The sequence below is a fragment of the Bradyrhizobium sp. 613_E4_N2_2 genome, assembly GCF_052075995.1.
In the GTDB taxonomy this organism is placed as follows: Bacteria; Pseudomonadota; Alphaproteobacteria; order Rhizobiales; family Xanthobacteraceae; genus Bradyrhizobium; species Bradyrhizobium barranii.
Genome location: NZ_CP197234.1, coordinates 7,874,205 through 7,984,768, shown reverse-complemented (window position 1 = coordinate 7,984,768; position 110,564 = coordinate 7,874,205). Strand labels below are relative to the sequence as shown.

Below are 110,564 nucleotides of genomic sequence, written 5' to 3'. Positions count from 1 at the left end.
GGAGTGGTAGTAGGTGCCTTCGCCGAGATTCTGGAACACGTGCTTGTGGCCGGTGAAGCGAGACGACGCCGCCCAGTTGACGCCTTCGCCGCCCATCTGGATCAGCGAGGAGGTCTCGCGGTCCATCCAGCTCGCCATGAAATGGCAGCCGATGCCGGCCAGTGCCTTTGAGCCTTCCGGCACCTTCGTCGACGTGTTGTGCGGACATCCGGAGCAGAAATACGGCGTGCGCGTCGCACCGCTGACGTTGATCGCGCGCGCGGCCTCGGGCATCAAGCCGGCCGCGCGTGCGGCGAGATTGAGGCCTGGGAACATCGGATCGAGCCGGCGTGCGAGCACGCCAGCAAGCGCACGCGGCGACAATTCGCCGATCCAGGAGATCAGCCGCGCCCCTCGCTCGTCGTGCTTGCCGACCATGCGCTCGGGCTTTGAGCCTGGATAGTCGTAAAAATATTCCTTGAACTGGCTCTCGATGATGCCGCGCTTTTCCTCGACCACGAGGATCTCGCGCTTGCCCTTCACGAAGTCCATCGCGTCATGCAGCGCCAGCGGCCAGACCATGCCGACCTTGTAGACGTCGATCCCGATGTTGCGGCAGGCCGCTTCATCGAGGCCCATCAGCCGCAGGGCCTCCATCAGGTCGAGATGCGCCTTGCCCGTCGTGACGATGCCGTATGTGGCGTTGGGAATATCGTAGATGTGGCGATCGATCGGATTGGCTTTTGCAAAGGCGTAAACCGCGTGCTTCTTCGCCTCCAGCCGCTCCTCGATCTGGGGGCCCGGCAGGTCGGGCCAGCGATAGTGCAGGCCACCCGGCGGCGGAGTGAAATCGGGCGTGTTGAAGACGCGTGGCGGGCGCAGCGCGACGGATGCGCCTGACTCCACGATTTCCGAAATCGCCTTGAAGCCGACCCACATGCCGGAGAAGCGGCTCAGCGCGTAACCATATTCGCCGAATTCGAGATATTCGCTGACGCTTGCGGGGTGCAGCGTCGGCATGAACCAGCTCATGAAGGCGACATCGGACTGGTGCGGCATCGAGGAGGAGACGCAGCCATGGTCGTCGCCGGCGACGACCAGCACGCCGCCACGCGGCGAGGAGCCATAGGCGTTGCCGTGCTTGAGGGCGTCGCCGGAGCGATCGACGCCGGGGCCCTTGCCGTACCAGAGCCCGAACACGCCATCGACTTCGCGATCTGCCTGCGTCTCGACCTGCTGCGAGCCGAGCACTGCCGTTGCCGCGAGGTCCTCGTTCACCGCAGGGAGAAATTCGATGCGATCCCGCTTGAGCCGCTCCTGGATGCGCCAGAGCTCGAGATCGACGCCGCCGAGCGGCGAGCCGCGATAGCCGGAGATGAAGCCGGCGGTGTTCAGCCCGGCGGCGCGGTCGCGCCGCGCCTGGTCGAGCGTGATGCGGACGATGGCCTGCGTGCCCGTGAGGAAGACGCGGCCCTCCTCGCGGTCGTAGCGGTCTGAGAGCTCGTAGCTGTCGAGTGATGGAACGGCGTCCATGGCGGACCTCGTGCGGCATCCTGCCTGATGACGGTAGGGTATGCCGGGGAGGCTGGTAGGTCTTGCCTATTCACCCTGTCTTGATCGATAATTCGGTAAAATTTTGCGGAAAATGGCATGATTCGGTAGAAGTTACCGAATCGGGGGCTTCCATGATTGAAGAGCAGGACGCGCGGATTCTCGCCCATCTCCAGACGGACGGCCGCGCCACTAACCAGCAGCTCGCCGACGAGGTCGGCATGTCCACCTCGGCGTGCTGGCGCCGGGTGCGTGCGCTGGAGGAGGCCGGCGTCATCCAGGGCTATGCCGCGCTGATCGCGCGCGAGCAGGCGGGCTTTGCGATGTCAGCCATCCTGCATGTCTCGCTGGAGCGGCACGATGCCAAATTCGTCGACGAGTTCGTCGCGCGGGTGACCACGCGGCGCGAAGTGCTGGAGTGTTTCGCGACCACGGGCGACGCCGACTATCATTTGCGCGTCGTCGTGCAGGACATGGCGGCCTACAACAGGTTCCTCGACGAGTTCATGTTCCGCATTCCCGGCATCCGCTACGTGCGCAGCAACGTGGTGCTGAAGGAGATCAAGACGAGTGTGGCGCTGCCGTTTTGATTGCGCGGGAAGTGCCGTAGGGTAGGCAAAGGCGCATAGCGCCGTGCCCACCATCTCGCCTCGATTTGCGAAGGTGGTGGGCACGCTTCGCTTTGCCCACCCTACGGCACCGTTGATCTCGCGGCGTATACAACTCTATCTCCTCACCCTGAGGAGGCCGCGCAGCGGCCGTCTCGAAGGGCGAGGCCGAGAGCCGGGCCTTCATCCTTCGAGACGCTTGCTTCGCAAGCTCCTCAGGATGAGGACTACCGTTGCTCCCGCACAAACCTGTTCCGCAACGTCCCCACGCCCGTGATGTCGATCTCCACCACGTCGCCGTGCCCGATGTCAGGCGAGGCGCCGTCCGTGCCCATCCAGATCACGTCGCCGGGCCACAGCGTGAAGTACTTGGTCAGCTCGACCAGGAACGGCACGACGCCGAAGATCATGTCGTTGGTGTAGAAGCGGTTGGTCTCCTTGCCGTTGACCCGGACGACGGTTTCCATTTTCGCCAGATTGGCCTCGGTTTCGATCCACGGGCCCATCGGCTTGAACGTGTCGGCATTCTTCGAGCGCCACAGGCTGCGGTCGGCCTTCTGCCAGCTGCGTTCGCTGACGTCGTTGCCGATGGTGTAGCCGAACACGCAATCCATCGCATTCTGCTTGGTGAGATGCTTCACCTTCTTGCCGATCACGACGACGAGCTCGCCTTCATAGTGGATCTTGTCCGTCGCAAAGGACGGGATCACGACGTCCTCGTCATGCGCGATCAGCGCGTTCTGGGCGCGGTAGCCGATCTCGGGTCTATCAGGGACGGCCGGCACCTCGCCGCGCTTGTCGGCGGCTTCCTTCAGGTGCTTCAGATAGTTCAAGCCCACGCAATAGAAGGTGCGCGGGATCAGCGGCAGCTCGATCCGAACCTGCGCCAGCGGATGCGTGCGCGAGGTGCGCTGCCATTCGCCAAAGGGATCGCCGTCGACCGCGATCACCTGGTCGCCCTCGGCAATTCCCCAGGAGGTCTTGTCCGAGGCAGTGAATTTCAGCCAGCGCATGTCGGATCCTCCAGTTATTCCGCGGCATCGCGCGGCTGTACCTTCCAGGCGCCGGCCACGGGCCGCTTCAGCCCGAGATTTTCCCGCAGCGTTTTGCCGCGATAGTCCTTCTGGAACAGGCCGCGGCGCTGCAATTCCGGTACGATATGTTGCACGAAATCGGCGTAGGAACCGGGCACATAGGTCGCGGCGATGACGAACCCATCACAGCCACGCTCGACGAACATCTCTTCCAGCCTGTCTGCGATCTCCTTGGGACCGCCGACCATGGCGTCGTGGACCTGGCCGCGGCCGGAGAAGGTGACGAAGTCGCGCGCGCTCGGATTGCTCTTGCCGGAATTCTTCAGCACACCGTCGCGGAGGCCCAGAATGCCCTGCATGCTCTTCAGATCGTCCGTCGTCAAAGGCTCGTCGAGGTCCTTGGAGGCGAAATCGTAGTTGAGCGCTTCGGCCAGCAGCGACAGCGCGTCGATCTCGAGCGGCAGTTTGTTGATCAGCGCCATCTTGTCCTCAGCCTCGGCCCTGGTCGCGGCGCAGACCGGCGTCGTCAAATTGCAAAGGCGCATCTGATCGGGATCGCGGCCAGCCTTGGCTGCCTCGTTTCGAACGGCGGCATAACCTTCCTTGGCACCAGCGAGATTGCGCGCAGCCGTGAAGATCACCTCACCCCAATGGCCGGCAAAGCGTTGGCCGCGGCCGGATGCGCCGGCCTGGATGATGACGGGATGGCCCTGGTCCGAGCGCGGCACGGTGAAGGGTCCGCGGGACTTGAAGGCCGCCCCCTTGTGATCGAGCCGCTTCACCTTGGCCGGATCGGCAAAACGGCCGCTCTTTTTGTCCATGATGAGCGCGCCGTCTTCCCAAGTGTCCCAATGCCCGAGCACGACTTCCATGAATTCGTCGGCGCGGTCGTAGCGCGAATCATGTTCGGGATGGGAATCGCGACCCATGTTGAGGGCCTCGCCGTCATTGAGCGAGGTGACGACGTTCCAGCCCGCGCGCCCGCCGGACATCAAATCGAGGGTCGCGAAGCGGCGGGCGACGTCGAAGGGCTCGTAATAGGTGGTCGAGCAAGTGGCGCCGAGGCCGAGCTTGTCGGTGACCATGCCCATCGTGGTCAGCACGATCAGCGGATCCATCTTCACGCAGCGGATGCCGTATTCGACGGTGTGGGCATGATCGTTGCCGTAGCGGTCCGGCATCGCCAGCCGATCGTCGAAGAACGCCATGTGGAACTTGCCGGCTTCGAGGATTTTCGCGATCTCTTGATAATAGTCCGCCGACATCGAATCGTCGCGCGAGTCCGGATGCCGCCACGAGCTCGGCAAATTCGTGCAGTTCTGCGCCTGGAGGAAGCCGACCAGTACCATCTGCCGCGTCATGCTGTTCTCCCAAATTCCGTCAGGCCAGATCAAGGACGGTGTCGAGCCGGTACTCGCCCGCCAGCGCGCGCAGCTTTTCCCAGGTCGCATCCTCGATCTCGATGCCGTCGCGCAGGCGTTGCTGCTCGCGCAACCCCTCGATCTCGCCGGGATAGTACACGCCCTTGCTCCCTTCGGAGGGTGGCGTCGATTTCAGATAGCGCGCGAATTCGGCGACCTCGCGCTTGAAATCCTTCAGCGGACGGAACGCGGCGACGTTGAACACGGCCATGAAGCAGCCGTCATTGTGACGTCCGGTCGGTTCGACGCCGAAGCCGAGGCCGGTGAGCAGGCCGCACAGCACCTCGACCATCGCGGCGAGACCGCTGCCCTTGTAGCCCTCGGTGCCGCCGAGCGGCAGCAGCGCGCCGCCCTTGCGATATTGCGTGGGGTCGGTGGTGTGCCGTCCCTCGGCATCGATGATCCAGCCCGTCGGAATCTCCTCGCCGCGGGCGACCGCGAGCTGGATCTTGCCGGCCGCAACCGCCGAGGTTGCCATGTCGAGATAGAACGGCGCGTCGAGATCGGACGGCACCGCGATCGAGATCGGGTTGGTGCCGAGCCGCGCCTCCTTGCCGCCGAACGGCGCCACGTGCTTCGGCGAGCGGCCGGAATCCGCCGTCGCAATCCCGATCATGCCTTCGCGCATCGCCATCAACGGATAGGCGGCGAGGCGGCCGACATGGCTTTGCCGGAACACGGTGCAGGCGGCGACGTTCGCCGTCTTCGCCTTCTCGATCGTCAGCGCCATCGCCTTGGCGTTGACGTGGAAGCCGAACCCCCACTGGCCGTCGATCACGGTCGTGGTCGGCGATTCCTGGACGATGGTCCATTTGGCGCCGGGCACGATGTGGCCGGCCTTGATGCGATCGATGTAGGTCGGAACCGCGATCACGCCGTGAGAGTCGTGACCGGCGAGGTTGGCGTTGACGCAGCCTGTGGCCACCGCATCGGCCTCTTCGTCGGAAGCTCCGGCGGCGCGGAGCAGCGCGGCGCTGATGAGCGTGAGGCGGTCGGTCTTGACGACGGGCATGGCGTTCCCTCGGCATTGTGCCCTTAACGGGCTGCTTGTTGGGAGCCATCGTCTCAAAGCGTGGGAGCGATATCAATCTCCCGTAAACCAATACAGGGCTGCAAAATCGTAAAGAGAGCGCGCCTTTCGTCGAAGAATCCTCCCGTGCGGCGGCATTCCCGACAGTTTGGCGCCGGCCGTTCGCAGCTCGTTCACTTTGATCGAGGGTTTGCAGCGCGCAATAACGACCACTTAGGCCGTCGCCGTTCATAAAGCACCCGGGAGAATTAGGCAGAAATGCCCGGGAGCTGAGACCGTGCAGACGACCCTCGCGCGCACCTTTGCAGCGTTGAGCGCCATCAACGAAGCGATCCTTTACGCGAAATCGCCGGACGAGCTGTACCAGAAGGTCTGCGACGCCGGGTTTTCGAGCGGAAACTTTTTGGCCGTTGCGGTTTTCCTGGTGGGGCCGGATGGCCGGCGGCTGTGCTTTGCGGCCGGTTGCGGCGATGACGTTGCGCGGCTGCGTTCGCTCGAGATCACGACCGACTCCGTCACGCCCGAGGGAGCGGGTGTCGGCGGCGAAGCCTTTCGCAATCAGAAGCTGAGCATCAGCAACGATTACCTGAATGATCCTCGCTCGCTGGCGTGGCGCGAGGGCGCAGCCAAGGCCCACATCGGCGCGGCGGCTGCGCTGCCGCTGCTCTGCAGCGGTAAGAGCGTCGGCGTGCTGTATGTGACCCGCAGGGAAGCCGGCTCGCTGAACGAGCAGATGGTGTCGCTGTTCGAGCGGATGTCGGCCAACATCTCCTATGCGCTCGACAATTTCGCGCGCGAGACCGCGCGGCAGACCAGCGAGCTCGCGACGCGGCGGCTCAACCGCATGTTTGGCGCGCTCAGCGCTACCAACGAAGCCATCCTGCGTGCGAAGACCGAGCGGGAATTGTATCAGCTCGTGTGCGACGCCTCGGTGCACGGCGGCAAGTCGCTGGCGACCTTCGTTCTGCTGAAGGAGCAGGACTCGCATTGGCTGAAGCCTGTCGCCGGCACCGGCGAGAATCTGGAGATCGTGGCCCGGACCCACTACTCCGTCGACCCCGAGAATCCCTATGGTCGCGGCATTTCCGGCGAGGTGTTTCGAACCCAGAAGCCCCATGTCGAACGCGATCTCGCGCGTCGCACCAGGGGAACGCCGTGGGAGCAGGCCAATCTCAACACGGGTGTTGCCGCCTGCATCGCGGCCCCCCTGATCCGGAACGGCGAGAGCATCGGCGTCATCCTGTCCTTCCTCAGCAAGTCCTGGGCGAAGGACGAGGGGGTCGTCGCACTCATGCTGCGCATCGCCGAGAACGTCTGCTTCGCGATCGACAATTTCGACCGTGAGGCCGAGAAGGCGCGGATCGCCGAGGAGGAAGACCGCCTGGCGCGCATGTACGCGGCGCTGAGCGCGACCAATGAGGCGATCCTGCGCGCACGCTCGCGGGCCGAGCTGTTCGACCTCGTTTGCGAAGCGACGGCGAAAGGCGCCAAGTTCACCTCGGCCAACATCGCGCTCGTCGATCACGATGCCGAGCTGCTTCGCGTCGTTGCTTGCTACGGGCCGAACGCGGATATGGTCCGAAATTTCAAATTCTCCACGTCCGACCAGGTGCCTGAAGGCCGAGGGCTGACGGGAACCGCTTTCCGCACGCGCCAGCCTTGCATCAGCAATGATGTGCAGTCCGACGACCGGATCGCGCCCTGGGCGGCCAACGCTCGTCGGAACGGCATCGGCTCCTCCGCGGCGCTGCCGCTGTTCAATGGCGACAGCGTCGAAGGCGTCTTCCTCTTCAACTCGCCGGAACGCGGCACGTTCACGCCCGAATTCGTCGAGCTGCTGCAACGGCTCCAGGCCAATGTCGCCTTCGCGCTCGAGAACTTCGATCGCGCCGACGAGAAGGCGAAGGCCGAAATGCAGCGCAACCGTCTTCGGGGCATGTTGGAGGCGCTGAGCGCGACCAACGAAGCGATCATGCGCGTGAAGTCCCGCGCCGAGTTGTTCGAAGCCGTGTGCGAGGCCGCCGTGCTCGGCGGCACGTTCACGTCTGCCACCATCGCCATGGTCGATCCGACGGGGCGCTATCTCGACATCGTCGTCACCAAGGGCGAGTGTCGCAGTCACGTCGAGAACTGGCGTTTCGGAACGTCTGCCGACGAGCCCGAAGGACGCGGGCTCGCCGGCACCGCATTTCGCACCAAGGCCCCTTGCGTCGCGAACGAGCTCCTCACGGACGTTCGTGCGACGCACTGGCGTCGCATCGCGCGGGATCAAGGGACGAAATCCGGCGGCTGCTTCCCGCTGCTGAAGAACGGCACCGATGCCGTCGGCGTCCTTCTGTTCCTTTCGCCGGACGAAGGCACATTCACGCCCGACCTCATCCAGTTGCTGGGGCGCCTCGCGGAGAACGTCTCTTTTGCGCTCGACAATTTCGCCCGGGCCGAGGAGCGGTCACGGGCCGAGGCGCAGAAGGAGCGCCTGACGCGCATGTTCGCCGCGCTGAGCGCCACCAATGAGGCGATCGTGCGGGCCAAGTCGCGCACCGAGCTGTTCGAGCTGGTGTGTCAGGCCGCGTCCACCGGCGGCAAGTTCACCTCGACGACCATTGCGCTCGCCAAGGCCGACAGCGACCAGCTCGCGATCGTCGCGGCCGCAGGGCCGTCCGCCGAGACCACGAGGAACGTTCGTCTCTCCATCGACGCCGACCGGCCCGAGGGGCGCGGCATGAGCGGCACCGCGTTCCGCACCCGGCAGCCCTGTGTCAGCAACGACTATGTCAACGACAGCCGTGTGAGCGCCTTCCACGCCGTCCTGCAAGGCGACGGCGCGCGCTCCGGCGCGGCGTTCCCGTTGATCACGCACGATCAGCCCGTCGGCGTCATGATCTACATGTCGACCGAGCAGGAGACTTTCACGGCCGAGTTCGTCGAGCTGTTGCAGCGCCTCGCCGACAACGTCTCCTTCGCGATGGAGAATTTCGATCGCGCCGACGAGAAGAACGAGGCCGACGAGCGGATCGAATACCTCGCCTCGCATGACAGCCTGACCGACCTGCCGAACCGCGAGACCTTCAACGGGCTGTTGCGGGAGGCGATCGACGAAGCTCAGCGCCACGATCACCGCTTCGCGGTGTTGTTCATCGATCTCGACCGCTTCAAGGTCATCAACGATTCGCTCGGCCATGAGGCCGGCGATCTGCTCCTGCTCGAAGTGGGGAGCCGGCTGCGCGGCGCGCTGCGGGAAACCGACGTTGTCGCACGCCTCGGCGGCGACGAGTTCGTGGTGATCCTCGACCAGTGCGGTGAGATCGACGACGTCCAGCGCATCGCGACCGGACTGCTCGTGGCGCTCGCCGAGCCCATGGAGCTGGCCGGCCACGAGTGCCACACCACGGCCTCGATCGGCATCGCGATGTATCCGGCCAACGGCTCCGACGTTCAGACGCTGACCAAGAACGCCGACATGGCGATGTATCTCGCCAAGGAAGACGGCAAGAACGGCTATCGCTTCTTCTCCAAGGAGGTGAAGACGCAGTCGATCGAGCGGCTGTCGCTCGAGAGCGCGTTGCGCCGGGCGCTGGAGCGCGAGCAGTTCTCGCTGAACTACCAGCCCAAGGTGGACATGGAGACCGGCCAGATCACCGGCGTGGAAGCGCTGCTGCGCTGGACGCACCCGGATCTCGGCAGCATCTCGCCGGCGCAATTCATTCCGCTTGCGGAAGAGACCGGGTTGATCGTTCCGATCGGCCGCTGGGTCGTGAAAGAGGCTTGCGCGCAGGCCATGGCCTGGCAGCGCCGCGGTCTGTTGCCGGTGTCGATGGCGGTCAACCTGTCGCCGCGACAGTTTGTCGACGAACATCTGTTGCAGGACGTCGACGAGGCGCTGGCGGCCTCCGGCATGTCGCCGGTGCTGCTCCAGCTCGAGGTCACCGAGAGCATGATGATGCGCAATGTCGGTCGCGCGCTGAAGGTGCTCGACGCCATCCAGAGCCGCGGCATCCGCCTCGCCATCGACGATTTCGGCACCGGCTATTCGTCGATGTCGCTGATGAAGCATTTTCCGATCGACACCATCAAGATCGACCGCTCCTTCGTGCGCGACCTGCCGCAGGATTCGGAGGACCAGGCGATCGCGCAGGCGATCATCAGCATGGGCAAGGCGCTCGGCATGACCGTGGTCGCCGAAGGTGTCGAGAACGCCGAGCAGGAGGCGTTCCTGCGCGCCCATGGCTGCGACGAGATGCAGGGCTTCCTCATCTCCAAACCGGTGCCGGCGCGGCAGATGGCCGAGCTGCTGCGGCCGATGGAGCTGCCTGTCGCGCCGCCGCTCCAGCCGGAGCCTGACCTCGCTGCGACCGAAGCCGCGGCGTTACGGCTGAAACGCGCTGTCATCTGACGGCTGCGGGTGCAGCTCGCGGACGTTGTCTTGCTTGATGTCCGCTTTGCGCGGAAAATCATCCGGCCAGGGCTGCGAGGTTTGCTCGGCGAACAGCTCGAGGAGGGCATGCGCACCTTCGGCAAAGCTCGAGCCGTCGCCGAGGCCCAGCTCACAACACCACACCTGTCGCATCGGCTCGTGCGCGTCGACCACCGCCATCGCCGGTCCCCACCACCAGGCCGGTGCGGGCGAGCGTTCGTCCTCCGGCACGGCGTGCCATAGGACGAGCTCGTCCATCACGCGCTCGAATTGCAGGCTTGCGGCCTGATGCATTCGCTCCGTGCTCCCTGGGCCGCGCCTGAAAGCAGGCCGATGCCCGGACTCGATCGTGGCCTTCGCTGTGAAGAACAGGCTCGCGCTATTGGCGGAGCCTCACATGCCGCTTCCATTGGCGGCCATAAGAGCAACATGCGGCGGTCGGGACATGCGCCGCCGCCGGCTGTGATCATCTCTTTAGCCGCTCGGGGGCCCGACCGGCAAGCCGTAATACGGGTGTCTAGCGCGTCCTGAGCGGATGCGCTGTCTGGTGCCAGGCCCAGGCAGTCCGGATCACCGTCTTTAGATCGGAATGGCGCGGCACGAAGTTCAGCACTTTTCGCGCGGCGGAGGCATCGGCGACCAGATAAGTGGGATCGCCGGCGCGACGCGGCTTCATGGTGTGCGGCACCTCGCGGCCGGTCTCCTGCCTGATGGCGTTCAGGATCTCGCGGACCGAAAAGCCGGAACCGGTGCCGAGATTGAAGCTGCCGCCGGCATGTCCCGTTTCCAGGAGCTTCAGTGCTGCGACATGCGCCGCAGCGAGGTCGGTGACGTGGATGTAGTCGCGGATCGCGGTGCCGTCGGGCGTGTCGTAATCGTCGCCGAACACGGCGAAGTCGACATGGCCCTGGAGCGCCATCATGGCGCGCGGAATGAGATGCGTTTCGTTGTCACGCAACTCGCCGATGCCGCCGGCCTGGTCGGCGCCGCTGGCGTTGAAATAGCGCAGGCAGAACGCGCCGAAGCCATAGGCTGCGCGATAATCGGCGAGCATGCGCTCGATCATCCATTTCGACGCGCCGTAGGGATTGATCGGTGCGCAGGGGAAGTCCTCCGGCAGCTCCTTGGAATCGGCGTTGCCGTAGACGGCGCCGGTCGAGGAGAACACGATGCGCTGGCAGCCTGCGTTGCGCATCGCCTGCAGCAGCGACAGCGTGCCCTGGACGTTGTTGATGTAGTATTTCTGCGGGTCGGTCATGGACTCGCCGACGAGGCTTGCCGCCGCGAAATGCATCACCGCCGTGACCTTGTGGTCGGCGAAGGCGCGCGCCAGCGCGGCGCCGTCGAGCAGGTCGCCCGTCACCAGCGGACCCGCGACGAAGCTGCGATGACCTGTCGAGAGATTGTCATAAACGACGGGCTGATAGCCGGCGGCAGACAGTGCGCGGCAGGCATGCGAGCCAATATAGCCCGCGCCCCCGGTGACGAGGACGGTCGGTCGGTCGGTCATGTCGTCTTCTACTCTTCTCTCAGCGATTGGAAGGCCGTTTGCGGCTGAAGAGAAGATAGAGCGCGCGAGGGTTGGTGGTCAAATAGCGCCAGAGCAGGCGGCGTGGCTCGAGCATTGTGCGCCAGGCCCATTCGAGCCCGATCTTCTGCATCCATTGCGGCGCGCGGGACCGGCTGCCCGATAAAAAGTTGAACAAGCCGCCGGATGTCTTGATAACGCCAACATTGGTCAGCAGCGGCGTGTATTGCTCGACGAATGCCTGCTCGTTGGGCACGCCGAGCGCGACCCAGAGGTAATCCGGCGCGAGCGCGTTGATCTCCTCGACTTTCGCGCGCAGGGCGTCGCCGCGCAGATAGCCGTGGCTGTACCCGACGATCTTGAGGTTTGGATACAGCTGCTGGACATTCGCGACCGCCGCGGCGTTCTCTTCCTCGCTGGCACCGAACATGTAGAAAGTGCGGCCGACGGCTTCGGCCTTGCGCGCGACCACGTGGAACAAATCGGTGGTGGCGACGCGCTCCGGCAGCGGAAACCAGGATTGCAGCTTTGACGCCGCGACCAGGGGCTGGCCATCGGCGTTGATGAGGTCGGCGCCGCGGAACAGGCGTTCGGTCTCCGGTTCGGTCGAGCAGCGCGCCAACACCTCGCCATTGGCCGAGGTCAGGTGCAGCGGACGGCCGATGCGATTGTCAGGATCGGTCGCCTCGATCATGAAATCGGCAGTTGCTTCCAGGTCGAGCGCGGCCATGCGAAGGCCGCCGATAGTGATCCGCGGCACGTCGGCGGTTGCGGCCCGGCCGTCCAGATTGACGCGGCGCTCAAGCATATTGTCTGCCTCGCTGGCGCGCTTGAGTTGCGGGGGTGAGCTCGTCGAGCACGACGCCGACGAGCTTGCGCTCGGCGCGGCCGAGCGTGTTCAGGATTTCTTCCAGGCCGTCGTTGATGTCGAGGCTGGTCGGCAGCACCGCCACCAGCGCGTCGGCGTCGTCGAGCAGCTTGCGGCTGGCCGCACCAAGCGGCGTCACGGGGCCGTCGAGGATCACGAGATCGTAGCCGCCGGCGGCGCGCGCCTGCTCGATGGCCTTGCGCATGGCTTCAGTCGCCTTGCCGGCATCGCCGTCGGCGGCCGGCAGCACCGAGATGCCGTTGACCGTCTTGATCTCGCGCGAGGCCTTGCTGCCGATCGAGAGCCAGCCGAGTCGGCTCGGCTCGCTCTTGCCGGGGCGGCTCACCTTGTTGGAGAGCGAGTGTGCCTGATGGTCGGCATCGATCATCAGCACGCGGGCGCCGTCGCGCGCGGCCGCGAGTGCGAAATTCAGCGCGGTCACGCTGCGCCCGGTGGTCTCGCCCGCGCCGACGAGCGCGATGACCGGCATGGCCTTGCCGCCGGCACGCCGGGCCACAGCAGTGCGCATGTCGCGCCAGGCGTTGAGCAGCGTCGTCAGCGGAAAGCCGGGGCGCAGCGTCGGCCAGCCAAGCCGGGTCAGATCGACACCGCCGCCGGTGGCGAGGATGGCGCCGAGCGTGTGAATGACGTCGGCCTCCTGGAGGCGCGCGATCAGCGGCTTTCCGATCAGCGTATTTTCGTCCATCTCCGGCTGCAGCGATGGCGCGGCGAGCTCCGGTAGAGATTGCGCAATTTCCGGAGCTCGCGGAGCCGGCTGCGGCTGGGCTACCTCCGGTGTCCGTGAAACCTCCGGCGCGCGCGGAGGCCGCGGTGCCGGCGTGCGCTCACGACGGGCCGGTGTGGGCGCTGCCGGCGCGGTCGCACCGGCGGACAGCAGCTCGGCCGCGACGAACCAGCTTGCAGCAGCGAGCGCGCCGAAGATGAAGCCGATCATGGCGAACATGCTCATCGCCGGCGGGAACGAGCGCCGCTGCGGCACGGTGGCTTCGCCGATGACGCGGGCCGCCGAGGTGTTCAGGGTCTCCTGCTCCTCGGTCTCGCGCGAGCGCTTGAGGAAGGATTGATAGACGTCGCGGCTGGCATCGGCCTCGCGTTCGAGCTCGCGCAGGCGCACGGCGGCCTGGCTCAGCTGGACGCTCTGCCGCTTCTGCGCTTCCAGCGCCCGGTTGAGCGAGGCTTCAAAGTCGCGGGCGCGCGTCAGATCGTTCTTGGCGGACTGCGCGAAGCGATCGATCTCTTCGTTGATGGTGCGCTTGAGATCCTCGACCTGCTTCTCGGTCTGGCGCAGCGCCGGATGCCGCGGGCCTAGCTCGCCGGCCTGCTCCGCATACTTCTTGCGCGCGTCGGCATATTGCGCGCGCAGGTTCGCGATGGTCGGCGATTGCAGCGCTTCCGAATTCGCGCCGGCATCGGCAGCGGTGCGCCGGCTCGCCTCGATCTGGTCGAGCCGCGCCTGTGCGTCCATCGTCGCCGCGCGGGCCGCGGAAAGCCGCTGGTTGCTGGCGGAGAGCTGCTGGTCGCTGATCAGCGCGTCCTGGGTGCCGACGAAATTGTTCTGGGCCTTGTAGGTGGCGAGCGCGGTCTCGGCACTGCGCAGCCGCTCGCGCAACTCCTTGAGGCGGCCGGAGAGATCGTTGGTGGCGCGCCGCGCGGCCGAAGCCTGCGAGTTGCGGGATTCGGCGAGGTAGGCATTTGTCAGCGTGTTGGCGAGCATCGCCGCTTTCGCCGGATCGGTCGACCAGACCTCGATGTCGACGATGAAGCTCTTCTCGGTCTTGCGGACCGTGATGTGCCTGTTCAGCGCGTCGAGCGCCGCGAGCTGCACTTCCTTCGTCTCCGCGGCGGAGGGCGCGCGGGGCTGAAGGCCGATCAGGCCGAGCAGCGACGACAGCAGGCTCCTGGCATCACCGCCGCCGCCGAATTCGGGATCCTTGTCCAGATTGGCCTGCTGGATCACCTGGAGCAGCACGCTGTTCGAGGTAATCAGGCGCGCCTGGCTCTCCACCACCATGGCCATGCCGGAGACGTCCTGGGCACGCGGCGTGAGCTCGCGATCGACGAGCTGAAGCTCGCGCGGGTCGACATAGAGCTGGGCGGTGGCGGTGTAGCGGGGCGTCACGCTCTTGCCCGCGGTGACGGCAAGCGTCGCGCCGAGGAGCGCGGCAGCGGCAATCGCGATCTTCCGCCGCCAGAGCAGATTGACGAGCTCCAGCACGTTGAAGCCGGCTTGAGACCTCTGCTGCGGGGCCTCCGGTCCGGCCCGATCTATCGGCTGGTTGTAGTCAAGCATAGTCCCCAGCTTTCATTCCAACGACCGCGGGCTGAGGGGTTACTCTTCGCTTTACGCCACGCACCCGGGATATAGGTGCCCAATCAACGCAACAGGGAAAATTAACCATACTCATTGAGGGACTATTCACCGAAATGGCAAACAAAGCGTTTAAGCGCATGCCACTCTTCGACGCGTCGCGGTGACGCTGAGGTCCCCAAGGAATTAACGGTTCGTTACCGCGCGCAGCGAGGCCGCCAGGCTTCGCTCGTCCTGCGATGGACCGCGCGCGTGTCATGATTGTCAGCGCTTCCGTAGGATGACGTGGTAATCGCCGCGGCGAACGTCGATCCTGTCCGGCAGCACGGCGTTCATCACGGCGGCGCCGGCATCGACCAGAGCGGCGAACAGCGGCTTGCGCCGGCGCATCTCGGGATAGCGCGGACTCTCGACCTCGCGGCGGTAGATCGTCTCGAGGCCGTTGGCCGCGGCGAATGCTTCGAGCCGCGGCAGCGTCACCAGCGGATGGAAGAAGGTCGGGAACGGCGGCTCGCCGGGCAGGCCGGCATCCTTGATGCCGCGGATATTCCGGTAGAACCAGACATGAAACCAGTGCGGCGAGTATTTGGTGACGACGCCCGACAGCGAGCGCGGATTGGGTGCGCCGATCAGGATCATTCCGCCGGGCTTGAGCGCGTCGCGGAAATTCAGGAGCGCGGCATCGACATGGGGCAGATGCTCGATCACGTTGTAGCAGATCACCAGATCGAAGGTTTCGCGTCCAAAGCTGTAAGTCTGCACGTCGCCGAGGATCGCCTCGTCCGCGTAGGTGTTGTTGCGGACCTGGTCCTCGTCGATGTCGACGACGGTGACCTTGCTGCGGTTGAGCAGTTCCGGTGGCAGGACGCTGCACGAGCCGCCGCCGGCCTCGTAGGTGGCGAGCTGGCCCTGCGGCAGCTCGCGGCGTAGCACGTCGTGGACGGCGAGCAGGCTGTCGCGGGCTTCGCCGGGGACCAGATCGTGCAGCGCCTGGGTGCGTGCACCGGCCGCTGGGATTTGAATCGCCGTGGCTGTCGCGAAATCGATCGAGGCTGGCTTGTTCATTTTTTCTGACCGCGCTTGTTCGACTCAAATTTACAGGAAAAATCTCGCATGCCCGAAGAGCAAATCCGATGCCGCGCCGCTTCACCGGTCGCGGTGCTTACGGTCGGGTTAATGCGGGCAGGCGTTAACTACGGCATTGTCCATGTTGCGCTGTCGTGCGCGTGATGGACTGCGAATTGCACTATCACGTATGCGGGGACTTGCAGGAGAAACGCGCAAAAGCGGTTAAGCGTATGAAGGGCGGGAGATCCGCGGCGTTGCGCCGTCGCGAGCCTCGGGCCCGCCGTTCATTTTGGGACTGATCTGTCCCGCGGCGATGTGCCGTCGCAGGACAGCGCCGATTACTGCGTGATTGACGCAGGGCTTTTTCAATACATATCGGACATCTAGGATGCCATGACGCTGATCCCGACAGACCTTTCCGCCAGCCGGATCTCGGATGCCGTGCGCGATCCCAACCGGGAGATCGCGGCGAGCTCCCGCGTCATCGACCTGTCGGTCGGCATCGTCGTCTGCATTCCCTGCTTCCGCCGCCCGCACCATCTGCGGCTGACACTGGACTCGCTCGTGAGCCAGCGCACCCCGCGCTCCTTCGCGGTGGTCATGGTCGAGAACGACGCGGCGGGGCGCGAAAGCGCGCCGGTTGCCGCGGAGTATCTGGCCGACGGCCGGCTCCAGGGCGTTTGCCTGGTCGAGAAGCGGCAGGGCAATTGCCAGGCGATCAACGCCGCCTTCGAGACGGCGCAGGCGCTGTTTCCCGCCGCGACCCGCTTCCTGATGATCGACGACGACGAGATCGCTTCGCCCGACTGGCTCGAGCTGATGGTTCGCACCGCGGAGGCGACCGGCGCCGACGTGGTCGGCGGGCCGGTGCTGCCGGTCTTCGACGACGACAGCAAGCCCTGGCTCGCACATCATCCCGCCTTCTGCCCCGCCTATGATTACAGCGGCGCGGTGCCGCTGATCTATGGCTGTGGCAACTGCCTGATCACGCGTGCGGCGTTCGAGCGGTTCGATCGTCCCGCGTTCGACCTGCGCTTCAATTTCCTCGGCGGCGGCGATTGCGATTTCTTCGTGCGGTGCCGCGATGCCGGCATGATCTTCCACTGGACGGCTGAGGCGGTCATCACCGAGACCGTGCCGCAAAGCCGCACCAGCCTCGGCTGGATCGCCAAGCGCGGCCTGCGTATTGGCGCTATCAATTATCGCGTGCAGTACAAGGCCGCACAGGGCGCGGGCGCGCGGGCGCGAGTGTTCGCGCAGATGCTCGGACGGCTGCCGCTGTCGCTGGCGCGTTCCGCTCGTCTTCTCGCGACATCGAAGGCCGTCGTCGCCATGCATCCCGCGCTGGTCGCGCTTGGCTCCATGCTCGCAGCATTCGGCTTCGCACCGAAGCCCTACGAAGCGTCGAAAATCGTATCTTGACGCGGGTTAGATGCCCAAACGGGCGAGGGCGACCCTGACCGCGGCGCGGGGCAGCGATTTGAGCGAGCGCCGGCCGACCATCCCGAGATAAGCCAAGGCGTCGCGATATCTGCCGAAGCGGACGGCCTGCATCGCCGAATAGGTGACGAGATGGACCTCGGCGGCCTGGCGCAGCCCGGCCGCCGTACCCTCGGGCAGTCTCGCCAGGATCAGCCCATCGTCGAACACCCGCGCGATCGCAGGGAAGAAGTCCTTCGGCGTCCGCACGGCCGCATTCATGGTGTTGGCGGTGTGCAGGCGATAGTCGAGCAGAAGCTTTGGTGCGAACTCGAACTCGCCGATGGCGGCGAGGCGGCACCAGCAATGCCAGTCCTCGCAATATCTGAGGGAAGGGTCGAAGCCGCCGATGGCGCGGAAGGCCTCCGCACGTGCGAGCGCGATGCCGCCATTGACGATGAAATTGCCGGCCGCGAGCCGCGCCAGCACGTCGCCGGACGGCTTGCGGCGTCCCTTCAGCAGGCCCCGCCGGCCGATCTGCCGTCCCTCGCTGTCGATCGTGTTGTAGTCGCCGTAGACGAGAACCGCGCGCGGAGCATTGCGGGCCGCCGCCAGCAGCGCCGCGACCGCACCGGGGCGCAGGCGGTCGTCGGCATCGAGGAAGAGCAGCCATTCGCCGCTCGCATATCGTGCGCCGAGATTGCGCGCGGCGGATACGCCGGCGGATTCGTTGGTCATCAGGCGCAGCCGCGGGTCACGAATGGCGCGGACGATGGCCGTGGTGGTGTCGCTCGAGCCGTCGTCGACGACGATCACTTCGGTGATCTCGCCTTGCGCCAGCGCGCTGGTGAGGGTTTCGCCGATATAGGCCGCAACGTTCTTGGCGGGAATGACGACGGACACCGATGTGGTTGAGCCGGCCGGCAGCGGGAGACGCGGCGCCGGAACGACGCGCGAGGTAGCCGGTAAATCGAGAACATCTTCGGCGGTGATCAGAGCCACGGCTCGCCTTTAGGGGTCTGTTAACCAGGGCGCATCTGCCGACTGGCATTGCGATCAATCGCAACATTGGCCCGCCGCGAATGATACTCGCATTACGGCCAAATCGTTGTCGCGAAGGCCTGCGTGTTTCTGGTTTCGTAGATTAGCGTTAAGCCGCGGGCATTAAGCCTGTCGCAAATTTGGAAGAGTGCGACAGCCGGTCCCATGCGAGAATGCCGACCTGTTTGCCGCGGATGGATCTAGTGCCCGCAAAGACGTTCGAACACGACCCCGATGCCATCGTCCTCAACCTCTTCTACGAGGACAAGGACGATCGCTGGTTTCCCGGCGACCGGCATCTGCGGCGCATGGCGCGCCGGATGCTGCTCGGTGAGCCGCGCATGAGCGGGCAGCTTCGCGTGTTCCTCAATCTCTGCGCAGGGCTCGACCGGCTCGGTATCCGCTACCGCGTCAACGATTACGGTTACATCGCGCAGCATCCCGACGAACTCGCCTGCATCATCGGCCGCACCTTCCTGCTCGACAAGTTCGCGTGGAAGAATCCGATCCTGCTCGGCGTTGCCGCCCACAATCATCCGCTGGACGATCCTGATCTGTTCAAGCGGCTGCCGGTGAAGAAGGTCGTGGTGCCCGGCCCTTGGTACGTCGACATGTACCGGCCGTACTGGCCCGACACGGAGGCCTGGCCGATCGGCATCGACACGGATCTCTGGGCGCCATCGGCGCCGTCGCAAAAGACCGTCGACGTCCTGATCTACGACAAGGTCCATTGGGACCGCGAGCGCTACGCGCCGGAGCTGATCGAGCCCGTCCGCGCCCGCCTCCTCAAGGAGGGCCGCTCGTTCACGGAATTGCGCTACGGCAGCTACAAGGAAGAAGACTATCAGGCCGCGCTGGCGCGCTCGCGCGCGATGATCTTCCTGTGCCAGAACGAGAGCCAGGGCATCGCCTATCAGCAGGCTCTGTCCTGCGGCGTGCCGGTGTTCGCCTGGGACCCCGGCGGCCCGTGGCGCGACCCGGATTATTATCCGCACCGCGTCCAGTTCGCGCCGGTGTCGTCGGTGCCGTATTGGGATGACCGCTGCGGCGCCAAGTTCATCGACATCGCGGGGTTCGAGGCGGGCTGGGATTGTTTCTGGGCCGGGTGCACCGCTGATGCGTTCGATCCGCGCGGCTTCGTGCTCGACAATCTCACGCTGGAGCAGCGGGCGCTGCAATATTACGAGATCGCGCGCAGCATCGTGGGGCCGCAGACGGCGTCGCGGGCCTCGGGCGTGCTGGTTGACGGATGCTTAACAGGGACGGGCTAACACTTCGAGTTTCCCCGGCTTCACCATTTGCCTCGAGCCATGGATCGCAGCGTCGCTGACATGACCGACGTGGAGACCCGAACGCTGGGCCACGTCCTGCACGATGGGCTCGCGGGGCTGAATGCCGCGCAGGCGGCGCGCTGTCTCGTCGCGGTTGCGGCGCTGCTGCTGGTGCTGATCACGCTCGATCCGTTTCCTGACCTTCGCAACGAGGATGTGACCACGGTCGTCGGCGGGCGCATGGCGCTCACCTATATCTCCTGGGGTCTGCTGGCTGCGGTCGCGATGCTGTTCGTCGCCGGCACCGATGCGCCTGCGCTGAAGAGCCTGGTGACGCCACTGCATCTTTGCCTGGTCGGCTGGCTGTTGATCAACATCGTCTTCTCCGAGAGTCGCGGCGTTTCGATCCAGCGCTTCGTGCTGGCGGTCAGCGTGACGTCGCTCGCCATGCTGTTGCCATTGCTGCCGCCGACACAGCGGACTTTCAACCTGTGCCTAGGCGGCGCCGCGCTCGTGCTGCTGGTGCTGTGCTATCTCGGCGTCTTCCTCGCGCCGCAATATTCGATGCACACCGCGCTCGATCTCACCGAGCCGCAGCTTGCCGGCGACTGGCGCGGCAGCTTCGGCCACAAGAACATCGCTTCGCCGGTGATGACCATCCTGGTCTATGTCGGTATTTATCTCTGCGGCGTCGGCTCGTTCGTGATGGGGCCCGCGATCGCCGCGCTTGCCGGCATCTTCCTGATCTTCACCGGCGGCAAGACATCGACGGTGCTGTGCCTTGCGATCTACGCGCTCGCCTCGCTGGTCTATGTCACGCCAGGCCTGTGGCTGAAGCGGCTCATCTGCTTCGTGCCGCTGATCGTGATGAACCTGCTGACGGTCGGCAGCGTCTTGAGCCCGGCACTCGGGGCGCTGACGCGGCTGCTTCCGCTCGATCCCACCTTCACCGGCCGTTCCGCGATCTGGGAATTCGCGCTCGCGGCCGTCGCCGAGAAGCCGATCATCGGTCACGGCTATGCGGCGTTCTGGGACGACGTGACCGCGCGGCAGACTGCCCAGGGGTCCGAATGGGCGACGTCCGCCGCGCACAGCCACAACAGCTATCTCGACCTCGCGGTCACCATCGGCTTGCCGGGGCTGTTGCTGGTGATTCTCGTCTTCGTGCTCGCACCGCTCGGCAATTTCCAGTCGGCCCAGGCTCACAACCATAGTCGCGCGCTGGCAAAATTGTTCCTCACCGTATGGCTGTTTGGCCTGTATTACGGCGCCACCGAGACCTTCCTGCTCGAACGGCAGAATCCGATCTGGTTCATGTTCGCGCTTGCAGTGGCTGGCCTGCATTTCCTCGCCAGGTTCCAATGCGTTGAACAGACGGAACCGGAGCGCTGACAGCTTGTCGCAGCCGAAGCGATAGTGATGTTGGCTTAACGATAAGCCGTTACGTCACTTGTGGTCTGCGACAAACATAATCTATCTGGAAACATTCAGTAATCGCATGTCCCGCGGATGACGTTTCTCAGCGTCGAGCAATCAGATGGTCTTGCGTCCAGCACGTCGGGAATCGCTGTCGATTTCGTGCGTGACTGGCGGCAGGCCGCATCGCGCCTGAGCGCGGGGCAGCGCACCGCATTCCAGCACGGTTACTGGCTCGGCGCATGGTACGAGGCGTTTCACGACTTTGCACCGCTGATCGCATTGATCTCCGATGCCGCGACCGGCAAGGACATCGCGGTGGTGCCGATGATCAGCCACATCAGGCGCGGCATCCGCATCGTCGAATTCGCCGATCTCGGCGTCTCCGACAACAACGCGCCGATCCTGGCGCTCGATGCCGCGTTGGACGCTGCGGCGACGGATGCGATCGGCAAGGCGCTGATCGACGCGGTGCGCGCCTTGCCCGACCGCTTCGATCTGCTGCGGCTGAAGAAGATGCCGGCCCATGTCGGTGGCAAGCCGAACCCACTGGTGTCGCTCGGACGGATCGGATCCTGCTCGCTCAACGGCAATCTCGTGCTGACGGGCGACGACTATGAGGCCTACCGGGCCTCGATCAAGCGCATGCAGATGCCGCGCTGCTGGCGGGTCTTCAGCCGTCATGCCGGCGCGCGGCTCGAGATCGCGGCGGATGTCGCGCGTGCGCGCGAGCTGCTGGACGTGATGGATGTCCAGCAGCAGGCCCGCATGCGAAAGCTCGGCTCGCGCTTCGTCCTCAACGACGACGCTCATGCCCGATTCTATCGCGAGGTCGCCCGTCAGGGTATCGCGGAGGGCTATGCCGTCATCTCGGCGCTGGTCTGCGACGAGGCCGTCGTCGCCACCACGTTCGGCGTCAGGTCTGGTGCGAGCTATTTCCTCCTGCGCATCAGCCACGCCGGCGATTCATGGTCGAACTGCTCGCCGGGGCTGCTCGTCACCGAACGGACCATGGCGGCGCTGCATGCAGAGGGCGTGCGCCGTTTCGATCTCAGCATCGGCAACCAGGACTACAAGCGCCGCTTCGGCGCCGCGAAGGTCGCATTGACCGATGTCAGCATCGCACTGTCCTGGCGCGGCGCTCCCTATGCATGGCGCGACCATACCGCGCAGAACCTGCGTCGCTATCCCAGGCTCGCCGCCTTCGCCAGCCGGGCGATACGCAAGATGCGGTGACGGAGGCCGCCCGCACCCGCGTCATCTCGAAAGGCCGGCACTGAAGGCGTCCAGCAGCGCGCGACCCTGCGGCCAGTCGCCGAGCCCGCTCGACGCATTGATGTGGCCAAGGGCGCCCAGCACGATCAGACCGGACTTCCAGGCACGCGCCCGCTGCTGCGTCTTATCGAGCCTGCCAAAGGGATCGTCGGTGCTGGCGATGATGAGCGAGGGGAAGCGCAGCGTACGGTCCGGTACCGGCTTGAACGCAGCCGCCTCCGCGGGAAAATTGGCGCCATCGGGATCGGGCACCGCGACCAGAAAAGCACCCGCGATCGTGGATGGGAAGCGCGTGGCCCAGTGCGCCACCAGCAGGCAAGCGAGGCTGTGTGCGACCAGCACCGGCGGCTTCGCGCAGCGCCCGACCACCTGTTCCAGGGATTGCTCCCAATCGGCGAGCTCCGGCCGGTCCCAGCTCGCCGGCTGAAACCGCGTGAAACGTGTATCGTTGCGCTCCCGGAGTGTCTGCCAATGAGTCTCTGCGGAGCCGCCGAGGCCGGGCAAGGTGATGATGTCGTGCATGATCGTCCCGTGATATCTGAGATGCACGTGCAGTGTGGCCGGTCTTGGTGCTGCGTCACATGGCAAGTCATCGGCGAAGGAGATCATCTGCCGATGATCTCAAGGTGGAATGGAGAATTGTCTTGGATCGCTTCGGAAGCATTGACACCAAGGATCTGAAGATCCTGGAGGCATTGCAGGCCAATGCGCGCGTGCCGCTGTCCGAGCTCGGCCGTTCCGTCGGGCTGTCTCAGCCGGCCATCTCCGAGCGCGTGAAGCGGCTCGAGGAAGCCGGGATTATCGAAGGCTACGGCGCCCGCATCAATCCGCGCGCGCTAGGGCTCGGCCTGATGGCGCTGGTCCGCCTGCGCACCTCGCATGAGCACATCAAGACCTGCCTCAAACGGTTCAGCGAGATTCCGCACATCGTCGAAGTCCATCGCGTGACCGGCGATGATTGCTTCGTGCTCAAGGTGCTGGTTCCGGCGCCGGAAGATCTGGAGACGATCGTGGATCGTATCGCCGGCTTCGGCGCTGTGACGACCTCGCTCGTGCTGCGGAGCGAGCCGGCGCGACCGATCGGTAAAGACCTCATCAGGAAGAAGACCGAACGCGGTTGAGGCGTGGCCCGCGCGATCGACATGTCACCGGGCTGTCACAAAGCCTTCGATTGCGCCGAGCTTCGATGATCGCGCGCTTTGTGCTATCGTCGCCTCCGCTTTCCGGAGGCGACATGGAAGATCGTTCGGCAAAATATCGCGCATTCTATGCGCAGTTGATCTGCGCCGCAGCCAAGACGACGGATCCCCGTATCGAACAGGCCTTTCGCACGGTCAGGCGCGAACCCTTCGTTGGGCCCGGACCGTGGTCGATCTCCGTCGGTGGTCATCCCTATGTCGTGACGCCCGACGATGACCCCGCCTTCCTCTATCAAAACACGCTTCTGGCGCTGGATCCGGCGCGCGGCCTCAATATCGGGATGCCGGGCGCGCACGCCTATTGGCTCAGCGGCTGCGGCGTGCGGGAAGGCGAGACGGTGATCCAGATCGGTGCCGGCAGCGGCTACTACACGGCCATTCTGGCCGAGCTCACGGGACCTTCGGGCCGTGTCCATGCCTATGAGATCGACGAACGCCTGGCGGCACTCGCGCGCGAAAATCTGAAGCACATCCCGCATGTCGAGCTGGAAGATCGCTCGGGCATCGCGTCCGATTTACCGGGAGCGGATGTGATCTACGTCTGTGCGGGCGCGGCGCAGCCGGCCACGGAATGGCTCGATGCGCTGCGGCCCGGCGGCCGGCTGGTGTTTCCGTTGGCGCCGGAGGGCATGCTCGGTGGCATGTTGATGATCACGCGCCCGGACGAGGGCGCGGTCTGGCCGGCGAAATTCCTGAGTCGAGCCCAGTTCATCGGCTGCGCGGGACTGCAGGACGCAGATGCCGGCCGGCGATTGGCCGAGGCGTTCGCCAAAGGATGGGAGAGCGTGCAGTCGCTGCGCAGAGAGGGCGCTCCGGACGAGATGTGCTGGTTTGCCGGTGAGGGCTGGTGGCTTTCGACGGCTGCGGCACCCGTCCAGACGAATTCAATCAAGCCGCACGCCGACCTCACGCAGGCGTGACTGATCGCTCGCGCCTTACGATTTCGCGCACCCGGCGCAATGCAGCCGGCCGCGCGAGGCGCGGAACAGGCTGCGGCAATACCAGCGCCGCGCCAATGCTTGCGCAGGCCTGCGGATCATCTGCGCGATCAACAAGAGTTCGAAAGCCATTCGTATCGCTTTTGGTCAAATATCCCGACCACGTAGATGGGGCGGCATTCCCGAATGAGAACGCCGCCCCCGTCGCATCAGCCATGCGGTCGTTCGCCAAGCCTAACTGCGAGGCTCAGCCGTGAAGTTTCCTGGCGGTCTCCGCGATCTGGCGGCCCTGATAGCGCGCGCCGGCGAGCTCGTTGGCGCTGGGCTGGCGGCTGCCGTCGCCGCCGGTGATCGTGGTGGCGCCGTAGGGGGCGCCACCGGTGACCTCGTCGAGCTTCATCTGGCCGGCGAAGCCGTAGTTCAGACCGACCACGACCATGCCGAAATGCAGCAAATTGGTGATGATCGAGAACAGCGTCGTCTCCTGGCCGCCATGCTGGGTCGCGCTCGCGGTGAAGGCGCCGCCGACCTTGCCGTGCAGCGCGCCCTTGGCCCAGAGCCCGCCGGCCTGGTCCAAAAAGTTCGCCATCTGCGAGGCCATGCGGCCGAAGCGGGTGCCGGTGCCGACGATGATTGCGTCGTAATTGACGAGGTCCTCAATCTTGGCGACGGGTGCTGCCTGATCGACCTTGTAATAGGACGCCTTGGCGACTTCGGCCGGCACCAGCTCGGGCACGCGCTTGATGTCGACGGTGGCGCCGGCCTCGCGCGCGCCTTCGGCAACAGCGTTGGCCATCGCTTCGATGTGGCCATAGGCGGAATAATAGAGGACGAGAACTTTGGTCATGGTGGTCTCCGTTGGGATCGATGTTGACTGTTTGTGGGGGACGTCATGCCCGGGCAGAAGCGCGAAGCGCGTCTTCGCGCTAGATGTCCCGGGCATCCACGTTCTTGTGCGCCCATGGTGGGGCGTGGATGGCCGGGACAAGCCCGGCCATGACGAAGCGCGTTGTTAAGCCGCGTCGACGAGCACGAGCTCGGAGTCTTCGAGCGCCGTGATCTTCAGCTTGTCCTCGTCGCGGATCGCGGCGCCGTCGCGGGCGTTGACGCGCACGCCGTTGATTTCGACCGCGCCTGCCGCCGGCACGAGATAGAGATGCCGCGACCTCTCGGGCTCATACTCCGCGCTCTCGCCGGCCTTCAGCGTGGTGGCGAGCACCCGTGCATCGGCGCGGATCGGCAGCGCATCGGTGTCACCTTCGATCCCGCTGGCGATGGTGACGAGCTTGCCGGTGCGGTCCGCCTTCGGAAACGGCTTCGAGCCCCAGGTCGGCTGGCCGCCACGCGCGGTCGGTTCGATCCAGATCTGGAAGATCCGGGTCTTGGTCGGCTCGAGATTGTATTCGGAGTGGCGAACACCGCTGCCGGCGCTCATCACCTGCACGTCGCCCGCTTCGGTGCGGCCCTCGTTGCCGAGGCTGTCCTGATGGGTGATCGCGCCCTCGCGCACATAGGTGATGATTTCCATGTTGGCGTGAGGATGGGCGGGAAAGCCGGTGTTCGGCGCGATCTCGTCGTCGTTCCACACCCGCAAGGCGCCGTGGCCCATGTTGTTCGGATCGTAGTGGCTGGCGAAGGAGAAATGGTGCTTGGCCTTGAGCCAGCCGTGATCGGCGCCGCCGAGCTTTGCGAAAGGTCTGAGTTCGATCATCTGCGTAATTCCTTTGTGTGATCCTTTGGGTTGAACGGCTGCCGCCTTGATCAGGCGCCGAACCCGCCGTCGACGTTGAGCACCGTGCCGGTGACGAAGGAGGCTTCCGGGCTTGCGAGGAACACGACGCCGGCGGCGACTTCCTCGGGGCGGCCGAAGCGCTGCAGCGCGTGCTGCTTGCGCTGCGTCTCGGCGAACTCGCCGCCGTCCTTCGGGTTCATGTCGGTGTCGATCGAGCCGGGCTGCACCACGTTGACGGTGATGCCGCGCGGGCCGAGGTCGCGTGCCGCGCCCTTGGTGTAGCCGACGACGGCCGCCTTGGTGGCGACGTAGTCGGCAAGCCCCGGGAACGAGGCGCGGTCGGCGAGCATGGAGCCGACGGTGACGATGCGGCCGCCTTCGCCCATCAATTGCGAAGCAGCGCGGATCGCCGCGATCACGCCGTGTACGTTGATGGAATCCTGCCGTTCAAGCGCGGCCGTGTCAGCCTTCGCATCGTCGATCGCGCCGCCGGCGGCAACGCCGGCATTGTTGACGAGGATGTCGAGATGGCCGAATTCCCTGGCGACGTCATTGACGAGCTGCGTCACGTCCTTGGCCGAGGCCTGATCGGCCTTGAAAGCGCGGGCCTTGACGCCGCGGGCCTTGAGCTCGGTAACGACCGCCTCGGCCTTTTCGGGCGAGGCGACATAGCTGATGGCGACATCCGCACCTTCATCGGCGAGAGCGCGGGCCGAGGCCGCGCCGATGCCGCGCGAGCCGCCGGTGACGAGGGCAACCTTGCCTGAGAGCTTCTTGGTCATTGGATTTCTCCATTTCCTGAATGTCTGATGCCCCTTGGATAAGCCTCCGCCTGTGGTATAGAAATAGAAACTGTTGAAACGCATTGTTTCCCAGAATACCCCAATTGGACCGGCGCACATGGCAAAACTTCCCGATTTCGAGGCGCTCGCGATTTTCGCAAAAGTCGTGGAATTACGGTCGTTTGCAGGGGCCGCGAGCGAGCTCGCGATGTCCAAGGCAACGGTGTCCAAGGCGGTCACGCGACTGGAGGAACGGCTCGGTGCCCGGCTGTTCAACCGCACCTCGCGGCGGCTGGCGCTGACCGATGCCGGGCACAAGCTCGCCGAACGCGCCACGCGTCTGCTCGTCGACGGCGAGGCGGCCGAGAACGAGGCGCTGGCGCAATCGGTGGCGCCGCGCGGCCTGGTCCGGCTCGCCGTGCCCATGACGTTCGGGATCAAGGCGGTGGCGCCGCTGCTGCCGGAGTTCTTCGAAACCTATCCGGAGGTCTCGGTCGATCTGCATCTGAGCGATGCGACCATCGATCTGATCGGCGAGGGTTTTGACATGGCGGTGCGGATCGCGCGGCTGCCGGACTCCTCGCTGATCGCGCGGCGGCTTTTCACCATGCCGCGCTTCACGGTGGCCGCGCCGTCCTATCTGAAGCGCCATGGACGGCCCACGCATCCGATGCATCTCGCCGAACACAAATGCTTCAGCTACGCCTATCTCTCGACGCCCAATGTCTGGAACTACACCAATTCGGCAGGCGAGCAGGCGAGCGTCCGTCCGGGCGGACAGCTTCGCGTCAACAACGGTGAAGCCGTGATGCCGGCGCTGATCGCCGGTCTCGGCATCGCCGAGCTGCCCGAGTTCATCGTCGGCGAGGCGATTTCGTCCGGCGAGGTTGAGGTGATCCTGAAAGACTGGAAGCAGGCCGAAGGCGCCGTGCATCTGGTGACGCCACCCGGCGGCCCGCGCCCCGCACGCGTCGAGGCGCTCGGCGATTTTCTCGCGGCGAAGCTGCCAGGCACGTGCAAGCGGCGGCCGAAGAAGGGTGTCAACAAAGCGGGGTAGATCCCTTGGTGGGCACGGCGCGTTGCGCCTTTGCCCACCCTACGTGATCTCGCTAGTCTATCCTGCAAACGGCTATCGTAGGGTGGGCAAAGCGAAGCGTGCCCACGCCTTTGCCTGATGGGATCGCAGATGTCTCGATATCGGCGCACACAAGGCAGCACATTCTTCTTTACGGTCGTGCTCGCCGATCGTTCAAGCACTCTGCTCGCGGATCATGTTGATCGCCTAAGACGAATTTACCAAACCGTTCAGCAGCGCCGACCGTTCGAGACCGTCGCGATCTGTATCCTGCCCGACCATCTCCATGCCATTTGGTCGCTCCCGGAGAATGATTCCGACTTTTCGTCGCGTTGGAATTTGATCAAGGGCGGTTTCTCGCGAGGATTGGAAGCGCAGGAGCGCTCGGCAAGCAAGTCACTCAAGCGCGAGAAGGGAATTTGGCAGCGCCGCTACTGGGAGCACGCGATTCGAGACGACGCGGACTTGGAGCGCCACGTCGATTACATCCACTTCAATCCAGTGAAGCATGGCCTCGTCACGCGTGTGCGCGATTGGTCGCTCAGCAGCTTCCATCGCTACGTCGACCAAGGCACTCTCCCCGTGGATTGGGGAGGGGATATGCGGGATATCGCGGGGCAGTTCGGAGAATGATGGTGGGCACGGCGCGCGAAGAGCGCGCCTTTGCCCACCCTACGAGATCTCGCTCGTCGATCCTCCGCACAACTATCGTAGGGTGGGCAAAGCGAAGCGTGCCCACCATTTCAGATTACGACTTCCGATCACGACACCTTCACGCCGTCGATTGCGACAATGCGCAAGGCTGGCTTCAGCGTCCCTTCCAGCTGCGTCTTCAATTCGTGCACACGTGGGTCGTTCGAGCGTGCCGCGCAGGCGGCGTATTGATGGACCGATTGCGCCAGCGCGCGCCGCGCTTCCGGCGTTCGCGTCAATTCGGGCTTTGAAAGCCGCAAGACGATCGCTGCGAGATTCACCAGCATCTCGTCCAGGGCGACGTCGATGGTCGCAAGATTCCGCATCACCCACTCCCTCAAGAGGGCAACAGCGGGTTCAGGGAAGCGTTCCGGGCCGGGCCGAACATGGTCAATACTTCGTAAACGCCTTGTTCTTGCCGCTCGGCCGGTTAGGCTGCCAGCGAAACAAAGAAAATCGGGGGCGAGGGGACTATGATGGATCGACGCGATCTCTTGCGCGCGGCTGCGGCATTGCCGTTGTTGCGGGCTGCTTTACCTGACAAGGCCTTCGCGCAAGCCTATCCGGTGCGCAACATCACCATGATCGTGCCGTTTCCGGCGGGCGGTCAGGCCGATCTTGCCGCGCGTCCGGTCGCGATGGCGCTGGAGCGGGTCCTCGGCAAGCCCGTCATTGTCGACAACCGCGCCGGTGGCGGCGGCGGATCGGTCGGCAATGCTGCGGCGGCGCGCGCGGAGCCCGACGGCTACACGCTGCTGATGACGCTGTCCTCGCTCGCGGTGCTCCCCGAGGCCGATCGCCTGTTCGACCGACCCGTTGCGTACGAAGTCTCGCAGTTCATGCCGATCGCGCGCGTCCTCGCCGATCCCACGCTGCTCGCGGTGCCGGCCTCGGCGCCGTGGAAGACGGCGCAGGATTTTGTCGAGGATGCGAAGAAGCGGCCGGGCCAAATCACTTACGGCTCGTCCGGTCCTTACGGGACGCTGCATGTCGCGATGGAGATGTTCGCGAGCAGCGCCGAGATCAAGTTGCTGCATGTTCCGTTCCGCGGCGCGGGCCCGGCGCTGACCGCGCTGCTCAGCGGCACCGTGCAGGCGATAGCAGCCGCGCCCGGCACCCTGAAGCCGCAGGTCGACGACGGCAAGCTGCGCGTGCTCGGCAATTGCGGCGCACAGCGCATCGCGAGCTTCCCCGACGTTCCGACCTTTCAGGAGCTCGGCTACAAGGACGTCGAGATGTACATCTGGGCCGGGCTCTTTGCACAGAGCGCTCTTCCTGCGCCGGTCGCGAGCCGCCTGCGCGAAGCGATGGCGAAGGTGATGACGAGTCCGGATGTGCTCAGGAGCTTCGAGGCCTCGGGCAGTCTGGCCGCCTATCAGGACGCGCCGGCATTCTCGCAATTCGTGGCGACGGACAGCGCGCGGCTGATCGCGGCGGTGAAGAAGATCGGCAAGGTGGAATAGGTTCCCGCCGCATTTTCACATTTTTTTGTTGGTTCAGAACCTGACCGCGTCTCATTGATTGAAGACAAATCAAGGAAAGCGAGAAGGATCGGGACATGCGAACAGAGCGAATTGCGATGGGTCTGGCGCTTGCAGTCAGCGGCATCGTCGCGCAGGGCGCGGCATCAGCCCAGGACTATCGCGGCACAATGGAACAGCAGATGGCGTGCACGCCGGATGTCTGGCGCCTGTGCAGCGACCAGATTCCGGACACGAACCGCATTGTGACCTGCCTGCAGCAGAACACGCCGCAGCTTTCGAGCGCATGCCGGGCGGTGTTCCAGTCGAACAACCAGGCCCAGCCGCAGCAGCCGGTCCCGCGCGGCCGGGCTGTGCCGCCGCCGCGCTACAACAATGCGCCGCCGCCTGTCGCCGCGCCACCACGTCCCTATGATGATGACAACGACTAGAGCATGATCCGGAAAAGTGTGATGCGATTTTCCGAAAAGGTCATGCTCAAGTCATGACCTGAAGCGACCGCCTCACTCCCGACTCGTTTAGCGATCCCGCTTGCTGTTCGGCTCGGGTCGCTGCCGGAGTGCTGTCCGCAAGAGGGCACCGAAGAGCAATGCTGCGACCGGCCAATGGAACCAGATCTTGTGCATGCCGGTGAAAACGTTGATCAGAATCAGAAAGCCCGAAACCGTGAGGGCCACTGCAACCGGGCGGGGCAGCTTCGCCAGCCAATCCGAGACGAAGCCCATCCAGGTGGATGGCTCGTGCCTGCTGTCAATCCATCGCGCGCCAGTTTCCGAATCTGCAACAGCCCGCCCCTGGGGAGGGAGGCTTTCGTCAACCGGGAAGCTCCGTCGCCCAGCGCTTTGGCCGCTCATGGCCACGCGATAGCTGGTCATGGGAGCAACGTTCTTCATTGGTCGCTGGCCGAGACAGTCGAAGCCAACGGACAATTTGTTGTGCACCTGATCGTAGACGGAGCTTGAGATCACAACGCCGCCGGGTTCGGCGAGCTCTTGCAGCCGCGACGCGATATTGACTCCGTCGCCATAGATGTCGGACCCGTCCACCATCACATCGCCGAGGTTAATGCCGATGCGAAACCGCATCGGGTTCGCGTGAGGTGGGTCCGAATCCTGGTTGGAAATTTCCTGCTGAATTTCGACCGCACATTGCACGGCCTCGACGACGCTGGCGAACTCGGCGATCACAGCATCGCCCCAGGTATTCACGATCCGGCCGTCATGACGCTCCACCAGTCCCGCAAAGGCAGTGCGGTAGCGGCGCAGCGTCTCCAACGTTCCGGTCTCGTCTGCCTCCATGAGGCGAGAATAGCCCTGCACGTCAGCGCACAGGACGGTGGTCAATCGTCGTTTCACCTTGTCGTCGGTCATGGTCCATATGGTAGCCTCCCTGACCGGCAATTGCATCAGGCATCGCATCTGGCCCCATCGCGGCTCAACGACCGGTCGTCCAGTCCCGAAACCGTCATACTCGTGCAACGAATGCAGCCAGCCAGGTGCCAAAACCGACCTGGCGTGAGGTCGCCCTCCGCGCCGTGGTTCACGAGGACAGGCCGGAGCCGCCTTAAGGCCTGTGCTCGCAGACGTCGACCCATTCGGCCGCGGTGAGCTCCGCCATCCGCTCGGGCGTGATGCGCACGGCGCTGTGGGTCGAGCCTGCGGCCGGCACCACCACGTCGAACGCCTTCAGCGACACATCGCAATAAATCGGCAGCGGTGACTTCAGTCCGAACGGGCAGACGCCGCCGACCTCGTGGCCGGTGATCTCGGCAACCTCCTCCAGCCCCAGCATCTTCGGCTTGCCGCCGAACGCAGCCTTGACCTTCTTGTTGTCCATGCGCGAGGTGCCGGCGGCAACGATCAGGATCACACGCTCGCCGATGCGCAACGACAGGGTCTTGGCGATCCGGCCGGGCTCGACGCCATAGGCTTCGGCGGCCAGCGGCACCGTGGCCGAGCTGATCGGGGATTCGATGACGGAGATGTCGGGGGCTTTCTCGGCGAAGAAGGCGCGAACGGATTGAAGGCTCATTCCAAACAGCTCATTCCAGACTCATGGGCGGGCGGCGATGCTTAGGCGACCGTTGGCAGTTCCGAGAGCGCGCGGACACGATGATCCGGCGCGAACCCTAGCTCGTCCATCTGGGTCCGGATCGCCTTATACATCGTCAGCGGTGCCACGAGTTCGTTCTCGACGCAAGCCAGCGCCATCGCCTCGGGCGTCACACGTTCGATCCAGGCGACGTTCAGTCCGAACGACTTCGCGCCCGCGACATCCCAGGGATTGGACGAGACGAACAGAACCTCATCCGGCCTGGTGCCGAACACCTCGCCGATCAGCGTGTAGGCCTCTGGAGACGGCTTGAAGACCTTCTTCGCATCCACGCTGATGGTGGCATCGAGCAGACGGTCGAGCCCGGAATTGCGCACGAGCGCATTCAGCATGTCCGGACTGCCATTCGAGAGGATGGCGAGTTTTCGCGGCTTCAGCGCCGCAAGCGCGGCGGCTGCATCCGGATAGAGATCGAGATCCAGATATTTCTCGATCACCCGCTCGAACGCTTCGCCTTCATAGGCGAGGCCGAGCAGGCGCAGCGTATAGGCGAGCGAGTCGCGCGTGACGGCGGCAAAATCCTGGTAGCGCCGCATCAGCGAGCGCAACCAGGTGTATTCGAGCTGCTTGATCCGCCAGACCTGCGTGATGATCTCGCCATAGCCCGGAAAAGCATCCTCGGTGATCTCTGCGACGGACTGGATGTCGTAGAGCGTTCCGTAAGCGTCGAAGACGACGGCCTTGATGCTCATGGCTCGCTCCTTTGGGACTTTGCGGTGGCGCACGGACAATACCGAAACGGCCCGGTACTCGACAAGGTCGGAACCTTCTTCAAACAATCGTCACCCCGTCGACCTCGCGCAGCAGATTGACACTGCCGCCGGCAGGCGTTTAATTCAGGGTACGGGGATTTGCGATCTCCCCGCGAGGCGACATGCCCAAGTATCGCGTCCTGGTCACCAAGGACGCCGCATGTCTTCTTTCATCTCGATCTCATCAGAGAAATTGTCCCGTCAATTGGTGCCGCCAGCGCGCCGACCCTCGTCGATGTCCGTATCGACAAGGACCGCGCGGTCTATTTGCGCACTCGACAAGACGGCGAGCACCAAGAGCTAGCGAGCACACGGGGCAAGTCGGGGACGACGATGACGTGGAGGGCTCCATGACGACGAATACCGACCGCCGAGACTTCATCAGGTGCGTGGGGGCCGCCGCGGCATCGACCGCAATACTCGCGGGGACGCAAGCCCTTGCGCAAGCCAATCAGCCAACAGGAGCCAGGCCAATGACATACCAGCCCAAGCCGATGCCGTTCGATCCGAAATCCATTGCCGGCATCTCGGAGAAGGTGCTCGTCAGCCACTACGAGAACAACTATGTCGGTGCCGTAAAGCGACTCAACGCGATCGGAACGCAACTCGCCGAGCTCGACTTCGCGAAAGCTCCGAACTTCGTCATCAACGGCCTGAAGCGCGAGGAACTCGTCGCGTCAAACTCGATGATCCTCCACGAAATCTATTTCGACGGGCTCGGCGGTGCCGGCAAGCCGAGCACACCACTTGCCGACGCGATCGCGCGCGATTTCGGCAGCATGGAGCGGTGGCGCGCGGAGTTCTCCGCCATGGGCAAGGCCGAAGGCGGCGGCTCCGGCTGGGTGATTCTTTCTTACTCGCCGCGCGACAAGCGGCTGGTCAATCAGTGGGCCGCCGACCACACGACGACGCTGGCCGGCGGACGCCCAGTACTGGTGCTCGACATGTATGAGCACGCTTATCACATGGATTATGGCGCGGCGGCCGCGAAGTATGTCGACATCTACATGGAAGCGATCAAATGGGACAACGCTGCAACACTGTACGATCAATACAGGCGGGAAGCTTAGACGTCGTGCAAAAAACGAGCGTAGCGCTCTTAGGGGCGGCGTTGTTCCTATTGTTGGTTGAAGGAAACGCGATGGCAGAAACTGTAAATTTTGACAACGCAGCAACCGGCGCAGCGCCCGAAGGCTGGACGCTGACGATGACGGGTCGTGGCCAGCCCAAATGGACGGTCGAGGTGGAGTCGACGGCGCCAAGCAAGCCGAACGTCCTGAAACAATCCGGTCAGGCGACGTTTCCAGTGGCGCTCAGGAGCGGCACCAGCATCCTGGACGGGTTCGTCGAGGTCAAGTTCAAGGCGATCGCAGGCTCCGAGGATCGTGCGGCCGGTATTGTCTGGCGCGCAAAGGATGCCGACAATTACTATGTCGTGCGGGCCAACGCGCTTGAAGACAATGTTGTGCTCTACAAGACGATCAAGGGTGTTCGCAGCGCGCTCGATATTGTCGGCCGGAAAGGCGGCTATGGCGTCAAGGTATCGGTGCCGTCAGGTCAATGGCATTCCCTACGTTGCGAATTCGCGGGAAAGCTATTCAAGGTGACGTATGACGGCAAGCCGATGTTCGAGGTCGAGGACGAATCGATCAGGGACGCCGGCATGATCGGCTTGTGGACCAAGGCCGACAGTGTCACCGTATTCGACGACCTGACATACGGTGCGCTGAACTAGGTTAACATCGGCGTCGACCCTCTCACGTCGGAGAAACCATGCTCGCTCGAACCCTGCTTGCGGCCACCGTCCTGTTGATGCTCGCGCACCCGGCAATGGCGCAGGAGCCGCTCGCGACCTACAAATCCCTGAGTCCCGAGCTGGCGCTTGATCTGGCCCGGGCATCGCTTGGTGATTGCCGATCACGCGGGTACCAGGTCGCCGTCGCGGTCGTCGATCGCTTCGGGGGGACACAGGTGATCCTTCGTGACAGGTTCGCAGGTGCTCACACCGTTTCAACGGCCTCGGGCAAGGCGTGGACCGCAGCAACATTCCGTACCAGCACCACCGAACTGAATGCCGTCAGCCAACCTGGCATGCTGCAGGCCGGTATCCGCAATCTCCCCGGCACGGTCATTATAGGTGGCGGATTGATTGTCGAAGCGGGCGGTTCACTGGTCGGAGCCGTCGGTGTGTCTGGGGCGCCCGGCGGTGATGCTGACGAAGCCTGCGCCAGGGCCGGAATCGACGCTATACGCGACAAGCTGGAGTTTTAGGGCCGCCTTGCCCGCCTCAGCGAGGCCTTGAGCGCCTGAGCGTGAGGGCTTCGGCAACCGGTCGAAGCCCTCAATGCGCCGTGGCGATGAGTACGCGGCTAGATCCCCAGCAGCCTGCGCGCGTTGGCCTTCAGTACCTTCGGCCGGATCTCGTCGCGGATCTCGATCTTGGCGAAGTCCGACAGCCAGCGGTCCGGCGTGATCACCGGCCAGTCCGAGCCGAACAGCATCTTGTCCTGAAGGATCGAGTTGATGTAGCGCACCAGGATCGGCGGGAAATACTTTGGCGACCAGCCCGAGAGGTCGATGTAGACGTTCGGCTTGTGGGTCGCGACCGACAGCGCTTCCTCCTGCCAGGGGAAGGAGGGATGGGCGAGGATGATCTTGAGGTCGGGGAAATCTGCCGCGACGTCGTCCATGTACATCGGGTTCGAATATTTCAGCCGCATGCCCATCCCGCCGGGCATGCCCGAGCCGACGCCGGTCTGGCCGGTGTGGAATAGCGCGATCGCGCCGCCATTGTTGATCTCTTCGTAGAGCGGATAGGCCATGCGGTCGTTGGCGTAGAAGCCCTGCATGGTCGGATGGAATTTGAAGCCGCGCACGCCGTATTCCTCGATCAGCTTGCGCGCCTCGCGCACACCGAGCTTGCCCTTGTGCGGGTCGATCGAGACGAAGGGAATGAGGACGTCGAGATGGTCGGAGGCGATCTCCAGCATCTCCTCATTTTTGTAGCGGCGGAAGCCGGTCTCGCGCTCGGCATCGACCGGAAAGATCACCGCGGCGATGTTCTTGGAGCGGTAGTAGGCCGCGGTCTCCGGCACGGTCGGCGGATGCTTGTGCGGCGACTTGAAGTAGTCCGCCATCTGCGCCTGGAAATCGTCATAGCCGTCGTCGGGATGGGTGCCGCAGGGCTCCTCGGCGTGGGTGTGGATGTCGATGGCGACGACATCGTCGATGTTGGGCAGCTTCAGCTTCGGCATTGGTTTCCTCCCGACGGGTTGACGAATTGATTATATGATATAACGAATTTGGCAAGGCACGTCGTCGAAGCGAAGCCCCAAGTCGACAAATGCGTAGATCGGGCCGATCCGGCCGTTTCTACTTTGCTTTCTACTTTGCATGGGGTTGTTTTCCAGAATTTGCTGGCCCGGAACCGGGCAGTTAACATTGACATCCGGTCCTCCCATGCCTTAAGAACCGCCCCGTCCCGGGCGGTCGGTCCGCCAGCGGGAAAGATCTCATTTTGCCACATTCGCGCGTGCCGAAACGGTAGTGCCGAACACGGCCTTTCGAACGTTCAGGATTCTGCCATGAAGGTCCGTAACTCGCTGAAATCGCTGCGCGGTCGCCATCGCGCCAACCGCCTGGTCCGCCGCAAGGGCCGAGTCTATGTGATCAACAAGGTGCAGCGCCGCTTCAAGGCTCGCCAGGGCTGATATTGCCCTCGCGGTCGCCTCCGCGCGCCCCGCAAGACCACGGCTCACACGAGTTTGACGCCGCCTTTGCTTTGCAAGGGCGGCTTTGCGCGTTTAGACTTTGCGCATGGCAGTGAGATTCCTGGCAGTGAGCTTCCCTTTCGCACGCACCCTGTGTCTGGCCCTTGTGCTGGGCGCCACTGGCCTTACGCCAGCCCTGGCGCAGAAAGAGCTGCCTGCCCCTCCCGGCAAGGAACAGAAGAAGCTGCCGGAGGCGCCGGCCAAGCTGCCCAAGGTCGACCGCAGCAAGAATCTCGATTTCCTGTTCGGCGCGCTCAAGGCCGCGCCCGACGAGGCCAGCGCCAAGCATGTCGAGGCGCGGATCTGGGCGATCTGGATCCAGACCCCGAGCGACACCGCATCGCTGTTGATGGCGCGGGCCAAGACCGCGGTCGACGCGCAGAAGATCGACATCGCGATCAAGCTGCTGGATTCGGTCATCAAGCTCAGGCCCGACTACATCGAGGCCTGGAACCGGCGCGCCACGCTCTACTACATGCAGAATGACTACGGCCGCTCGCTTGCCGACATCCGCGAGGTGTTGATCCGGGAGCCTCGCCATTTCGGCGCACTCGCAGGCCTCGGCATGATCATGCAGGAGGTCGGTGACGAGAAACGTGCGCTCGAGGCCTACCGCAAGGCGCTGGCCGTCAATCCGCACCTCGAGAAGATCCCCGAGCAGGTCAAGGCGCTGACCGAGAAGGTCGAAGGCCGCGACATCTAGCGGACAAGTTGATCATTTCCCGAGTGATTGCAGCGTGCGCGGATTAACCACGATCACACGTGCGGCGTTCTCAGGGGTATTGTTGAAGCGCGCGCAGGCCTACCTGCATGGCAGGAGCACGGCCATGAAGCGTTTGATCTTTGCAGGTGTATTGCTGCTCGCGTCGGGCTCGGTGAGCCTCGCCGACGGCTTGTTCTGGGTGGTCGGCAATCGCGCCACCGGCAAATGCAACATCGTAACCAGCAATCCCGTGATCATCGGCGACATCTGGTTCGGCGACGGTCCCTACAAATCCAGGGCCGATGCCAAGCTTGCCCGTTCGACGATCCGCGCCTGCCCTGCGGTCACACCCGACGAGGAAAAGGACGAGGACGGAACGAACTAGCCTGCACTTAGTGCAGGACGCTACCGGCGCGCTCGACAAGGCCGTGATCGGCGGCCGCGGCGTAAGCCTTTGCAAGCTCCGTCTCGAGATGCTCGTTGATCAGAAGCAGTGCCCGCACTGCACCGCGCAGGTCACCGTTGCAGCTCGCCACGATCTCGTCGATCGCAGTGTCTTTGGATCTGAAGCTCATCGACATTCTCCGGTTCAAATCAGGACAAATCCTGCCGGCCTTTCCCGCATCCCCTTGGAGTTTGCGAGGAGGATCGGCGCCCACCCGCGCCTAGATGGCGGAACCGACCGTGGCGATTATATGGAAGCCGCGATGACGACTGCATGAAGCTGGCCCGAGGCTTGCGCGCTGCGAGGAATTCCATTGATTTTATTGCGTTTTTTCCTGCTGGAATTATGCACATATCCACAGCCCCGGCATTTCAAGTGGAGCGCGGGATCTCACGGCGCGAAACTGCCGCCCGCTAGTCTCGTAACTGCCAGGTGCCCTGGATCGCCCGGATTCTCCCCATGATTGTGATGTCAGTCGTGACCGCGCTGGTTCTGCTGGCGCTGGCCACGCAGGCCGGCGTCCTCGCCGTGCAACGCGCCTTTCCGCCCCAGGGCCGGATGGTCGAGGTCGACGGCGCTGTGCTTCACGTCGTCGATATCGGTCCGCGCGGTTCAGGCATGCCGATCGTGATGCTGCACGGCGCGAGCTCCAATCTCGAAGCGATGCGGCGTCCGCTCGGCGACCTCCTTGCCAAAGACCATCGCGTCATCCTGATCGACCGTCCCGGTCACGGCTGGAGCACGCGGATGCGGCGGCAGGATTCGACGCCAGAGATCCAGGCCCGGATGATTGACGAGGCGCTTCGTAAGCTCGGGATCGATCGCGCGGTCTTCGTCGTGCATTCCTGGAGCGGTGCGCTCGGCGCGCGGATCGCGCTCGATCATCCCGGCCGCGTCGCCGGTCTCGTCATGCTGGCGCCGGTGACCCATCCCTGGCGCGGCGGCGTCGGCCGCTACAACGAGATCATCGCAACGCCGGTGATCGGCCGGCTGCTCGCCTATACCATCACGCTGCCGATGGGGTATTTCGTTGCCGAGGCCGGCGCGCGCAGCGTCTTCCTGCCGCAGACCATGCCGGATGGTTTCGTGCAGGACTCCGCGACGCCGCTGCTGCTGCGCCCGCGCGAGTTCATCGCCAATGCCTATGATTTGGTGACGCTGAAGGAAGCGGTGACGGCGCAGGCTGCGCGTTATGGCGAGATCAAGGCGCCGGTCACGATCATCGCCGGCGAGCCCGACAAGACGGTGAAGACCGCCATCCACGCGCGTCCCTTCGCCGCGATGGTGCCGGGTGCAAAGCTGATCGTGCTGCCCGATCTCGGCCACATGGTGCAGAACGCTGTGCCGGATCTGGTGAAGACGGAAATCGAGACGATGATCGGGAAAATCGTCCCTGCGCAGGCGGCCGCCGATTAAGGCGTTTTCGAGCGAAGTGGATACCGGTTCGCGTGAAGAAAACGCGTCGAAACAAGAAGCCCGAGCTTCGGTTCTGACTCAATCAGAACCGAAGCTCGGGCGGCCGCCGTTCACGCGCTTACTGCTTGATTTTCCCGTCCTTGTCGAACTGCGCGACGAAGGCCCAGAGATTGTTGATCTCGTTCTCGTTCTTGATGCCCGCGAACGCCATCTTGGTGCCGGGGATCTTGGCCTTGGGGTCCTTGATGTATTCCTTGAACGTGGCTTCATCCCAGGTGATGCCGGAATTCTTGTTCGCATCCGAATAATTGTAGTCCGGTGCGGTGCCTGACTTGCGGCCGTTGAGGCCGTTGAGCTCGGGGCCGACCTTGTTCTTGGCGCCTTCGCCGATGGCGTGGCAGGCCAGGCATTTGTTGAACGACGATTTGCCGGCCGCAACATCCTGCGCCATCGCGGCGGGTGCGGTGGCAGTCACGGTGAGGATCATCAGTGCGCCAAAAGTCAGTTTTGTCATCGGGTGCTCTTCGTCTCTTCCCTGGTGGGTCTAGGCTGGTCGGTCTTGCCTGGTCGGCAAACGACGGACCCGCCGGTTTTGGCAGGCCCGCCCGGCTTGGACAAGCCGCGAAACCATGACAGGTTTCATGCTGCCCTACTTGTCCCAGAGCGAACTCGCCGAAGATGGCCGCTCCGACTTTCGGATGGCCTACCCAAACAGGCGCGGACGTGGTTGATTTGCCGCGATAATTTGATCGTGGGCTACGAGTCGGAAGGATATGTTATGGCCATCATGATGCCCGCGAGCGACCAGGCCGTGCTGGCGCGCCGCGCTGAGATCGTGGCTGCATTGCGCGCAATCGTGCCCGGCGAGGGCGTGATCGACAGCGCCTCCGAGATGCGGGCCTACGAATCCGACGGGCTGACGGCCTATCGGCAGCCGCCGATGGTCGTGGTGCTGCCCGACACCACCGAGCAGGTCTCGCTCGTCCTGAAATATTGTGCCGGGCAGGGGATCAAGGTGGTTCCGCGCGGCTCCGGCACTTCGCTGTCCGGGGGCGCGCTGCCGCTGGAAGATGGCGTGCTGCTCGGGCTCGGCAAGTTCAAGCGGATCCGCGAGATCGATTTCGACAACCGCGTCGTCGTCACCGAGCCCGGCGTCACCAATCTCGCCATCAGCCAGGCGGTCGCGCATGCCGGCTTCTACTACGCCCCCGATCCGTCCTCGCAGATCGCCTGCTCGATCGGCGGCAATGTCGCGGAGAATTCCGGCGGCGTGCACTGCCTGAAATACGGCATGACCACCAACAACGTGCTCGGTTGCGAGATTGTCCTGATGAGCGGCGAGATCCTGCGCATCGGCGGCAAGTCGGCGGAGAACACCGGCTACGACCTGATGGGCGTCATCACCGGCTCGGAAGGTCTGCTCGGGGTCATCACCGAGATCACGGTGCGCATCCTGCAAAAGCCGGAGACGGCGCGGGCGCTGATGGTCGGCTTCGCGCAGGTTGAGGCGGCCGGCGAATGCGTGGCGCGCATCATCGGCGCCGGCATCATTCCCGGCGGCATGGAGATGATGGACAAGCCGGCGATCCACGCCGCCGAGGCCTTCGTTCATGCCGGCTATCCGCTCGACGTCGAAGCGCTGCTCATCATCGAGCTCGACGGTCCCAAGATCGAGGTCGACGAGCTGATCACGCGCGTCGAGACCATTGCGAATGCTTGCGGCTCGACCACCTGCCAGATCTCGACCTCCGAGGCCGAGCGCAATTTGTTCTGGGCCGGCCGCAAAGCGGCGTTTCCGGCCGTTGGCCGCATCTCGCCCGATTATCTCTGCATGGACGGCACGATCCCGCGCGGCGCGCTGCCGAAGGCGCTCGCCCGCATCCGCGAACTGTCGGAAAAGTACCAGCTCGGCTGCGCCAATGTGTTCCACGCCGGCGACGGCAATCTGCATCCGCTGATCCTCTACGATGCCAACAAGCCCGGCGAGATCGAGCGCGCCGAGGCCTTCGGCGCCGACATCCTGCGCGCCTGCGTCGAGTTCGGCGGCGTGCTCACCGGCGAGCACGGCGTCGGCATCGAGAAGCGCGACCTGATGCCGGAGATGTTCACCGAGATCGACCTCAACCAGCAGCAGCGCCTGAAATGCGCTTTTGACGCGCAGGGCCTGCTCAATCCCGGAAAGGTGTTTCCGACCCTGCATCGCTGCGCCGAGCTCGGCCGCATGCATGTGCACGCCGGGAAGGTGGCGTTTCCGGACATTCCGCGGTTCTGACGGTCGATACCCGGCATGGCGGCGACATGGCGGACGTTCGGATCAGTGTGACGAAAGAAGCGCCGGGCAGGCCGCTGGCGAAGTCGCGCCTGCTGTTCATCGACAACATCCGCTGGTCGATGATCATTCTCGTGCTGAGCATGCACGCAGCCGACACCTACAGTCCGTTCGGCAATTGGTACTATGTCGACCGGCGGGAGACCGGCTTCGGCACGGCCCTCTTCTTCGGCATCTATCAGAGCTTCCTCCAGGCCTTCTTCATGGCCGCGCTGTTCTTCATCGCCGGCTATTTCGCCGTCGGCGCCTTCGATCGGAAAGGACTTTCGAAATTTGCGCGTGATCGGCTGATCAGGCTCGGCTTGCCGACTTTGCTCTACATGTTGGTGATCGGCCCGCTGACGCAGTATTTTCTGTCATGGACTTGGGGCAAGGGCGGTTTCGGCCATCAATGGCTGACCCATCTGATGGACGGCGAATGGCTTTCCGAGACGGGACCGATGTGGTTTTGCGCGGTGCTGCTGCTGGTCTCGCTCCTCTATGGCCTGATCCGCCAGACCGGATGGCGGGAGCCCGAGGTTGCGCTGTGCGGCACGGGGATTGTTCTGTTCGTTGCGGCCATGGCGGCGTTCACCTTCGCCGTTCGCATCGCCATCCACGCCGATACCTCCGTGCTCAACGTTCACCCCGGCGATCTCCCGCAATACGCTCTCATGTTCGCAGCCGGCGCCGTCGGCTATCGCAGCAATTGGATGGTTGGGCTTGCCGAGCGCTCCTGTATCCGCTGGGGACTGCTCGCGCTGTCGCTCTCTGTGCCGCTGTTTGCAGCGCTCGTGCTGTTCGGGGGAGGCCTGCAGGGGGACACCGCGCTCTATGCAGGCGGCTTCAACGTCGTCAGTGCCGGGAAGTGCCTGTGGGAGGCGCTGGTCTGCGTCGGCATGGGTCTCTTGATGCTGGCCGTCTACCGCCGCTATTTCGACGCGCAAGGGCCGGTCGCCAAATGGCTCTCGGACAACGCCTTCGGCGTCTACCTGATCCATCCGCCGATCCTGGTCGGCTTTGCCCTGCTTCTGCACGCACTGCCGCTCTTCGCACTCACGAAGGCGCTCCTGCTGACCATGTTGGCCGCGATCGGCAGCTTGGCCGTCTCGGCACTGATCCTGCGCAGATCGCCGCTGCGCGCGATCATATAGTCGTATGCCGCGGTCCAGATCGAACCGCGGCATACGAGCTGGTGTTTACATGAGTGCGTATTGAGCCCGTTCGCGCTTCGCCAGCAGCGGCAGGGCTTCGCCGGCGATGCAGGTCTTGAAATGCGCGCTCTCCTGGTGCGCTTTGAACGCGGCCTCGTCGCGGAACAGCTCGTAGAACAGGAACTGGGCCGGATTGTCCCTGGCGCGCGAGATCAGGAACAGCTTGACGCCCTCCTCGCGCTGCGCCTCCGGCAGGAAGCGGTCGAGGATCGCGGCGACCTTGTCGGCCTCGCCGGGCTTGGCCTCCCATTGCGCGACGACGAGCAGGCCGCCGCCGTCGACGGCGTCGCTGAGGGATTTCTGCGTGGCATAGTGGTTCATGGTCCTTGCTCCTTGCTGCTGGGCTTGAGATGACGCCGCCGCCCATGGCGAGAGATAGATCGCCAGGACGGCTCCGAAGGCCCGGATCACCGACCTGCGGCTGAACGCTTCGTGGACGCGCGGCACCAGCCGCTGATGTGTCGATCGCATGCTTGTCTCCATCGGTTGGCCTCGATCGCGATCGGCGCAAGCTTGTAGCGAGGGCCTGCCGGCTTTGGTTCGCCGCTGGTCGAAGTGTCGATGTCGTGAACGCTTCGATCATGATCGAAGCGTCGTGGTCGCCCGTGCCGGATCCCCGACTGCACCGGCGCTGATCGCCGGCGTCACGCCGCATTTGATTTTGGCGGCGAATTTCGCTACCGCCTTTTCCCGTGGATACGCTCAGGGTCAGAGACGCCAAAGACGTCGAAGAGGTGGTGCGCGCGGCGATTGCCAACGAGCAGCCGCTCGAGATCATCGGTCATGGCAGCAAGCGCAGCATTGGCCACACAATGGCGACCAACGCCGTGCTCGACCTCTCCGCGCTGAATGCCGTCACCTCCTACGAACCCAACGAGCTGATCGTCACGCTCCAGGCCGGCGCCCCGCTGGCCGACGTGCTGTCGCTGATCGACGCCAAGAACCAGCAATTCGCCTTCGAGCCGATGAACACCGCGCCGCTGCTCGGCACGCCCGCGTTGGGTACCATCGGCGGCATGATCGCGGCCGGTCTCGCCGGTCCGCGGCGGATCAAGGCGGGCGGGGCGCGCGATCACCTGCTCGGGGCGCACGCCGTCTCCGGTTTCGGCGACAGCTTCAAGACCGGCGGCAAGGTGGTGAAGAACGTCACCGGCTACGACCTCTGCAAGCTGCTGGCGGGGTCCTGGGGCACGCTGTCGGTAATGACCGAGGTGACGCTCAAGGTGATGCCGAAGCCCGAAGCGGAGCGGACGCTGCTGCTGCGCGGGCTCGACGATGCCGTCGCCAACAAGGCGATGACCGCGGCGCTCGGCTCGCCCTTCGACGTCTCCGCCGCCGCGCATCTGCCGAAATCGGCCTTCCGGGCGAAGACCGACGGGCTGGGCGACATCGCCAGCCAGGGCGAAGCGCTAACCGTGCTGCGGCTCGAGGGCATCACGGCGTCCGCCGCGCACCGCGCCGGCTCGCTGCGCGAATTGCTGGCGCCGTTCGGAACCGCGACGCTGGTCGAGGATGTGGCCTCCGCCGCATTGTGGGCCACGATCCGCGACGTCCTGCCGTTCGCGGCCGGCGGTGCAGTTGGGGCCTGGCCGGTGTGGCGGATCGTTTGTCCGCCGGCTTCCGGCGCGGTGCTCGGGACCCAGCTGGCGCGCGAGACCGGCGGCGACATCATCTACGATTGGGGCGGCGGCCTGATCTGGGCCGCGCTGCCGCCGAAGGCTGACGCGCATGCCCCGGCCGTGCGCCAGCGTGCGGATGCTGTGGGCGGGCACGCCACGCTGATCCGGGCGGCCGAGGACGTCAGGCGCGGTGTCGACGTATTCCATCCGCAGGCGCCCGGCATTGCCGCGCTGAGCGATCGGGTCCGCGCCAGTTTCGATCCGAAAACCATTCTCAACCGGGGGCGGCTGACGCGGGGCGCTGCGGCATGAAGACCGAATTCTCACTGGCGCAGCTCGCCGACCCCGACATCGCGGAAGCCGACAAGATCCTGCGCGCCTGCGTCCATTGCGGCTTCTGCACTGCAACCTGTCCGACCTATGTGCTGCTCGGCGACGAGCTCGATAGCCCGCGCGGCCGCATCTACCTGATCAAGGAGATGCTGGAGAAGGACCAGACCCCGACGGCCGAGGTGGTCAAGCATGTCGACCGCTGCCTGTCGTGTCTGTCCTGCATGACGACCTGCCCCTCGGGGGTGAACTACATGCACCTCGTCGACCAGGCCCGGGTCAGGATCGAGCAGCGCTATCAGCGGCCGCTGACCGAGCGGCTGTTGCGCCAGGTGCTGGCCTTTGTCCTGCCGAATCCGCAGCTCTTCCGCACCAGCATGTGGCTGGCGCGCCTCGCCCGTCCGCTTGCCGTATTCCTGCCGACGCCGCGGCCGTCGGCGACGCCCGGCCTGATCCAGCGCCTCAAGGCGATGCTGGCGCTGGCGCCGAACCGTCTGCCGTCGCCCGGCCCGCTCCCCGGCAGCGTATTCGCGGCACTCGGCAAGAAGCGCGGCCGGGTCGCGCTGCTGCAAGGCTGTGCCCAGCAGGTGCTGGCGCCGCGCATCAACCAGGCCGCCATCAGCCTCCTCACCCGCCACGGCATCGAGGTTGTCCTGGTCCGGGACGAGCAGTGCTGCGGCGCGCTGACCCACCATCTGGGCAACGACCAGGATGCGTTGGCGCGGGCCCGCGCCAACGTCGCGGCGTGGCGAAAGGAAGCGGCCGGCGAGGGGCTCGACGCCATCCTGGTGACGGCCTCCGGCTGCGGCACGGTGATCAAGGACTACGGCTATCTCCTGCGCGAGGACACGGCGTTTGCCGCCGATGCAGCGCAGGTGTCCACGCTCGCCAAGGACATCACCGAATTCGTTGCCGGCCTCGAGCTCGCGACCACTACGCGACAGGACAATATCGTCGTCGCCTATCACTCCGCGTGTTCGTTGCAGCACGGGCAGAAAATCACGGGCCTTCCGAAAGAATTGCTTTCCAAGAATGGATTCGTGGTGAAAGATGTGCCGGAGAGCCATTTGTGTTGCGGCTCGGCGGGGACCTACAACATTCTCCAGCCCGAGCTTGCGGGCCGGTTGCGCGACCGCAAGGTCGCCAACATCGCAAGCGTCAAGCCGGACATGATTGCCGCGGGCAATATCGGCTGCATGGTGCAGATTGCCAGTGGCACGTCAGTTCCGGTCGTACACACGATTGAGCTTCTCGATTGGGCTACGGGCGGGTCGCGGCCGGCATTGAATGCCTCGAGCTAGCCTTCGTCCGGAGGTGACGGCTGAAGACGCCCGATCGACCATTGTTCGGCGGCAACAGGAGGACCACGATGGCGAAAGCGAAGAAGAAAAAAAGCAAGAAGGCCAAAAAGGCCAAGAAGGCTGTAGCGGCGAAGAAGACCGCGAAGAGGGCAGCCAAGAAGTCCGCGAAAAAGTCTGCCAAGAAGTCTGCGAAGAAATCTGCCAGGAAGGCCGCCCCGAAGAAGGCCGCCAAGAAGGCTGCGAAGAAGTCGGCCAAGAAGGCTGCCAAGCCGGCTGCACCGAAGAAGGCCGCAAAGAAAGCGGCGCCGAAGAAGGCGAAGGCAGCTCCTGCGCCGAAGCCCTCAGCGCCGGTGGCGGCTCCGGCTCCGGAGCCCGCCGCCGAGACAAGCTGGGCGATGCCTTCGTCTTCTGCGGAGCCGACGCCGGCCGAAGGGCAGGGTTAGGCCCCGAGGGGCTCCCACGGTTAGGGTCCAAGTCAGGTCCAAGGTGAGGGCCAAGGCTGGGTCCATCCCGACGACAACGACCGACAACAGGAAGGCCGCGGCGGTGATGCTGCGGCCTTTTTGCATCGGCACAATGGTCGCCGCCCGGTTGTCGTTTCTCGCGTCAGTCCGATTCGTGGCACAGGCACCACTGCACCGGCGGCTCCCGTATTAATCCGGGCGGCTCTGTGCACTTTGGAATGAAAATAATGTGATCGAGAAGCAACACAGGCGGACAACCTTCTGTAGAATCGTCAGAACGCCTAAAAAGTCGGCAGATGCTCGTGATTTTTGCTTCACGGTTCGCATCCTCCCATCCAGATTGTCGCGGTAACGAAATTTTGCAGACACGTCGTACGCCCGGGGGGCTTCCGGGAAACCGACTGGGTAGAACTGGTGATGGGGATCGAAATGAAAAAAGTGGCTTTGTTGGCAACGGCGCTGGCAATGGTGACGGGTTCGGCTTTCGCGGCAGACATGCCGGTCAAGGCTCTGAAGGCCCCGCCGCCGCCCGCCTTTGACCCCTGGGATGTCGCCTTCGGCGCCGGCATCATGAGCGATTACATCTTCCGCGGCGTTACTCAGTCGAACCACAACCCGTCGGTCGCCGCCTATTTCGAGCCGCGCTACAACGTCAACAAGGACCTCCAGCTCTACGTCGGTGCGTCCGCGGAGAGCATCTCGTTCCCGAACCGCGCCGCGGCTGAAGTCGACATCTACGGCGGTATCCGCCCGACCTTCGGCATGTTCGCCTTCGACTTCGGTATCTGGGGCTACCTCTATCCGGGCGGAAGCTGCTTCGGTTCGCAGGGCACCCTCGCCCAGGGCAATTGCGGCACCGGCCTCGACAATTCGCAGGGCGCGATCGGCCTTCCGATCAACGGCAACTTCGCCAAGAAGGACGCAAGCTTCTACGAAGTCTATGCCAAGCTGAATCTCAACATCAACGACCAGTGGGTCGTTGGCTTCAACGAGTACTATTCGCCGAACTTCCTGAACCTCGGCGCCTGGGGTAACTACGCCTCGATCACCGCCAAGTGGACCGCGCCGAGCACCACGTTCGGTGCCAGCGGCGTCGGCATGTATGTGTCGGGTGAATTCGGCCGTCAGTGGCTCGGCACCTCCGACATCTTCTACGGCATTGCCGGCGACCCGCTGTACTCCAACGGCATCAAGGAGCCGAGCTACAACACCTGGAACGTCGGCGTCGGCTTCACCTACAAGGTGTTCACGCTCGATCTGCGCTACTACGACACCGACCTCTCGAAGGGTAACTGCAACGCCTTCACCAGCGACTTCTCGGCCACCAACTCCAGCCCCGGTTTCGTGACGCCGATCAATGGCGGCGCGAACGCGGCCACGGCGTTCGGCTCCAACTGGTGCAGCGCGGCCGGCGTCGCCAAGCTCTCGGTCGACCTGACGGCGATGACCAACCTGAAGTAAGTTTCTTCCCGAGACGACCTAACGAGGGCGGCAGAGCAATCTGCCGCCCTTTTGCTTTGGGCTTGGGCTCGTCTGTGAGAGCGCTCGGCCTGCATGGTTCGACACGCGCCGCCAGGCGGCGCTCCTCGCCATGAGGGTCGAGGATCTTGCCGCGATTACAGACCTCATCCTGAAGAGCCCGCCGGAGGCGGCGTCTCGAAGGGTGGCTGCAACGAAGGTCCTACCGAGGCTAGCCTCAGGCTTGGTTGTGTCACCTCAGCTCGCCGCGGTCGGCTCCGCCTGGGCCGGCTCGCCGTCCTTGCCGAGAACGTGGATCTCGCCGTCCTTCACCAACGCCACCTTGCGGGTGTGGAAGGCGTCGAGCGTCGAGCGGTGGCCGATCGAGACGATGGTGGCCTGCGGCAGCTTCTCCGCCAGCAGCCGGTACAGCCGGGCTTCCGATGGTTCGTCCAGCGACGCCGTGGCCTCGTCGAGGAACAGATAATCCGGCACGTGCAGGAGGGCGCGCGCGAGCCCCAGGCGCTGCTGCTCGCCGAGCGAGAGCGTCCTGTTCCAATGACCGTCCTCGTCGAGTCGCTCGGCCAGCTTCGGCATGCCGACCGCAATGAGTGCGTCCCGGATTTTCTCCGGTGCGACGGCGCCATGTTCTGCCGGGTAGATGACCGCGTCGCCTAGCGGGCCGATCGGGAAGTAGGGGCGCTGCGGTAGCATCATCAGCTTCGATTTCCCGGGTATGGCGATGGTGCCGGTGCCGAACGGCCAGACGCCGGCGATGGCCCGGAAAAGCGTCGACTTGCCGGAGCCCGACGGCCCGGTCACCAAGACCCGCTCCGCCGGTTGGATCGTGAAGGCATCGGCTGCGACCAGAGGCGCACCGTTCGGTAGCTTCACGAGCAGCTGCTTGAGCGCGATCGCCGTCGTGCTGCCGGATGGTGCAAGGCCGATGGTCGGCTCATGCGTCGGCGGGTGTGCGGCCGAGGCCACCGACATCTCGAAGCCGTCGAGACGGGCGACGATCGCGCGCCATTCCGCCAGCGCCCGGTAGGCCACCACGAAGAACGACAGCGCACCCTGGACGCTCGAGAAGGCCGATGCCGTCTGCATCATGTCGCCGAGCTGGATCTTCTTGGCGAAGAAGGCTGGCGCCACCAGCACGTAGGGAAAGATCACGGCAGCCTGCTGATAGCTCGCCGTGAACGCGGTGAGGCGCTTGGTCCGGCTCATGATGGCGTACCAGTTGCCGATCACGAAGCCGAAGCGACGGAAGAGACCGCCGCGTTCGGCGCCCTCGCCCTTGAGCAGCGCGATCTGCTCGGAATTCTCGCGGACGCGGACGAGGTTGAAGCGAAAGTCGGCCTCATAGCGCTGTTGCTCGAAATTGAGATTGACCAGCGGCGCTCCGATCCAGTGCGTCAGCGCGGTGCCGAAGATCGCGTAGATCAACGCGCCCCAGCACAAATAGCCGGGGATCATGAGATCGGTGCCGAACAGGTGCAGCGGCGCGGCGTTGGACAGGCCCCAGAGGATGATCACGAAGGAGAACAGCGTCACGATCGCCGAGAGCAGGCCCAGTCCGATCGTCAGGGTCTGCTCGACGAAGTTCTTGACGTCGTCGGTGATGCGCTGGTCAGGGTTGTCGGCCGCATCGCCCTTGAGCTGCATGCGGTAATGCGTGGAGCCGTCGAGCCATTCGCGGAGATAGTGTTGGGTGAGCCACTGCCGCCAGCGGATCTGGAGCCACTGGTTCAGGTACAGCTTGTAGACCGCCAGCGCGATCGCGGTGAAGGCGAGGCCGATGAAGATCCAGATCTGCGTGACGAAGGCGTCCCAGTCGCTGTTCTGGAGCGCGCTGTAGAACCGGTTCTGCCACTGGTTCACCAGCACGTCGATCGCGACCAGCGCCAGCTCGATTGCGATCACGGCGGCGAGCAGGCCGCAGCCTGCCCACTTGTCCTCCGAGCGGAAATAGGGGACGGCGATTCGCCAGACGATCGCGAGCGTGGCGCTGATGTTCTTCACAGAGCTCTGTCTCCTGAGGGGATGTGCACAACGGCCATAGGCCAAATGGCTGTGGCAACGGCAGAAAGCGCTTAGACTAAAGTCGCAAGTTCATCAATTTGCGTTGGCTTGTCGCAGCTTGCAACCCTAGCATGGGTACAACGGCGCGGGGTGGGGGCCTCCGGGACTTCGCGGGCTTGTGAGCGGACGGGAACCGCCGCACTCGCGAGGAATTCGCGTCCAGCTCGGGGGTTATCGCTTCCAGCGTCAAGCAGGTTCGGCTGTCCACGCGGGCCGCCTGCCGCAACAGGCGTGGGGGAGGAAGACCATGTGGAATCAAGTCTATGACCCGCTGCACAGCCCGGTGCTGTCGACGATCGCGGCGGCAATACCCGTCGTCACGCTGCTGATCCTGATCGCGAGCGGTCGCGTCCAGGCCCATATTGCTGCAATCATCGCCGTGATCGTGGCCAACCTGATCACGATCTTCGTGTTCACCATGCCGGCGAACATGTCGATCCGCGCCTCGATCCTCGGCATCGTGACCGGCTTCTTCCCGATCGGCTGGATCGTTCTCAACGTCATCTTCCTCTACCAGGTGACGGTCACCACCGGGCGCTTCGAGCTGCTCAAGCGCGCGGTCGGCGGCGTCACCGAGGACCGGCGGCTGCAATTGCTGCTGATCGCGTTCTCCTTCGGCGCGTTCTTCGAGGGAGCCTCGGGCTTCGGCACGCCGGTCGCCATCACGGGCGCCGTGCTGATCGGGCTCGGCTTCTCGCCGCTCGCGGCCTCCGGCCTGTCGCTGATCGCCAATACCGCGCCGGTCGCCTTTGGCGCGCTGGGCACGCCGATCCAGGGTCTTGCCTCGGTCACCGGGCTTGATCCCTACATCCTCGGCGCGATGGTCGGACGGCAGTTGCCGATCTTCTCTCTGATCGTGCCGTTCTGGGTGGTGTGGGCGTTTGCGGGTTGGAAGGGCATGAAGGACGTCTGGCCGGCGATCCTCGTCACCGGCGTGTCGTTCGCGGTCCCGCAATTCGTGATCTCGAACTTCATCAATCCCTGGATCGTCGACATCGGGGCGTCGCTGATCTCGATGGGCGCGCTGATCCTGTTCCTGAAGGTGTGGCAACCCAGGCAGCTCTGGTTGTCGCCGGCGCTGCGCGGGAACGATGAATCGGCCTCCACCATGGCTGCGGCCAAGCCGCTCGACATGACGCCGCTGACGCAGAGCGAGCTGTTCAGCGCGCTGCTGCCGTGGATCATCGTCTGCATCGTGATGCTGGTCTGGGGCAATGGCGGCTTCAAGACCTGGGCGAACTCGATCTTCACCTGGAACTATCCCGTTCCCGAGCTGCATCAGATGATCAACAAGATGCCGCCGGTCGCGCCAGGGCCGACCAAAGAGAGCGCGGTGTTCGGCTTCACCTACCTGTCCTTCACCGGCACGGGCATGCTGATTGCCGCGATCATCTCCGGCTTCCTGATGGGTGTCGGTCCCGGCAGGCTGCTGATCCAATACGGCCGCACCATCCGGCTCTGCGCGATCTCGCTGATCACGATCTCGGCGATGCTCGCGATCGGTACGCTCACGCGGCTCTCCGGCGTCGACGCAACGCTCGGCCTCGCCTTTGCCGCAACCGGCGTGCTCTATCCCTTCTTCGGCACGCTGCTCGGCTGGTTGGGCGTGGCGCTGACGGGATCGGACACCGCTTCCAACGTGCTGTTCGGCAATCTGCAGAAGATTACGTCCGAGCAGCTCGGCCTGTCGCCGATCCTGATGGCTGCGGCGAACTCGTCCGGCGGCGTGATGGGCAAGATGATCGACGCGCAATCGATCGTCGTCGCCTCCACTGCCACCAACTGGTACGGCCATGAGGGCACGATCCTGCGCTTCGTGTTCTGGCACTCGATCGTGCTGGCCTCCCTGGTCGGCCTGTTCGTGACGTTGCAGGCCTATGTCTGGCCGTTCACGGCGATGGTGCTGAAGTAGCAGGTCACGCCTCGCTTCAACGCAAATCCCCGCAGGGCTTCGCTGCCTTGCGGGGATTTTTGCATCTAAAGCATGATCCGGAAAAGTGCGAAGCGGTTTTCCGAAAAGATCACGCTCAAACAACAACCTGAAGCGCGATGACGATTCGTCCCAATCTCATCGCGCTTTAGCCTCCGCGAACCTTCTCAACAGCGCCGCCGTCTTATAGAACGTGCCGCAAATCAGGTCGGTCGAGAGGTCTCATGGTTTCGCTCAAGCAGATGGCGTGTTTGGCGGTTGCAATGCTCGCGATGTCCACGCTCGCGCGTGCCGAGGACGGTTTTCCGTTCGGTACCGAGATGACGCTGGAGGCCCTGCCGCAGCCGGGCTCGAAGCGGATTCCGAACATCGAGATCGGCGACAATGGCGAAGTCGTGCTGGAGCTCTGGTGCAAGGGTGGCAAGGGCCAGTTCTCGGTCGCCGGCAACACGGTGATCTTCGTCCCCGGCCAGATCCAGGACCGTTCCTGTCCGCCGGCCAGGGCGCAGGCCGACGACGAACTCGTCGCGTCGCTCAGCAGCGTCGAGACCTGGAAGCGTCAGGGCGACGTACTGACACTGATCGGTCCCAAGCCGCTGCGCTTTCGCACGACGGGGAATTGAGGCGCGATCGCTGTCGTGCCCCGGCTTGACCGGGGCACCCAGTACGCCGCGGCCTCTCGATTCAACCACAACTGTCTCGGAGTACTGGATCGCCCGGTCAAGCCGGGCGATGACGGCGAGAGTGGGTGTCTACGCCTACTTCCACACCGACTTGTCGGCGTCCCAGCGCTGGCCTTTCAGCTCTTTCGCGAGCGCTTCGATCGAGCCGTTGTCGTCGGGCTGATCGCCTTCCTCGTCGGCCGAAGCGTCGTCCGAGAGATTGAGCTTGGCGCCGCTGCTCTCATCGGCGGTCGTGGTCGAGGGGCTGCCGATCCAAAGCATCAGTTTGTCGGTCGTGCCGGGCTTGTCGGGCGAGATGAGGCCTGCAACCTCGATCGTGTCGGTGAGCTCGAGTGCCGGAAAATCCTGGTTCGGCCGCTTGAAGACGAGCTTGAGCTTGCCGGTGGCCGGGTTGAAGCTGTGCGAGACCTGCTTTGCCGCAAGCGTCCGGCTCATCACGCCGGCGACGGCTGAGGCGAGCTTGTCCCGGCTGATCTTGTCGCCGTCGCGCCAGTCGGCCGCGGGAAAGCGGATGGTGCGGTCCATCTCGGTCATGCCCGCGGTCCAGCCCGCCGCGGTGACGCCGGGCATCGCCTTGAACTTCGCCAGCAGCGCGCCGGCGCGTTCCGGATCGACCGACATGTTGATGGTCTGCTCGCCGGCACGCAGCGCGTCGCAGCCGACGGTCAGGCTCGCCAGCGTCACCTCGACGTCCTGGCCCTTCAGGCTCTTCAGGAACTCGGACGCCGCATCCAGCTTGACCTTGACCGCGATCGCTTCCGGAGAGACGTCGGTGAAATCCTTCGGCTGCGGCGTGATGCCGTCGTCGGAGGTCTGGTTGTCCTGAAATTCCTTCTCGCTGAGATCGGAATTGTCGGGCGAGGTGACCTCGGTCACGGCCTGGCCGATCGCGATCTGGCCGCGGAACTCGAACGTGTCGCCGGACTGTTTGCGCAGCAGCTTGACGGTGACGGGCGCCTTCTCGCCGAGGCTCTGGGTCGTGCCCGTCAGGTTCTGGCCCGCGACCTGGAGATTGACGACGAAGCGGTCCTTGCGGTCGGAATTCTTTGCGACGGGATAGCAGACGTCGAGCACGGCCGCCGTCACCGTCTTGCCCTGCCGCGTCTCCTTCAGGATCACGTCGGCATTGCCGTCCATCAGGCCGTCAATCGAGGTGAAATAGCGGGTCTCCGTCCCGCCCGGCGCCGTGGCCTTCGGCGACAGCTTCATCTGGGCCGATGCGACATCGGGCGAGACGGCAAGCAGGGCCGCCAAAAGGGCTGTCGAACAAACCAGAAGCGCACGCATCGATGAATCCTCGCGCAATCGAATCGGCGCGCCACCGTAGTGGGTTTTGGCCGCCGGTTGAATTGGAAAGCAGAAGGGGCAGGGTCGGCAAAAAAGAAGGCCGCCCGGAGGCGGCCTTCGCAACATTGTAACGGAACGGAGGCTTAGAAGCCGCCCATGCCGCCGCCGCCCGGCATGGCGGGCGGAGCTTCCTTCTTCGGCGTTTCGGCGACCATGGCCTCGGTGGTCACCAGCAGGCCGGCCACGGACGAGGCGTCCTGCAGCGCGGTGCGGACCACCTTGGCGGGATCGATGATGCCCTTCTCGACCATGTCGACATAGTCCTCGTTCTGGGCGTCGAAGCCGAAGGTCTCGGACTTGTTCTCCAGGATCTTGCCGACCACGATCGAGCCTTCCACGCCCGCGTTCTCGGAGATCTGGCGGATCGGGGCTTCCAGCGCCTTCAGCACGATGTTGATGCCGGCCTGGACGTCGGCATTGGCGTTGGTGAGACGGCCCACCGCCTTCTTGGCCCGCAGCAGCGCGACGCCGCCGCCGGGGACGATGCCTTCCTGCACCGCGGCGCGGGTGGCGTTGAGCGCGTCCTCGACGCGGTCCTTCTTCTCCTTGACCTCGATCTCGGTCGCGCCGCCGACGCGGATCACCGCGACGCCGCCGGCGAGCTTGGCGAGACGCTCCTGGAGCTTCTCACGGTCGTAGTCCGAGGTGGTCTCCTCGATCTGGGCCTTGATCTGGCCGACGCGGGCCTCGATCTCCGGCTTCTTGCCGGCGCCCTTGACGATCGTGGTGTTCTCCTTGTCGATCACGACCTTGCCGGCACGACCGAGCATCTTCACCGTGACGTTCTCGAGCTTCATGCCGAGGTCCTCGGAGATGAGCTGGCCGCCGGTGAGGATCGCGAGGTCCTCGAGCATGGCCTTGCGGCGGTCGCCGAAGCCCGGCGCCTTGACGGCGGCGACCTTGAGGCCGCCACGGAGGCGGTTGACGACCAGGGTGGCCAGCGCCTCGCCCTCGACGTCCTCGGCGATGATGACGAGCGGCTTGCCCGACTGCACCACGGCTTCCAGCACCGGCAGCATGGCCTGCAGGCCGGACAGCTTCTTCTCGTGCAGGAGGATGTAGGCGTCCTCGAACTCGGCGGTCATCTTCTCGGGGTTGGTGACGAAGTAGGGCGACAGATAGCCGCGGTCGAACTTCATGCCCTCGACGATGTCGACCTCGGTGTCGAGCGACTTGTTCTCCTCGACGGTGATGACGCCCTCGTTGCCGACCTTCTGCATCGCCTGGGCGATCATCTTGCCGATGGCGGCATCGCCGTTGGCCGAGATGGTGCCGACCTGGGCGACCTCGGAGGAGGCGGCGACCGGCTTGGCGCGCTTCTCGATGTCCTTGATGACAGCCGTAACCGCGGTGTCGATGCCGCGCTTGAGGTCCATCGGGTTCATGCCGGCGGCAACAGCCTTGGCGCCTTCGCGCACGATGGCCTGGGCCAGCACGGTCGCGGTGGTGGTGCCGTCACCCGCGGTGTCGTTGGTTTTGGAGGCGACTTCGCGCAGCATCTGCGCGCCCATGTTCTCGAACTTGTCCTCGAGCTCGATCTCCTTGGCGACGGTGACGCCGTCCTTGGTGATGCGGGGTGCGCCGAAGCTCTTCTCGATGACGACGTTGCGGCCCTTCGGACCGAGCGTCACCTTGACGGCGTTGGCGAGAATGTCGACGCCGCGCAGCATGCGTTCGCGCGCGTCTCCGGAAAACTTGACGTCTTTGGCAGCCATTTCTTCAATCCCTCGTGTTTCGTGATGTGTCTGCCGCTTGCGGAATGACCGAATGCCCGGATCGCGCGATCCGGGCATGACATTCAGCGGCTGTTCAGGCTGGCGGCTTTAGGCCATGACGCCCATGATGTCCGACTCCTTCATGATCAGGAGCTCTTCGTTGTCGATCTTGACCTCGGTGCCCGACCACTTGCCGAACAGCACGCGGTCGCCGACCTTGAGGTCGATCGGGATCAGCTTGCCGGCCTCGTCGCGGCCGCCGGGGCCGACGGCGACGACCTCGCCCTGGGACGGCTTTTCCTTGGCGGTGTCCGGAATGATGATGCCGCCCTTGGTCTTTTCCTCGGCGTCGATACGTTTGACCACGACACGGTCATGCAGCGGACGAAATTTGGATTTAGCCATGACGTTTCCCTTTGGAGGCTCGCTTCGGAAGGAATGGAAGTGGGTAGGGGCGGCGTCCGTCCACCCTCTTGCCGAGGATCGAACGGCGCGCTTAGCAATCGGGCTTTCCGAGTGCTAATAGTGCGCCCGGAAATATGGCTTGGCCGCGATCCTGTCAAGCAAGGGTGGTTAAGCGATTGGTGAGGCGGATATAGGATCGTGTCTATAGAAACATATTGGTCGCGCTGGCGTATAAAGGACGTCATTGCTCCGACAGCGGTTTTGCGCTTGGCTGCAGGAGGGATGCGGTCGGGGTCTCATTTGGGGGACGGTTTGCTCGGGGGAATGTCATGATCAGGTCAGCTCACGCACGCACGGTTGCCAATCTGGCGGCCGCCTCCTGCCTGGCGCTGCTGCTTGGCGCCTGTGGCGGCGGTATGAGCCTGCCGTCGTTCTCGTCGTCTTCGCCGCCGCCCGAGGCCGAGCCCGGCACCGGCCCGGAAATGCCGGCGAGCATCCGCGCCGACGAGATCGTCGGCCGCTGGGGTCTCGCCTCGTTCCAGAACCCGGCCGACCGTGCCCGCACCGAGGCCGCGGCCCGGGCGCAGTGCAAGAATCCCTACGTGATCACCGCCGGTTCCTCCGGCGGCGTGATCATGCATCTCGCCGACCAGGCGACGCCGCAGGAGCTGCGGCTGAAGGGCTCGCCCAGCGGCAAGAACTACATCGGCCCGGCGGGGCCCACCCCCGGCGAGCAGGACCGCGAGATCGTCTCCTTCGACGGCCGCGTCCTGATCACCCGCTTCATCGACAAGGACGCCGCCACCCGCTACGGCAACATGGTCTACGTCCGCTGCGCGCCAAGGGCGTAGTCTCTCTACTTCGTCATGCCCCGCGAAGGCGGGGCATCCAGTACGCCGCGGCTTTTCGGTTCTAGCCTCGCAGTTTCTGGAATACTGGATCGCCCGGTCATGTCCCGGGCTGAACATCAAGCCGGGCGATGACAGTGGAGGGGATGCTCCAAAAACAAAAAACGCCGGCTCTCGCCGGCGTTTTGTTTTTCCGTAATGCCGCGCCCGATCAGTCGAACAGCGCGTCGATGTCGTCCTGCGAGGCGTGGCCGACGTCGCCGGCGAGCTTGGGGCCGTTGAGGAGCTTTTCGTCCTCGCTGCGGGTGTCGGCCGGCGCGGGCACATGGGCCTTGATCGCGTCGACGCCGCCCCAGATCTCCATCATCGCATTGATGTGCTGCTCGATGAACTTCATCGTGGTCATGACCTTGCTGATGCGCTGGCCGGTCAGGTCCTGGAAGTTGCAGGCTTCGAAGATCGAGATGACGCGTTCCTGGATGTCGTCGGCGAGCCGCTTCTGCTGATCGGCCGATTGCACCTTGGACATCGCGCTGGCCGCCTGGTCGATCGATTCGGCGGCTTCGAGGATCTGCTGGGTCGCCTGCTCGGTGCCGCCGACGACCGCGCCGAGCTCGCCATTGACCTTGGCCATTTCGCCGCCGTCGAAGCTCTTGCCGTGCAGCGTCGCGATCTCGCGCTTGGTGCGATCGATGGCGTCGTGGATGAGGTCGAGCTCGACCTTCAGCTTCTCGCACTGCTCGATCTGCGCCCGGTAGGTATCGAGCATGGTACGAGCTTCAGAGAGCTCGTGGGCGGTGGAGGCGTCGATCGCCGCCATGGCCGCGCTGCCGGACAAGGGCACGGTGCCCTTCGCCATCTGTGCGCGGATCGCACGCAGCTCCGCCATGATCTCGTTATGCATCGGCGCAGCCTCCTCAATCATTTCGGGGCTGGGCATCTCGCCGACAATAGCCTCCTCGACACGAAAACGTTTGCGGTGAATAGCCATCAGGAACTCCCCCCACCTCACTCACGCGTCTTTGTAGACAGAAGCAATTTAACACGAGGTTCACAGCGGGAACTGTTGCGCGGCCGCACGCGACGGCGCGAAAGGAAGCGATTAACCATGGGCCTGCGGCGTTCATCGAAAATAAACGCTGATCGCCAAATTGCACCCTCGCTCGCGACGTGGTGAATCGAAACGGCTGATACGTTTACCAAACAAAACGGCTTTTGCTCTTTATTGACCACGTCGCGGTCGCCGGTCAGCCATCGGCTCTGCACGACGCATGGGATCTAGACGAAACAGTACAGAGTACGTCGATGTTCAAGAAAATGTCTGTCGCGCTGCTCGGCAGCGCTTGCACCTTCATTGCCGGCGCGAACAGCGCCAGCGCCTTCGACAATAGTGTGCCGAACGATCCGCCCGCGGTGCTCTACCAGCCGCAGGTGCAGCCGGCGCCGGTGCGTGTCGCCTCCAATGCGAATATGGGCGGCGGCTTCATCGAGTTCCTGTTCGGTGACGGTCCCGGCCGCGGCCCGGCCTACGCGCCGCAACAGCCGGTCTATCAGCAGCAGCCCGGCTATTACGACCAGCGCCGCCTGCCACCGATGGGCGAGCCGCAGATGCAGGGTGGATATCAGCAAGGCGCAGGTCTCCAGCAGGAGGCGGTCGATCCGCGCCAGCGTCCGTTCGATCCGAGATTCGAGAAGCAATCCGTCGACTATAGCGGCAAGGAAACTGCCGGCACCATCGTGGTCGATACGCCGAACAAGTTCCTCTATCTGGTCGAGGGCAACGGCCGGGCGATGCGCTACGGAATCGGCGTCGGCCGTCCCGGCTTCACCTGGTCCGGCGTGAAGTCGATCACGGCCAAGCGCGAATGGCCGGACTGGACGCCGCCGGCGGAAATGATCGCGCGCCGGCCCGACCTGCCGCGGCACATGGAAGGCGGCCCGGAAAATCCGCTCGGCGCGCGCGCGATGTATCTGGGCTCGACGCTCTATCGTATCCACGGCTCCAACGAGCCCTGGACCATCGGCACCAACGTCTCCTCAGGCTGCATCCGCATGCGTAACGAGGACGTCATCGACCTCTACGGCCGCGTCAATGTCGGCACCAAGGTCGTGGTGATGTGAGCGTCTGACGCTCGACATGAAAACGGCCGCCTCCCGGGCGGCCGTTTTTGTTTGTCGCGCTGATCGGGCAGCCTCACGCGTAGTCGCTGCCGCCATCGTCTCCGCCGCCGAAATCGCTGTCGTCGTCGGCTATGTCCATATTGCCGTTGTCGTGGTCGTTGTCGTCGTAGTTCTGATCGTTGTTGTTGTCCCGGTCGTTCGACGCCTGGTCGGTGAGGCCCTGGCGGGAACCGTCGTCGCGGTCGCGGTTGGAGCCAATGTCGTTGAGACCGGCATCGCGCGAGAGCGAGCCGCCGGACTGGTCGCTGCCGCCCCAGGGACTTCCACCAGCGCTGCGGTCGCCGAGCGCGTTGGTGTCGCCGAAGGCCTGCTGGTGCGATCCGCCCATCATGCCGCGGATGCTGGAGAGCAGCAGCGAACCGCCGACGACGCCGGCCGCGGCCGCCGCCGCCGTGCCGAGGAACGAGCCGCCGCCACCGCCCATCGGCGGAGCGCCATAGCCCTGACCCGGAGCTTGACCTGGACCTTGGCCGTAGGCCTGTCCATAAGGAGGCGGCGCGCCGTAACCGGGCTGTGCCTGCGGCATCGCCTGACCGGTGTTCCAGACCGGCCGCGCGTCACGCGGCGGCACGTTCGGAACCGAGCCGCGCGAGGGGCCTCCGCCGAACAGCGAGTCGCGCATGGTATCGAGGAAGCCGCCGGACTGCGCCTGCTCGGGCGCATGGGCCGCTTCCAGCTCCTGGATGCGGTTATGAGCACGCTTCAGCGCTTCGTCCTGCAATAGCGTGGTCTGCACCAGTGCGTAGACCGCGCCGGGGGCCTTGCGCAGCCCGTCGGAGATCGCGGCGATCGCGTCGGGATCCCGCGGTGCATTTTCCAGTTTCGAAAGCCGGTCGAAAAGCTCGTCGACGAGCTGGCGTTCCTGCGGCGTCATGATCAGTCTCCCTCGCTCAAACCAAGCGCGAGGCAGATGTAGGGTTCCATTGTGGCCCCAACAGTGCCGGCCGGATTAAATTTCGGTATGCGACAAGCTGCCCAGCGGCTTGCTTTCCGCCGGTTTCACCCCAGCGTGACGCCGCTGTCGGCCAGCAGGCGCGCAAACCCATCGCCTGAAAGATAAGCATGCTCGCGTTCGCGGACGTCGGTCATCGGATCGAGGCCGGTGAGGACATCGTCGACGAAGCCGGGGTGGCACATCACGAGGCCGCCATCGGGGAGGCCTTCCAGAAACTGCCGCATCAGCGCGCCGAAATCGGCCTCGCGCGCAAAATCATAGGCGCCGGCAAAGCCGGGATTGAAGCTGAGGCCGGCGCTGGCGGCGCGGCGGCGGAATTGCGCGCTCAGGATATCGAGCACCATGGCTTTTGGTGAGGCCAGCCGCTGCACGAGCGGCAGGTCGCGCCCGCCCTGGCGGACCCAGGCTTTCGGCGCGGCTTCGCTGACCGCATCGACAAAGCCGTCGCGCACCTGCGGATAGAGCTGCACATGCTGATGGCCGTCGACGAAGTCAGGCGCGCGCCCGAACGCTTCCGCGAACGCCGCCAGCTGCGCCCTGACCTCATTGCGAAAGAATTCGCGGTCGAGCCGGCGTGCAAGGCCGGCGCGCAGCAGTTTCGGGAACGGCATGAACATGTCGCCGTCCAGCGGTCGGAAATGCATGGTGAGCGGCCGGAACGGCGCCGACAAGGTCACGTGCAAGCCGATCGCGCAGCGCGGGCTCGCTTTCGCCGCCGTCTGGAGCGCCTCGATCTCGCCGCGCTCGATCGCCGGTCCCACCATCATCACCGAGGTGGCATTGAGACGGCCGCGTTCGATCAGGTCGCGGATGGCGCGATTGACGCCCGGGCTGATGCCGTAATCGTCGGCGCAGAGCCAGATCCGCCGCAGGCCCGCGGCCGCGCTCATTCGGCGGCCGTCCTCTTCGAGGCGTCGTCGGCCTTCCCGGTCTCGAAATGCTTTTCGCTGTGCTCGGCGACGAAGTAGATCGGGCGCGCCTTCAGCTCGGACAGGATCTTGCCGATATATTCGCCGACGATGCCGATCATGATGAGCTGCACGCCGCCGATGGTCATCAGGCCGATCACGAGCGAGGGATAGCCGGGCACCTGCTTGCCCGTGGTCCAGACTTCCCAGAGGATCGAGAGGCCGAACAGGAAGGCGCCGCCGGCGAGGATGACGCCGAGCAGGCTGGCGAAGCGCAGCGGTGCCACCGAGAACGAGGTCACCCCTTCGATCGAAAGACCGAGCAGGCGCGCGGCGCTGAAGGTCGTCACACCATGGGTGCGCGGCGCGGGCTCGTAATCGACGCGGATTTGGCGGAAGCCGATCCAGCTCGCGAGGCCTTTGAAGAAGCGGTTACGCTCCGGCAGCTGCCTGAGCGCTGCGACCGCGCGCGGCGACAGCAGGCGGAAGTCGCCGGCGTCTTCAGGAATCTTTTGGCGCGCGCCCCAATTGATCAGCGAATAGAACCCGCGCACGGCGACGCGGCGCAGGAAGGGCTCGTTGTCGCGATGCGCCTTGGCGGTATAGACGACGTCATAGCCGTCCTCGATCCAGTGCCGCACCAGCTGCTCGACCAGGGCCGGCGGATGCTGGCCGTCGCCGTCCATGAACATCACGGCGCCGAGCCGGGCATGGTCGAGGCCGGCCATCAGCGCGGCTTCCTTGCCGAAATTCCGCGACAGCGACACCACCTGAACGTCGACCGCGTCGGCCGGCAGCGACCGGGCGATCGAGAGCGTCGCGTCCGCGCTGCCGTCGTCGACATAGACGACTTCGCAACGCAAGCGATAGCGCTGCTGCAAGGTCTTGGCGAGATCGCAGATGCGCTGGTGCAGGGCGGCGAGGCCCGCCGCCTCGTTGTAGACGGGGACGACAATCGACAACCCCTTCGCGGCGGCACTGGCCGCGGTGGTCGTCATGCCGGAAACGTCAGAGCCCAGCGTCATTGATCAAGGTTCCAGAGGCGTCCATGGTTCTCAACAGCATATGGTAGCTGCCGTTTGCTGTCGCTACGCTGAACGGACCTGAGGCTCACTGCCGCAGGAATGCCTCGAGCTTGGCGAACAGCGGGTTCTCCCGGTCGAACACATAGTCGAGCGAAACCACCGAGACGGTCTCGGCGCCATGCTCGCGCAGGAAGCTCGCCAGCGCATAGAGCTGACCCGGCGGACAGTGCAGCGTCAGCATGCCCGACGAGGTCGGCCCTCCGAACGGGGCCTCGACGCCGAAGCGCTCGTGGGCTTCGCCGAGCAGGGCGGCGTCGCATTGCTGGAAGCGGGTGCGGACCTCGCGGTATTTGTTGGCCCGCGCCCTTGCTGCGATGTGATCGAGGATGACGCGCGCGGTCTCCCGCGCCTGCGGCGACCAGTCGGCATCCCTAGAGGCGACCAGATTGGCCTGGCTGCGCAGGATCACGCCGTCGTCGAGCACCCGCAAGCCGTTGGCGGCGAGCGTCGCACCGGTCGTGGTGATGTCGACGATCAGCTCGGCGCTGCCGGCCGCGGGCGCGCCTTCGGTCGCGCCCGCGCTTTCGACGATGCGGTAGTCGGTGATGCCGTGGCTCTGGAAGAAGGTGCGGGTGAGGTTGATGAACTTGGTCGCGACCCGCATCCGCATGTGATGCTGCTCGCGGAAGCCGGTGGTGACGTCGTCGAGGTCGGCCATGGTGCGGACGTCGATCCACGCCTGCGGCACCGCGACGACGACGTCGGCATAGCCGAAGCCGAGCCCGTCGATCAGGGACACGCGCTTGTCGGCATCCGCGATGTTCTCGCGCACCAGGTCTTCGCCGGTGACGCCGAGATGCGCAAAGCCGCGCGACAGTTGCGAAGCAATCTCGCTCGCCGAGAGATAGGCGACCTCGACATTGTCGAGGCCTGCGAGCGTGCCGCGATAGTCGCGCGCACCGCCGGCCTTCGACAGCTTGAGCCCGGCGCGGGCGAAGAACGCCTCGGTGTTTTCCTGCAGGCGGCCCTTGGAGGGAACGGCCAGGACGAATGGCGCGCTCATGACTTAAGCTCCCACCTTGCGGCCGATCCGGGTCAGCGCGTCGACCCAGACCGAGAAGCCGACCGCGGGGATCGGCTCGGCCGATCCGAGCTGGGTCATCAGCCCGTCATAGCGGCCGCCGGCCACCAGCGGCTCGGCGCCGTTGCCCCTGTGATGCAGCTCGAATTCGAAGCCGGTGTAATAGTCGAGGCCGCGTCCGAACGCGGTCGAAAAGCGCGTCTGCTTCACGTCGATGCCGCGCGCGGCCATGAAGCCGACCCGGCTTTCGAACTGGTCGACGGCAGCGCTGAGGTCGAGCTTCGCGTCCGTGGTGAGCGCGCGGAGTTCGGCGACGGCATCGTCGGGATTGCCCGCGATCGACAGGAAGCGCTTGAGCACGGCGATCGCCTCGCGCGGCAGCGCGCCGCCCTTCAGCGTCGACTGCTCCAGGAAACGGTCGGCGATCTCGGCCGTGGTGCGGCCCCCGACATTGGTGGTGCCGGCGATCGACATCAGATCGGTGACGAAGGCGAGCGCAGCCTTGCGGTCGGAGCCGGCGAGCGCGGCCAGCACACCCTCATATTCGCTGCGGGTCGCGGTGGTCGCGGCCGCCAGCTTCTCCAGATCTTTTTCCAGGCTGATCTTGCGGTTGAAATCCTTGACCAGGCGGCGGCGCCACACCGGATAGAGGTCGAGCGCATCGAGCAGGGCGTTGAACAGCGCCACGTCGCCGGTGCGAATCTCGACATCGCGGACACCGAAGGCCGCGGTCGCTTCCAGCGCCAGCGCCAGCATCTCGGCATCGGCCGCAGCGCGGTCCTGGCGGCCGAACGATTCGATGCCGGCCTGAAGAAACTCGCTGGCCTGGCCGCTGCGGTAGCGGAACACCGGGCCGAGATAGCTGAACCCGGCCGGCTGGCCGGCGCGGCTCGAGGTGAGGTAGTCGCGGGCGACGGGAATGGTCAGGTCCGGGCGCAGGCAAAGCTCCTCGCCGGACAGGTCCGTCGTCAGGTACAGGCTCTTGCGGATGTCCTCGCCGGAGAGGTCCAGGAACGGCTCGGCCGGTTGCAGAATCGCGGGCTCGGCCCTGACATAGCCGGCCTGCGCGAACGACAAGAGCAGCGTATCCGCCCAGGCGGCGGAGCCGGCAGCATTTGAGGTGGCAGTCGCGGTCATAACAGGGGTCCATCGTCCCGGTGGAACCGGGCAGGGCGAAAGAAGGGAGGCGAATTGGCGCAGGCCTTAGCATGGCGCGAAAGCGGTTTCGACCTCCAAAGGATCAATCGCTTAACGGCTTTGGAGGCGGGACGCAGCGATCTGTCAGAAGGTATTTTGGGTATTTTAATACCTAGGGCGGGAAGGGCTTGGTTTTCACTCAGTCTGGCCAGGGAGATCTCTGGGCGCATCGCCAAGCGATGCATCGGTCGAGGCGAACGCAAGCCCTGCGGTTTCGGACGCGGCGTGATCTGCGAGCTCCTCGGCAAGCTCGAGAATTCTCTGCCTCCTGCTCGGGTCCCTTATGCCGAGAAATGCCTTGATGAGCCCGAGCTCCTCGCGTCGCCGCCTGTCCGATGCAACATCGTCGTCCATGGCCATGTCGTCCTGCGCGACAGCCTCATTGCCCGTCGCTGATTTTTGTCCGCGCATGCGACTCAATGCAGCAACCGCAAGCTCAACGTCACATTGAGAAATTGAGGAGGACAGGCAAGTCGTCGCATACTCATATTGGGTATGGCGGATGACCCGTTCGCTGCTGCCTTCGCTTACAATGTGAATGTTGGTTTCGATTCATGCGCAATGCATCAGACGCTATCCGGACGGTCTCGCGGCACACGCTGGCCTATATGCTGTTTTCGATCAGCGAGCTGTTCCGGCACTACGACGAATTCGATCCGCTGGACCTACTGATCGTTCATGCGATTCTCAACGCGAACGTCATCAATGTGATGAACGATCCGTCGCTGGACGAGAGATTCTCCAGCATTCACGCGGTCGAGCCGGATGCGATCAAGCAAGGGGTGTCCCGCGCGGCGCTCTCTCGCTTCCTCAGCCTGCCGCTCGAGACGGTTCGCCGTCGCGTGACGGGACTTAAGAGACGAAAGATTCTCGCCGAAACCAAGGCCGGGCTCATCGTGACCGAGCAGAACGCATTCAGGTTTGGAAACAATCACGAACTGCAGAAGACTAATATGCTGCTGCTCACAAAACTGCTTCGCGATCTCAAGCGCGCCGGCATCAACGGGCCGGATGATCTGCGTGCCCCCAAGGGCGCTGCATCGACAAGGAAGGCGAAGTAAGCGGCAGGATATGGATCAAAGCCTTCTCGATACTGCTCGCGATGGAACGCAAAGAACAGCATTAGACGGCTTGCTGTCGTTCCAGGGTCTCAAGCCATCCGCGGCTCTCGAGCTCCGATCGTACGACATCGATCATTTCGGAGAGAGTGAGAGATATGTCGGCGCATCCAGCATGCCGCTGTCGGCCGGGGCGACTGCAATCAAGCGTGCCCAGCTCAGCCTGCCGGTCCTGACGCTGTCTCTGGTGAAGACCTTCCCGCGGATCATCCGCGGTTATGATCTGGCGCACGCCATCGCGGTGGCGGTGCCGATGGACCATGTGACCTCCACCCGCATCAACGGGCAATCAATTGGCAGCTCCATACTCGTTCTCAAGGGGAGATCCGATTGCCTGGTCTATGAGCCGGCGGGGCGTTTGTGGGCTGTCGCCTATTTCAGCCCGCCCGAGCGCGAGCCCTGGTCTCAGCTGGATGACGGCTATCATTTGCTGAGTCCGGCATCGGAAGTACTTGCCTCCCTGCATGGCTCGATTTCCACGACGCTTGAAACCGCGGCACATGATCCAGACTTCCTGAACGAGCCGACGTCGCGAACGGCGGTCGAACAATCCCTGTTCGCCGCAATGGATGCTGCCATTCGGTCCAACGTGAAGCGCGGGCCCATGCACTCCACGACGGACAGCTATCAGCGGATCGTCGCAGAGATGGAACGATTGATCCGCCACGATCTCGCGATCTGGCACAAAACGACCGAACTGGCAGAGCGGGTGGGCGTGTCCGTTCGGACCCTCCAGAGTGCGACGCAGGCCATCTGCGGCATGAGCCCTCATCGCTACAGCCGGGTCTTGCGCCTCTGGTCGGTACGAAAGCAGCTGCGCACCGGCCCGGCTCGTCGCAGTGTGAAGGCCTGCGCAATCGGCCATGGCTTCTGGCATCTGAGCGAGTTCGCAGCGAGCTACAGGGCGGCTTTCGGAGAGCTGCCGTCCGAGACCCTGCATCGGTCGAAGCGAGAGGTCATCTGAAGCGCGAACCTGTAGAGCCGCCGCGCGCGAATCGACGTTAGGTTCGCTTGGTTAGGTGCCGTCCCAATCGCCCAGCACTGCCTGCACCAGCGCCAGCGCCGCCACCGCGGCCGTGTCGGCCCGCATGATCCGGGGTCCCAGCGCCAGCCGCAGGATTTTCGGCTGCCGCAGCAGCAGGGCGCGCTCTTCTTCGGCAAAGCCGCCTTCGGGGCCGATCAGCGCGTCGATGCCAATTCTGCCTTGGTCATGTCCGGCTTCGCGCGCGTCTTGCAGGCTCTGAATGGGGTTTTGGACCTCCGCCGCCTCATCGCAGAAGATGAGCAGCCGGTCGGCAGGGCGCTGACTGAGATACCGGTCCAGCGGCACCGGCTCGGCGACCGTGGCGATGCTGAGGATGCCGCATTGCTCGGCGGCCTCGACGACATTGGCGCGCATCCGCTCGGTGTTGACCCGCGAGGCCTGGGTGAAGCGGGTCAGGACCGGCTGAAGCGTGGCAGCGCCCATTTCGACGGCCTTCTGGACCATGTAGTCCAGCCGGGCATGCTTGAGCGGGGCAAAGACGTAGGTGAGGTCGGCGAGCCGGTCCTGCGGCCGGGCCTGCTGGAGGATGACGAGGCCGTCCGGCCGCTTGCGGCCTTCGATCGCGGCCTGCCACTCGCCGTCGCGGCCATTGAACGCCAAAACCTCGGCCCCGGCGGCCAGCCGCAGCACATTGCCGAGATAATTGCTCTGGTCGCGGTCGAGCGGAACCCTGGCGTCCTGGGCAAGGGGGACATCGACAAACAGGCGGGGGGCGCGAAAATCGTGGGAGGGCATCGTTCAAAGGTCCAATTTGCCGCCGTTATTAACCGAAAGCCGCCATTTCGGGGGTAAATATTGCCGAATCGGTGCGTCGGCGCGCCGCGCTCTTGCCCTATTCGACGGGTTGTTAAGGGCCGGCGGGAATCGTAAAATCGCGAGCACGCTGGTTGCGCTTCAATTGGGAAGACGCCAAGCCCCGTAAGCTCCTGCCGGAGAGACTGCCTTGATGATCCGTCATTTGATGGTTCCGATCACTGCCGCCATGGTCACCTTGGGCGCCGCGGGTGCCCACGCGCAGGGCTTCCCTGCGCCGCTGCCTGGCCAAGCCCCAACCAGTTCCGCGTTTCCGCCCGTGAACGGCTCGGCGCCGAGCGCTTCGGTCGGTGCAGCGCCCCAAGGATCGTTTCCCGTCAACGGCGCCGCGCCCGTCGGTGGCGCAGGTGCCTTCAGCGCCGCCCCGCCGACGCAAGGCGGTCCCGGCGAGGACTGCATGAAAACCTTCATGCCGCTGCGCGAGGAAGCCGAGAAGCGCGGCAAGCTGATCAAGGCCGCGAGTGATCGTCACGCCGCGCCGGAAGAAGCCTGCAAGCTGATCCGCAATTTCAGCCAGGCTGAGACCAAGATGATCAAGTACATCGAGGCCAACGCCTCGAAGTGCGGGATTCCGGCGCAGGTCAGCGCGCAGATGAAGGACGGCCACAAGAACACCGAGGCCATGGCGACGAAGGTCTGCAACGTCGCGCAGCAGATGCAGAACCAGCCGCGCGGTCCGGCCGGTCCGTCGCTGAGCGAGGTGTTGGGTTCTGGCTCGGCGCCTGAGGCCAATGCCGGCAAGAAGGGTGGCAGCACCTTCGACACGCTCAACGGCAACGTCCTCACCCGATGAGTGACACATCCGCCCGCGTTGCCGATTCCACCGGCAACTGGGTCGATACGCTCGCGCCGCAATGGGCGCGGCCTTATTTGCGCCTGTCGCGCTTCGATCGTCCGATCGGCTCCTGGCTCCTGTTGATGCCGTGCTGGTGGTCGGCGGCGCTCGCGGCGGGCATGGCGCATGATGTCCGCGGCCTGCCGCTCACCATCGTGCTGTTCTTCATCGGCGCCTTCGTCATGCGCGGAGCAGGCTGCACCTGGAACGACATCACCGACCGCGATCTCGACGACAAGGTCGAGCGCACCCGCTCGCGGCCGCTGCCGTCGGGCCAGGTGACCACGAAGCAGGCGCTGGCCTTCATGGTCGCGCAGGCACTGACCGGTCTCGTGGTGCTGCTGCAATTCAACCGCTTCGCGGTCCTAACCGGCATTGCCTCGCTTTTGATCGTCGCGATCTATCCCTTCATGAAGCGCATCACCTGGTGGCCGCAGATCGTGCTCGGCCTCGCCTTCTCCTGGGGCGCGCTGATGGGATTTGCCGTCACCTTTGGTCGCATCGAATTGACCGCGCTGGTGCTCTATGCGGGATCGATTTCGTGGGTGATCGGCTATGACACGATCTATGCGCACCAGGACGCCGAGGACGACGCGCTGATCGGCATCAAGTCCACCGCGCGGCTGTTCGGCGCGCACACGCACCAGGCGCTGATCCTGTTCTACGGGCTTGCGGTGATGCTGATCGGCGTCGCGCTGGCCTCAGGCGATGCGCGCTGGCCGGCCTGGCTCGGGCTTGCGGCGTTCGCCGTGCATCTGGCCTCGCAGATCGTGCGGCTGGATATCAGCGACCCCTTGCTCTGCAAGCGCCTGTTCTTCTCGAACAAGTATGCGGGCTTCCTGCTGTTTGCGGGATTGCTGGTCGACGCGGTGATGCGGGCGGCGTAGCCCGTAGGGTGGACAAAGGCGCTCTTGCGCCGTGCCCGCCATCTTCCCGGGATTGAGATAAAAAAGGTGGGCACGCTTTCGCTTTGCCCACCCTACGGCACTGTGCGTGCCGTTCAATTCCTTGCGATGATCTCGCGTTCGCCCTGATGAACCGACAGCTCGCGCGTCATGGCGGTGCGCCGGCGCATCAAAAATTTCGGACGGCGGGCGCGGATCGCGTTGGCGCGGCGACGGCGCGGCGTGGGCTTGCGGGCACCTTCGTCGAGCTGCGGAAGCGCGAATAGCTCGCTCCAGATCGCCCAGGCCTCGGCGAGTTCGTCGCCATCGGTGCTGACCAGCAGCGGAACGGACAGCGAGGGATCGCGATGCACGAGGACGAGGGTCTGCGCCTCGTCATTGCCGCGCAACGCAACGCCGATGAAGTCGCTGACGCGGACGTTGATCGCCATCTGCATGCCGCGGACGGCACGGCGCAGCACGACACGCTCGCGATGAAGCTCGATCTGTCTGGTGTATCCGTCGGCGCGCGGATCGTGCGCATCGAAGCGGACCGGAAGGGAAAGAGGGTCGAGCCGCAAGCTGCGGCCCGACCCGGCGGGAGCGATCCCGCTTGTTGCTGTTTGACGCCTCACGGCTTTAGTTCTCCCCGCCGGGATTATGTTCCCGGTCGATGCGAGGACCTTAGCGCGCGCCGTTCCGAAACCACTTAAAAAGGCTGGTTAATCCAGCGTCACCGCCGCTCATGATTGACAAGACCTTGGCACGCATGATTGACGAGACGTTGCGCCGGACTTGCGAATCTGAGCTTTTTGCGGGCTGAAAACGCTTGAAGTCCGTACCAATTGGGCACATCTGGTGTTCAGGGCCGGTATCGCCCCGAAACCTCCCGCCGCAACAGGATTTCGTTTGTGAACCCTTCACCAAGCTCGACGCTTTCGCCCCAGGATTCGTCCAAAGCCAATCGCGACCTGTTCGATCAGACCGCGCTCTCCGATCTCGCGCAGCGGCTAGTCGAGGCGGCCAAGCGCGCCGGTGCGGATGCGGCCGATGCGGTCGCCGTGCGCGGCGTCTCGCAGGGCGTCGAGGTGCGTGACGGGCGCGTCGAGGAATCGGAACGCTCCGAGGGTGACGATGTCGGCCTGCGCGTGCTGGTCGGCCAGCGCCAGGCGGTGGTCTCGACCAACGACGTCAGCGGCGATGCCGTGACCAAGCTTGCCGAGCGCGCGGTGGCGATGGCGCGCGTCGCGCCCGACGACAAATATGTCGGCCTCGCCGATCCGGCGCTGCTCGCGCGCGACTTCCCCGATCTCGATCTGCTCGATCCCGACGTGCCCGCGACCTCCGAGCTCGAGCGCCGCGCGCTCGAAGCCGAGGCTGCCGCGCTCGCCGTGAAGGGGGTGACCAAGTCCGGCGGCGCCTCCGCCTCCGCCGGCATGGGCGGCATGGTGCTCGTCACCAGCACCGGCTTCCATGGTTCTTATTTGCGTTCCAGCCAGGGCATTTCGGCGACCGCGATATCGGGCGAAGGCACCGGCATGGAGCGTGACTACGACTTCACCTCGGCGCCGCACGGCGCCGATCTCCTGTCGCCGGAAGTCGTCGGCCGTTCCGCCGGCGAGCGTACCGTGGCGCGTTCCAATCCGCGCAAGGTCGAGACCTGCAAGGTGCCGGTCGTGTTCGATCCGCGCGTTGCGGGCTCGCTGGTCGGCCACGTCGTCGGTGCCATCAACGGCGCCTCGATCGCACGGAAGACCAGCTTCCTGAAGGACAAGCTCGGCCAGCAGCTGTTCGCAAAAAACATCCGCATCATCGACGATCCCCTGCGCAAGCGCGGCCTGCGCTCGCAGACGTTTGACGCCGAAGGCGTCGCGGTGAAGAAGATCGCGCTGATCGACGAGGGCGTGCTGACGACCTGGCTGCTCGACTGCGCGACCGCGCGCGAGCTCGGCCTCACTACCACCGGCCACGCCCATCGCGGCGTCTCGTCCTCGCCGTCGCCGGGACCGTACAATCTGCATCTCGAACCGGGCACGCCGACGCCGGCCGAACTGATCGCCGACATCAAGCAGGGCTTCTACGTCACCGACCTGATCGGCTCCGGCGTCAACGGCGTCACCGGCGATTACAGCCGCGGCGCCTCCGGCTTCTGGATCGAGAATGGCGAGCTGACCTATCCCGTCAGCGAGGTGACGATCGCGGGCCATCTGTTCGAGATCTTCAAATCGATGCAGCCGGCGAACAATCTCGAGTTCCGCTACGGCATCAATGCGCCGACGGTGCGCATCGAGGGTTTGACGCTTGGCGGACGCTGACGCGCATGCAACGGACGAAACCATCCTGACGCGCGACGCGGCGCTGCTGCAGGACGCGGTGCGGGAGGCAGGCAGCCTCGCGCAGTCGATGTTCCGCACCGAATTGAGGAAGTGGACCAAGGGCGCGTCCTCGCCGGTGTCGGAAGCCGACATTGCCGTCAACGATTTGCTCGAAGCGCGCCTGCGCTCGGCGACGCCCGATTATGGCTGGCTGTCCGAGGAGAGCGCCGACGACGAGGTGCGGCTGTCGCGGCGGCGGACCTGGGTGGTCGATCCCATCGACGGCACCCGCAATTATCTCGGCGGCCATGAAGAATGGTGCGTCAGCGTCGCGCTGGTCGAGGATGCCTCGCCGGTGCTGGCTGCGGTGTTCGCGCCCGCGACCGACGAGTTCTTCTTCGCGGCCCGCGGGCAGGGCACGACGCTCAACGGCAAAGCCGTGCGGGCGGCGTCCGGATCCGCGCTCGACTTCTCCCGCGTCGCCGGGCCGAAGCCGATGGTCGAGCGGCTCAATACGGCCGGCGGCGACATCAAGCTGCATCCGCGAATCGGTTCGCTCGCGCTGCGCCTGTGCCGGGTCGCCGATGGCGTGCTGGATGCGGCTTTTGCCGGGGGCAACAGCCATGATTGGGACCTTGCGGCGGCCGATTTGATCGTGCAGGAAGCGGATGGTAGGATGAGCGACCTCTCCGGAGATCCCATCCTCTATAACCGCCGGGAAGTCACGCACGGGGTGCTGGTGGCAGCGGGTCGCGATCGTCATGCGGGCATCGTCGCGCATTTTCGAAATCGGCCCTTGCCCTGAGTGCGTCCGCCGTGCTTCTCGAACACTGCTTTGCCGGGCAGCCCGTTAGGAACAGAACCCATGCCAGATAGTGCCCCGCAACAATTGCTGCATCTCGTCATCGGCGGCGAATTGCTCGATCTCGAGCACAACACCTTCAAGAACCTCGACGACGTCGAGATCGTCGGCCTCTATCCGAACTACGCGTCCGCTCACGTCGCCTGGCGCGCCAAGGCGCAGAGCACGGTCGACAACGCGCAGATGCGCTACTTCATCGTCCATCTCCATCGGCTGCTCGACCCGAATCAAGAACCGGCACGTTGAAAAAACTGCTTCGCAATACGCTGCGAAGCAGCTGGCTTCAGCGTGCCGTCGGGGTTCTGGCGGCCGAATATCTGCGTCTGGTCTGGCGGACCAACAAATTCACGTTCGATCCGCCTGACGTCTATGACATCGTCGAGCCGCAGATCCCCGCGATCTTCGCCTTCTGGCACGGCCAGCATTTCCTCACGCCCTTCATCAGGAATAAGGACTCCTACCGGGCCAAGGTCCTGATCTCGCGGCATCGCGACGGCGAGTTCAACGCGATCGCCGTCGAGCGGCTCGGCATCGGCCTCATCCGTGGTTCCGGTGACCACGGCGGCGCCTTCCACCGCAAGGGCGGGGTGGGCGCGTTCAGGGAAATGGTGCACACGCTCCAGGACGGTTGTAATGTCGCGCTGACCGCCGATGTCCCCAAACGCTCGCGCGTGGCCGGGCTCGGCATCATCATGCTGGCACGGGAATCGGGGCGGCCGATCATGCCTTTCGCGATGGCGACCAGCCGCTTCATCCGGCTCAAGAACTGGGACCGCACCACCATCAACCTGCCGTTCGGGCGGGGCGCATTGGTCGGGATCAAGGAAATCCACGTGCCGCCGGATGCCGACGCCGCCACCATGGAAGCGCTGCGGCTGGAGCTGGAAGAGACCTTGAACGAGGCGACCCGCCGCGCCTATGCGCAACTCGGCCGTCCGGGGCCCCAAGATGGCTAATTCGCTGCCGATAACGCTGCGGATGTACCGGCGCCTGGCCTCGGGCCTGGTGCCGCTTGCGCCGGCGCTGATCAAGCGGCGGCTGAAGCAGGGCAAGGAGGATCCCGCGCGCGTCGGCGAGCGGCGGGGCCTGTCCCGGGACGTGCGTCCGCACGGCCCCCTGGTCTGGATTCACGGCGCCAGCGTCGGCGAGGTGCTCGCCGCAGCCGCGCTGATCGAGCGCCTGCGCGACCTCAATCTTCGCATCCTGCTCACCTCGGGCACCGTCACCTCCGCCGCCGTCGTCGCAAAGCGGTTTCCGCCCGACGTCATCCATCAATACGTGCCGTATGATTCCCCGCGCTATGTCGCGCGCTTCCTCGATCACTGGAAGCCCTCGCTGGCGCTGTTCATCGAATCCGATTTGTGGCCGAACCTGATCCTGGCGGGCGCCGCACGCCGCCTGCCGATGGTGCTGATCAACGGGCGGATGTCGCCGCGCTCCTTCCCGCGCTGGCGGCGGATGTACGGCACCATCTCGGCGCTGCTGTCGCGGTTCGACATTTGCCTGGCGCAATCGAAGACCGATGCGGAGCGCTTCTCCGCGCTCGGCGGCCGCGACGTGGTCACCACGGGCAATCTCAAGCTCGACGTGGCCGCGCCGCCGGCCGATCCCGCCAAGCTCGAGCGGCTGATGGCGATGACGCGCGGCCGCCCGATCATCGTCGCGGCCTCGACCCATCCGGGCGAGGACGAGATGCTGGTCGCGGCGCATCGCAGCCTCGTCGGTTTCTTCCCGCAGCTTCTGACCGTGATCGTGCCACGGCATCCGGATCGCGGCACCTCGATTGCCGGCTTGATCACGGCGTCGGGCCTGAAGCCGGCGTTGCGCTCGCGCGAGGAATTGCCGACGGCCGCGACCGACGTCTATGTCGCCGACACCATGGGCGAGCTCGGCCTGTTCTACCGCCTCTCGCCGGTCGTGTTCATGGGCGGATCGCTGATCCGCCATGGCGGCCAGAATCCGATCGAGGCGATCAAGCTCGGCGCTGCGATCGTCCATGGTCCGCACGTCTTCAACTTCGCCGATGTCTACGAGGCGCTTGATAGCAGCGGCGGCGCGCGCCAGGCCGACACGCAGGAGACGCTGGTCAAGCAGCTCGGCCAGCTGCTGGCCGATCCCACGGTGCGCGACGGGATGCAGCGCGCAGGCTCAGGCGTGGTCGAGGATCTCGGCGGCGCGCTCAATCGCACGATGACGGCGCTCGAGCCTTATCTCCTGCAGCTCACCATCGAGATGGGGGCCGCCAATGCGTGAGCCGGCCTTCTGGTACCGGCCGCGTTCCTTCAAGTCTCATGCGTTACGGCCGTTGGGCTTGCTCTATGGCGCGATCACCGAACGGCGCATGCTGCGCCAGGGCTTTGACGCCGGCATCCCCGTGATCTGCGTCGGCAACTACCATGTCGGCGGCGCCGGCAAGACGCCGACCGTGCTCGCATTGACGAAGCTGTTGCGCGAGCTCGGCGAGACGCCGGTGGTGCTCAGCCGCGGTTATGGCGGGCGCCTCAAGGGTCCGGTCATGGTCGACCGCGAGCGCCACACCGCTTCCGACATCGGCGACGAGCCGTTGATGATGGTGCGCGACGTTCCTGTCGTGGTCGCGCACGACCGTCTCGAAGGCGTTGCGCTCGCGAAGTCGCGGGGCGCGACCGTGATCCTGATGGACGACGGTTTCCAGAACCCGCGCCTGCTGAAGGACGCCTCCCTGATCGTGATCGACAGCGAGCGCGGCCTCGGCAACGGCAAGGTGTTTCCGGCCGGTCCCTTGCGCGCGCCGCTGAAGGCGCAGCTCGCGCGCACCGATGCGCTGGTGCTGATCGGCAATGGCCATGCCGCCAACGATGTCGCGGCGGAGCTTGCGAAGCGCAACAAGCCGGAGCTGCGCGCGCGCCTGAAGCCGGATGCGGCCTCGGTCGCGCAACTCCTCGGCAAACGAGTCTTTGCGTTCGCCGGCATCGGCGATCCCGCGCGTTTCTTCCGCAGCTTGCGCGCCTGCGGCATCGAGGTCGCGCGCACGCGCCCCTTCGCCGATCACCACATGTTTTCGCAGAACGAGATCGCGGCGCTCGCAGCGGAGGCGCAGCGCGAGCAACTCACGCTGGTGACGACGGAAAAGGATCTTGCGCGCCTCCGCGGCCGCGAAGGCGTCCCCGACGGCATCGTGCCGTTCGCGGTGCAGCTCGAATTCGATGATCCGGCAGCGCTCCGGCAATTGATCAGCGATCATCTCTACAAGGCGCGCGAGCGGCGGTTCGGCAGGCGATGATTTCTTGATGATTTCTTGATGATTTCTTGGCGTGGGCAAAGCGCTCCGCCGTAGCCCAACACCGCGCGCCTTGCGATATGCGACATGTCGCGGCGGATGAATTGTCTTCCGCACGTTCGGGAGTTGATGTAGCCTCGCATGAGAGCCGTCACCGGGACGTGCCGAACTCCCGGCAATCATCGGCGGCGTTTATGCCCACGGCGGGCAACGTACCATCATCATTTCAGATGCGAGACCGTTACGATCAGTTCGGAACGGCCGGAGAGTTATTGCCAAAAGCTCAGAGGAGAACATGCCATGCATTTTTGCCTCACTGGACAATATACACCACGCGCTCTCAACGCCATTTTGGAAAACCCCACGATCAATCGCCAGGAGGCGGCGACAAAACTCATTGAAGCGGCCGGCGGCAAGCTGATTTCGATGTACAGCGTTGCTGCCGACGGTCCGGGCGTTTTGGTGATTTTCGATGTGCCTGATCCGAGCACGGCTCCGGCCATCTCCGGTCTGACCGTCACGGTGGGCACCCTGCAGAACGTGAAACTGACCCGGCTGTTCACGCAGGACGAGATCAAGCAGGTCCGCCAGAACGCGGCGAAGCTGCGCTCTTCGTATAGTCCGCCCGGAGGCTGACATCCGGATCTCAAGCGATGCCGCCGCAATCGTATCAGGCGGCGGCAACGCTTACCTCACAGCAAAAAGCAGGTCTGCGCGCTGAGGCGAGGCGAAGGCCTTCCGGCGTCCATCGACGGACGATGCGGGAGGGCGCGTGCTGTGTCCGGCGCCACAGGTCCGACTGAACGTGCTTGCCAGCGGACCCGTTCAGGGCGTGCAATCCCGGCTCAGCCCTCAGTCCCCTCACCAGGCTCCAACAGCCATCATTCCGATGATGGTCAGGCACGAGACGCAGGCCACCATGACAGTATAGCATTCGGGTGTATTCATCGCTTGCTCCCAAACTGCCGCCAATTGCTTGGTCACTGCTACGCGGGAGAGTTCGCCGGTCTCGGGCCGCTTCAATGCGGCACGCCGCGACCGGTCTTGCGTTGTGCGTCCGCCCTCTCATCGTCACCCTGATCCGCAAGATGATGATGCGCTTCGGAAGCTTCAGAGCGTTGAGCTATGATCAGAAGCTGTTTCCGCATTTCAGCGAGGCGGGCGCGGCAATATTCACGATAGAGCATGTCTAGTATGGTGGGCATGATCACCCCCATCGTTGACTTTCGATTTACAAAGTATCCACCGCGAATTTTCGAGGTGATCGTAGCCCGTCAGATGGCTCTTCCGATGTGAGCCCGTTCACAGACTGCGCCAATTCCAAAGCTCAATGGTCGTTTGGTTGACTTGATGGTCTGTGCGACAAAGCAGCAGGGCTAATTACCTAACGCGCACTCTAGCAGCGCTCTGTTTCACCAGAACTTCGTCAAACAACTTAAGGGCGCCGAACCGCAGCGAAAAATCCAACCACAGCGCGAAGTGACTTACCACGGAGTGCAAGCGCAATTCGTTGCAACGCGGATCGGCGCGACGGAGATCATTTCGGCGGCGAGGCGCGCAGTTCAGGTGCGCGCGAACATCGTCTCCATCCTCCTGCTGCGCGATAAGCTGTGCCGCTCATGCGGCGCCGGCAGGACAGCTACCCTTTGCTCACCCTGTAGCGGCCCGCCATTCAGGCGACATTCTTCGCCAGACGCCTATCGGTTCCAGACGATCAGGAGAATCCGATGAAACTGCCATCTGCAGCCGTCGCTGCCAGTCTTCTGTGTCTGATCATGGCGCCCGTGTTTGCGCAGACGCCGCCGACGACGGCTCCCGCTGCTCCAACCAGCACGGTGCCAGTCCCCGCGACCAAGCGCGTCACGTGCCTTGCGACGACGCAAAGCCTGAAGGGCCAGGACAAGCGCGATCAGATGCAGCTCTGCATGGCGCAGGCACGGGTCGATTGTCTGAAGCAGGCGATCGATCAGAAAGTGGTCGGTGAGACCAGGAAGACTTTCATCAAGACCTGTGTGGGCGCGGATGGTCCCGAGCCGCAATAGCCGCGCGATGCCACGAACTCGGTATCGTTGGGTGGGCAAGGCGAATTGTCCGCCGAAGCTGAGCGAGCGAAGGCGGAAGCGTGCCTACATTGTTCGTTGCGGTCGTGAAGAGATGGCGGGCACGGCGCGAGGCGCCTTTGCCCACCCTACGGCTGCGGCTTCAGCGCGCCGGGGAAATGCCGCTGCAGCACGGCGGCGGGCGTGGCGTAGGCCTCTTGCAGATCCACGCTCCAGTACTTCAATTCGTCGAGCGGAATCCGCGTGTCGGTGATCGCGCAACGGACGAAGGTCCCCGGCGAGATCACGCGGAAATCGCCGTCGAGATATTGCACCTGCGCTTCGCCATGGCCCGAGGGGCCGAACTTGTTCAGCACGGTCGAAAGTCTCCGTGGAAGGCCTCTCCGTGGAAAACCCTGGAGGGCACGATGTGTTGCACCGAATTTAGCATAGATAGGGTGGCTTGTCCGCCCGGTAAACCCACCGGTTTGTGATGTTTTGCCGCCGTTTCCGCATGATAGTGCTTCGCGCGAGGGATGGCCGGTTCCGGCATCTTCCACGGCAGAATCCGATGCGCCTTCGACTGACCGCCCTGTTCATGATGCTGCTGATGTCGGCCGCGCACGCCGCGCCGGCGCCGCAGCAGGTCGACATTCCGCTGTCGTCCGGAATCCTGCATGGGCAGCTCTACAAGCCCGATGGCGAGGGGCCGTTTCCGACCGTGATCGCGCTGCATGGCTGCGGCGGCCTCGGCAATCATTCAGAATCGGTGCTGCCGCGCTATCGCGACTGGGCGCTGCAACTGCTGAAGGCCGGCAACGCCGTTCTGCTGCCCGACAGCTACGGCTCGCGCGAGCTCGGGCCGCAATGCCGCGTCAAGGAGATGCACGTCAAGGCGCGGCGCGAGCGCGTCGCCGACATCGCGGCCTCGCGCGCCTGGCTGGTGAAGCAGAGTTGGGTCGCGCGCGACCGCGTCAGCCTGATCGGCTGGGCCAATGGTGCCAGCGCGCTGCTCTGGGCCGTGCGTCCGCAGAGCGCCGCGCGCGAAGCCGGGCCGGATTTTCGCGCGGCGATCGCGTTCTATCCGGATTGCCGGATCTCCGCCGGCCTCGGCTGGAGCGCGCGGGTGCCGACCCTGGTGCTGATCGGCGCCAATGACGACGTCTCGTCGCCGCCGGCCTGCCGCCAGATGGTCGACGGCGCGCGCGGCCGCAGCGCGCTCACGCGCATCGTGGTCTATCCCGGCGCCTATCACGATTTCGACCGCGCCAATACGCCGCTGCACGCAGCTGCCGGCACCACCGACGCCGCCGCGCCCGAGCACGGCCATCTCGGCACGGACGCAGAGGCGCGCGCGGAGTCGCAGAAGGAAGTCGCGGAGTGGCTGGCGCGGTGAGGGCGGTCCTGTAGCCCGGATGGAGCGGGCTTGTCCCGCCGTAGCTCGATAGAGCGAAGGCGGAAGCGGGGCCGCCCGAGGAACAACGTTAGGCGGACAGCCCCGCATCGACCACCGCCCTGCACGGAGTATGGCCGACCGTGAATCTACGTATCGCGTGTCGCGGCGGTTTCAGCAGGTGACGGCGCCTTAGTTCGACCACGATGTCGATTAAACGCAGTCCTCATGCGCAACCGCTTCGTCCTGTTCTCATCCGCACTGATCGTCTTCACCGTCGCGATCTTCCTGTTCGAAGCCCACGCCGGCGCGCCGATGATCGCGCCGGAACATTGCGGCTTCTGGACCACGATCGACGCGGGATTGTCCTGCCGGTAGGCGGGCTGCGCTCGCAATGACGAGGTTGTGGCGACACGCGTCCCACACTGGCTGTCATCGCCCGGCTTGACCGGGCGATCCAGTACTCCGAGACGTTAGTGATTGAGCCGAGAAGCCGCGGCGTACTGGATTCCCCGCATTCGCGGGGAATGACACTGAGGGCGGAACGCCGCCGTAGCGCTCAGAACAACGTGCCCTGATCCACCGGCTTGCCCGCGCGCTTCGGCGCAGGTTTTGCGTCTTGCGCGGCCGGCTTTGCTTGCGCCGGCGCACGCTTTGCCGTCGGCGCCGGGCGATCCGCATCCGCCGTCGCGCCGACACGGCCGTCCGCAAACTCGATCTCGAGGCGTGCGCCGGGACCAATCGCGTCGGCCGAATGCAAGGGATGGCCGGCCTCGTCCCGTACCAGAGCAAAGCCGCGCGCGAGCACGCCGCGATACGACAAGGCCGAGAGCAGCTTGCCGCTGTTCTCGATGCGGGCATCCAGCCGCTGTAACAGCGTGACAAGCGCGCGGTTGGCGCGCTCGGCCAGACGATGCGTGCGCTCGCGCTGGCGGGCAATTGCGTTGCGCTGCGCCTGCGCATTCGAAAGTTTCGAGGCGCGCAAGCGCACCTCCAGCCCGGCAAAACGGTCGCGCCGTTGCCGCAGCAGCGAGCGCGCGGACAGGCCGAGCCGCTCGCCGCACACGGTGAGGCGGTGATCGGCCTGCGAAATCTGCCCGTGCAGCACCCGCAGCGTCAGCTTTGCGCTCGCCGCGGTAAACCGGCGGAAATGCGCGTGCGTGTTGGCCTTGAGGCCGCGGGGTAGCGACGCGCCCGCTGAATCCAGCCGTTGCCGCGGGATCGCGAGCAGATCGCCCGCCGCGGGCAGGGCGCGCGCGGCGGCGCGCAGCTCGCTGCGGCGGCTCTCATGGGCACGCTGCCAATAGGCGCGGGTGCGCCGCGCGAGATCGGCGACCTCGACGAACAGATCGCTGCGCACCGGCACCGCCATCTCGGCCGCTGCCGTCGGCGTCGGCGCGCGCTTGTCGGCGACGAAGTCGATCAGCGTGATGTCGGTCTCGTGCCCGACCGCCGAGATCAGCGGGATCATGCTCTCGGCTGCCGCCCGCACCACGATCTCCTCGTTGAACGACCAGAGGTCCTCCAGCGAGCCGCCGCCGCGTGCCACGATCAGCACATCGGGCCGCGGAATCTTGCCGCCCTCGGGCAGCGCGTTGAAGCCGCGGATCGCGGCTGCGACCTGCTCGGCCGAGCCTTCACCCTGCACCTTGACCGGCCACACCAGTACGTGGCGGGGAAAGCGGTCCTCGAGCCGATGCAGGATGTCACGGATGACGGCGCCGGTCGGCGAGGTCACCACGCCGATCACCTCCGGCAGCCAGGGCAGCAACTGCTTGCGCGCCTCGTCGAACAGGCCCTCGGCGGCGAGCTTCTTCTTGCGCTCCTCCATCAGCGCCATCAGCGCGCCGATGCCGGCCGGCTCCAGCGCCTCGATCACGATCTGGTACTTCGAGGAGCCCGGATAAGTGGTGAGCTTGCCGGTGGCGATGACCTCGAGCCCTTCCTGGGGCTTGAAGCGCATCCGGCCGTGCACGCCCTTCCAGATCACCGCCTCGATCTTGGCGCTCTCGTCCTTGAGCGCGAAATAGCAGTGGCCGGAGGAGTGGGCGCCGCGGAAGCCGGAGATCTCGCCACGGACCCGGACATGGCCAAAGGCGTCCTCGACCGTCCGCTTCAGGGACTGCGAGAGCTCGGAGACGGTGAATTCGGGGGCGTTGAGCAGTGGTTCCGCAGGCGGCATCGGCAAACGATTCGGCATTTTGGGGTCAGACCCGACGTTAAGGATTTTCGCCGCGCGGCGCCAATCCTGGGATTGATATGGAGAGTACTCTGTAATATAGAGTTCTCTATAAATGATCAGTTCGAGGGAGTTTGCGATGGCGATGCGGCTGCTGCGGGGTTCTCTAAGCCTGTTGAAATGGGGCCTGTGCGCGGTTGGCGCAGTCGCGCTGCTGCTCACCGCCCTGATCGCGACGCCGCTGGAGCGGCCTGCGGAGATGCGCTCGGTCTCGGACTCCGCCAAGGGGATCGACTGGTCTACGCTGCCACCGCTCGAGCGCTTTCAGGCCCGCGATGGCACCTGGCTTGGCTTCCGGCACTACGCGCCGAAGGGGACGGCCACCGACCGCGGCGCCATCTTCATCCATGGATCGTCCGGTTCCTCCGGCACCGTGAACCATGCCCTGACGGCAGCATTCGCCGCGCACGGCGTCGAGACCTGGGCACTCGATACGCGCGGCCACGGCGCCTCCGGCACGCGCGGTGATATCGGCTATGTCGGCCAGCTCGAGGACGATCTGGTCGACTTCGTCGCCCATGTCCGCAAGAGCGCGCCCGATTTGCCACTGACCTTGATCGGTCATTCCGCCGGCGCCGGCTTCTCGTTGCGTGTTGCCGCGACGCCGATCATGCAGGACCTGTTCGTCCGCACTGTCCTGATCGCGCCCTATCTCGGCTACGACGCGCCGACCAACAAACCGCACGCCGGCGGTTGGGCCAATGCTGACCTTCCGCGCTACTTCGGGCTGGCGGCGCTGCGCAAGCTCGGCATCGACTGTTGTTCGCAGCTTCCAGTGCTGGCCTTCGCCGTGCCGGCGAATTCGGCCAAGTACCTCACCTCTACCTATTCCGACCGCCTGATGCGCAACTTTGCGACACGCGGTTATCGCCTCGATCTGCCCGGGGTGACACACCCGATGACGATTTTCGGCGGCGCCGACGATGAGATGATGATCTCGGACAAATATGCCGAGACCGTGCGGGCGGTGAAGCCGTCGATCGACGTCAAGATGATCGACGGCGTCAATCACATGGGCATGGTCACCAACCCGAAGGCGGTCAATGCAATCGCCGAGGACGTGGCAACGCGCGGAGCAGGCCAGTCATGATCGACAGCAAGGAGGCGTCTGCAGCGCTGGCCGACATCGACGACATCGTCCAGCGCGTGAAGCAATCGCAGCTCTACGAGCTCGCAAGCCTCGCCGCAGTCTGGTGGGGAGTCCTGGTATTCGCAGGCAATCTCGTGACCTGGCTCTGGCCGGTCTACGCGGTCCACGCCTGGGTTGCCGTGGACGTTCTGGGCGTCGGTGGTCTGGTCGGAATCCGGTTGCTCAATCCATCGCCCCGTCCGCATGGTGCCGCCTTCGATGTCAGGCTCGTTCTGGTCTTCGTGCTGTTCTTCGCCTTCGGCTATCTCTGCACCAACGTCGTCGGCCATTTCGGCCCACGCCAGCTCGGCGCGTTCTGGCCGCTCTACTTCATGCTGTTCTATACGCTGGCGGGTCTCTGGTTCGGCTACGCCTTCGTCGCGATCGGTCTTGGCATCGCTGCACTGACGTTGTTCGGCTTCTTCTACATCGGCGAGGCGTTCCCGCTCTGGATGGCCTTTGTCAACGGTGGCGGACTGATCCTCGGCGGCCTCTGGATGCGGCGGATCTAGCCAATGGCCGAGCTCGACGACATCATCCATCAGCCGTTGCGCCTCAAGATCATGGCGGCGCTGAACGCGCTGCCGGTCTCCGCTGGCCTGGAGTTCTCGCGATTGAAAAAGCTCACCGGCGCCACCGACGGCAATCTCGGCGCACATATCGAGACGCTGGCGAAGGCGGGCTACGTCTCGGTAGACAAGGCCTTCGTCGGCAAGAAGCCGCAGACCACAGTAACCGCCACCGCCGTCGGCCGCGGCGCCTTCGCGCGGCATGTGGCGACGTTGCAGGAGATCATTGCGGGGAGGCAGGTTTAGCGGCGATTGTCGTCCTCGGGCGTTCCCCTCTCTCCGCCGTCATTCCGGGGCGCGCCCCCTTGGGCGCGAGCCCGGAATCCATACTCACGATGGTGGTTATGGATTCCGGGCTCGCGGCTTCGCCACGCCCCCGGAATGACGGGGAGTGTGGGCGTTTCCCCTTGAGACCCGCCGCGATTCGTGCGACCTCCGCCCCAGCAAAACCCCTCATTTCGAGCCTTCGATGCACATTCTCCTGCTCGGTTCCGGCGGCCGCGAACATGCCCTGGCGTGGAAAATCGCAGCCTCCCCCCTGGTGACCAAATTCTGGTGCGCGCCCGGCAATGCCGGCATCGCGCGGGAGGCGGAATGCGTGGCGCTCGATGTCGCCGACCATGCCGCGGTGATCGATTTCTGCAAGACGAATGCGGTCGAGCTCGTGGTGGTCGGCCCGGAGACGCCGCTGGCCGCCGGCATCGTCGACGACCTCACCGCCGCCGGCATCAAGGCGTTCGGGCCGAGCGGGGTGGCGGCGCAGCTCGAGAGCTCCAAGGGCTTCACCAAGGCGCTGTGCACCGAATTCGGCATTCCGACCGGCGCCTACAAGCGCTTCACCAACGCCAATGATGCGCGTGCTTACGTCCAGAGCCAGGGTGCGCCGATCGTGGTCAAGGCCGACGGCCTTGCCGCCGGCAAGGGCGTCGTGGTCGCCAAGACCGTGCGCGAGGCCGAGGACGCCATCGCCATGATGTTCGAGGGCGCCTTTGGCGATGCCGGCGCCGAGGTCGTGATCGAGGAATTTCTGCCGGGCCGCGAGATCAGCTTCTTCGCGCTGTGCGACGGCGAGACCGCCATCCCTCTCGCTTCCGCGCAGGACCACAAGCGGGTGTTCGACCACGATCTCGGCCCGAACACCGGCGGCATGGGCGCCTATTCGCCGACGCCTTTGGTCACGCCCGCGATCCACGACGCGATCATGGCCAAGATCATCCTGCCGACGGTTGCCGGCATGAAGCAGCGCGGCACGCCGTTCCGCGGCATCCTCTATGCCGGGATCATGCTGACGACGCAGGGCCCAAAGCTGTTCGAGTTCAACGTCCGCTTCGGCGATCCCGAGTGCCAGGTGCTGATGCTGCGCATGATGTCCGACATCGTGCCGGCGTTCATCGCCGCCTGCGACGGGGAGCTTAAGCACTTCGATCTGCGCTGGTATCCGGAATCCGCGCTCACGGTGGTGATGGCGGCCAAGGGCTATCCCGGCGACTACCAGAAGGGCACGCGCATCGAGGGGCTCGATGACGCAGCCAAGGTCGACACCGCCGAGATCTTCCATGCGGGCACGGTCGAGAAGGACGGCGCGATCCTCGCCAATGGCGGCCGCGTGCTCAATGTCTGCGCGCTCGGCAAGACCGTGACGGAAGCGCAGGCGCGTGCCTATCAGGCCGTCGACCGCATCAACTGGCCGGAAGGCTTCTGCCGCCGCGACATCGGCTGGCAGGCGGTGGAAGCCGAGAAGGCCCGGGGCTGACAGGCTTTTTTCCGGACTGCGCGCACGCCGGCATCAAGATTGCCGCGTGCCACCGCTCCGCCACATCGACATTCCAAAATTGCGCAATCGCCTGTTGGGGTTAGCAACCCTCACAGGTGACCATCGTGCTACTGTGCATGGGGTTGTTTTCGACATTTTTGTTCGAGGCGGCCCGGGACTGACCAGACAGGACTGACCCGATAAGGATGCCGAAGATGTCCGATCTCGCCGACCTCTACCCCGGCTTCGCCTCCGAATGGATCAACACCTCCTTGGGCCGCATCTTCGCCCGCGTCGGCGGCAAGGGGCCGCCGCTGCTGTTGCTGCACGGCTTCTCCGAGACCAACGTGATGTGGCACCGCGTGGCGCCGCAGCTCGCCGACAAGTTCACGCTGATCATCGCCGATCTGCCGGGCTATGGCTGGTCCGACATGCCCGAGAGCGATGCACAGCACATCCCCTACAGCAAGCGCGCGATGGCCAAGGCGATGGTGGAAGCGATGGAGCAGCTCGGCCACGTCCACTTCGCGCTCGCCGGCCACGACCGCGGCGGCCGGGTGTCGTATCGGCTTGCGCTCGACCATCCCGGCCGGCTGTCGAAGCTCGCCGTGCTCGATATCCTGCCGACCTATAATTACTGGGAGCGGATGAACCGCGCCTACGCGCTGAAGATCTATCACTGGACCTTCCTCGCCCAGCCGGCGCCGCTGCCGGAGACGCTGATCTCGGGCAATGGCGAGTTCTTCCTGCGCTTCAAGATGGCGAGCCAGACCAAGTCGAAGACGCTGGACGCCATCGACGAGCGTGCACTCGAACATTACATCGCCCCGTTCCGCGATCCCGCCCGCGTGCATGCGATGTGCGAGGACTACCGCGCCGGCGCCTATTTCGATTACGACCTCGACAAGGCCGATTTCGAAGCCGGCAAGAAGATCACGATTCCCATGCTGGCCTTGTGGGGTGGCGCAGGCATCGCCCAGGCCGCCGCCACGCCGCTCGATACGTGGAAGCAATGGGCGACCAACGTCGACGGCATGCCGGTGGACTCCGGCCATTTCCTCACCGAGGAGAACCCGGACGTCACCGCAAAGGCGCTGCGCGAGTTCTTCGCAGGCTGAACTAAGCTGTCGCGACACACACAACTGTCATCGCCCGGCTTGACCGGGCGATCCAGTACTCCGAGACGGTGGTGGTTGATCGATAGGCCGCGGCGTACTGGATGCCCCGCCTTCGCGGGGCATGACGGCGGAATATGTGAATCTACCGCCGCTCGCGAAAAAAGTCCTTGAGCAGCCGCGCCGCCTCGCTCTCGCCGACCCCGGAATAGACATCCGGCGCATGATGGCAGGTTGGGGATGCAAAGAACCGCACGCCTGATTCCACCGCGCCGCCCTTGGGATCGGCGGCGCCGTAATAGAGCCGCCTGACCCTTGCAAAGGAGATCGCGCCCGCACACATGGTGCAGGGCTCCAGCGTCACGTAGAGGTCGCAGTCGACCAGGCGCTCGCTGCCGATCTTTTTGGCGGCCTCGCGCAGCGCAATGATCTCGGCATGGGCGGTCGGGTCGTAATCAGTCAGCGTCCGGTTCGCCGCGGTCGCGATGACCTCGTAATTGCGGACCACGACGCATCCGATCGGAACTTCGCCCGCCTTTCCGGCATTTTCGGCCGTTTTGAGCGCCAAATCCATGAAAGAGGGGGCTTTCAAGCCTCGTATCATCGCCAGAAACCTGCTAGTAGCTCCGCCTTCAGCAAGAGTGAATACCGGATTTGCCTGAGCATGCGGCTCGAAACGAGCGCGCACAATGCTTTCTGGCCACCCCCTAAGTGAGTTTATTCATGCCTCGCGACAGCGACAAAGACAACGATTCCCGCGGCCGGCGTGATCGAGGCCCGGGCAGGGGTGGCCCGCCCAAGGGCCGGTCCGGCAAGCCGCGTGGCCCTGAGAAGAAATTCGCCAAGCGCGGCCCTGAGGGCAGGAGCGACGCCCGCCCGCCCCGTGGCGACCGCGACAGCCGTCCGCCTCGCGCCGACCGCGGGGATCGTCCGTTCCGCCGCCGCGAGGAGGGCGATGCCCCGCGCCGCGATTTCAGCGACCGTCCGAAGTTCAAGCGCGACGACCGTGGTGGTGAGGAGCGCGGCGAGCGCAGCTTCAAGCCGCGTGGCGACCGCCCGTTCTCGGATCGCGGCGCGCGCGATGGCGAGAAGCGGCCGTTCAAACCGCGCGGTGATCGCCCGTCCTATGGCCGTGACGACCGTCCGCCGCGCAGCCGGGATCGCGACGATTCCCGTCCCGCCGGCCGGTTCGGCGACAAGAAGTTCGGCGACAAGCGGCCCTACGCGCCGCGTGGCGACCGCCCGGAACGCAAGTTCGACGGCGAGCGGAAGTTTTCGCGTGGTGCGCCGGATCGCGAGCGCGACCGTGGGGATCGCAGCGATCGCCCGCGTGACTTCGGTGACCGCCCGCGCGATCGTGGCGAGCGCAGCGATTCAAAGCCGTGGCAGAAGCGCGACGCGGGTCCGCGTGGCGATCGTCCGCCGCGTAAGGACTTCAGCAAGGGTCCGCGCAAGGATTTCGGCGGCCGTGACCGCAGCGAAGACAAGCCCTGGCAGAAGCGCGACGATCGGCAGGGTGGCGGCGATGACCGTCCGCGTTTCTCGCGCTCGCGCGACGATCGCGCGTCCGGCGATCGTCCGTTCCGCGAGCGGCCCAAGTTCGATCGGCCCAAGTTCGATCGTCCGCGCGACGACCGTCCGAAATTCGATCGGCCTCGTCGTGACAGCGATGGCGAACGCGGCGGTGACCGTCCCAAATTCAATCGTCCGCGCGAGCGCTCCGAGGGCCGCTCCGACTGGCACGAGCATCCGCGCAGCGAAGGCCGCTCCGGCGACCGTCCGCGCCGTGAAAACGAGGATGAGAGCAGGATCTTCGAGAAGCGCCCCGCCTTCGGTGGCCGCGGCGCCTATCGTGACCGTGATCGGGATTTCGAGGGCCGTCCGCGCCGTGACGAAGCACCGAAGCCGAAAAAGGCCGGCGAGCGTATCGCAAAAGTGCTGTCGCGTGCGGGCCTCGCCTCGCGCCGCGACGCCGAGGAGATGGTCACGCAGGGGCGCGTCGCCGTCAACGGTCGCGTCATCAATTCGCCGGCGCTCGACATCACCTCGAACGATGTCGTCACTGTCGACGGCAAGCCGTTGCCGGAGCGTGAGCGTACGCGGCTGTTCCTCTACCACAAGCCGCGCGGGCTGATGACGACGCATGACGACCCCGAGGGCCGTCCGACCGTGTTTGACAATCTGCCCGAAGGCCTGCCGCGGCTGATCTCGATCGGCCGGCTCGACTTCAACACCGAAGGCCTGCTGCTGCTCACCAACGACGGCGGGCTCGCGCGTACGCTCGAGTTGCCGGACACCGGCTGGCTGCGCCGCTACCGCGTCCGCGCCCATGGCGACGTCACCCAGGCGCAGCTCGACGAATTGAAGAACGGCATCGAGGTCGAGGGCGTCAAATACGGTCCGATCGAGGCGACGCTGGAGCGCGACCAGGGCGCCAATGTCTGGCTGGTGTTCGCGATCCGCGAAGGCAAGAACCGCGAGGTGCGCAACGTCTGCGCCCATCTCGGGCTCGAGGTGAACCGGCTGATCCGCGTGTCCTATGGACCGTTCCAGCTCGGCGAGGTCCCCGAAGGCCAGGTCGAGGAGATCAAGTCACGCGTGCTGCGCGATCAGCTCGGCGACAAGGTCATCGAGAAGTCGGGCGCGCAGTTCGACGTGCCGAAGAAATCTTCTTCACCCGACGGCGAAGCGCCACGCGAGAAGAAGCCTGCCAGCAAGCGTGACGTGATCAACGATCGCAAGGGCCGCCGCGTGCTGGTACAGCGCACCGGCAGCGAGGAGGCGCGCGAGCGCAACGAGGCCGAGGCCAACGGCTACGGCCCGCCGCGCCGGCCCAAGCGCGGCTATCACGGCAAGCGCGATCTGACGCCGCGGGAGGACTGATTGCGCGTCGTCGGCGGTCGTTTGAAGGGGCGCAATCTCGCCTCACCGTCCTCGCGCGACATCCGCCCCACGGCGGACCGGCTGCGCGAGTCCGTGTTCAACATCCTCGTGCACGCCTATGACGATCCGATCGAGGATGCGCGCGTGCTCGATCTCTTCGCCGGCACCGGTGCGCTCGGCATCGAGGCGTCCTCGCGCGGCGCGAAGTTCACGCTGTTCGTCGACAACGGCGCCGAGGCCCGCGCGCTGCTGCGCAACAATGTCGAGACGCTCGGCCTTGGCGGCGTGACCAAGGTCTATCGCCGCGATGCGACGGATCTTGGCCCTGCGCATCCCGTCGAGCCGTTCTCGCTGGTGTTCCTCGATCCGCCCTATGGCCAAGGATTTGCGGAGAAGGCGCTCGCGAGCTTGCGCGACGGCGGCTGGCTCATGCCGGGCGCGCTGCTCGTGGTGGAAGAGGCGAAGGCTGCGCAGTTCGTGACGCCTGAGGGCTTCGAGGAATTGGAGCGGCGGGCTTATGACGACACGGAGTTCGTGTTTTTGAAGAGGCCGTAGTCTCGCTGCCGTAGGGTGGGCAAAGGCGCAACGCGCCGTGCCCACCAACTTTCTGCGATCGCGGTAGGTGGTGGGCACGCTTCGCTTTGCCCACCCTACGAAGATCATCTCCGCCCGAACAGCTTCTCCACATCGCTCAGCTTCAGCTCGACATAGGTCGGGCGGCCGTGATTGCACTGGCCGGAGTTCGGGGTGTCCTCCATCTCGCGGAGCAGGGCGTTCATCTCCTCCGGCCGCAGCCGGCGGCCGGCGCGCACCGAGCCGTGGCAGGCCATGGTCGCGGCGACGTGCATCAGGCGGCGCTCCAGCGGCAGCGCCTCGTCCCATTCGGCCATGTGCTCGGAGAGATCGCGCAGCAGCCCGCCTGCATTGGTCTTGCCGAGCAGCGACGGCGTCTCGCGCACCGCGACCGCGCCGGGGCCGAAGGACTCGATGGCGAGGCCAAACGATGCGAGCTCTTCGCTGCGCTCCAGCAGGCGCTCCACCGTGGCCTCGTCCATCTCGACGATCTCGGGGATCAGGAGGATCTGCCGTTGCACGCCGTTGGCGGCGAGCGAGGCCTTCAGCCGCTCGTAGACGATGCGCTCATGCGCGGCATGCTGGTCGACGATGATAAGGCCGTCGCGAGTCTGCGAGACGATGTAGGTCTCGTGGATCTGGGTGCGCGCCGCGCCGAGCGGGCGGTCGACGAGGTCGCTGACGGGTTGGGTCTCGATCCGCACGTCCGCACTGGGCGCGCCGACATCGAATGCCGCCTGTGCGCGCTCGGCGAAGACGGGCGCAGCCGATCCGTCGAACGACGGCATCGGTGCGACCGGGGCGGATGGCGAGGCGCGCCAGTCCCAGCTCGCAGGCCGCGGCGTGAAGGCCGGCCGGAACGAGGACAACGCGCTCTCGCCACTGTTGGCGGCCGTGCGCCGGCCCTCGCGCGCGAGCGCGTCCTTCAATCCGTGCACGATCAGCGCGCGCACGAGGCCGGCATTGCGGAAGCGCACCTCGGTCTTGGCCGGATGCACGTTGGCATCGACCTCGCGCGGATCGAGCGTGACGAACAACGCCAGCACCGGATGGCGGTCGCGCGGCAGATAGTCGGCGTAGGCCCCGCGCACGGCGCCGAGGATCAGCTTGTCGCGCACGGGACGGCCGTTGACGAAGAGATATTGCCCGAGCGCGTTCGCCTTGGTCAGCGCCGGCGCCGCGGCATAGCCGGCGACCACGACGCCCTCGCGCTCGGCATGGACCTCGATGGCGTGGCTGCGGAATTCTGCGCCGAGGATATCGCCGAGCCGCGTCAGCCGTCCGGCGGCGCCAGGCAGCGCCGCGGTCCAGGTCACCGGCGCGCGCTCCTCGCCGGCCAGCGTGAAGGCGACGTCGGGCCGCGCCATGGCAAGGCGCCTGACCACCTCACGGATCGCCTCCGCCTCGGTGCGATCGGTCTTTAGGAATTTCAGCCGCGCGGGCGTTGCATAGAAGAGGTCGTTGACCTCGACGCGCGTGCCGTGGGCCAGCGCCGCCGGCATGATCTCGGACTTGTCGCCGCCCTCGACTGACAGCGCCCAGGCATGTGGTTCGCTCGCGTGCCGCGTCGTGATGGAGAGACGCGCGACGGAGCCGATCGAGGGCAGCGCCTCGCCGCGGAACCCGAGCGTGCGGATCTGGAGCAAATCCTCGTCGTCGAGCTTGGAGGTGGCATGGCGTTCGACCGCGAGCGCCAGGTCCTTCGCGGTCATGCCGCCACCGTCATCGGTGATGCCGATCCGCCGCCGCCCGCCGCCATCGGTGAAGACGTCGATCCGGCTGGCGCCGGCATCGATGGCGTTCTCGACCAGTTCCTTGACCACGCTTGCCGGACGTTCGACCACCTCGCCGGCGGCGATGCGGTTGACGATTTGCTCTGGCAGTTGGCGGACGGGCATGGGGCTTTCGATCTGGATTCGCTGACGGCGCTATTCTAGGCCGTGTTGCGTCAAAAGCATGTGTTGGGCAACAGCCGTGTGGCGGCCTGGGGAAGAGGGATGCCTATCACATTGAAGGGATTGGACGTTCGAGAAAATTGCGCAACCGGGACGGAGCGATCGTCCTGCTGCCGTCCTGATTGTGGGGGGCCGGGCAGCGGTGTAGCATCGTGAAAAAATGGCAACAGGACGGGAGGACGCCATGTGCAATTTCTTCGCGCACCAGCCCCAACGCAACTACGAATCCCAGACCCGCTCGTTGCGGATCGGCGGGCACTGCACCTCGATCCGGCTGGAAATGGCGTTCTGGGACACGCTGGAGGAGATCGCGGCCAAGGAGAGCATGAGCGTCGGCAAGTTCCTGACCACGCTCTACAACGAGGTGCTCGACCATCACGGCGAGGTCAATAATTTCGCCTCGCTGCTACGCTGCTCCTGCCTGATCTACCGCTCCCGGAGCGTGACGCAGGTGCAGGATTTCAAGGCAACCGTCGCGCCGATCCTTGATGCGGCCGAGTAGCTTTCCCGACAAAAGTGCGTAGCCCGGATGAAGCGAAGCGCAATCCGGGATTCAGCTCACCCGCGAGCACCCCGGATTATGCTTCGCTCCGTCCGGGCTACGATATTCTCTCCGCCGTCATTGCGAGGAGCCCGCGACAAAATTGCGTAGCAATTTTGCGCTAGTGCGACGAAGCAATCCAGACCGTCACCGCGGCGGGATTCTGGATTGCTTCGCTTCGCTCGCAATGACGGGAGCAGGAAACGGTTTCCTTTGAACCTTCAAATCTCCTTTTTCTGCATCGCCCCCGCAATGTAATCCGCCTGCCGGATCGCGAGTGCGACGATGGTCAGCGTTGGATTGCAGGCCGCCCCGCTGGTGAACTGACTGCCATCCGAGACGAACAGATTCTTGACGTCGTGGCTCTGCCCGAACTTGTTGACCACGCCATCCCGCGGCTTCTCGCTCATCCTGTTGGTGCCGAGATTGTGCGTGCTCGGATAGGGCGGCGTCGGATAGGTCACGGTGGCGCCGACGGCGTCATAGACCGCAGCACCCTGCTTGTAGGCATGTGCGCGCATCGCGAGATCGTTGGGATGGTCGTCGAAATGCACGCTCGCGACCGCTTGCCCGAACTTGTCCTTCACGCTCGGGTCGAGCGTGATGCGGTTGGTTTCCTGCGGCATGTCCTCGCCGACCAGCCACATGCCGGCCATCCTGGGATAGCCGTCGAGCGCTGCGGTGAACGGACGGCCCCAGGCGCCGGGATTGAGGAAGGCCGCCATGAACGGCAAGCCGATCGACAGCGTCTCCATCTCGTAGCCGCCGACGAAGCCGCGCTTCGGATTGTTGGCGGATTCATCACGGATAATGCCGGCCATAGTGGTGCCGCGATACATGTGCACCGACTTCTCGAACACGGCGTAGACGCTGCCGGTCATGTGCCGCATGTAGTTGCGCCCGACCTGGCCCGATGAATTGCCGAGGCCATCGGGGAACATGGTCGAGGCACTGTTCAACAGCAACCGCGGGCTTTCAATCGAGTTGCCGGCCACCGCGACGACGCGCGCCTTCTGGCGCTGCATCGCGCCACTCTCGTCGGCATAGACAACGCCGGTCACCTTGCCGGAGGCGTCGTGCTCGATCTTGACCGCCATGCTGCTCGGCCGCACTTCGAGATTGCCGGTCGCCTCGCCCTTGGGGATCTCGGTGTAGAGCGTCGACCATTTCGCGCCGGATTTGCAGCCCTGGAAGCAGAAGCCGATCTGCTGGCAGGCGCCGCGGCCGTCACGCGGCTGGCTGTTGATGGCCATATTGCCGGTATGCACGGTCTTGTAGCCGAGCTTCTTCGCACCGGCCTCCAGCACCTTGAAATTATTGTTGCCGGGAAGTCCGGGAATGCCGTTGGTGCGGGTCACGCCCATCTTGTTCTCGGCCTTGGCGTACCATGGCTCGATCTCGGCGAGCGTCACCGGCCAGTCCAGCAGGTTCGCGCCGGGCAGGCCGCCGTAGGTGCTCTTCACCTTGAACTCATGCTCGTCGAAGCGCAGCGACGCGCCGGCCCAATGCGTGGTCGAGCCGCCGACCGCCTTGACGATCCAGGCGGGAAGGCCCGAAAAATCCTTGGCGACGCGCCATGTCCCCGACGTGGTGCGGGCATCGGTCCAGGCGAGCTGGGAAAAGCTCTCCCACTCGTCGTTGACGAAATCCTGGTTCTCGATGCGTGGGCCGGCTTCAAGGATGACCACCTTGACGCCCTTCTGCGCGAGCTCGTTGCCCAGCGTGCCGCCGCCGGCACCGGAGCCGACGATCACCACAACGCTGGAGTCGTTCAGATCGAATTTTGCCATATGCGTTCTCCTGAACCGTTGGGTGAGCCTTAAGCCTTCGGCAGCCAGTCGATGTCGGCAAAGCCGCGGTTGATGTAGCCGCCGTGCTCGGCGGAGGAGCCTTCGTAGCCGAACCGCGGCCAGACCTCTTTCTGGTTGTAGAGCGACACGACGAGGTCGCCGCGCACCTTCTGGAAGAAGTCGCTCTGCTCGATCTCCGTCAGCAGCACCACGCGGTCGGCTTCCCATGGCACTTCGGCGTAAGCCACCTTGTGGCGATCCCGCGCGTTCTGATCGAGCCGCGTGATGCCGTCGCTGATCAGAGACTTGACGGCGGGGTCCTTGGCCGCCTTGCCGTCCCACGGCTTGATCGCGGTGATGTAGTAGCTGTCGCCGAGGACGTCGTGCGGATAGATGTCGCGCGCGACCTTCAGCAGCGTCTTCATCGTTGCGGGCGAGAGCGTGCTGGCATCATCCGCCCAGGCATCCTCGATGCTGACGGCGACGCTGGTCGCGACAGCGACGACCGGAACGGCGGTCGCCGCGCCCTTGAGAAAGACGCGGCGGCTGTGCTTGCTTCGACGATCGACTTCTCTCATGGCATTCCTCCGTAGATTTTGTGATTTGGATTTTTGTGATTTTGATCAGCCGAAACGACCCCCTCGCTGGATCACCTCGATCTTGTAGCCATCGGGATCGCTGACGAAGAAGAAGCGCGCCAGCGTCTTGCCGTCGTGCTTGAAGTCGCGCAGCGGTCCCGGTGCGAGCTTCTCGCGCTCGAAGCGGGCATGTTCGGTATCGAGATCGTCGACCACCACGGCAATATGTCCGTAGCCGTCGCCGAGCTGGTACGGCTCCTTGCGATCGAAATTCACCGTCAGCTCCACCTCGAAAGGTGAGGAGGGGTGACGCAGGTAGATCAGGGCAAAGTCCGAAAATTTCAGATGGTCGGCGACCTCCAAGCCGAAGGCGCGCTTGTAGAAGTCGAGCGAGCGGGCCTCGTCGAGCACGCGGATCATGGAATGAACGGGCTTTGCCATTCAGTTCAGCTCCTTCAGGTAGGTGATGATGGCGGCGCGCGTCTCCGGCTTCGCCTGCCGGTAGACCATGGTCACGCCGGGAATGACGGCTTGCGGATTGCTCAGCCAGGCGTCGAGCCTGGTCTCGTCCCAGGCGAAGTCCGCTTTCGACAGCGCCTCTGAGTACTTAAAACCTTCGGTCTTGCCGGCGGGACGGCCAACGACCTTCACCAGTGCGGGGCCTTGCCGCGCCGGTTCTGACAGGTTTGTCGTGTGGCACACCGCGCATTGCTGCTTGAACAGCGTCGCGCCATCCGGCGGCTTGCCGGCCGGCAAGGGCATTTGCGCATCGGCAACCCGCGTCACCAGCACCATCGCGGTGCACAATCCAAGCACGACTGCGCGCATCGCCAAGAATCCGCCCATCCACATCAACGTGCGCAAACTCTAGGCGGCGTCAAAGATGCGGTGGTAGTAGCGGGCTGTTTCGATGCCGCGGAGACACTGGTGACCGCGTGTGTTCCGCAATGCCTTATATGCGGAGCACAATTCCGCGAAACTGCCGTCAAATCCCTAAACGATCACCACACCATGCGCATTGCATGACGATTGCGCCGCTTAAACTCCCTACGCGATGCGATGACCCGGTGCAGGTGAGCGGCGCAGGATGCAGCCGAGCCATTCGTCGCGGAAGAATCCAGGAGAAATGGATGAAGTTGGTGAAGACCTCGATGATCGCATGCGCTCTGTCGGCTCTCATTGCGACGCCGGTTCTCGCGCAAGGCGCGCCACCCGCCAAGACGGGCGGCACCGTGCAAAGCAAACCGATGCAAGGCAGCACAATGGGCAGCGGGGATGAGGAGATGAATGCTCAGCCGGGCGCTGCGGGCGAGAAGACGGGCATGAAGTCGACCAAAGGCACCAGGGGCACGGTCGGCACCACCGGTAGCGCTGCGCATAAGGGAACCGCCGACGATTCCGCGACGGGCGGTGCAGCCCCAGCCAAGCGCTACTAGTCCCGCCGGGGTGAAGCAAGCAGACTCCGGTCGCCCTGCGGCCGGAGTTTTTTTGACTGGGTCTGCTTTGTTAGTCGTCGAAGCGGCCGCCGCCGCGCCCTGCCTTGATGTCGCTGCGGCGCTTCTTGCCGTCGAGCCGGCGCTGCTTGGAGCCAAAGGTCGGCCGCGTGGCGCGGCGCGGCTTCGGCCGTATCATCGCTTCGGTCAGGATCTCGGTGAGCCGGTCGATGGCGTCCTGACGGTTGCGCTCCTGGGTGCGGAAGCGCTGGGCGTGGATCACGATCACGCCGTCCTTGGTCATGCGCTGGCCGGCGATGCGGGCGAGCCGGATCACCGCATCCTCCGGCAGGGTCAGCTTGCGCGTGTCGAAGCGCAGCTGGGCCGAGGTCGAGACCTTGTTGACGTTCTGCCCGCCCGGGCCGGAGGCGCGGACGAAGCCGATCTCGATATCGTCCTCGTCGATGACGAGATCGCGGGATATCCGCAGCATGATGGCACCATTCGTGATGTCCGGACATATCGCGGACGTCCACGTTCGGCAATGGCGCATCCTGGAAACGCAAATGGCCGGGCGAGCCCGGCCATTTCAGGAAATGTCAGGGGACGTCAGTTCGACTTCGTCGCCGGTGCCGCGGCCGGTTGCGCGGCGGCCTGTGGGGCGCGGCCGACGACCACGGTCAGGAGGCCCTGGCCCCAGAGGCGCTTGGCGGCCGCCTTGGCGTCGTCCAGTGTCACCGCATCGACGATGGCGTTTCGCTTCTCGATATAGTCGATCGGCAGCTTGTCCTGCTGGTATTGCAGCAGCGCCTGCGCGAGCTTCGAGGAGGTATCCAGCGCCAGCATCTGCGAGCCCTTGAGGTAGGACTTGGCTTCGTCGAGCTCCTTCTGCGTCGGGCCCTCCTCGGCGATGCGGCGCACTTCCTTGTCGATGGCGTCGATGGTGTCGCCGGCACGGTCGGCGCGGGTGCCGGTGTTGCCGATGAAGACCGCCGAATGCTCCATCCAGAGCAGCGATTCGAACACGGAATAAGCCAGCCCGCGCTTCTCGCGTACCTCGCGATAGAGCCGGGAGGACAATCCGCCGCCGCCCAGGATGTGGTTGACGACATAGGCGGCCATGAAGTTCGGATCGTTGCGCTTCACGCCGGGGCCGCCGAAGGTGATCACGGTCTGCGGCACGTCGAGCGGCACGAAGGCGCGCTGCGGCGGTTTTGCCGCCTCGACGTCGGCGACCGGCGTGAGATTGGCTTTTGCGGGCAGGCTACCAAAAGTGTGGTCGAGCAGCTTGCCGAGGGTGGCCGGATCGACGTCGCCGACCACCGCGATCTTCAGCCCGTCCTTCGCAATCACGCGGCCGACATAATCCTTCATGTCGGCGACCGTGATGGTCGGCACGCTGTCCAGCGTGCCATTGGTCTGCCGGCCATAGGGATGGTCGCCGAACGCGACCTCCAGGAATTTTCGGCTCGCCAGCGAGGACGGATTGGTGGTCTCGCGGCGCAGGCCCGAGATCACCTGTGAGCGGATGCGCTCGACGTCGGCGGTGTCGAAATGCGGCGAGGTCAGCGCGCTCCTGAGCAGGTCGAAGGCCTCGTCCTTGTTGTCGCGCAGCATCCGCAGGCTGCCGCGGAACGTATCGCGGGTGGCGCTGAAGGAGAGCTCGATGGCGCGGCGGTCGAGCCGCTCATGGAAGGTCTTGGAGTCGAGATCGCCGGAGCCTTCGTCGAGGAGATCACCGACCAGATTGGCGACGCCGGACTTGTCCTTGGGATCCTGCGCCGAGCCGCCGGCAAAGGAATATTCCATGGCGATCAGCGGCACCGTCGCATCCTGTACGAACCAGGCTTCGATGCCGCCCGGCGAAGTCAGGTGCTGGATCTTTGCGGCCGCCTGAGACGGCGACACCGTAGCCAGCGCGAGTGCCGCGCCGGTGGCAAGCGAGAATGCAACGCGTCGAAGGAAGGGATAGGTCACGAACGCTTCTCCTCACGCTTGGCGGCACTGGTGTCCTTGATCAGATAGCCCGTCACCGATCGCTTCTTCTCGAGCCATTTCTGCGCGACAGTGCGAACCTGCTCGGCGGTGACCGCGCGAATGCGGTCGGGCCAGCTCCTGATGTCCTCGATCGAAAGGCCCGTGGTCAGCGCGCCGCCATACCAGCGCGCCAGCACCGCCTGGTTGTCCTGGGCGTAGATCGCTTCCGCAATGAGCTGGGTCTTGACCCGCTCGAGGTCCTCGGCGCGGATCGGGTTCTGCGCGATGTCGGCGATGACGCCGTCGACCACTTGCTCGACATCGGCAAAGCTGACGCCCGGTTTCGGCGAGGCCGAGATCGCGAACTGGGTCGGGTCGAGCGAGATGCTCGAATAGCTGGCGCTGGCGGACACCGCGAGCGGCTTGTCGACCACGAGCGCGCGGTAGAGATAGGAATTGCTGCCGCTGCCCATCAGCTGCGCCAGCACGTCGAGGGCGGCGCTTTCACCGGCCGCGGCGGTGGTCGCCGACGGTACGAGATAATAGCGGCGCAGGCCCGGCTGCTCGACGCGCGGGTCGGCCAGCGTGACCGTGCGCGGCGCCGCCGGCTCCGGCTCCTGCGGACGGATGCGCCGCTCCGGGATCGCGGGCTGGGCCGGAATGGAGCCGAAATTCCGCTCGACCAGCGGGCGGATGTCGGCGGCTTCCACGTCGCCGGCGATCACGAGGATCGCGTTGTTCGGCGCGTAGAAGCGGCGGTAGAAGGCGAGCGCATCCTCGCGGTCGAGCTTCTCGATCTCCTGGTGCCAGCCGATCACCGGCCGGCCGTAGGGATGATTGAGATAGAGCGCGGCCATGATCTGCTCGTTGAGCCGCGCGTCCGGATTGTTGGCGACCCGCATGTTGTACTCTTCGAGCACGACGTCGCGCTCGGGCAGCACGTTCTCGTCCTTAAGGATCAGGCCGGTCATGCGATCGGCCTCGAACTCCATCATGGTCGGCAGCTGCTCTTTCGGCACGCGCTGGTAGTAGTTGGTGTAGTCGACCGAGGTCGAGGCGTTCTCGTTGCCGCCGACGCGGAGCACGGTCTGGGAGAATTCGCCGACCGGATGCTTCGAGGTGCCCTTGAACATCAGATGTTCGAGGAAGTGCGCGAGCCCGGACTTGCCCGGCGTCTCGTCGGCCGAGCCGACCTTGTACCAGATCATCTCCGTGACCACGGGCGTGCGGTGGTCCGGGATCACCACGACCTGCATGCCGTTGGCGAGCGTGAAGCTGGCGGGCGGGGCCGACGTCACCGTGGTCTGGGCGAGGGCGGCGCTGGCTGAGAGGACACTCGTCGAAAGCAGCGCGGCAAGGAGGCAGGCGGCCGATCGGTAAGAGGACATCATAATCCTTATGAAAAGGCCGAACCCGGATGTCCGGCTCGGAGGCACGGCATGCTACACCGTGCGGCTGAGGCTTCGCGTCACGAAGCAGAGAACTCAACGCGGTGGCAAGTTACTGATAAGCAATATGCAGACTGCGTCCGGCGTGCGTAAGCCGCCGGTGCCAGGATGCGCCTGTCAGGATGTCGCGGTGGGGCAGGAGCGCTATTATTCCTTTTCCTTGCCCGACATGATGTCGAAATAGGTCCGGCGCGACTTGTCCGGCCCTGCGCCATAGGCGTAGTTCGGCGAGGGGGTCTGGTAGCCCGGCGGCGGCTCGACCAGCGACGAACGCGGCGGCTCACTGGTGAATTTCTTCTCTTCGGAGCTGTTGCCGCCCTTCATCATGTTCCAGAGACCGCCGGCGTAGCCGAGTTCGGCGGGACTGAGCGACGGGTTGCCGTTGGTGCCCGGCTGGATCGGGTCATTGCTTGTACGGGGGGCTGCGGCGACCTCGCCGGCCTTCATCTCGGCGGGCGTCAGCGGTTGGGCCGCCTGCCAGTTCTCCGTCGCCTTGGTCGCCTTCTTGCGCGCTGCGATGGCTTCCTTGCGGCGCTTCTCTTCGGGGTCCTTCGGCCAGTTCGGAGCATTCTTGGCCTGGGTTGCCGGAGGCGGCAGGTCGAGCTTGGGCGGCACGACGAGCGGCGAGCGCTCGCGGTATTCGATGCCGGGCTTTTCCATGCTCTTGGCACCGATGCCGGACATCAGATTGTCGATGATCTTCTCTTCGAAGGTCATCCCGTCATCATCATCGTCGTCGTCACCGGCACGGACCGGGCCTGCCGTCATGACGAGGCCGATGCCGAGCGCGACAGCGGACAATTTCAACGCCCGCCAGAACCCCGCTTTGGGGTCTCGAACCATCGAACCGCTGGTCTCGGAGCTGCGCATCACTGTACCTGTTCCATATTGTGGCAGATTGCTGCACTTTGCCGCTCGCACGCGGCCAATCCTCGCAAAACGCAGGGTTCCACCTGCCGGTCCGTATCGGCCGGGATCAGGGCGCTTTTGCGGCGGGTACCCCCAGGAAGGAATCATACAATAGCGCCGCCACCCCGACAACGATGGCCACGTCCGCGAGGTTAAACACATACCAATTATAGGTATTTCCGCCGATCTCGATGTGGAACAGGGCGAAATCGACCACCGCGCCGTAGGCGAAGCGGTCGATGCCGTTGCCGATCGCGCCGCCGATGATCAGCCCGAGTGCGACCGTGGCGAGCAGGGTGTGCGAGCGGGCCATCCAGATGGCGAGGGCGACCACGGCGACGACCTTGACCGCCATCAGCGCGATCTGCGCCGACTGGCCGTCGTTCTGGAGCCAGCCGAAGCTGATGCCGATGTTCCAGGCCAGCACCAGGTCGAAGAACGGCGTCACCTTCACCACGCCACGGCGGGCGAGGTCGAACACGTTCAGGAGCCACAGCTTTGAGGCCTGATCGGCCACCAGCGTGACCACGGCCGCGAGGATGCCGGCGCGAAGCGGGGTCATGGCCGGGGATCAGACCCCCACCCCCAGCGCCTTCCATTCGCGCAGCGCCTGGGCGTCGCGCGGGGTGACGTCGGGGTATTCAGGGTCTTCACCGACCATAGGCGAGATCTTCCAGGAGCGGGCGCATTTGGTGCCCACGGCCTTCTCGACGACGACCGCGACGCCGGGCACGGCATCGAGACGGAACGCGCCCGCAGGCGCCTCGCCCTCACGCACCTCGTAGTTCGAGGTGATGCAGACCTCGGCGAGATCGGTGTCGAACAGCGTCGCCAGCATGTCGCGGTCGGCGACATAGATCACCGGTGAGGCCTCGAGCGACGAGCCGATGTTCTTGGCGGCACGTTCGAGCTCCAGCGCGCCGGTCACGACGCGGCGGACGTTGCGGATCGTCTCCCATTTCGCGGCGAGTTTGTCGTCGCGGAGCTTCTCGATGCCTTCGGGAAACAGGGTCAGATGGACGGAAGGCTCCGCGTTCGGCCGGAACATGCGCCAGGCTTCCTCGGTCGTGAAGCTCAGGATCGGCGCGAGCCATTTCAGGAGGGCATCGCACAACAGGTCGATCGTGGTGAGCGCGGCCTTGCGCGCCGGCGACGACGGCGGGTCGCAATAGAGCGTGTCCTTGCGGATATCGAAGTAGAACGCCGACAGCTCGGAGTTCATGAAGGCTGCCAAGCTCGCGACCACGGTCTTGTAGTCGAAGGCGGCATAGGCCTTGCGAACGGTTTCGGCATGGCCGGCCAGTTCGTGCAGCATCAGCCGCTCGAGCTCGGGCATCTCGGCATAGGCGACCTTCTCGCTCGCCTTGAAGTGATGCAGCGTACCGAGCATCCAGCGGATCGAGTTGCGCAGCTTGCGATAGGTCTCGATGGTGTTCTTCAGGATCTCCGGGCCGATGCGCTGGTCGTCGGCATAGTCGGTGGCGCAGACCCACAGGCGCAGGATGTCCGCGCCCGAATCCTTGATCACCTTCTGCGGCTCGACGGTGTTGCCGAGCGACTTCGACATCTTGCGGCCGTTCTCGTCGAGCGTGAAGCCGTGGGTGAGCACGATGTCGTAGGGCGCGCGGCCCCGCGTGCCTGCGCTTTCCAGCAGCGAGGAATGAAACCAGCCGCGATGCTGGTCGCTGCCTTCCAGATACATCACGGTGTCGTTGCCGCCGTCGATCTTGCGGACGATGTTGCCGAGCTGCGGGAAGTTCTGGCGATCCTCGAGCACGAAGGCGTGCGTGGAGCCCGAATCGAACCAGACGTCGCAGATGTCGTCGACCTTCTTCCAGTCCTCGCTCGCGCGGGACCCGAGGAAGCGCTCGCGGGCGCCGTCCATGTACCAGGCGTCGGCGCCTTCCTCCATGAAGGCTTCGGCGATGCGCTGGTTGACGATCTCGTCCTGCAGGATCTCTGCCGAGCCGTTGCTCTTCTCGCGCACGAACACGGCGATCGGCACGCCCCAGGCGCGCTGGCGCGAGATCACCCAGTCCGGACGATTGGCGATCATGCCGTTGATGCGGTTCTCGCCCGACGGCGGCACCCATTGCGTGACCGAGATCGCGTGCAGCGCGCGGGCGCGCAGCGTGTCGCCCTTCTTCGCATGGCCGTCATCGCTGATGTCCTTGTCCATCGCGATGAACCATTGCGGCGTGTTGCGGAAGATCACCGGCTTCTTCGAGCGCCAGGAGTGCGGATATTGATGCTTGAGGCGGCCGCGCGCGAGCAGCTTGCCGCCCTCGATCAGCGCCTTGATCACGGCCTCGTTGGCATCGCCCTTCTCGCCCTTGTCGTTGAGCACGCGCTTGCCGGTGAAGCCGGGGGCCTGCGCGGTGTAGGCGCCGTTCTCGTCGACGGTGTAGGGGATCGCGGTCGGGATGCCGCGCGCATCGAGCTCGCGGGTGTTGGCCGTCCAGACGTCGAAGTCCTCGCGGCCGTGGCTCGGCGCGGTGTGCACGAAGCCGGTGCCGGTGTCGTCGGTGACATGCTCGCCGGCGAGCAACGGCACGATGAACTCGTAACCGCCACCGAACCCGCGCAGGGGATGGGCGCATTCCACGGCGTCCAGCGTGTCGCCGGGAATGTCGCGCACCTTCTCATAGGACGTGACGCGCGCCTGCTTGAACACTTCTGCGGCGAGCGCATCGGCCAGGATCAGGAGATCGCCGGTCTTGGCCCAGTTGTCGGCGGGCGCATCCGTCACCTTGTAGAGTCCGTAGGCGATTTTCGGCGAGAACGAGATCGCGCGGTTGCCGGGCAGCGTCCAGGGCGTGGTGGTCCAGATCACGACCGAGGCACTGGCAAGTGCGCCATGCGCCGGTGACGTGACGGGAAACTTCACCCACACCATGTCGGAGGTGTAGTCCTCGTACTCGACCTCGGCTTCCGCAAGCGCGGTCTTCTCGACCACGCTCCACATCACCGGCTTGGAGCCGCGATACAGCGTGCCGTTGGCCGCGAACTTCATCAGCTCGCGGGCGATCTGCGCTTCGGCCGGATAGCTCATCGTCTGATAGGGATGATCCCAGTCGCCGATGATGCCGAGCCGCTTGAACTCCTCGCGCTGCACGTTGATCCAGTGCGTCGCATAGGCGCGGCATTCCTTGCGGAACGCCACCATCGCGGCGGAGTCGCGGAAGTCGGGCTTCTGCTTGCCCTTCTTGCGGTAGTTCTCCTCCTCGATCTTCCATTCGATCGGCAGGCCGTGGCAGTCCCAGCCCGGCACGTAATTGGAGTCGAAGCCGAGCATCTGCTGGCTCTTGGTCACGACGTCCTTGAGGATCTTGTTCAGCGCGTGCCCGATATGGATGTTGCCGTTGGCGTAGGGCGGGCCGTCATGCAGCACGAATTTGGCGCGGCCCTGGGCTTCCCGGCGCAGCTTGTCGTAGAGGCCGATGTCGTTCCAGTACTTCAGCAGTTCCGGCTCGCGCTGCGGCAGGCCGGCGCGCATCGGGAAATCCGTCTGCGGCAAATAAAGGGTCTTGGAATAGTCTTTGGCGTCGGACTTTTGCGGCTTTTCGGACATGGGGCTGACTGGCTCGGAAGGGCGCGGAAACGGATAGCGACTGGAATCGCGGGGTGAAACGACGAAATCCCGGTCTTGCGCCGAGCCTTCAGGCTCAGGCGGAAGCCGGGCCGCTAATCCCTATGATGCGCCGCGCAAACATGGGCTCTCCATAGCAGGGGCCCAAGGGAAGCGCAAAAGGTAGAAGCGCAAAAGGTTCGGCGGGCCGGATTTGGGCCTCAATCGATCACGCCAAGCCGCGGAAACGCGTCCGGGGCGGCGGCCAGCACGGCGCGGGCGCGGGCGGAATCGTCGTCCATCTGGCGGATCAGGGCCTCCAGGCTGTCGAATTTCAGCTCCTCGCGGATGAAGCCGACGAAGGCGCAGTCGAGCGCTTGTCCGTAGAGGTCGCCCTTGAAGTCGAACAGGAAGATTTCCAGCAGCGGCGCGCCATTATCAAAGGTCGGACGGCGGCCGAAGCTTGCCACCCCGTCCAGCCGCTCGGCGCCGCGGCCGACCCGCACCGCATAGATGCCGTGCTTGAGGCCGCAATTGGCATCGAGGCGGATGTTGGCGGTGGGATAGCCGAGGTCGCGGCCGCGCTTCTCGCCGTGGATCACCTCGCCGGTGATGAACCAGGGCGCGCCCAGCATGGTGGTGGCCTCGTCGATGAGGCCCTCGGCGAGCGCGATCCGGATGGCGCTGGAGGAGACCGGCCGCTCGTCGATGTCGACATGGGCCTGCACGTCAACCTCGATGCCGAGTCGAGGCGCCTCGTTGACCAGGAGGCTCGGCGAGCCGACGCGACCCTTGCCGAAATGGAAGTCGTAGCCGACCGCGATGCCGCTGACGCCGAGGCGTCCGATCAGGTCATGGTGAATGAAGTCTTGCGCGCTGGTCCCGGCCCTGGCCTTGTCGAAGGTCATGACCACGGCGCCGGCGAGCCCGGTGCCGGCTAAAAGCCGCAACTTGGCCGGCTCGTCCGTCAGGCGGAATTGCGGGGTGTTCGGGCTGAAAAACCGGCGCGGATGCGGCTCGAAGGTCAATGCCAGCGCAGGGCGGCCATGCGCCCGGCCCATCTCCAGGGCGGCTGCGATCACCGCACGATGGCCGAGATGAACGCCGTCGAAATTGCCCATGGCGACCACGGCGCCCCGCAAAACCGCGGAATCCGGCGTTGTGTCGCGGATAACGGTAAAATGCGGGACCATCAGGGGAATTCTCGAAGCGGCAGGACCGGCGGACCGTGGCTTGACCGACCGGACGAAGTCAAGCGGCAGGGGAGCGGCCGCATTGAACGTGATTTCAGTCCTTCGGAGGCGCTCCCAGTTAACGCGCTGTTTAACGCCTTGGTGCTAGTCCTTGAAATGTGGAACAGCGGGGCTCCGGCTCCGGTGGGTCCGATCGTAATATTTCCTGGGTTTGCGTTGGGGGAGTCGAGATGGCGGTTGATTTGTCGATGTCGGTTCTGGTGGTTGATGACTACAGCACCATGATCCGTATCATCAGGAATCTCCTGAAGCAGCTTGGCTTCGAGAATATCGATGATGCAAGCGACGGTTCGGCGGCGCTGAACAAGATGCGTGGCAAGAAGTACGGGCTCGTGATTTCCGATTGGAACATGGAGCCGATGACGGGTTACGACCTGCTGCGCGAAGTGCGCGCGGATCCGAACCTCGCCACCACGCCTTTCATCATGATCACTGCGGAATCGAAGACCGAGAACGTGATCGCGGCCAAGAAGGCCGGCGTGAACAACTACATCGTCAAGCCGTTCAACGCGGCGACGCTGAAGACCAAGATCGAAGCGGTCTTCCCGGACATGGCGAGCGCGTAAGCGCCGCCAGACCGCATAACAGCTCTCTATAGAGATCGTCATGCCCGGGCTTGTCCCGGGCATCCACGTTCTTGGATCCTGCAAATGAAGACGTGGATGGCCGGGGCGTAGGCGAGCGGAAGCGACGCCGTCCTTCGGACGGCTAAGCCCGGCCATGACGGCATTTGGGTCTAAGCAATTGGTCTAAGCCCGCAGCACCTGCGTGGGCTCCACCGTCACCACTTCAATTCGCGCATCAGCGCCTTCGGCGGGTGGCCGAACAACTCCATCACCGAATTCGGGTCGAGCTGGTCGAGGCCCTCGAACTCCTCGGCATGGATGCCGCGGGTGACGAACAGGCAGTCGATGCCGAATTCGCGCGCGCCGGTGAGGTCGGTGCGGACGGAATCGCCGATCGCCAGCACCTTTTTCCGGTCGATCATGTGGCCCTGGCGCTCGCCGGCGAGCATCATCGCGCGCTCGTAGATCGGGCGATGCGGCTTGCCGTAGAAGATCACCTCGCCGCCGAGTTCGCGATAGAGTTCCGCGATCGCGCCGGCGCAATAGATCAGCCGGTCGCCGCGCTCCACCACGATATCGGGGTTGGCACAGACCAGCGTCAGCTTGCGCTCGCGCGCCTTCAGCATCATGCCGCGATAGTCTTCCGCCGTCTCGGTCTCGTCGTCATAGAGGCCGGTGCAGACGATGTAGTCGGCTTCTTCCAGCGGCGCGGTCGTCGCATCGAGGCCGCGATAGATCGAGTTGTCGCGCTCGGGTCCGAGCCAGAACATCTTGCGGCCGGGATGCTCGGCGACATAGAGCCGCGTCAGGTCGCCCGACGAGACGATCGCGTCATAGGTCTCGTCCGCGACGCCGAGCTTGCGCAATTGCCGTTGGACGGAGTCGGCCGGGCGCGGGGCATTGGTGATCAGGATCACCGTACCGCCGCGGCTGCGATAGGTGTGCAGCGCCTCGCAGGCCTCGGGGAAGGATTCCAGGCCGTTGTGAACCACGCCCCAGATGTCGCTGAGCACAACGTCAACGCCGCCCACGAGCTCGCGCAGGCTTTCGGCGAAATGCAGCGTGGTCATGATGCGTGCGGCCGATCAGATCCGGCGCGCGAGCGCCGCGTTGCCGGTGATACGTTGGGCTGGAGGCGCTGAAGACGTGGCGCCTGGGCTGGGAGAAGCGGAGCCATTGGATCCCTGAATTTCCTGCGCCGGGTTCGGCGAGGCCCCGCCGGTAGCAGATGCCCCTTCAGGCCGCAATGGCCGGGGCGGCGCGAACAGGAACCCCTGACCGAACCGCACGTCAAAGTCGAGCAAATCGACCACTGCGCGCTCGCCCTCGATCCGTTCGGCGATCAGGTCGATGCCGAAGCGGCCGAGCAGGTCGGAGAGGTCGGAAGGGTGGATGTCCGAGGTCGAGGCCTGCCTGGGGTCGAGCAGGAGGGACGCCGGCACCTTGATGAAGCGCACGCCGCGATCGGCGAGCTCGCGCGGCTCGATCCTGAGGTCAGTGACATGGTCGATCGAGAAGCGGAAACCGCGCTGGGCGAGCGCCGCGAGGTTCTCGGTCTCGGCCGGGCCGAGATTGCGGAAGGTCGACTGCTTGAACTCCAGCACCAGCGAGGGCGCCAGCGCCCGGTTGGCTTCGAGGAAGTCGAGGCACTGCGCGAAGGTGGTGGAATTGCCGAGCGTGGAGGCCGCGACGTTGCAGAACACGCCGACATCCTTGTTGCGCACCATCAGGCGCCGCAGCACCTGCACACAGCGCAGCATCACCATGTTGTCGATGCGTCCGATCAGACCCGAGGCTTCGGCGATGCTGATGAATTCCTCGGCGGCGATCAGCTGGTCGCGCTCGTCGCGCAGGCGCGTCACGGCTTCGTAGAACCGCACCTTGCGCTGCGGCAGCGTCACCATCGGCTGGAGGAAGATGTCGATGCGGTTCTCGTCGATGGCGTTGCGCAGTGTCGCCAGTAACTGGGTCGGGTTGCGGCCATTGGCCGTCTGAACCGGAACGGCGGTGTGGGTCTGGATCGCCGGCGTTGGCCGCGGCGGCGGTGCGGGCAGCGGCGGAGGGGCGGCCGGCCGCTCCTCGAAGGCCGCAATCAGGTCGAGCGGCGCCTCCGGCTCTGGCCGGGCGACCGGAGCGGGGGCGGGGGTCGGCGCGGCCCCGGCCAAGAGGTCTTCATGGGCTGACACGGTGGTGGCGAGCTGCCTGACCAGCCCACCGAGCTCGTTGATCTCGCCGACCACTGACTGGATGCGGTCGGAGTTGGTCGAATTGGCCGAGGCGATGCGCCCCTCCATCGCCGCGAGCCGGCGGCCGAACTCGGCGACCTGGCGGGCGAGGTCGGCGGTGCCGCGCGAGAGGTCGGCGATCTGGCCGCCGACGTCACTGCGGTCGCGCAGCCGCATCGAGACCGCGTTGTAGAGGATCAGGAAGGTCAGCGCGGTCAGCGCCACGATGGCGGATTCGGTTCCGCTGATGCCGGCGACCGAGTAGAGGACAAGCCCGAGCGAGGCCGCGACCAGAACCATGCAGATGGCGATGAAGATCGTCGAAATGCGAATCATGCCGCGCGTTACGCCTCAAAGAGCTGACTGCCTCATCCGGGAAAACACGGGTCAGTGTGCGAACCCGTCACGCCTCATGCTCCCCCAAGCAAGGCGACCTTAACATCATTGTTGATTCGAGGGGATAGCGGCCTGTTCGCGGCGCCGGAGCATGATCCGGAAAAGTGTGTAGCGGTTTTCCCTCGCGACAAACGCGGAACGCGTTTGCGCGGAGATCATGCTCGGGCAGTCTAGGTCAGGCCGGCCCGGCGAAAGCCTTCGAGGTAGTGCTCGCGGTCGGCGGCGAGCTTGATCGGCATGAACTCGGCGATCCAGGCGAGCGAGACGTTGGGCTGGGCACGCTGGAGTTCCTTCAGCGCCGCGCGGGCGGTCTCGGTTTGCCCGGCCATCGCCGCGGCCGCGGTCAGCACCCGGTGCCCGCCGACGAAGTCACTGCGCTGGCGCAGGGCCTCCTGTGCGAGCCGGATCGCCTCCGCATAGTCCCTGCCGAGGAAACGGGCAAAGGCGGCGATGCCGAAATAGACGGGTGCATAGGGGTCGCGCGGGCTGAGGCGGATCGCCCGCCGCGCGGCCTCGTCGGCATCCCGCCAGCGGCCGCAATAGCTAAGCGTCAGGCCATAATAGCCCTGCGCCAGCGCAAAGTTCGGATTGAGCCGCAGCGCGGTCTCGAATTCGGCAAGTGAATCCTCGAACCGGCGTGCGAACAGATCGACATGGCCGAGCGCATTATGCGCCCAGGCATCCTGGTCGTCGGCGCGGATCGCGGCCCGTGCCGCGCGCTCGGCCACCGGCAGCGCCGCGGCCATCTCCATCCAGCCCATATGCGCCGTGAACATGTAGCTGGTGCCGAGCAGCCCGAGTGCCTTGCCGTAGTTCGGGTCGAGCGCGATGGCCTTTTCGAGCAGGGCTCGCGCCGCGACGTGGTCCTGCCGCGTCACGCGCCAGTAATGGGAGAGGGCGCGCATCAGAAGGTCCCAGGCGTCCAGGCTGTCGGGCGGCTTGCGCTCGGCGCGAAAATTCTCCGCGGCATAGAGCTGCGGCTCGATCGCTGCGACGATGCGTTCGGTGATCTCGTCCTGTACGGCGAAGACGTCGGCGAGCTCGCGGTCGTAGCGTTCGGCCCAGAGATGGCTGCCGGTGGCGACATCGTTGAGCTGCGCGGTGATGCGGACGCGATCGCCCTCCTTGCGGACGCTGCCCTCGACGACATAGCGCACGCCGAGCTCCTCGGCGACCTGCCGCAGGTGAACCGTGCGGCCCTTGTAGATGAAGGAGGAGTTGCGCGCGATCACGAAGAACCAGCGCAGCTTCGACAGCGCGGTGATGATGTCCTCGCTGATGCCGTCGGAGAAATAATCCTGCTCGGCCTCGCCGCTCATGTTGGTGAAGGGCAGGACGGCAATTGCGGGACGATCGGGCAGTGGCAATTCCGTCGGTATTGCGTCGGGCGGCTTGCCCGGCGCCGACGATGAGCCTGCTACGGAGCGTTCGGTCACTTCGCCGACGAACCGCACGCCCTTGCGCGCGACTGTGCGGATCAGCCGCTGATCTTCGCCATTGTCATTGACCGCGCGCCGCGCCGCGTTGATCCGGCTGGTCAGCGTCGATTCCGAGACGACGCGGCCGTTCCAGATCGCGTCGAGCAGATTGTCCCGCGTCACCACGCGCTCGCGGTTGCGGACCAGATAAAGCAGGAGATCGAACACCTGGGGCTCGAGCGCGACGAGCGTCTCCGCCCGCCGCAATTCGCGGCGCGCGGGGTCGAGCACGAAATCTTCGAAATGAAATGTCACGCCGCCCTCGGCTCGCGCGGGGAAATCAAGGTGTTCTCAGCGTAAAATAACGCCACTCTCAAGGCCAGCGAGCCGCATGCGCCCTATCGTCCCGGCGTCTTCAACCGCAGGAGAATTGCCATGTCGACATCCGCCGCGCTCAAGCCGGCCCTCGCCCAGCCCGATCTCGCCGCCGTCAAGCAGCGCCAGCACAGCGCCTGGTCATCCGGCGACTATGCCATTGTCGGCACCACCTTGCAGATCGTCGGCGAGCAACTCTGCGAGGCGCTCGACTTGCGCGCCGGCAGCAAGGTGCTTGATGTCGCCGCCGGCAACGGCAATGCGACGCTGGCCGCCGCGCGGCGCTGGTGCGACGTCACATCGACCGATTATGTTCCCGCGTTGCTCAAGCGGGGACGCGAACGGGCCGCGGCGGAGCATCTGATGGTCGAATTCCGTGAAGCGGATGCCGAAGCGCTGCCGTTTGCGGATGCCAGCTACGACGTCGTGCTCTCGACCTTCGGCGTCATGTTCACGCCGGATCAGGACAAGGCGGCGTCCGAGCTCGCGCGGGTCTGCAAGTCCGGCGGCAAGATCGGCCTCGCCAACTGGACGCCCCAGGGCTTCATCGGTCAGCTCTTCAAGACCATCGGCAGGCATTTGCCGCCGCCAGCGGGCGTGAAGTCGCCGGCCTTGTGGGGCACGCCGGCACGGCTTGAGGAGATGTTCGGCAGCCAAGCCTCCGAGATCGCCGCCGAGCCGCGCATGTTCGCCTTCCGCTATCGCTCGCCGGAGCACTGGCTCGAGGTTTTCAAATCCTATTACGGGCCGATGCTGAAAGCGTTCGTGGCGCTGGAGGAGACCGGCCAGGCCGCGCTGCGGCGCGATCTCATGGCGCTGCTCGGCGAATTCAACCGTGCCGACGACGGTACGGTGGTGGTGCATAGCGAGTATCTGGAGGTCGTGATCAGCAAGCGCTGAATTGCCG

The 110,564-nt window shown here is 64.9% G+C and carries 107 protein-coding genes (1 of these 107 only partly in view); 54 read left to right on the top strand and 53 right to left on the bottom strand.

Translation table 11 applies throughout. The features are described from left to right. Positions 1–1,512, bottom strand: partial view of an indolepyruvate ferredoxin oxidoreductase family protein gene (locus AB7290_RS37845; protein ID WP_085403406.1) — the start only. Its footprint begins 1,938 nt before the window's first position; 1,512 of the gene's 3,450 nt are visible here — the first part of the coding sequence; it begins with the start codon at positions 1,510–1,512; its stop codon lies off the left edge, out of view. A 152-nt stretch (positions 1,513–1,664) separates the two neighbouring features. Here AB7290_RS37845 and AB7290_RS37840 point away from each other — a divergent pair, with 152 nt between their 5' ends. Further along, on the top strand, positions 1,665–2,120 hold the full coding sequence (locus AB7290_RS37840) for an Lrp/AsnC family transcriptional regulator (RefSeq protein WP_014491864.1): 456 nt from the start codon (positions 1,665–1,667) through the stop codon (positions 2,118–2,120). A gap of 245 nt (positions 2,121–2,365) precedes the next feature. On the opposite strand, the gene AB7290_RS37835 is transcribed toward AB7290_RS37840, so the two are convergent. Genes AB7290_RS37835 through AB7290_RS37825 form a run of 3 tightly spaced genes read right to left on the bottom strand, consistent with a single transcriptional unit; the run spans position 2,366 to position 5,605 of the window. Beyond that, on the bottom strand, positions 2,366–3,151 hold the full coding sequence (locus AB7290_RS37835; protein WP_085403405.1) for a fumarylacetoacetate hydrolase family protein: 786 nt from the start codon (positions 3,149–3,151) through the stop codon (positions 2,366–2,368). 14 nt (positions 3,152–3,165) lie between these two features. After that, the gene (locus tag AB7290_RS37830; protein WP_085403404.1) at positions 3,166–4,533 is read right to left on the bottom strand and encodes an LLM class flavin-dependent oxidoreductase; all 1,368 of its coding nucleotides are present in this window, start codon (positions 4,531–4,533) and stop codon (positions 3,166–3,168) included. A 19-nt stretch (positions 4,534–4,552) separates the two neighbouring features. Further along, positions 4,553–5,605: an Ldh family oxidoreductase gene (locus tag AB7290_RS37825; RefSeq protein WP_085403403.1), complete on the bottom strand. Its 1,053-nt coding sequence runs from the start codon at positions 5,603–5,605 to the stop codon at positions 4,553–4,555. 295 nt (positions 5,606–5,900) lie between these two features. On the opposite strand from AB7290_RS37825, the gene AB7290_RS37820 reads away from it, so the two are divergent. Continuing rightward, a complete protein-coding gene (locus tag AB7290_RS37820; RefSeq protein ID WP_085403402.1) occupies positions 5,901–10,016 on the top strand; it encodes a bifunctional diguanylate cyclase/phosphodiesterase in 4,116 nt (1,371 codons plus the stop codon). Here AB7290_RS37820 and AB7290_RS37815 read toward each other — a convergent pair. The 5 genes from AB7290_RS37815 to AB7290_RS37795 all read right to left on the bottom strand — a co-directional run bounded on the left by AB7290_RS37815 (position 9,990) and on the right by AB7290_RS37795 (position 15,827). Beyond that, positions 9,990–10,331 (bottom strand): hypothetical protein, encoded by a 342-nt coding sequence (locus AB7290_RS37815; protein ID WP_063985656.1) that lies wholly within the window; start codon positions 10,329–10,331, stop codon positions 9,990–9,992. The genes AB7290_RS37820 and AB7290_RS37815 overlap by 27 nt on opposite strands. Positions 10,332–10,554: 223 nt before the next feature. Further along, a complete protein-coding gene (galE, locus tag AB7290_RS37810; protein WP_085403401.1) occupies positions 10,555–11,547 on the bottom strand; it encodes a UDP-glucose 4-epimerase GalE in 993 nt (330 codons plus the stop codon). Between the two features lie 19 nt (positions 11,548–11,566). Beyond that, positions 11,567–12,373 (bottom strand): WecB/TagA/CpsF family glycosyltransferase, encoded by an 807-nt coding sequence (locus AB7290_RS37805; protein WP_085403400.1) that lies wholly within the window; start codon positions 12,371–12,373, stop codon positions 11,567–11,569. Further along, positions 12,366–14,744 carry an exopolysaccharide transport family protein gene (locus AB7290_RS37800; protein ID WP_085403399.1) on the bottom strand — a complete coding sequence of 793 codons (2,379 nt, stop codon included), beginning with the start codon at positions 14,742–14,744 and terminating at the stop codon, positions 12,366–12,368. The genes AB7290_RS37805 and AB7290_RS37800 overlap by 8 nt, the downstream gene beginning before the upstream one ends. 282 nt (positions 14,745–15,026) lie before the next feature. Beyond that, positions 15,027–15,827: a class I SAM-dependent methyltransferase gene (locus AB7290_RS37795; RefSeq protein WP_085403398.1), complete on the bottom strand. Its 801-nt coding sequence runs from the start codon at positions 15,825–15,827 to the stop codon at positions 15,027–15,029. A 396-nt stretch (positions 15,828–16,223) separates the two neighbouring features. Here AB7290_RS37795 and AB7290_RS37790 point away from each other — a divergent pair, with 396 nt between their 5' ends. Next, complete coding sequence (locus AB7290_RS37790; protein ID WP_085403397.1) at positions 16,224–17,252, top strand: glycosyltransferase family 2 protein; 1,029 nt, start codon at positions 16,224–16,226, stop codon at positions 17,250–17,252. A gap of 6 nt (positions 17,253–17,258) precedes the next feature. Here the strand turns inward: AB7290_RS37790 and AB7290_RS37785 are convergent, their stop codons facing one another. Then, positions 17,259–18,245 (bottom strand): glycosyltransferase, encoded by a 987-nt coding sequence (locus tag AB7290_RS37785; protein ID WP_085403441.1) that lies wholly within the window; start codon positions 18,243–18,245, stop codon positions 17,259–17,261. A gap of 248 nt (positions 18,246–18,493) precedes the next feature. Here AB7290_RS37785 and AB7290_RS37780 point away from each other — a divergent pair, with 248 nt between their 5' ends. From AB7290_RS37780 to AB7290_RS37770, 3 genes are all read left to right on the top strand, one after another. Next, positions 18,494–19,561: a glycosyltransferase gene (locus tag AB7290_RS37780; RefSeq protein WP_085403440.1), complete on the top strand. Its 1,068-nt coding sequence runs from the start codon at positions 18,494–18,496 to the stop codon at positions 19,559–19,561. Positions 19,562–19,600: 39 nt separating this feature from the next. Further along, positions 19,601–20,953 (top strand): O-antigen ligase family protein, encoded by a 1,353-nt coding sequence (locus AB7290_RS37775; RefSeq protein ID WP_085403396.1) that lies wholly within the window; start codon positions 19,601–19,603, stop codon positions 20,951–20,953. A 117-nt stretch (positions 20,954–21,070) separates the two neighbouring features. Beyond that, complete coding sequence (locus AB7290_RS37770; RefSeq protein WP_085403395.1) at positions 21,071–22,213, top strand: GNAT family N-acetyltransferase; 1,143 nt, start codon at positions 21,071–21,073, stop codon at positions 22,211–22,213. A gap of 21 nt (positions 22,214–22,234) precedes the next feature. Here AB7290_RS37770 and AB7290_RS37765 read toward each other — a convergent pair whose 3' ends face one another. Further along, complete coding sequence (locus AB7290_RS37765; RefSeq protein ID WP_085403394.1) at positions 22,235–22,774, bottom strand: RBBP9/YdeN family alpha/beta hydrolase; 540 nt, start codon at positions 22,772–22,774, stop codon at positions 22,235–22,237. 122 nt (positions 22,775–22,896) lie between these two features. Between AB7290_RS37765 and AB7290_RS37760 the strand changes: the two genes are divergently transcribed. Both AB7290_RS37760 and AB7290_RS37755 read left to right on the top strand, forming a co-directional pair. Further along, a complete protein-coding gene (locus AB7290_RS37760; RefSeq protein ID WP_014491880.1) occupies positions 22,897–23,373 on the top strand; it encodes an Lrp/AsnC family transcriptional regulator in 477 nt (158 codons plus the stop codon). 113 nt (positions 23,374–23,486) lie between these two features. Continuing rightward, a complete protein-coding gene (locus AB7290_RS37755; RefSeq protein ID WP_085403439.1) occupies positions 23,487–24,371 on the top strand; it encodes a protein-L-isoaspartate O-methyltransferase family protein in 885 nt (294 codons plus the stop codon). A 265-nt stretch (positions 24,372–24,636) separates the two neighbouring features. Here the strand turns inward: AB7290_RS37755 and wrbA are convergent, their stop codons facing one another. From wrbA to AB7290_RS37740, 3 genes are all read right to left on the bottom strand, one after another. Then, complete coding sequence (gene wrbA, locus AB7290_RS37750) at positions 24,637–25,236, bottom strand: NAD(P)H:quinone oxidoreductase (protein ID WP_071909485.1); 600 nt, start codon at positions 25,234–25,236, stop codon at positions 24,637–24,639. Positions 25,237–25,401: 165 nt separating this feature from the next. Next, a complete protein-coding gene (locus tag AB7290_RS37745; RefSeq protein WP_085403393.1) occupies positions 25,402–26,100 on the bottom strand; it encodes a pirin family protein in 699 nt (232 codons plus the stop codon). Between the two features lie 50 nt (positions 26,101–26,150). Next, positions 26,151–26,903 carry an SDR family NAD(P)-dependent oxidoreductase gene (locus AB7290_RS37740; protein WP_028147961.1) on the bottom strand — a complete coding sequence of 251 codons (753 nt, stop codon included), beginning with the start codon at positions 26,901–26,903 and terminating at the stop codon, positions 26,151–26,153. 118 nt (positions 26,904–27,021) lie between these two features. Here AB7290_RS37740 and AB7290_RS37735 point away from each other — a divergent pair, with 118 nt between their 5' ends. Both AB7290_RS37735 and AB7290_RS37730 read left to right on the top strand, forming a co-directional pair. Continuing rightward, on the top strand, positions 27,022–27,960 hold the full coding sequence (locus tag AB7290_RS37735) for a LysR family transcriptional regulator (RefSeq protein ID WP_085403392.1): 939 nt from the start codon (positions 27,022–27,024) through the stop codon (positions 27,958–27,960). Positions 27,961–28,089: 129 nt separating this feature from the next. After that, positions 28,090–28,611 carry an REP-associated tyrosine transposase gene (locus tag AB7290_RS37730; protein WP_085403391.1) on the top strand — a complete coding sequence of 174 codons (522 nt, stop codon included), beginning with the start codon at positions 28,090–28,092 and terminating at the stop codon, positions 28,609–28,611. Positions 28,612–28,739: 128 nt separating this feature from the next. Here the strand turns inward: AB7290_RS37730 and AB7290_RS37725 are convergent, their stop codons facing one another. Further along, on the bottom strand, positions 28,740–28,997 hold the full coding sequence (locus AB7290_RS37725) for a hypothetical protein (RefSeq protein WP_085403390.1): 258 nt from the start codon (positions 28,995–28,997) through the stop codon (positions 28,740–28,742). Positions 28,998–29,147: 150 nt separating this feature from the next. Here AB7290_RS37725 and AB7290_RS37720 point away from each other — a divergent pair, with 150 nt between their 5' ends. Both AB7290_RS37720 and AB7290_RS37715 read left to right on the top strand, forming a co-directional pair. Next, a complete protein-coding gene (locus AB7290_RS37720; protein WP_085403438.1) occupies positions 29,148–30,134 on the top strand; it encodes a tripartite tricarboxylate transporter substrate binding protein in 987 nt (328 codons plus the stop codon). 95 nt (positions 30,135–30,229) lie between these two features. Continuing rightward, complete coding sequence (locus AB7290_RS37715) at positions 30,230–30,583, top strand: hypothetical protein (RefSeq protein WP_085403389.1); 354 nt, start codon at positions 30,230–30,232, stop codon at positions 30,581–30,583. Positions 30,584–30,670: 87 nt separating this feature from the next. On the opposite strand, the gene AB7290_RS37710 is transcribed toward AB7290_RS37715, so the two are convergent. The 3 genes from AB7290_RS37710 to AB7290_RS37700 all read right to left on the bottom strand — a co-directional run bounded on the left by AB7290_RS37710 (position 30,671) and on the right by AB7290_RS37700 (position 32,956). Beyond that, entirely contained in the window at positions 30,671–31,522 is an 852-nt protein-coding gene (locus tag AB7290_RS37710; RefSeq protein ID WP_085403388.1) for an adenylate/guanylate cyclase domain-containing protein, read from the bottom strand. Positions 31,523–31,715: 193 nt separating this feature from the next. Further along, on the bottom strand, positions 31,716–32,183 hold the full coding sequence (locus AB7290_RS37705; RefSeq protein WP_014491890.1) for a YbaK/EbsC family protein: 468 nt from the start codon (positions 32,181–32,183) through the stop codon (positions 31,716–31,718). Between the two features lie 41 nt (positions 32,184–32,224). Next, on the bottom strand, positions 32,225–32,956 hold the full coding sequence (locus AB7290_RS37700) for a haloacid dehalogenase type II (protein WP_085403387.1): 732 nt from the start codon (positions 32,954–32,956) through the stop codon (positions 32,225–32,227). Positions 32,957–33,489: 533 nt separating this feature from the next. Here AB7290_RS37700 and AB7290_RS37695 point away from each other — a divergent pair. The 3 genes from AB7290_RS37695 to AB7290_RS37685 are packed head-to-tail and all read left to right on the top strand — an operon-like array spanning position 33,490 to position 35,287. Then, the gene (locus tag AB7290_RS37695) at positions 33,490–34,086 is read left to right on the top strand and encodes a superoxide dismutase (RefSeq protein WP_028147969.1); all 597 of its coding nucleotides are present in this window, start codon (positions 33,490–33,492) and stop codon (positions 34,084–34,086) included. Between the two features lie 5 nt (positions 34,087–34,091). Next, entirely contained in the window at positions 34,092–34,751 is a 660-nt protein-coding gene (locus tag AB7290_RS37690) for a hypothetical protein (RefSeq protein WP_354113968.1), read from the top strand. Between the two features lie 38 nt (positions 34,752–34,789). Continuing rightward, positions 34,790–35,287, top strand: coding sequence for a GlcG/HbpS family heme-binding protein (locus AB7290_RS37685; protein WP_085403385.1), 498 nt, complete (start codon positions 34,790–34,792; stop codon positions 35,285–35,287). A 98-nt stretch (positions 35,288–35,385) separates the two neighbouring features. On the opposite strand, the gene AB7290_RS37680 is transcribed toward AB7290_RS37685, so the two are convergent. Then, the gene (locus AB7290_RS37680; RefSeq protein WP_028147972.1) at positions 35,386–36,270 is read right to left on the bottom strand and encodes an amidohydrolase family protein; all 885 of its coding nucleotides are present in this window, start codon (positions 36,268–36,270) and stop codon (positions 35,386–35,388) included. Positions 36,271–36,600: 330 nt separating this feature from the next. Here AB7290_RS37680 and ykgO point away from each other — a divergent pair, with 330 nt between their 5' ends. The 3 genes from ykgO to AB7290_RS37665 all read left to right on the top strand — a co-directional run bounded on the left by ykgO (position 36,601) and on the right by AB7290_RS37665 (position 37,874). Further along, on the top strand, positions 36,601–36,726 hold the full coding sequence (gene ykgO, locus AB7290_RS37675; protein WP_006611362.1) for a type B 50S ribosomal protein L36: 126 nt from the start codon (positions 36,601–36,603) through the stop codon (positions 36,724–36,726). Positions 36,727–36,832: 106 nt separating this feature from the next. Next, positions 36,833–37,489, top strand: a complete 657-nt coding sequence (locus tag AB7290_RS37670) for a tetratricopeptide repeat protein (protein ID WP_094184308.1) — start codon at positions 36,833–36,835, stop codon at positions 37,487–37,489. Positions 37,490–37,613: 124 nt separating this feature from the next. Further along, positions 37,614–37,874: a hypothetical protein gene (locus AB7290_RS37665; RefSeq protein WP_028147974.1), complete on the top strand. Its 261-nt coding sequence runs from the start codon at positions 37,614–37,616 to the stop codon at positions 37,872–37,874. A 7-nt stretch (positions 37,875–37,881) separates the two neighbouring features. Here AB7290_RS37665 and AB7290_RS37660 read toward each other — a convergent pair whose 3' ends face one another. Further along, positions 37,882–38,064, bottom strand: a complete 183-nt coding sequence (locus AB7290_RS37660) for a hypothetical protein (protein ID WP_063986707.1) — start codon at positions 38,062–38,064, stop codon at positions 37,882–37,884. A 329-nt stretch (positions 38,065–38,393) separates the two neighbouring features. On the opposite strand from AB7290_RS37660, the gene AB7290_RS37655 reads away from it, so the two are divergent. Further along, positions 38,394–39,350, top strand: coding sequence for an alpha/beta fold hydrolase (locus tag AB7290_RS37655; RefSeq protein ID WP_085403384.1), 957 nt, complete (start codon positions 38,394–38,396; stop codon positions 39,348–39,350). Positions 39,351–39,468: 118 nt separating this feature from the next. On the opposite strand, the gene cycA is transcribed toward AB7290_RS37655, so the two are convergent. Further along, positions 39,469–39,864 (bottom strand): cytochrome c-550 CycA, encoded by a 396-nt coding sequence (cycA, locus tag AB7290_RS37650; protein WP_014491900.1) that lies wholly within the window; start codon positions 39,862–39,864, stop codon positions 39,469–39,471. Between the two features lie 264 nt (positions 39,865–40,128). Between cycA and AB7290_RS37645 the strand changes: the two genes are divergently transcribed. Both AB7290_RS37645 and AB7290_RS37640 read left to right on the top strand, forming a co-directional pair. Continuing rightward, a complete protein-coding gene (locus tag AB7290_RS37645) occupies positions 40,129–41,622 on the top strand; it encodes an FAD-linked oxidase C-terminal domain-containing protein (RefSeq protein WP_085403383.1) in 1,494 nt (497 codons plus the stop codon). A gap of 26 nt (positions 41,623–41,648) precedes the next feature. Further along, complete coding sequence (locus AB7290_RS37640) at positions 41,649–42,812, top strand: acyltransferase family protein (RefSeq protein WP_085403382.1); 1,164 nt, start codon at positions 41,649–41,651, stop codon at positions 42,810–42,812. 45 nt (positions 42,813–42,857) lie between these two features. On the opposite strand, the gene AB7290_RS37635 is transcribed toward AB7290_RS37640, so the two are convergent. Beyond that, positions 42,858–43,343: a putative quinol monooxygenase gene (locus tag AB7290_RS37635; RefSeq protein ID WP_094184315.1), complete on the bottom strand. Its 486-nt coding sequence runs from the start codon at positions 43,341–43,343 to the stop codon at positions 42,858–42,860. Between the two features lie 221 nt (positions 43,344–43,564). Here AB7290_RS37635 and AB7290_RS37630 point away from each other — a divergent pair, with 221 nt between their 5' ends. The 4 genes from AB7290_RS37630 to AB7290_RS37615 all read left to right on the top strand — a co-directional run bounded on the left by AB7290_RS37630 (position 43,565) and on the right by AB7290_RS37615 (position 48,047). After that, positions 43,565–44,803: an FAD-binding protein gene (locus AB7290_RS37630; protein WP_085403381.1), complete on the top strand. Its 1,239-nt coding sequence runs from the start codon at positions 43,565–43,567 to the stop codon at positions 44,801–44,803. Continuing rightward, on the top strand, positions 44,800–46,122 hold the full coding sequence (gene glcF, locus AB7290_RS37625; protein WP_085403380.1) for a glycolate oxidase subunit GlcF: 1,323 nt from the start codon (positions 44,800–44,802) through the stop codon (positions 46,120–46,122). The genes AB7290_RS37630 and glcF overlap by 4 nt, the downstream gene beginning before the upstream one ends. Before the next feature lie 68 nt (positions 46,123–46,190). Continuing rightward, complete coding sequence (locus AB7290_RS37620; protein ID WP_071909499.1) at positions 46,191–46,565, top strand: histone; 375 nt, start codon at positions 46,191–46,193, stop codon at positions 46,563–46,565. Between the two features lie 450 nt (positions 46,566–47,015). Continuing rightward, positions 47,016–48,047, top strand: a complete 1,032-nt coding sequence (locus AB7290_RS37615; RefSeq protein WP_071909500.1) for a TorF family putative porin — start codon at positions 47,016–47,018, stop codon at positions 48,045–48,047. Between the two features lie 255 nt (positions 48,048–48,302). Here the strand turns inward: AB7290_RS37615 and AB7290_RS37610 are convergent, their stop codons facing one another. Continuing rightward, a complete protein-coding gene (locus tag AB7290_RS37610; protein ID WP_085403379.1) occupies positions 48,303–50,066 on the bottom strand; it encodes an ABC transporter ATP-binding protein/permease in 1,764 nt (587 codons plus the stop codon). 307 nt (positions 50,067–50,373) lie between these two features. Here AB7290_RS37610 and AB7290_RS37605 point away from each other — a divergent pair, with 307 nt between their 5' ends. Together AB7290_RS37605 and AB7290_RS37600 are read left to right on the top strand one after the other, a co-directional pair. Continuing rightward, entirely contained in the window at positions 50,374–52,038 is a 1,665-nt protein-coding gene (locus tag AB7290_RS37605; RefSeq protein WP_085403378.1) for an L-lactate permease, read from the top strand. A 242-nt stretch (positions 52,039–52,280) separates the two neighbouring features. Further along, positions 52,281–52,679, top strand: a complete 399-nt coding sequence (locus tag AB7290_RS37600) for an META domain-containing protein (protein WP_063985629.1) — start codon at positions 52,281–52,283, stop codon at positions 52,677–52,679. 135 nt (positions 52,680–52,814) lie between these two features. On the opposite strand, the gene AB7290_RS37595 is transcribed toward AB7290_RS37600, so the two are convergent. The 3 genes from AB7290_RS37595 to AB7290_RS37585 form a co-directional block, all read right to left on the bottom strand. Beyond that, positions 52,815–54,026, bottom strand: a complete 1,212-nt coding sequence (locus AB7290_RS37595; protein ID WP_085403377.1) for a hypothetical protein — start codon at positions 54,024–54,026, stop codon at positions 52,815–52,817. Positions 54,027–54,169: 143 nt separating this feature from the next. Continuing rightward, positions 54,170–55,801, bottom strand: a complete 1,632-nt coding sequence (groL, locus tag AB7290_RS37590) for a chaperonin GroEL (RefSeq protein WP_071909505.1) — start codon at positions 55,799–55,801, stop codon at positions 54,170–54,172. Between the two features lie 108 nt (positions 55,802–55,909). After that, positions 55,910–56,206, bottom strand: coding sequence for a co-chaperone GroES (locus AB7290_RS37585; protein WP_014491914.1), 297 nt, complete (start codon positions 56,204–56,206; stop codon positions 55,910–55,912). 329 nt (positions 56,207–56,535) lie between these two features. On the opposite strand from AB7290_RS37585, the gene AB7290_RS37580 reads away from it, so the two are divergent. Beyond that, complete coding sequence (locus AB7290_RS37580; RefSeq protein WP_063985626.1) at positions 56,536–57,057, top strand: hypothetical protein; 522 nt, start codon at positions 56,536–56,538, stop codon at positions 57,055–57,057. A 208-nt stretch (positions 57,058–57,265) separates the two neighbouring features. Here the strand turns inward: AB7290_RS37580 and AB7290_RS37575 are convergent, their stop codons facing one another. Next, positions 57,266–58,045, bottom strand: a complete 780-nt coding sequence (locus AB7290_RS37575; RefSeq protein ID WP_028157918.1) for a protein phosphatase CheZ — start codon at positions 58,043–58,045, stop codon at positions 57,266–57,268. Between the two features lie 314 nt (positions 58,046–58,359). Here AB7290_RS37575 and AB7290_RS37570 point away from each other — a divergent pair, with 314 nt between their 5' ends. Then, positions 58,360–59,175, top strand: a complete 816-nt coding sequence (locus tag AB7290_RS37570) for a L,D-transpeptidase (RefSeq protein ID WP_085403376.1) — start codon at positions 58,360–58,362, stop codon at positions 59,173–59,175. 73 nt (positions 59,176–59,248) lie between these two features. On the opposite strand, the gene AB7290_RS37565 is transcribed toward AB7290_RS37570, so the two are convergent. The 6 genes from AB7290_RS37565 to AB7290_RS37540 form a co-directional block, all read right to left on the bottom strand. Further along, positions 59,249–60,109 (bottom strand): DUF2076 domain-containing protein, encoded by an 861-nt coding sequence (locus AB7290_RS37565; protein WP_085403375.1) that lies wholly within the window; start codon positions 60,107–60,109, stop codon positions 59,249–59,251. A gap of 125 nt (positions 60,110–60,234) precedes the next feature. Continuing rightward, complete coding sequence (locus tag AB7290_RS37560) at positions 60,235–61,080, bottom strand: ChbG/HpnK family deacetylase (protein ID WP_085403374.1); 846 nt, start codon at positions 61,078–61,080, stop codon at positions 60,235–60,237. Next, on the bottom strand, positions 61,077–62,123 hold the full coding sequence (locus AB7290_RS37555; RefSeq protein ID WP_063985621.1) for a glycosyltransferase family 2 protein: 1,047 nt from the start codon (positions 62,121–62,123) through the stop codon (positions 61,077–61,079). Before AB7290_RS37555 ends, AB7290_RS37560 begins: the two co-directional genes overlap by 4 nt. A gap of 85 nt (positions 62,124–62,208) precedes the next feature. Next, the gene (gene hisG, locus AB7290_RS37550) at positions 62,209–63,186 is read right to left on the bottom strand and encodes an ATP phosphoribosyltransferase (RefSeq protein WP_028153072.1); all 978 of its coding nucleotides are present in this window, start codon (positions 63,184–63,186) and stop codon (positions 62,209–62,211) included. A gap of 3 nt (positions 63,187–63,189) precedes the next feature. Continuing rightward, positions 63,190–64,341, bottom strand: coding sequence for an ATP phosphoribosyltransferase regulatory subunit (locus AB7290_RS37545; RefSeq protein ID WP_028157923.1), 1,152 nt, complete (start codon positions 64,339–64,341; stop codon positions 63,190–63,192). 195 nt (positions 64,342–64,536) lie between these two features. After that, a complete protein-coding gene (locus AB7290_RS37540; protein WP_085403436.1) occupies positions 64,537–64,761 on the bottom strand; it encodes a hypothetical protein in 225 nt (74 codons plus the stop codon). 248 nt (positions 64,762–65,009) lie between these two features. Here AB7290_RS37540 and AB7290_RS37535 point away from each other — a divergent pair, with 248 nt between their 5' ends. Together AB7290_RS37535 and AB7290_RS37530 are read left to right on the top strand one after the other, a co-directional pair. Beyond that, positions 65,010–65,462, top strand: a complete 453-nt coding sequence (locus tag AB7290_RS37535) for a hypothetical protein (RefSeq protein WP_223153845.1) — start codon at positions 65,010–65,012, stop codon at positions 65,460–65,462. 10 nt (positions 65,463–65,472) lie between these two features. Further along, on the top strand, positions 65,473–66,483 hold the full coding sequence (locus AB7290_RS37530; protein WP_135214808.1) for a helix-turn-helix domain-containing protein: 1,011 nt from the start codon (positions 65,473–65,475) through the stop codon (positions 66,481–66,483). 51 nt (positions 66,484–66,534) lie between these two features. On the opposite strand, the gene AB7290_RS37525 is transcribed toward AB7290_RS37530, so the two are convergent. Beyond that, on the bottom strand, positions 66,535–67,299 hold the full coding sequence (locus AB7290_RS37525; protein ID WP_085403371.1) for a 16S rRNA (uracil(1498)-N(3))-methyltransferase: 765 nt from the start codon (positions 67,297–67,299) through the stop codon (positions 66,535–66,537). 211 nt (positions 67,300–67,510) lie between these two features. Between AB7290_RS37525 and AB7290_RS37520 the strand changes: the two genes are divergently transcribed. Next, complete coding sequence (locus AB7290_RS37520; RefSeq protein ID WP_085403370.1) at positions 67,511–68,170, top strand: hypothetical protein; 660 nt, start codon at positions 67,511–67,513, stop codon at positions 68,168–68,170. After that, positions 68,167–69,099 carry a 4-hydroxybenzoate octaprenyltransferase gene (ubiA, locus tag AB7290_RS37515; protein WP_063985616.1) on the top strand — a complete coding sequence of 311 codons (933 nt, stop codon included), beginning with the start codon at positions 68,167–68,169 and terminating at the stop codon, positions 69,097–69,099. Before AB7290_RS37520 ends, ubiA begins: the two co-directional genes overlap by 4 nt. Positions 69,100–69,212: 113 nt before the next feature. On the opposite strand, the gene AB7290_RS37510 is transcribed toward ubiA, so the two are convergent. Then, the gene (locus AB7290_RS37510; RefSeq protein ID WP_071909513.1) at positions 69,213–69,731 is read right to left on the bottom strand and encodes a DUF6101 family protein; all 519 of its coding nucleotides are present in this window, start codon (positions 69,729–69,731) and stop codon (positions 69,213–69,215) included. Positions 69,732–70,007: 276 nt separating this feature from the next. Between AB7290_RS37510 and AB7290_RS37505 the strand changes: the two genes are divergently transcribed. From AB7290_RS37505 to AB7290_RS37470, 8 genes are all read left to right on the top strand, one after another. Further along, positions 70,008–71,411 carry a TldD/PmbA family protein gene (locus AB7290_RS37505; RefSeq protein ID WP_071909514.1) on the top strand — a complete coding sequence of 468 codons (1,404 nt, stop codon included), beginning with the start codon at positions 70,008–70,010 and terminating at the stop codon, positions 71,409–71,411. Next, positions 71,398–72,216 (top strand): 3'(2'),5'-bisphosphate nucleotidase CysQ, encoded by an 819-nt coding sequence (locus AB7290_RS37500; protein WP_085403368.1) that lies wholly within the window; start codon positions 71,398–71,400, stop codon positions 72,214–72,216. Before AB7290_RS37505 ends, AB7290_RS37500 begins: the two co-directional genes overlap by 14 nt. Before the next feature lie 60 nt (positions 72,217–72,276). After that, positions 72,277–72,519 (top strand): DUF4170 domain-containing protein, encoded by a 243-nt coding sequence (locus AB7290_RS37495; protein ID WP_014491932.1) that lies wholly within the window; start codon positions 72,277–72,279, stop codon positions 72,517–72,519. Continuing rightward, a complete protein-coding gene (locus tag AB7290_RS37490) occupies positions 72,516–73,229 on the top strand; it encodes a lysophospholipid acyltransferase family protein (protein WP_085403367.1) in 714 nt (237 codons plus the stop codon). The genes AB7290_RS37495 and AB7290_RS37490 overlap by 4 nt, the downstream gene beginning before the upstream one ends. After that, positions 73,192–74,526, top strand: coding sequence for a 3-deoxy-D-manno-octulosonic acid transferase (locus AB7290_RS37485; RefSeq protein WP_085403366.1), 1,335 nt, complete (start codon positions 73,192–73,194; stop codon positions 74,524–74,526). Before AB7290_RS37490 ends, AB7290_RS37485 begins: the two co-directional genes overlap by 38 nt. Then, complete coding sequence (lpxK, locus tag AB7290_RS37480) at positions 74,519–75,535, top strand: tetraacyldisaccharide 4'-kinase (RefSeq protein WP_071909517.1); 1,017 nt, start codon at positions 74,519–74,521, stop codon at positions 75,533–75,535. The genes AB7290_RS37485 and lpxK overlap by 8 nt, the downstream gene beginning before the upstream one ends. A gap of 297 nt (positions 75,536–75,832) precedes the next feature. Beyond that, positions 75,833–76,168, top strand: a complete 336-nt coding sequence (locus tag AB7290_RS37475; RefSeq protein ID WP_063985608.1) for a GYD domain-containing protein — start codon at positions 75,833–75,835, stop codon at positions 76,166–76,168. Between the two features lie 1,091 nt (positions 76,169–77,259). Next, a complete protein-coding gene (locus AB7290_RS37470) occupies positions 77,260–77,574 on the top strand; it encodes a hypothetical protein (protein WP_085403365.1) in 315 nt (104 codons plus the stop codon). 146 nt (positions 77,575–77,720) lie between these two features. On the opposite strand, the gene AB7290_RS37465 is transcribed toward AB7290_RS37470, so the two are convergent. Next, the gene (locus tag AB7290_RS37465; RefSeq protein ID WP_014491939.1) at positions 77,721–77,948 is read right to left on the bottom strand and encodes a DUF2093 domain-containing protein; all 228 of its coding nucleotides are present in this window, start codon (positions 77,946–77,948) and stop codon (positions 77,721–77,723) included. A 194-nt stretch (positions 77,949–78,142) separates the two neighbouring features. Between AB7290_RS37465 and AB7290_RS37460 the strand changes: the two genes are divergently transcribed. Both AB7290_RS37460 and AB7290_RS37455 read left to right on the top strand, forming a co-directional pair. Then, a complete protein-coding gene (locus AB7290_RS37460; RefSeq protein ID WP_085403364.1) occupies positions 78,143–78,967 on the top strand; it encodes a dienelactone hydrolase family protein in 825 nt (274 codons plus the stop codon). Between the two features lie 225 nt (positions 78,968–79,192). Beyond that, positions 79,193–79,342, top strand: coding sequence for a hypothetical protein (locus AB7290_RS37455; protein ID WP_008130160.1), 150 nt, complete (start codon positions 79,193–79,195; stop codon positions 79,340–79,342). Between the two features lie 181 nt (positions 79,343–79,523). Here the strand turns inward: AB7290_RS37455 and xseA are convergent, their stop codons facing one another. Further along, complete coding sequence (gene xseA / locus AB7290_RS37450; protein ID WP_085403363.1) at positions 79,524–81,146, bottom strand: exodeoxyribonuclease VII large subunit; 1,623 nt, start codon at positions 81,144–81,146, stop codon at positions 79,524–79,526. Positions 81,147–81,282: 136 nt separating this feature from the next. Here xseA and AB7290_RS37445 point away from each other — a divergent pair, with 136 nt between their 5' ends. The 5 genes from AB7290_RS37445 (at position 81,283) to AB7290_RS37425 (ending at position 85,772) form a co-directional block, all read left to right on the top strand. Beyond that, on the top strand, positions 81,283–82,293 hold the full coding sequence (locus AB7290_RS37445) for an alpha/beta hydrolase (protein WP_085403362.1): 1,011 nt from the start codon (positions 81,283–81,285) through the stop codon (positions 82,291–82,293). Continuing rightward, positions 82,290–82,844: a hypothetical protein gene (locus tag AB7290_RS37440; protein WP_135214809.1), complete on the top strand. Its 555-nt coding sequence runs from the start codon at positions 82,290–82,292 to the stop codon at positions 82,842–82,844. The genes AB7290_RS37445 and AB7290_RS37440 overlap by 4 nt, the downstream gene beginning before the upstream one ends. A 3-nt stretch (positions 82,845–82,847) precedes the next feature. Next, positions 82,848–83,147, top strand: a complete 300-nt coding sequence (locus AB7290_RS37435) for a winged helix-turn-helix domain-containing protein (protein ID WP_085403360.1) — start codon at positions 82,848–82,850, stop codon at positions 83,145–83,147. Between the two features lie 223 nt (positions 83,148–83,370). After that, complete coding sequence (gene purD / locus AB7290_RS37430) at positions 83,371–84,654, top strand: phosphoribosylamine--glycine ligase (RefSeq protein WP_085403359.1); 1,284 nt, start codon at positions 83,371–83,373, stop codon at positions 84,652–84,654. A 215-nt stretch (positions 84,655–84,869) separates the two neighbouring features. Further along, positions 84,870–85,772 (top strand): alpha/beta fold hydrolase, encoded by a 903-nt coding sequence (locus tag AB7290_RS37425; RefSeq protein WP_085403434.1) that lies wholly within the window; start codon positions 84,870–84,872, stop codon positions 85,770–85,772. Between the two features lie 142 nt (positions 85,773–85,914). On the opposite strand, the gene AB7290_RS37420 is transcribed toward AB7290_RS37425, so the two are convergent. Beyond that, positions 85,915–86,373, bottom strand: a complete 459-nt coding sequence (locus AB7290_RS37420) for a nucleoside deaminase (RefSeq protein WP_071909524.1) — start codon at positions 86,371–86,373, stop codon at positions 85,915–85,917. 119 nt (positions 86,374–86,492) lie between these two features. Here AB7290_RS37420 and AB7290_RS37415 point away from each other — a divergent pair, with 119 nt between their 5' ends. Further along, the gene (locus AB7290_RS37415; RefSeq protein WP_085403358.1) at positions 86,493–88,652 is read left to right on the top strand and encodes a pseudouridine synthase; all 2,160 of its coding nucleotides are present in this window, start codon (positions 86,493–86,495) and stop codon (positions 88,650–88,652) included. After that, entirely contained in the window at positions 88,653–89,207 is a 555-nt protein-coding gene (gene rsmD, locus AB7290_RS37410; protein WP_085403357.1) for a 16S rRNA (guanine(966)-N(2))-methyltransferase RsmD, read from the top strand. Between the two features lie 104 nt (positions 89,208–89,311). Here the strand turns inward: rsmD and mutL are convergent, their stop codons facing one another. Beyond that, the gene (gene mutL, locus AB7290_RS37405; RefSeq protein ID WP_135214811.1) at positions 89,312–91,123 is read right to left on the bottom strand and encodes a DNA mismatch repair endonuclease MutL; all 1,812 of its coding nucleotides are present in this window, start codon (positions 91,121–91,123) and stop codon (positions 89,312–89,314) included. 241 nt (positions 91,124–91,364) lie between these two features. On the opposite strand from mutL, the gene AB7290_RS37400 reads away from it, so the two are divergent. After that, positions 91,365–91,682: a ribbon-helix-helix domain-containing protein gene (locus tag AB7290_RS37400; RefSeq protein WP_085403355.1), complete on the top strand. Its 318-nt coding sequence runs from the start codon at positions 91,365–91,367 to the stop codon at positions 91,680–91,682. Positions 91,683–91,942: 260 nt separating this feature from the next. Here AB7290_RS37400 and AB7290_RS37395 read toward each other — a convergent pair whose 3' ends face one another. Genes AB7290_RS37395 through AB7290_RS37380 form a run of 4 tightly spaced genes read right to left on the bottom strand, consistent with a single transcriptional unit; the run spans position 91,943 to position 94,917 of the window. After that, entirely contained in the window at positions 91,943–93,511 is a 1,569-nt protein-coding gene (locus AB7290_RS37395) for a GMC family oxidoreductase (RefSeq protein ID WP_085403354.1), read from the bottom strand. A 29-nt stretch (positions 93,512–93,540) separates the two neighbouring features. After that, a complete protein-coding gene (locus AB7290_RS37390; protein WP_063985596.1) occupies positions 93,541–94,089 on the bottom strand; it encodes a hypothetical protein in 549 nt (182 codons plus the stop codon). Between the two features lie 45 nt (positions 94,090–94,134). Further along, positions 94,135–94,530, bottom strand: coding sequence for a VOC family protein (locus AB7290_RS37385; protein WP_085403353.1), 396 nt, complete (start codon positions 94,528–94,530; stop codon positions 94,135–94,137). After that, positions 94,531–94,917, bottom strand: a complete 387-nt coding sequence (locus AB7290_RS37380; protein WP_085403433.1) for a c-type cytochrome — start codon at positions 94,915–94,917, stop codon at positions 94,531–94,533. It lies immediately after the preceding gene. A 302-nt stretch (positions 94,918–95,219) separates the two neighbouring features. Here AB7290_RS37380 and AB7290_RS37375 point away from each other — a divergent pair, with 302 nt between their 5' ends. Next, positions 95,220–95,525, top strand: coding sequence for a hypothetical protein (locus AB7290_RS37375; RefSeq protein WP_085403352.1), 306 nt, complete (start codon positions 95,220–95,222; stop codon positions 95,523–95,525). 70 nt (positions 95,526–95,595) lie between these two features. On the opposite strand, the gene arfB is transcribed toward AB7290_RS37375, so the two are convergent. From arfB to AB7290_RS37340, 7 genes are all read right to left on the bottom strand, one after another. Continuing rightward, positions 95,596–96,015, bottom strand: coding sequence for an alternative ribosome rescue aminoacyl-tRNA hydrolase ArfB (arfB, locus tag AB7290_RS37370; RefSeq protein WP_063985592.1), 420 nt, complete (start codon positions 96,013–96,015; stop codon positions 95,596–95,598). Positions 96,016–96,131: 116 nt separating this feature from the next. Beyond that, a complete protein-coding gene (locus AB7290_RS37365) occupies positions 96,132–97,499 on the bottom strand; it encodes a M16 family metallopeptidase (protein WP_085403351.1) in 1,368 nt (455 codons plus the stop codon). Beyond that, positions 97,496–98,890: a M16 family metallopeptidase gene (locus AB7290_RS37360; RefSeq protein WP_420480971.1), complete on the bottom strand. Its 1,395-nt coding sequence runs from the start codon at positions 98,888–98,890 to the stop codon at positions 97,496–97,498. Before AB7290_RS37360 ends, AB7290_RS37365 begins: the two co-directional genes overlap by 4 nt. Before the next feature lie 204 nt (positions 98,891–99,094). Next, positions 99,095–99,817, bottom strand: coding sequence for a hypothetical protein (locus AB7290_RS37355; RefSeq protein ID WP_085403350.1), 723 nt, complete (start codon positions 99,815–99,817; stop codon positions 99,095–99,097). A gap of 106 nt (positions 99,818–99,923) precedes the next feature. Beyond that, positions 99,924–100,418, bottom strand: a complete 495-nt coding sequence (lspA, locus tag AB7290_RS37350) for a signal peptidase II (protein WP_085403349.1) — start codon at positions 100,416–100,418, stop codon at positions 99,924–99,926. A 9-nt stretch (positions 100,419–100,427) separates the two neighbouring features. Beyond that, complete coding sequence (gene ileS, locus AB7290_RS37345) at positions 100,428–103,427, bottom strand: isoleucine--tRNA ligase (protein WP_135214812.1); 3,000 nt, start codon at positions 103,425–103,427, stop codon at positions 100,428–100,430. Positions 103,428–103,645: 218 nt separating this feature from the next. Further along, a complete protein-coding gene (locus AB7290_RS37340; protein WP_085403347.1) occupies positions 103,646–104,617 on the bottom strand; it encodes a bifunctional riboflavin kinase/FAD synthetase in 972 nt (323 codons plus the stop codon). Positions 104,618–104,847: 230 nt separating this feature from the next. On the opposite strand from AB7290_RS37340, the gene AB7290_RS37335 reads away from it, so the two are divergent. After that, positions 104,848–105,243: a response regulator gene (locus AB7290_RS37335; protein WP_007596883.1), complete on the top strand. Its 396-nt coding sequence runs from the start codon at positions 104,848–104,850 to the stop codon at positions 105,241–105,243. Between the two features lie 215 nt (positions 105,244–105,458). On the opposite strand, the gene AB7290_RS37330 is transcribed toward AB7290_RS37335, so the two are convergent. The 3 genes from AB7290_RS37330 to AB7290_RS37320 form a co-directional block, all read right to left on the bottom strand. Further along, positions 105,459–106,313, bottom strand: coding sequence for a TIGR01459 family HAD-type hydrolase (locus AB7290_RS37330; protein WP_063985586.1), 855 nt, complete (start codon positions 106,311–106,313; stop codon positions 105,459–105,461). A 15-nt stretch (positions 106,314–106,328) separates the two neighbouring features. Continuing rightward, positions 106,329–107,804, bottom strand: a complete 1,476-nt coding sequence (locus tag AB7290_RS37325; protein WP_063985585.1) for an EAL domain-containing protein — start codon at positions 107,802–107,804, stop codon at positions 106,329–106,331. 230 nt (positions 107,805–108,034) lie between these two features. Next, a complete protein-coding gene (locus tag AB7290_RS37320; protein ID WP_085403346.1) occupies positions 108,035–109,597 on the bottom strand; it encodes a winged helix-turn-helix domain-containing tetratricopeptide repeat protein in 1,563 nt (520 codons plus the stop codon). Positions 109,598–109,717: 120 nt separating this feature from the next. Between AB7290_RS37320 and AB7290_RS37315 the strand changes: the two genes are divergently transcribed. Further along, entirely contained in the window at positions 109,718–110,557 is an 840-nt protein-coding gene (locus tag AB7290_RS37315) for a class I SAM-dependent methyltransferase (protein WP_063985583.1), read from the top strand. Positions 110,558–110,564 lie beyond the last annotated feature (7 nt).

What these genes read in the sequence shown, in the direction of transcription:
- groL (WP_071909505.1), bottom strand. Translation starts at nt 55,801, where the DNA reads ATGGCTGCCAAAGACGTCAAGTTTTCCGGAGACGCGCGCGAACGCATG.
- AB7290_RS37435 (WP_085403360.1), top strand. Translation starts at nt 82,848, where the DNA reads ATGGCCGAGCTCGACGACATCATCCATCAGCCGTTGCGCCTCAAGATC.
- AB7290_RS37605 (WP_085403378.1), top strand. Translation starts at nt 50,374, where the DNA reads ATGTGGAATCAAGTCTATGACCCGCTGCACAGCCCGGTGCTGTCGACG.
- AB7290_RS37600 (WP_063985629.1), top strand. Translation starts at nt 52,281, where the DNA reads ATGGTTTCGCTCAAGCAGATGGCGTGTTTGGCGGTTGCAATGCTCGCG.
- AB7290_RS37545 (WP_028157923.1), bottom strand. Translation starts at nt 64,341, where the DNA reads ATGACCGCGACTGCCACCTCAAATGCTGCCGGCTCCGCCGCCTGGGCG.
- AB7290_RS37680 (WP_028147972.1), bottom strand. Translation starts at nt 36,270, where the DNA reads ATGCCGAAGCTGAAGCTGCCCAACATCGACGATGTCGTCGCCATCGAC.
- AB7290_RS37425 (WP_085403434.1), top strand. Translation starts at nt 84,870, where the DNA reads ATGTCCGATCTCGCCGACCTCTACCCCGGCTTCGCCTCCGAATGGATC.
- AB7290_RS37390 (WP_063985596.1), bottom strand. Translation starts at nt 94,089, where the DNA reads ATGAGAGAAGTCGATCGTCGAAGCAAGCACAGCCGCCGCGTCTTTCTC.
- AB7290_RS37695 (WP_028147969.1), top strand. Translation starts at nt 33,490, where the DNA reads ATGACATACCAGCCCAAGCCGATGCCGTTCGATCCGAAATCCATTGCC.
- glcF (WP_085403380.1), top strand. Translation starts at nt 44,800, where the DNA reads ATGAAGACCGAATTCTCACTGGCGCAGCTCGCCGACCCCGACATCGCG.
- AB7290_RS37825 (WP_085403403.1), bottom strand. Translation starts at nt 5,605, where the DNA reads ATGCCCGTCGTCAAGACCGACCGCCTCACGCTCATCAGCGCCGCGCTG.
- mutL (WP_135214811.1), bottom strand. Translation starts at nt 91,123, where the DNA reads ATGCCCGTCCGCCAACTGCCAGAGCAAATCGTCAACCGCATCGCCGCC.
- AB7290_RS37640 (WP_085403382.1), top strand. Translation starts at nt 41,649, where the DNA reads ATGGCGGACGTTCGGATCAGTGTGACGAAAGAAGCGCCGGGCAGGCCG.
- AB7290_RS37620 (WP_071909499.1), top strand. Translation starts at nt 46,191, where the DNA reads ATGGCGAAAGCGAAGAAGAAAAAAAGCAAGAAGGCCAAAAAGGCCAAG.
- AB7290_RS37720 (WP_085403438.1), top strand. Translation starts at nt 29,148, where the DNA reads ATGGATCGACGCGATCTCTTGCGCGCGGCTGCGGCATTGCCGTTGTTG.
- AB7290_RS37715 (WP_085403389.1), top strand. Translation starts at nt 30,230, where the DNA reads ATGCGAACAGAGCGAATTGCGATGGGTCTGGCGCTTGCAGTCAGCGGC.
- ykgO (WP_006611362.1), top strand. Translation starts at nt 36,601, where the DNA reads ATGAAGGTCCGTAACTCGCTGAAATCGCTGCGCGGTCGCCATCGCGCC.
- AB7290_RS37655 (WP_085403384.1), top strand. Translation starts at nt 38,394, where the DNA reads ATGATTGTGATGTCAGTCGTGACCGCGCTGGTTCTGCTGGCGCTGGCC.
- AB7290_RS37795 (WP_085403398.1), bottom strand. Translation starts at nt 15,827, where the DNA reads ATGAACAAGCCAGCCTCGATCGATTTCGCGACAGCCACGGCGATTCAA.
- AB7290_RS37335 (WP_007596883.1), top strand. Translation starts at nt 104,848, where the DNA reads ATGGCGGTTGATTTGTCGATGTCGGTTCTGGTGGTTGATGACTACAGC.
- hisG (WP_028153072.1), bottom strand. Translation starts at nt 63,186, where the DNA reads ATGAGCGCGCCATTCGTCCTGGCCGTTCCCTCCAAGGGCCGCCTGCAG.
- AB7290_RS37530 (WP_135214808.1), top strand. Translation starts at nt 65,473, where the DNA reads ATGGATCAAAGCCTTCTCGATACTGCTCGCGATGGAACGCAAAGAACA.
- AB7290_RS37555 (WP_063985621.1), bottom strand. Translation starts at nt 62,123, where the DNA reads ATGACGCTGGGCTCTGACGTTTCCGGCATGACGACCACCGCGGCCAGT.
- AB7290_RS37535 (WP_223153845.1), top strand. Translation starts at nt 65,010, where the DNA reads ATGCTGTTTTCGATCAGCGAGCTGTTCCGGCACTACGACGAATTCGAT.
- AB7290_RS37755 (WP_085403439.1), top strand. Translation starts at nt 23,487, where the DNA reads ATGGAAGATCGTTCGGCAAAATATCGCGCATTCTATGCGCAGTTGATC.
- AB7290_RS37735 (WP_085403392.1), top strand. Translation starts at nt 27,022, where the DNA reads ATGGCAAAACTTCCCGATTTCGAGGCGCTCGCGATTTTCGCAAAAGTC.
- wrbA (WP_071909485.1), bottom strand. Translation starts at nt 25,236, where the DNA reads ATGACCAAAGTTCTCGTCCTCTATTATTCCGCCTATGGCCACATCGAA.
- AB7290_RS37635 (WP_094184315.1), bottom strand. Translation starts at nt 43,343, where the DNA reads ATGCGATCGACACATCAGCGGCTGGTGCCGCGCGTCCACGAAGCGTTC.
- AB7290_RS37790 (WP_085403397.1), top strand. Translation starts at nt 16,224, where the DNA reads ATGACGCTGATCCCGACAGACCTTTCCGCCAGCCGGATCTCGGATGCC.
- AB7290_RS37615 (WP_071909500.1), top strand. Translation starts at nt 47,016, where the DNA reads ATGAAAAAAGTGGCTTTGTTGGCAACGGCGCTGGCAATGGTGACGGGT.
- AB7290_RS37840 (WP_014491864.1), top strand. Translation starts at nt 1,665, where the DNA reads ATGATTGAAGAGCAGGACGCGCGGATTCTCGCCCATCTCCAGACGGAC.
- AB7290_RS37770 (WP_085403395.1), top strand. Translation starts at nt 21,071, where the DNA reads ATGACGTTTCTCAGCGTCGAGCAATCAGATGGTCTTGCGTCCAGCACG.
- AB7290_RS37540 (WP_085403436.1), bottom strand. Translation starts at nt 64,761, where the DNA reads ATGGCCATGGACGACGATGTTGCATCGGACAGGCGGCGACGCGAGGAG.
- AB7290_RS37495 (WP_014491932.1), top strand. Translation starts at nt 72,277, where the DNA reads ATGCCAGATAGTGCCCCGCAACAATTGCTGCATCTCGTCATCGGCGGC.
- AB7290_RS37660 (WP_063986707.1), bottom strand. Translation starts at nt 38,064, where the DNA reads ATGAGCTTCAGATCCAAAGACACTGCGATCGACGAGATCGTGGCGAGC.
- AB7290_RS37325 (WP_063985585.1), bottom strand. Translation starts at nt 107,804, where the DNA reads ATGATTCGCATTTCGACGATCTTCATCGCCATCTGCATGGTTCTGGTC.
- AB7290_RS37460 (WP_085403364.1), top strand. Translation starts at nt 78,143, where the DNA reads ATGCGCCTTCGACTGACCGCCCTGTTCATGATGCTGCTGATGTCGGCC.
- AB7290_RS37375 (WP_085403352.1), top strand. Translation starts at nt 95,220, where the DNA reads ATGAAGTTGGTGAAGACCTCGATGATCGCATGCGCTCTGTCGGCTCTC.
- ubiA (WP_063985616.1), top strand. Translation starts at nt 68,167, where the DNA reads ATGAGTGACACATCCGCCCGCGTTGCCGATTCCACCGGCAACTGGGTC.
- AB7290_RS37485 (WP_085403366.1), top strand. Translation starts at nt 73,192, where the DNA reads ATGCGCAACTCGGCCGTCCGGGGCCCCAAGATGGCTAATTCGCTGCCG.
- xseA (WP_085403363.1), bottom strand. Translation starts at nt 81,146, where the DNA reads ATGCCGCCTGCGGAACCACTGCTCAACGCCCCCGAATTCACCGTCTCC.
- AB7290_RS37685 (WP_085403385.1), top strand. Translation starts at nt 34,790, where the DNA reads ATGCTCGCTCGAACCCTGCTTGCGGCCACCGTCCTGTTGATGCTCGCG.
- galE (WP_085403401.1), bottom strand. Translation starts at nt 11,547, where the DNA reads ATGACCGACCGACCGACCGTCCTCGTCACCGGGGGCGCGGGCTATATT.
- AB7290_RS37560 (WP_085403374.1), bottom strand. Translation starts at nt 61,080, where the DNA reads ATGAGCGCGGCCGCGGGCCTGCGGCGGATCTGGCTCTGCGCCGACGAT.
- AB7290_RS37420 (WP_071909524.1), bottom strand. Translation starts at nt 86,373, where the DNA reads ATGATACGAGGCTTGAAAGCCCCCTCTTTCATGGATTTGGCGCTCAAA.
- AB7290_RS37580 (WP_063985626.1), top strand. Translation starts at nt 56,536, where the DNA reads ATGATCAGGTCAGCTCACGCACGCACGGTTGCCAATCTGGCGGCCGCC.
- AB7290_RS37595 (WP_085403377.1), bottom strand. Translation starts at nt 54,026, where the DNA reads ATGCGTGCGCTTCTGGTTTGTTCGACAGCCCTTTTGGCGGCCCTGCTT.
- lspA (WP_085403349.1), bottom strand. Translation starts at nt 100,418, where the DNA reads ATGACCCCGCTTCGCGCCGGCATCCTCGCGGCCGTGGTCACGCTGGTG.
- AB7290_RS37415 (WP_085403358.1), top strand. Translation starts at nt 86,493, where the DNA reads ATGCCTCGCGACAGCGACAAAGACAACGATTCCCGCGGCCGGCGTGAT.
- arfB (WP_063985592.1), bottom strand. Translation starts at nt 96,015, where the DNA reads ATGCTGCGGATATCCCGCGATCTCGTCATCGACGAGGACGATATCGAG.
- AB7290_RS37315 (WP_063985583.1), top strand. Translation starts at nt 109,718, where the DNA reads ATGTCGACATCCGCCGCGCTCAAGCCGGCCCTCGCCCAGCCCGATCTC.
- AB7290_RS37440 (WP_135214809.1), top strand. Translation starts at nt 82,290, where the DNA reads ATGATCGACAGCAAGGAGGCGTCTGCAGCGCTGGCCGACATCGACGAC.
- AB7290_RS37705 (WP_014491890.1), bottom strand. Translation starts at nt 32,183, where the DNA reads ATGAGCCTTCAATCCGTTCGCGCCTTCTTCGCCGAGAAAGCCCCCGAC.
- AB7290_RS37805 (WP_085403400.1), bottom strand. Translation starts at nt 12,373, where the DNA reads ATGCTTGAGCGCCGCGTCAATCTGGACGGCCGGGCCGCAACCGCCGAC.
- AB7290_RS37330 (WP_063985586.1), bottom strand. Translation starts at nt 106,313, where the DNA reads ATGACCACGCTGCATTTCGCCGAAAGCCTGCGCGAGCTCGTGGGCGGC.
- AB7290_RS37340 (WP_085403347.1), bottom strand. Translation starts at nt 104,617, where the DNA reads ATGGTCCCGCATTTTACCGTTATCCGCGACACAACGCCGGATTCCGCG.
- ileS (WP_135214812.1), bottom strand. Translation starts at nt 103,427, where the DNA reads ATGTCCGAAAAGCCGCAAAAGTCCGACGCCAAAGACTATTCCAAGACC.
- AB7290_RS37730 (WP_085403391.1), top strand. Translation starts at nt 28,090, where the DNA reads ATGTCTCGATATCGGCGCACACAAGGCAGCACATTCTTCTTTACGGTC.
- AB7290_RS37835 (WP_085403405.1), bottom strand. Translation starts at nt 3,151, where the DNA reads ATGCGCTGGCTGAAATTCACTGCCTCGGACAAGACCTCCTGGGGAATT.
- AB7290_RS37445 (WP_085403362.1), top strand. Translation starts at nt 81,283, where the DNA reads ATGGCGATGCGGCTGCTGCGGGGTTCTCTAAGCCTGTTGAAATGGGGC.
- AB7290_RS37665 (WP_028147974.1), top strand. Translation starts at nt 37,614, where the DNA reads ATGAAGCGTTTGATCTTTGCAGGTGTATTGCTGCTCGCGTCGGGCTCG.
- lpxK (WP_071909517.1), top strand. Translation starts at nt 74,519, where the DNA reads ATGCGTGAGCCGGCCTTCTGGTACCGGCCGCGTTCCTTCAAGTCTCAT.
- AB7290_RS37830 (WP_085403404.1), bottom strand. Translation starts at nt 4,533, where the DNA reads ATGACGCGGCAGATGGTACTGGTCGGCTTCCTCCAGGCGCAGAACTGC.
- AB7290_RS37765 (WP_085403394.1), bottom strand. Translation starts at nt 22,774, where the DNA reads ATGCACGACATCATCACCTTGCCCGGCCTCGGCGGCTCCGCAGAGACT.
- AB7290_RS37455 (WP_008130160.1), top strand. Translation starts at nt 79,193, where the DNA reads ATGCGCAACCGCTTCGTCCTGTTCTCATCCGCACTGATCGTCTTCACC.
- AB7290_RS37360 (WP_420480971.1), bottom strand. Translation starts at nt 98,890, where the DNA reads ATGATGTCCTCTTACCGATCGGCCGCCTGCCTCCTTGCCGCGCTGCTT.
- AB7290_RS37670 (WP_094184308.1), top strand. Translation starts at nt 36,833, where the DNA reads ATGGCAGTGAGATTCCTGGCAGTGAGCTTCCCTTTCGCACGCACCCTG.
- AB7290_RS37380 (WP_085403433.1), bottom strand. Translation starts at nt 94,917, where the DNA reads ATGCGCGCAGTCGTGCTTGGATTGTGCACCGCGATGGTGCTGGTGACG.
- AB7290_RS37645 (WP_085403383.1), top strand. Translation starts at nt 40,129, where the DNA reads ATGGCCATCATGATGCCCGCGAGCGACCAGGCCGTGCTGGCGCGCCGC.
- AB7290_RS37395 (WP_085403354.1), bottom strand. Translation starts at nt 93,511, where the DNA reads ATGGCAAAATTCGATCTGAACGACTCCAGCGTTGTGGTGATCGTCGGC.
- AB7290_RS37565 (WP_085403375.1), bottom strand. Translation starts at nt 60,109, where the DNA reads ATGACGCCGCAGGAACGCCAGCTCGTCGACGAGCTTTTCGACCGGCTT.
- AB7290_RS37740 (WP_028147961.1), bottom strand. Translation starts at nt 26,903, where the DNA reads ATGACCAAGAAGCTCTCAGGCAAGGTTGCCCTCGTCACCGGCGGCTCG.
- cycA (WP_014491900.1), bottom strand. Translation starts at nt 39,864, where the DNA reads ATGACAAAACTGACTTTTGGCGCACTGATGATCCTCACCGTGACTGCC.
- AB7290_RS37700 (WP_085403387.1), bottom strand. Translation starts at nt 32,956, where the DNA reads ATGAGCATCAAGGCCGTCGTCTTCGACGCTTACGGAACGCTCTACGAC.
- AB7290_RS37470 (WP_085403365.1), top strand. Translation starts at nt 77,260, where the DNA reads ATGAAACTGCCATCTGCAGCCGTCGCTGCCAGTCTTCTGTGTCTGATC.
- AB7290_RS37775 (WP_085403396.1), top strand. Translation starts at nt 19,601, where the DNA reads ATGGATCGCAGCGTCGCTGACATGACCGACGTGGAGACCCGAACGCTG.
- AB7290_RS37725 (WP_085403390.1), bottom strand. Translation starts at nt 28,997, where the DNA reads ATGCGGAATCTTGCGACCATCGACGTCGCCCTGGACGAGATGCTGGTG.
- AB7290_RS37710 (WP_085403388.1), bottom strand. Translation starts at nt 31,522, where the DNA reads ATGACCGACGACAAGGTGAAACGACGATTGACCACCGTCCTGTGCGCT.
- purD (WP_085403359.1), top strand. Translation starts at nt 83,371, where the DNA reads ATGCACATTCTCCTGCTCGGTTCCGGCGGCCGCGAACATGCCCTGGCG.
- AB7290_RS37585 (WP_014491914.1), bottom strand. Translation starts at nt 56,206, where the DNA reads ATGGCTAAATCCAAATTTCGTCCGCTGCATGACCGTGTCGTGGTCAAA.
- AB7290_RS37745 (WP_085403393.1), bottom strand. Translation starts at nt 26,100, where the DNA reads ATGATCGAACTCAGACCTTTCGCAAAGCTCGGCGGCGCCGATCACGGC.
- AB7290_RS37570 (WP_085403376.1), top strand. Translation starts at nt 58,360, where the DNA reads ATGTTCAAGAAAATGTCTGTCGCGCTGCTCGGCAGCGCTTGCACCTTC.
- AB7290_RS37400 (WP_085403355.1), top strand. Translation starts at nt 91,365, where the DNA reads ATGTGCAATTTCTTCGCGCACCAGCCCCAACGCAACTACGAATCCCAG.
- AB7290_RS37385 (WP_085403353.1), bottom strand. Translation starts at nt 94,530, where the DNA reads ATGGCAAAGCCCGTTCATTCCATGATCCGCGTGCTCGACGAGGCCCGC.
- AB7290_RS37800 (WP_085403399.1), bottom strand. Translation starts at nt 14,744, where the DNA reads ATGCTTGACTACAACCAGCCGATAGATCGGGCCGGACCGGAGGCCCCG.
- AB7290_RS37520 (WP_085403370.1), top strand. Translation starts at nt 67,511, where the DNA reads ATGATCCGTCATTTGATGGTTCCGATCACTGCCGCCATGGTCACCTTG.
- AB7290_RS37475 (WP_063985608.1), top strand. Translation starts at nt 75,833, where the DNA reads ATGCATTTTTGCCTCACTGGACAATATACACCACGCGCTCTCAACGCC.
- AB7290_RS37575 (WP_028157918.1), bottom strand. Translation starts at nt 58,045, where the DNA reads ATGGCTATTCACCGCAAACGTTTTCGTGTCGAGGAGGCTATTGTCGGC.
- AB7290_RS37355 (WP_085403350.1), bottom strand. Translation starts at nt 99,817, where the DNA reads ATGCGCAGCTCCGAGACCAGCGGTTCGATGGTTCGAGACCCCAAAGCG.
- AB7290_RS37815 (WP_063985656.1), bottom strand. Translation starts at nt 10,331, where the DNA reads ATGCATCAGGCCGCAAGCCTGCAATTCGAGCGCGTGATGGACGAGCTC.
- AB7290_RS37525 (WP_085403371.1), bottom strand. Translation starts at nt 67,299, where the DNA reads ATGCCCTCCCACGATTTTCGCGCCCCCCGCCTGTTTGTCGATGTCCCC.